The sequence below is a fragment of the uncultured Oceanisphaera sp. genome (genome assembly GCF_947495715.1).
Taxonomy (GTDB): Bacteria; Pseudomonadota; Gammaproteobacteria; order Enterobacterales; family Aeromonadaceae; genus Oceanimonas; species Oceanimonas sediminis.
Genome location: NZ_CANLZU010000007.1, coordinates 57,672 through 145,024, shown reverse-complemented (window position 1 = coordinate 145,024; position 87,353 = coordinate 57,672). Strand labels below are relative to the sequence as shown.

The 87,353-nt window shown below is 58.4% G+C and carries 72 protein-coding genes and 2 riboswitches (1 of these 74 only partly in view); of the genes, 15 read left to right on the top strand and 57 right to left on the bottom strand.

Annotated features, from left to right (window positions below; genetic code table 11):
- Nucleotides 1-131: 131 nt before the first annotated feature.
- On the bottom strand, nt 132-1,448 hold the full coding sequence (locus Q0753_RS06300) for a hemolysin family protein (RefSeq protein ID WP_298718625.1): 1,317 nt from the start codon (nt 1,446-1,448) through the stop codon (nt 132-134).
- A gap of 244 nt (nt 1,449-1,692) precedes the next feature.
- Between Q0753_RS06300 and Q0753_RS06295 the strand changes: the two genes are divergently transcribed.
- Both Q0753_RS06295 and Q0753_RS06290 read left to right on the top strand, forming a co-directional pair.
- Nucleotides 1,693-2,796 carry a substrate-binding domain-containing protein gene (locus Q0753_RS06295; protein WP_298718623.1) on the top strand — a complete coding sequence of 368 codons (1,104 nt, stop codon included), beginning with the start codon at nt 1,693-1,695 and terminating at the stop codon, nt 2,794-2,796.
- A gap of 25 nt (nt 2,797-2,821) precedes the next feature.
- Nucleotides 2,822-4,228 carry a LuxQ periplasmic sensor domain-containing protein gene (locus Q0753_RS06290; RefSeq protein WP_298718631.1) on the top strand — a complete coding sequence of 469 codons (1,407 nt, stop codon included), beginning with the start codon at nt 2,822-2,824 and terminating at the stop codon, nt 4,226-4,228.
- Between the two features lie 164 nt (nt 4,229-4,392).
- On the opposite strand, the gene glmS is transcribed toward Q0753_RS06290, so the two are convergent.
- The 19 genes from glmS to Q0753_RS06195 all read right to left on the bottom strand — a co-directional run bounded on the left by glmS (nt 4,393) and on the right by Q0753_RS06195 (nt 23,572).
- The gene (gene glmS / locus Q0753_RS06285; protein ID WP_298718621.1) at nt 4,393-6,225 is read right to left on the bottom strand and encodes a glutamine--fructose-6-phosphate transaminase (isomerizing); all 1,833 of its coding nucleotides are present in this window, start codon (nt 6,223-6,225) and stop codon (nt 4,393-4,395) included.
- 10 nt (nt 6,226-6,235) lie between these two features.
- Nucleotides 6,236-7,006 (bottom strand): DeoR/GlpR family DNA-binding transcription regulator, encoded by a 771-nt coding sequence (locus tag Q0753_RS06280; protein WP_298718619.1) that lies wholly within the window; start codon nt 7,004-7,006, stop codon nt 6,236-6,238.
- A 164-nt stretch (nt 7,007-7,170) separates the two neighbouring features.
- Entirely contained in the window at nt 7,171-8,532 is a 1,362-nt protein-coding gene (gene glmU / locus Q0753_RS06275) for a bifunctional UDP-N-acetylglucosamine diphosphorylase/glucosamine-1-phosphate N-acetyltransferase GlmU (protein WP_298718617.1), read from the bottom strand.
- Between the two features lie 196 nt (nt 8,533-8,728).
- The gene (locus Q0753_RS06270) at nt 8,729-9,145 is read right to left on the bottom strand and encodes a F0F1 ATP synthase subunit epsilon (protein WP_298718615.1); all 417 of its coding nucleotides are present in this window, start codon (nt 9,143-9,145) and stop codon (nt 8,729-8,731) included.
- A gap of 18 nt (nt 9,146-9,163) precedes the next feature.
- The gene (gene atpD / locus Q0753_RS06265; RefSeq protein ID WP_298718613.1) at nt 9,164-10,552 is read right to left on the bottom strand and encodes a F0F1 ATP synthase subunit beta; all 1,389 of its coding nucleotides are present in this window, start codon (nt 10,550-10,552) and stop codon (nt 9,164-9,166) included.
- A gap of 33 nt (nt 10,553-10,585) precedes the next feature.
- Complete coding sequence (gene atpG / locus Q0753_RS06260) at nt 10,586-11,446, bottom strand: F0F1 ATP synthase subunit gamma (RefSeq protein WP_298718611.1); 861 nt, start codon at nt 11,444-11,446, stop codon at nt 10,586-10,588.
- A 42-nt stretch (nt 11,447-11,488) separates the two neighbouring features.
- A complete protein-coding gene (atpA, locus tag Q0753_RS06255) occupies nt 11,489-13,030 on the bottom strand; it encodes a F0F1 ATP synthase subunit alpha (RefSeq protein ID WP_298718609.1) in 1,542 nt (513 codons plus the stop codon).
- A gap of 14 nt (nt 13,031-13,044) precedes the next feature.
- The gene (atpH, locus tag Q0753_RS06250) at nt 13,045-13,575 is read right to left on the bottom strand and encodes a F0F1 ATP synthase subunit delta (protein WP_298718607.1); all 531 of its coding nucleotides are present in this window, start codon (nt 13,573-13,575) and stop codon (nt 13,045-13,047) included.
- 13 nt (nt 13,576-13,588) lie between these two features.
- Nucleotides 13,589-14,059 carry a F0F1 ATP synthase subunit B gene (gene atpF / locus Q0753_RS06245; protein WP_298718605.1) on the bottom strand — a complete coding sequence of 157 codons (471 nt, stop codon included), beginning with the start codon at nt 14,057-14,059 and terminating at the stop codon, nt 13,589-13,591.
- Nucleotides 14,060-14,108: 49 nt separating this feature from the next.
- Nucleotides 14,109-14,333 carry a F0F1 ATP synthase subunit C gene (atpE, locus tag Q0753_RS06240; protein ID WP_071471457.1) on the bottom strand — a complete coding sequence of 75 codons (225 nt, stop codon included), beginning with the start codon at nt 14,331-14,333 and terminating at the stop codon, nt 14,109-14,111.
- 63 nt (nt 14,334-14,396) lie between these two features.
- Nucleotides 14,397-15,176 (bottom strand): F0F1 ATP synthase subunit A, encoded by a 780-nt coding sequence (atpB, locus tag Q0753_RS06235; RefSeq protein ID WP_298718599.1) that lies wholly within the window; start codon nt 15,174-15,176, stop codon nt 14,397-14,399.
- Nucleotides 15,177-15,184: 8 nt separating this feature from the next.
- Nucleotides 15,185-15,568 (bottom strand): ATP synthase subunit I, encoded by a 384-nt coding sequence (locus Q0753_RS06230; RefSeq protein WP_298718629.1) that lies wholly within the window; start codon nt 15,566-15,568, stop codon nt 15,185-15,187.
- A gap of 198 nt (nt 15,569-15,766) precedes the next feature.
- Nucleotides 15,767-16,672, bottom strand: coding sequence for a ParB/RepB/Spo0J family partition protein (locus Q0753_RS06225; RefSeq protein ID WP_298718597.1), 906 nt, complete (start codon nt 16,670-16,672; stop codon nt 15,767-15,769).
- A complete protein-coding gene (locus Q0753_RS06220; protein ID WP_298718596.1) occupies nt 16,669-17,472 on the bottom strand; it encodes a ParA family protein in 804 nt (267 codons plus the stop codon). Before Q0753_RS06220 ends, Q0753_RS06225 begins: the two co-directional genes overlap by 4 nt.
- A 24-nt stretch (nt 17,473-17,496) precedes the next feature.
- Entirely contained in the window at nt 17,497-18,144 is a 648-nt protein-coding gene (gene rsmG / locus Q0753_RS06215) for a 16S rRNA (guanine(527)-N(7))-methyltransferase RsmG (RefSeq protein ID WP_298718594.1), read from the bottom strand.
- A gap of 8 nt (nt 18,145-18,152) precedes the next feature.
- Nucleotides 18,153-20,042: a tRNA uridine-5-carboxymethylaminomethyl(34) synthesis enzyme MnmG gene (gene mnmG, locus Q0753_RS06210; RefSeq protein ID WP_298718592.1), complete on the bottom strand. Its 1,890-nt coding sequence runs from the start codon at nt 20,040-20,042 to the stop codon at nt 18,153-18,155.
- Nucleotides 20,043-20,531: 489 nt separating this feature from the next.
- Nucleotides 20,532-20,978 carry an FMN-binding protein MioC gene (mioC, locus tag Q0753_RS06205; RefSeq protein ID WP_298718590.1) on the bottom strand — a complete coding sequence of 149 codons (447 nt, stop codon included), beginning with the start codon at nt 20,976-20,978 and terminating at the stop codon, nt 20,532-20,534.
- 139 nt (nt 20,979-21,117) lie between these two features.
- The gene (locus Q0753_RS06200) at nt 21,118-21,849 is read right to left on the bottom strand and encodes a general secretion pathway protein GspB (protein ID WP_298718588.1); all 732 of its coding nucleotides are present in this window, start codon (nt 21,847-21,849) and stop codon (nt 21,118-21,120) included.
- Nucleotides 21,833-23,572 (bottom strand): AAA family ATPase, encoded by a 1,740-nt coding sequence (locus Q0753_RS06195; RefSeq protein WP_298718586.1) that lies wholly within the window; start codon nt 23,570-23,572, stop codon nt 21,833-21,835. The genes Q0753_RS06200 and Q0753_RS06195 overlap by 17 nt, the downstream gene beginning before the upstream one ends.
- A gap of 67 nt (nt 23,573-23,639) precedes the next feature.
- Between Q0753_RS06195 and Q0753_RS06190 the strand changes: the two genes are divergently transcribed.
- Both Q0753_RS06190 and Q0753_RS06185 read left to right on the top strand, forming a co-directional pair.
- On the top strand, nt 23,640-25,121 hold the full coding sequence (locus tag Q0753_RS06190; protein WP_367179492.1) for a sigma 54-interacting transcriptional regulator: 1,482 nt from the start codon (nt 23,640-23,642) through the stop codon (nt 25,119-25,121).
- An 805-nt stretch (nt 25,122-25,926) separates the two neighbouring features.
- Nucleotides 25,927-26,988 carry a vWA domain-containing protein gene (locus Q0753_RS06185; RefSeq protein ID WP_298718581.1) on the top strand — a complete coding sequence of 354 codons (1,062 nt, stop codon included), beginning with the start codon at nt 25,927-25,929 and terminating at the stop codon, nt 26,986-26,988.
- Nucleotides 26,989-27,091: 103 nt separating this feature from the next.
- On the opposite strand, the gene gspD is transcribed toward Q0753_RS06185, so the two are convergent.
- From gspD to gspE, 11 genes are read right to left on the bottom strand one after another with little or no spacing between them, the layout of a single operon-like run.
- Complete coding sequence (gene gspD, locus Q0753_RS06180; RefSeq protein WP_298718579.1) at nt 27,092-29,185, bottom strand: type II secretion system secretin GspD; 2,094 nt, start codon at nt 29,183-29,185, stop codon at nt 27,092-27,094.
- A complete protein-coding gene (locus Q0753_RS06175; protein WP_298718577.1) occupies nt 29,182-29,718 on the bottom strand; it encodes a hypothetical protein in 537 nt (178 codons plus the stop codon). Before Q0753_RS06175 ends, gspD begins: the two co-directional genes overlap by 4 nt.
- Entirely contained in the window at nt 29,715-30,329 is a 615-nt protein-coding gene (gene gspM / locus Q0753_RS06170) for a type II secretion system protein GspM (RefSeq protein WP_298718575.1), read from the bottom strand. Before gspM ends, Q0753_RS06175 begins: the two co-directional genes overlap by 4 nt.
- The gene (locus tag Q0753_RS06165; RefSeq protein ID WP_298718573.1) at nt 30,326-31,405 is read right to left on the bottom strand and encodes a PilN domain-containing protein; all 1,080 of its coding nucleotides are present in this window, start codon (nt 31,403-31,405) and stop codon (nt 30,326-30,328) included. Before Q0753_RS06165 ends, gspM begins: the two co-directional genes overlap by 4 nt.
- 11 nt (nt 31,406-31,416) lie before the next feature.
- Nucleotides 31,417-32,319, bottom strand: coding sequence for a general secretion pathway protein GspK (locus tag Q0753_RS06160; protein ID WP_298718571.1), 903 nt, complete (start codon nt 32,317-32,319; stop codon nt 31,417-31,419).
- The gene (locus Q0753_RS06155; RefSeq protein WP_298718569.1) at nt 32,309-32,974 is read right to left on the bottom strand and encodes a prepilin-type N-terminal cleavage/methylation domain-containing protein; all 666 of its coding nucleotides are present in this window, start codon (nt 32,972-32,974) and stop codon (nt 32,309-32,311) included. Before Q0753_RS06155 ends, Q0753_RS06160 begins: the two co-directional genes overlap by 11 nt.
- On the bottom strand, nt 32,971-33,372 hold the full coding sequence (locus tag Q0753_RS06150) for a prepilin-type N-terminal cleavage/methylation domain-containing protein (protein ID WP_298718568.1): 402 nt from the start codon (nt 33,370-33,372) through the stop codon (nt 32,971-32,973). The genes Q0753_RS06155 and Q0753_RS06150 overlap by 4 nt, the downstream gene beginning before the upstream one ends.
- The gene (locus Q0753_RS06145) at nt 33,365-33,823 is read right to left on the bottom strand and encodes a GspH/FimT family pseudopilin (protein WP_298718567.1); all 459 of its coding nucleotides are present in this window, start codon (nt 33,821-33,823) and stop codon (nt 33,365-33,367) included. The genes Q0753_RS06150 and Q0753_RS06145 overlap by 8 nt, the downstream gene beginning before the upstream one ends.
- Nucleotides 33,792-34,220, bottom strand: a complete 429-nt coding sequence (gene gspG / locus Q0753_RS06140; protein ID WP_298718565.1) for a type II secretion system major pseudopilin GspG — start codon at nt 34,218-34,220, stop codon at nt 33,792-33,794. The genes Q0753_RS06145 and gspG overlap by 32 nt, the downstream gene beginning before the upstream one ends.
- Nucleotides 34,221-34,230: 10 nt before the next feature.
- Nucleotides 34,231-35,436 carry a type II secretion system F family protein gene (locus Q0753_RS06135; RefSeq protein WP_298718564.1) on the bottom strand — a complete coding sequence of 402 codons (1,206 nt, stop codon included), beginning with the start codon at nt 35,434-35,436 and terminating at the stop codon, nt 34,231-34,233.
- 1 nt (nt 35,437) lies between these two features.
- A complete protein-coding gene (gspE, locus tag Q0753_RS06130) occupies nt 35,438-37,153 on the bottom strand; it encodes a type II secretion system ATPase GspE (RefSeq protein WP_298718562.1) in 1,716 nt (571 codons plus the stop codon).
- Between the two features lie 223 nt (nt 37,154-37,376).
- On the opposite strand from gspE, the gene gdhA reads away from it, so the two are divergent.
- The gene (gdhA, locus tag Q0753_RS06125) at nt 37,377-38,729 is read left to right on the top strand and encodes an NADP-specific glutamate dehydrogenase (protein WP_298718560.1); all 1,353 of its coding nucleotides are present in this window, start codon (nt 37,377-37,379) and stop codon (nt 38,727-38,729) included.
- Between the two features lie 478 nt (nt 38,730-39,207).
- Complete coding sequence (locus Q0753_RS06120; RefSeq protein ID WP_298718558.1) at nt 39,208-41,931, top strand: glycoside hydrolase family 3 protein; 2,724 nt, start codon at nt 39,208-39,210, stop codon at nt 41,929-41,931.
- A gap of 95 nt (nt 41,932-42,026) precedes the next feature.
- On the opposite strand, the gene Q0753_RS06115 is transcribed toward Q0753_RS06120, so the two are convergent.
- Nucleotides 42,027-42,377 carry a RidA family protein gene (locus Q0753_RS06115; RefSeq protein WP_298718556.1) on the bottom strand — a complete coding sequence of 117 codons (351 nt, stop codon included), beginning with the start codon at nt 42,375-42,377 and terminating at the stop codon, nt 42,027-42,029.
- A gap of 97 nt (nt 42,378-42,474) precedes the next feature.
- Here Q0753_RS06115 and Q0753_RS06110 point away from each other — a divergent pair, with 97 nt between their 5' ends.
- Nucleotides 42,475-44,289 (top strand): hybrid-cluster NAD(P)-dependent oxidoreductase, encoded by a 1,815-nt coding sequence (locus Q0753_RS06110; RefSeq protein WP_298718554.1) that lies wholly within the window; start codon nt 42,475-42,477, stop codon nt 44,287-44,289.
- Between the two features lie 420 nt (nt 44,290-44,709).
- Here the strand turns inward: Q0753_RS06110 and Q0753_RS06105 are convergent, their stop codons facing one another.
- The 5 genes from Q0753_RS06105 to Q0753_RS06085 all read right to left on the bottom strand — a co-directional run bounded on the left by Q0753_RS06105 (nt 44,710) and on the right by Q0753_RS06085 (nt 52,202).
- Nucleotides 44,710-47,523: an FAD-binding and (Fe-S)-binding domain-containing protein gene (locus Q0753_RS06105; protein WP_298718552.1), complete on the bottom strand. Its 2,814-nt coding sequence runs from the start codon at nt 47,521-47,523 to the stop codon at nt 44,710-44,712.
- A gap of 73 nt (nt 47,524-47,596) precedes the next feature.
- The gene (locus Q0753_RS06100; protein ID WP_298718550.1) at nt 47,597-48,250 is read right to left on the bottom strand and encodes a lactate utilization protein C; all 654 of its coding nucleotides are present in this window, start codon (nt 48,248-48,250) and stop codon (nt 47,597-47,599) included.
- Nucleotides 48,250-49,668 carry a LutB/LldF family L-lactate oxidation iron-sulfur protein gene (locus Q0753_RS06095; RefSeq protein WP_367179494.1) on the bottom strand — a complete coding sequence of 473 codons (1,419 nt, stop codon included), beginning with the start codon at nt 49,666-49,668 and terminating at the stop codon, nt 48,250-48,252. The genes Q0753_RS06100 and Q0753_RS06095 overlap by 1 nt, the downstream gene beginning before the upstream one ends.
- On the bottom strand, nt 49,658-50,431 hold the full coding sequence (locus Q0753_RS06090) for a (Fe-S)-binding protein (RefSeq protein WP_298718546.1): 774 nt from the start codon (nt 50,429-50,431) through the stop codon (nt 49,658-49,660). The genes Q0753_RS06095 and Q0753_RS06090 overlap by 11 nt, the downstream gene beginning before the upstream one ends.
- 73 nt (nt 50,432-50,504) lie before the next feature.
- The gene (locus Q0753_RS06085; RefSeq protein ID WP_367179493.1) at nt 50,505-52,202 is read right to left on the bottom strand and encodes an L-lactate permease; all 1,698 of its coding nucleotides are present in this window, start codon (nt 52,200-52,202) and stop codon (nt 50,505-50,507) included.
- 161 nt (nt 52,203-52,363) lie between these two features.
- On the opposite strand from Q0753_RS06085, the gene Q0753_RS06080 reads away from it, so the two are divergent.
- Entirely contained in the window at nt 52,364-53,269 is a 906-nt protein-coding gene (locus Q0753_RS06080) for a LysR family transcriptional regulator (protein ID WP_298718541.1), read from the top strand.
- Nucleotides 53,270-53,294: 25 nt separating this feature from the next.
- Nucleotides 53,295-54,326 carry a Gfo/Idh/MocA family oxidoreductase gene (locus tag Q0753_RS06075; RefSeq protein WP_298718539.1) on the top strand — a complete coding sequence of 344 codons (1,032 nt, stop codon included), beginning with the start codon at nt 53,295-53,297 and terminating at the stop codon, nt 54,324-54,326.
- 68 nt (nt 54,327-54,394) lie between these two features.
- On the opposite strand, the gene Q0753_RS06070 is transcribed toward Q0753_RS06075, so the two are convergent.
- Nucleotides 54,395-55,432, bottom strand: coding sequence for a putative sulfate exporter family transporter (locus Q0753_RS06070; protein WP_298718537.1), 1,038 nt, complete (start codon nt 55,430-55,432; stop codon nt 54,395-54,397).
- Between the two features lie 163 nt (nt 55,433-55,595).
- Between Q0753_RS06070 and Q0753_RS06065 the strand changes: the two genes are divergently transcribed.
- On the top strand, nt 55,596-56,489 hold the full coding sequence (locus Q0753_RS06065; RefSeq protein ID WP_298718535.1) for a LysR substrate-binding domain-containing protein: 894 nt from the start codon (nt 55,596-55,598) through the stop codon (nt 56,487-56,489).
- 71 nt (nt 56,490-56,560) lie between these two features.
- Here Q0753_RS06065 and Q0753_RS06060 read toward each other — a convergent pair whose 3' ends face one another.
- From Q0753_RS06060 to pyrC, 4 genes are all read right to left on the bottom strand, one after another.
- A complete protein-coding gene (locus tag Q0753_RS06060; RefSeq protein ID WP_298718533.1) occupies nt 56,561-57,034 on the bottom strand; it encodes a DUF1456 family protein in 474 nt (157 codons plus the stop codon).
- Nucleotides 57,024-57,293 (bottom strand): RNA-binding protein, encoded by a 270-nt coding sequence (locus Q0753_RS06055; protein WP_298718531.1) that lies wholly within the window; start codon nt 57,291-57,293, stop codon nt 57,024-57,026. The genes Q0753_RS06060 and Q0753_RS06055 overlap by 11 nt, the downstream gene beginning before the upstream one ends.
- A gap of 201 nt (nt 57,294-57,494) precedes the next feature.
- Nucleotides 57,495-58,934, bottom strand: a complete 1,440-nt coding sequence (locus Q0753_RS06050) for a sodium:solute symporter family protein (RefSeq protein ID WP_298718529.1) — start codon at nt 58,932-58,934, stop codon at nt 57,495-57,497.
- A 99-nt stretch (nt 58,935-59,033) separates the two neighbouring features.
- Nucleotides 59,034-59,140: riboswitch (TPP riboswitch) on the bottom strand.
- 571 nt (nt 59,141-59,711) lie between these two features.
- Nucleotides 59,712-60,755 (bottom strand): dihydroorotase, encoded by a 1,044-nt coding sequence (gene pyrC / locus Q0753_RS06045; protein ID WP_298718527.1) that lies wholly within the window; start codon nt 60,753-60,755, stop codon nt 59,712-59,714.
- Nucleotides 60,756-60,963: 208 nt separating this feature from the next.
- A riboswitch (TPP riboswitch) is annotated at nt 60,964-61,069 on the top strand.
- Between the two features lie 48 nt (nt 61,070-61,117).
- On the opposite strand from pyrC, the gene Q0753_RS06040 reads away from it, so the two are divergent.
- The 3 genes from Q0753_RS06040 (at nt 61,118) to Q0753_RS06030 (ending at nt 64,326) form a co-directional block, all read left to right on the top strand.
- Nucleotides 61,118-61,891 (top strand): 3-oxoacyl-ACP reductase, encoded by a 774-nt coding sequence (locus Q0753_RS06040; protein ID WP_298718526.1) that lies wholly within the window; start codon nt 61,118-61,120, stop codon nt 61,889-61,891.
- Entirely contained in the window at nt 61,891-63,201 is a 1,311-nt protein-coding gene (locus Q0753_RS06035; RefSeq protein ID WP_298718524.1) for an LLM class flavin-dependent oxidoreductase, read from the top strand. The genes Q0753_RS06040 and Q0753_RS06035 overlap by 1 nt, the downstream gene beginning before the upstream one ends.
- 444 nt (nt 63,202-63,645) lie before the next feature.
- Nucleotides 63,646-64,326, top strand: a complete 681-nt coding sequence (locus Q0753_RS06030; RefSeq protein ID WP_298718522.1) for a type 1 glutamine amidotransferase domain-containing protein — start codon at nt 63,646-63,648, stop codon at nt 64,324-64,326.
- A gap of 4 nt (nt 64,327-64,330) precedes the next feature.
- On the opposite strand, the gene Q0753_RS06025 is transcribed toward Q0753_RS06030, so the two are convergent.
- The 5 genes from Q0753_RS06025 to Q0753_RS06005 all read right to left on the bottom strand — a co-directional run bounded on the left by Q0753_RS06025 (nt 64,331) and on the right by Q0753_RS06005 (nt 73,038).
- Nucleotides 64,331-65,071, bottom strand: coding sequence for an ABC transporter permease (locus tag Q0753_RS06025; protein WP_298718520.1), 741 nt, complete (start codon nt 65,069-65,071; stop codon nt 64,331-64,333).
- On the bottom strand, nt 65,068-66,015 hold the full coding sequence (locus Q0753_RS06020; RefSeq protein WP_298718518.1) for an ABC transporter ATP-binding protein: 948 nt from the start codon (nt 66,013-66,015) through the stop codon (nt 65,068-65,070). The genes Q0753_RS06025 and Q0753_RS06020 overlap by 4 nt, the downstream gene beginning before the upstream one ends.
- Complete coding sequence (locus Q0753_RS06015; RefSeq protein ID WP_298718516.1) at nt 66,012-67,163, bottom strand: ABC transporter permease; 1,152 nt, start codon at nt 67,161-67,163, stop codon at nt 66,012-66,014. The genes Q0753_RS06020 and Q0753_RS06015 overlap by 4 nt, the downstream gene beginning before the upstream one ends.
- A 428-nt stretch (nt 67,164-67,591) precedes the next feature.
- Nucleotides 67,592-68,509, bottom strand: coding sequence for an ABC transporter substrate-binding protein (locus Q0753_RS06010; RefSeq protein ID WP_298718513.1), 918 nt, complete (start codon nt 68,507-68,509; stop codon nt 67,592-67,594).
- A 401-nt stretch (nt 68,510-68,910) separates the two neighbouring features.
- Nucleotides 68,911-73,038: a hypothetical protein gene (locus tag Q0753_RS06005; protein ID WP_298718511.1), complete on the bottom strand. Its 4,128-nt coding sequence runs from the start codon at nt 73,036-73,038 to the stop codon at nt 68,911-68,913.
- A gap of 348 nt (nt 73,039-73,386) precedes the next feature.
- On the opposite strand from Q0753_RS06005, the gene sstT reads away from it, so the two are divergent.
- The gene (gene sstT, locus Q0753_RS06000; protein WP_298718509.1) at nt 73,387-74,607 is read left to right on the top strand and encodes a serine/threonine transporter SstT; all 1,221 of its coding nucleotides are present in this window, start codon (nt 73,387-73,389) and stop codon (nt 74,605-74,607) included.
- Nucleotides 74,608-74,735: 128 nt separating this feature from the next.
- Here the strand turns inward: sstT and Q0753_RS05995 are convergent, their stop codons facing one another.
- From Q0753_RS05995 to Q0753_RS05980, 4 genes are all read right to left on the bottom strand, one after another.
- Nucleotides 74,736-76,145 (bottom strand): YfcC family protein, encoded by a 1,410-nt coding sequence (locus Q0753_RS05995; RefSeq protein ID WP_298718507.1) that lies wholly within the window; start codon nt 76,143-76,145, stop codon nt 74,736-74,738.
- 66 nt (nt 76,146-76,211) lie between these two features.
- Nucleotides 76,212-77,321 carry an NAD/NADP octopine/nopaline dehydrogenase family protein gene (locus Q0753_RS05990; RefSeq protein ID WP_298718505.1) on the bottom strand — a complete coding sequence of 370 codons (1,110 nt, stop codon included), beginning with the start codon at nt 77,319-77,321 and terminating at the stop codon, nt 76,212-76,214.
- 193 nt (nt 77,322-77,514) lie between these two features.
- On the bottom strand, nt 77,515-78,444 hold the full coding sequence (locus tag Q0753_RS05985) for a LysR family transcriptional regulator (protein WP_298718502.1): 930 nt from the start codon (nt 78,442-78,444) through the stop codon (nt 77,515-77,517).
- Between the two features lie 126 nt (nt 78,445-78,570).
- Complete coding sequence (locus tag Q0753_RS05980) at nt 78,571-79,443, bottom strand: LysR substrate-binding domain-containing protein (RefSeq protein ID WP_298718500.1); 873 nt, start codon at nt 79,441-79,443, stop codon at nt 78,571-78,573.
- Nucleotides 79,444-79,535: 92 nt separating this feature from the next.
- Here Q0753_RS05980 and Q0753_RS05975 point away from each other — a divergent pair, with 92 nt between their 5' ends.
- Nucleotides 79,536-80,501, top strand: coding sequence for a TDT family transporter (locus tag Q0753_RS05975; protein WP_298718498.1), 966 nt, complete (start codon nt 79,536-79,538; stop codon nt 80,499-80,501).
- Between the two features lie 452 nt (nt 80,502-80,953).
- Here the strand turns inward: Q0753_RS05975 and Q0753_RS05970 are convergent, their stop codons facing one another.
- The 6 genes from Q0753_RS05970 to Q0753_RS05945 form a co-directional block, all read right to left on the bottom strand.
- Nucleotides 80,954-83,434, bottom strand: coding sequence for an EAL domain-containing protein (locus Q0753_RS05970; protein ID WP_298718496.1), 2,481 nt, complete (start codon nt 83,432-83,434; stop codon nt 80,954-80,956).
- 29 nt (nt 83,435-83,463) lie between these two features.
- Nucleotides 83,464-83,697: a hypothetical protein gene (locus Q0753_RS05965; RefSeq protein ID WP_298718493.1), complete on the bottom strand. Its 234-nt coding sequence runs from the start codon at nt 83,695-83,697 to the stop codon at nt 83,464-83,466.
- Between the two features lie 245 nt (nt 83,698-83,942).
- A complete protein-coding gene (locus tag Q0753_RS05960; RefSeq protein ID WP_298718492.1) occupies nt 83,943-84,608 on the bottom strand; it encodes a hypothetical protein in 666 nt (221 codons plus the stop codon).
- A gap of 32 nt (nt 84,609-84,640) precedes the next feature.
- Nucleotides 84,641-85,042 (bottom strand): hypothetical protein, encoded by a 402-nt coding sequence (locus Q0753_RS05955; RefSeq protein WP_298718490.1) that lies wholly within the window; start codon nt 85,040-85,042, stop codon nt 84,641-84,643.
- A 208-nt stretch (nt 85,043-85,250) separates the two neighbouring features.
- Nucleotides 85,251-86,294: an NADP-dependent oxidoreductase gene (locus Q0753_RS05950; RefSeq protein ID WP_298718488.1), complete on the bottom strand. Its 1,044-nt coding sequence runs from the start codon at nt 86,292-86,294 to the stop codon at nt 85,251-85,253.
- A gap of 28 nt (nt 86,295-86,322) precedes the next feature.
- On the bottom strand, nt 86,323-87,353 hold the 3' portion of the coding sequence (locus Q0753_RS05945; protein ID WP_298718486.1) for an iron-containing alcohol dehydrogenase. It continues 127 nt past the right edge of the window; 1,031 of the gene's 1,158 nt are visible here — the last part of the coding sequence; its start codon lies beyond the right edge, outside the window; it ends in the stop codon at nt 86,323-86,325.

The window sequence follows — 87,353 nt, the reverse complement described above, 5'->3', positions numbered from 1 at the left end:
TGACCGTTGGCGTGTTGCCCCGTGTCAGTGGATGCGCATTATAGGGAACCGCTGATTTTGCGCAAGGGCTTTTTTGATAAAAACATCGACTTTCGCACTGCTTGTACAAGATTAAATCAATACGGTTATTTTTAACACTTTTCGCCTTCAGGGGCAGGTTCAGCCGAGCCTATTCTGGTCACCAGCAACTGGTCTATCTTGTAGCTGTCGATATCTACGACTTCAAACTTGTAGCCCGAATGCAGTACAAAGTCGGTGCGCTTGGGAATTTTACGCAACATGTACATCATGAAGCCGGCGATGGTTTCGTAGTTTTCATCATTGGGAAAGCTGTCGATATGCAGCACCCGCATCACATCTTCCAGCGGTGTCGAGCCTTCCACCAGCCAGGAGTTGGCATCACGAGAGACAATATTGTCTTCTTGAGACTGCACCAGCTCGCCCATGACGATGCTCATCACGTCTTTCAGCGTGATGATGCCCACCACCAGCGCATACTCGTTCATGATAATGGCAAAATCCTCACCCGCCGTTTTGAAATGCTCCAGCACTTCATACATGGATAGCGTATCGGGAATGATCAGCGGACTACGAATGATGCCTTCCTTTTGCAATGAGATGGGCTGCTGGTGCAACACCTGCATCAGGATGTCGCGGGAGTCGACGTAGCCAACCACCTTGTCCAGACTGTCTTCACACACCAGAAACTTGGCATGGGGGTGCTCGGCAATCTTGGCCTTGATGCTGTCCTGACTCTCGGTGAGGATAAAGTAGATCAGACTCTCCCGCGTCGTCATCGCCGAGGTCACGGTGCGAGACTCCATATCAAACACATTCTCGATAAGATGATGTTCCTGCTCCTGCAATACTCCGGCCTGCGCGCCGGCATCCATCATGGCGATGATGTCTTCCGGCGTGATTTCATCCTTGCGCATGGTCGGTACCTTGAACAAGCGGAAGAACAGGTTGGCCAGGCCATTGAAAAACCAGACCAGCGGTTTGAGAACCACGATGAAGAACGCCATGGGACGAACCACGGAAACCGCAATCTGCTCTGGCGCTATCATCGCCAGCCGTTTGGGCATGAGGTCGGCAAACAGGATAAATAACGAGGTCACCATGAAAAACGACAGCATGAACGCCGTTTTTTCAATCCAGGCGCCGTCAAAGAACATGCTCAACAATTCGGTAATAAAGGGGGTAAAGGCGGCTTCCCCCAGAATCCCCCCCAGAATCGCCACGGCATTAAGCCCTATTTGAACCACAGTAAAAAAGTTGCCCGGCTGCTCCTGCAGCATCAATACTTTTTCGGCATTGGGATCACCATCGCCGGCCATTAAGCGCAGCTTCATCTTGCGCGATGCCGCCAGGGCAATTTCCGATACCGAAAAAAACGAACTAATGACGACCAGCAGGACGAGTACCAGCAGGTTCTCAAAAAAAGTCATAGTGATGCACACCGGTAAGAAAAGGAGAAAAAAGCCACAAAAACAGGCTCAGGATATCATGGCATATGGAATTTAACAGAAGCAGACCCGTGGTTTGAAACAGGATTCAGAGTCATTTCAAGAAAGTACTGTAAAAAGCGAAATATTGCCGTGATACTTGCACTCATTCAACAAAATAAAAGCCCACAATGAGTCCAGCTATTGGACACAGCTATTCAGATAATCAAGTGTACGGATAATATCAATGTTGATAAGACGATTATTACTCGGCTGGATACTCTCCTGGCTGATGCTGCCCGCATGGGCCGCGGAAAAAAACCTGGACTACTGGTCTTTTCAGGAATACCTGGATGCTTTTCCGCAACAACGAGAGCTGTCCGACGCCTTTGCGGCGCGAATACGCCAGGCCGCCGAGCCCTGGACTACCCCCACAGACAACCCCGTGCATATCGCCATGCTGATACCCGACCAGCAGGTATCGGATTACTGGTCTCGCAACCGGCAAAGCCTGGCCCTCCGCCTGCAGGAAATAGGTCTGCCCTTTACGCTTGAAAACTACTCGTCCCGACCGGCAACCACCCACCGAGAAGAAGAGCAACAGCTGGTTGAAGCCCTGAACAGCGATCCCGACTACCTGGTATTTACCCTGAACTCGCTGCGTCACCGGGTCTTGATAGACAAGATCATGGCTCGTGGCCGCCCCAAGCTTATTTTGATGAATATCACCACCCCGCTGAAACACTGGGGAAAAAACCAGCCATTTTTCTATGTAGGATTCGATCACCGGGAAGGCACCCGGCTATTGACCGATGCCATCAACAAGATGACCGGCAAACAGGCCAACTACCTGATGCTGTATGGCACCCGGGGTTATGTCAGCCGGGCAAGAGGGGACGAATTTATTCGACTGACTTCCAACCAGCCCGGTTTTACGCTGCGTCAGGCTTTTTATACCAATGTAAACCGGGAAAAAGCCCGCCAGGCAGTACTGCAGACGCTGGCAGCCAAACCGGATATCAATCTGATTTATGCCTGCACCACGGATATCGCCCTCGGCGCCATGGATGCGCTGAAAAAACTGAATAAAGAAGACAAGGTTATCCTTAACGGATGGGGCGGCGGCAGCGCCGAGATCGATGCTCTGGCCCAGGGTAACCTGGATCTGACCGTGATGCGCATGAACGATGATAGCGGCGTCGCCATGGCCGAAGCCATCCGCCTGGATCAGGAAGGAAAGAGCAACCTTATTCCCCAGGTCTACAGTGGAGACTTTGCCGTTGTTGACCAACAAACCACTGCAGCAGAACTGGAGCGTCTTAAAGACTATGCATTCCGTTACTCGAAGTAACCCTGGTGCCAAATGCTTGCTCAGGGTGCTGCTGGAGGCACTGCTGCCTGCCTTTTTGCTGCTGGCCGTGGCCTTACTGATGCTGAACTATCACAGTACCTCAAACATGGTTGATGACAGCATTCGTCATCAACTACAGGAAACCAACGGTCGGTTACAAGGTCGCCTCGACAACTACCTGAGCGGCCTGGACAACCTGCTGTCATCCACGGCCGAGAATCCGCAGCTGGCTGCCATTATATCGGCCGGTGATCGACAAGCCGCCAAGGCACAGCTGCAGAAAACGCTGGAACACAGCCACGGTGAATACCTGGATTTACTGATACTGACACGACAGGATCAGTATTGGACCAACATGAACTCCCCTCTCTATTTGCTGGAGCACCGGCTGACATCACTGATTGCGGATACTCCTTTTTATAATAAATGGGCCAGTATCGAGCTGGATCCCTCACCCACTCCCTGGACGGCCCTGATACAGCGTTATCCCATACTGTCGCCGGACTCGGGACAGATAATCGGCAGCCTGTTCGGGGGTATGGTACTGAATGACAACCTCACCCTGCTCAGCATGCTGGGACAAGGGCTGCAAAACATCAATGTACAGTTGCTCTTGCGCGGGCAGCCGGTGGGGCCCGCCTTTGTCAACAGCGACATTCCTGGCGAAATACTGACTCGGGCCCTGGCCGAGCAGCGACCCCATGGACAGATCCAGGGCCATTACTTCAGTCTGCAGCCCTTGCTGATCAATGGGGAGCAGAGCGAGCTGCAACTGTTGCTGCTGACCGATGACGCCATATTCCAGCAATTACAACAAAGCTACGGCTACCACACCCTGCTGACCTTGATACTGGTCTTGCTCACCGCCCTGGCTCTGTCACTCTATACCCTGAGACTGGTTTCCTCACCATTGACCCGCCTGACCCTGTTTGCCGAACAGATCCGTCGTGGCCACTCGGCTTCTTTTCAGCCCGACAGCATAGAAGAATTCAACTTGCTGGGCGCCAGCCTGGAGCAGTCCGAAACATCACAACACCTGCACCGACTGGTCTTCGAGAACATGATGGAGGCCGTCGTGATCTTCGATGGCGCTCATCGACTGATCTACGTCAATCGTGCCTACAGCGATATCACCGGTCAGCGTCTGGATGAAGTGGCAGGCCAGACGCCATCTCTGGTGTTACAACGGGCATTGGGAGACAAGGCGTGGCAACTGCCATGGCAAATGGCCAATGCAACCGGCAGCTGGCAGGGCGAGATATCCCCTCCTGTAACCACCCACCATGCCGGTCGCATGCGGCTATCGATTTCGACGCTTCGGGAAATAAATGGCGAAACAAGCCATTACGTGGTCATCTTTTCGAATCGCCCCACACTTAATGACATTGAGGAACAACGGGAATCGCTATCCGGCCGAAAAACGGGAACCTGAGTAACAAGAAGGGGTTTTCATCAACCAAAAAAGCGGTTCTGACCATGATGGCCAGAACCGCTTGAAGATTTAAACACCAGCCGAAGCAATCGCTACCAGAGATGACACTTTATTTTCATCCCACTGTTTTGATCCCACAAAGCGGCCGGCTGTTCTGAGACGAATTATTCGACCGTAACGGATTTTGCCAGGTTTCTGGGTTGATCCACATCGGTGCCCTTGATCAGCGCCACATAGTAAGACAGCAACTGCAACGGCACCGTATACACGATGGGCGCGATGGCCTCTTCCACATGGTTGAGCGACATCACCCGCATGGTGGCGTCACCCTTGAATCCGGCCTGCTTGTCCGCAAACACATAGAGAATACCGCCGCGGGCGCGTACCTCTTCCACGTTCGACTTCAGCTTTTCCAGCAGATCGTTGTTGGGCGCCACCACGATAATCGGCATATCCGCATCGATCAGCGCCAGCGGGCCATGCTTGAGCTCGCCGGCCGCATAGGCCTCGGCGTGAATGTAGGAAATTTCCTTGAGCTTGAGCGCTCCTTCCATGGCGATGGGATACTGCTCGCCCCGGCCAAGGAACAGGCTGTGATACTTGTCGGCAAACTCTTCCGCCAGCACCTCTATGTCACCGGCCAATGCCAGGGTATCGACGATATGGCCCGGCAGGGCGCGCAGTGCGGTTACCAGTTCGGCTTCCGTTTCCGCCGTCATGTTGCCACGGCAACGGCCCACCGCCGCTACCAGCATCAGCAAACCGGCCAGCTGGGTGGTGAACGCCTTGGTGGACGCCACGCCAATCTCGGCACCGGCCCGGGTCATGAAGGCCAGATCCGATTCCCGCACCAGGGATGAGCCGGGTACGTTACAGATGGCCAGGCTGCTCATGAAACCGGACTCCTTGGCCAGCCGCAATGCCGCCAGGGTATCGGCGGTTTCACCGCTCTGGGACAGGGTGATCAGCAGGCTGTTGGGGCGGACCACCGACTTGCGATAACGGAATTCGGAAGCGATTTCGATATCGCAGGACACGCCGGCCAAGGCTTCAAACCAGTAACGGGCCACCATGCCCGCATGGTAGGAGGTGCCGCAGGCAATCAGCTGGATATGCTCGACCTTTTCGAAGATCTCGCGGGCGCCATTACCGAAGGATTCCACCACCACCGCCGCTTCGGTGATCCGGCCTTCCAGGGTGTCGGTAATCGCCTTGGGCTGCTCATGAATTTCCTTGAGCATATGATGACGATACTCGCCCTTGTCACCCGCATCGTGGGTCACGTCGGATTCCAGCTCTTCGCGCACCACCGGCTTGCCATCGGTATCGAAGATATGGATCTCGCGGCGGGTCACTTCCGCCACATCCCCTTCTTCCAGGAACAGGAAGCGGCGGGTCACCGGCAGCAGCGCCAGCTGATCCGAGGCGATGAAGTTTTCGCCCAGCCCCAGACCGATCACCAGCGGAGAACCGGAACGCGCCACCACCACCCGGGAAGGGTCCTGCACATCCATCAGCACGGTACCGTAGGCGCCACGCAGTTCCTTCACCGTGGTTTGCAGCGCCGCCAGCAGTGACTCGCTGTGCTGGCGGTGATAATGCACCAGGTGAGCAATCACCTCGGTGTCGGTATCGGAGCTGAATTCATAGCCTCTGCCCTGCAGCTCTGTCCGCAGTTCCTCGTGATTTTCGATAATGCCGTTATGCACCACCACTATGTCGCCGGACACATGGGGGTGAGCGTTACGCTCCGAAGGCTCGCCATGGGTGGCCCAACGGGTATGGGCGATGCCGGTGCCGCCGGTCAGCGGCTGCTCGTGCAGGGCATCGGCCAGCGCCTGCACCTTGCCCAATCGGCGCAGCCGCCCCAGCTGACCCGGCGCTTCGGCGATGGCCACCCCGGCCGAGTCATAGCCACGGTATTCAAGACGGCGCAGGCCTTCTACCAGAATTTCCGCCACATCACGCTGGGCCACAGCCCCTACAATTCCACACATGCTCTTGTCCTCAGGATAAGGGCGCGATCACCAGAGTGACGCCCTTGTCGGTTATTTGTTGTTGAATGCTTTTGTCCAGGCCACTGTCGGTGACCAGGGTATGAACCCGGTTCCAGGGCAGCTCCAGGTTGGGGATCTTGCGGCCAATCTTGTCGGACTCCACCATCACCACCACCTCGCGGGCGACCTCCGCCATTACCCGCGACAGCCCGGTCAATTCATTGAAGGTAGTGGTGCCCCGCTCGAGATCGATGCCGTCGGCGCCGATAAACAGCTGATCGAAGTCGTAGGAGCGCAGCACCTGCTCGGCCACCTGGCCCTGAAAGGATTCGGAAGACGCATCCCAGGTACCGCCGGTCATCAACAGGGTCGGCTCCGGCTCCAGCTCGCGCAGGGCATTGGCGATATTCAGTGAATTGGTCATCACCACCAGCCCATGTTTCTGGCCGAGCTGGCCCAGCAATGCCGCCGTGGTGCTGCCGCTGTCGATGATGATGCGGTTATGGTCACGCACCCGCCCGGCCGCGGCCCTGGCCAACGCCTGCTTTCGCTTCGACACCGGCTCGCCGACATTTTCCGTTACCATCTCGCTCGGCACCGGCACGGCACCACCATAACGGCGCAACAGCAGGCCGTTCTTTTCCAGCGCGGTCAGATCCTTGCGGATGGTGACTTCGGAGGTTTCAAAGCGTTGCGACAGCTCGTCGACCGTCACTTCCCCCTGCTCGTTAAGCAAGGTGACGATGGTATGACGACGTTGTTGGGTGTTCCGTTTCGACATGACTTATCTAAGTTTCGATTTGAAACTTAATGCTAGCAGATCAAAAGATAAGGGATCAATCGATAGTTACAAAGATAGTGAGGGGTGAGGGGTGAGGGGTGAGGGGTGATGTGCAGTATTTATCACTACTCCTCACTCTTCTCCCCTCACACCTCACAAGGCAGTTACTTTTTCTTCACCGGTCGTGGCCAGTTCTTGATATGACGCTGGCGCACCCTGGTGATCACCAGCTCGTCTGCGGCCACGTCCTTGGTGACGGTGCTGCCGGCACCCAGGGTAGCGTTCTTGCCGATACGTACCGGGGCCACCAGCTGGGTATCGGAGCCGACGAAGACGCCGTCTTCGATCACGGTCTGGAACTTGTTTACCCCATCGTAGTTGCAGGTAATGGTACCCGCGCCGATGTTGACGCCCTCACCGATCTCCGCATCACCGAGATAGCTCAGGTGACCGGCCTTGGAGCCTTTGCCCAGACGGGCTTTTTTCATTTCGACAAAGTTACCGACGTGGGCGTCCTCACTCAGTACGGCACCGGGGCGCAGGCGGGCGAAGGGACCGGCGCTGCTGGCGGTACCCAGCTCGGCCTGCTCGATGATGGAGTAAGGCTTGATCACCGCATCATCACCGATCACGCAGTCCTTGAGGATGGCACCGGCACCGACGATGACACCCTTGCCTAGGGTGACCTTGCCTTCGATGATGACATTGACGTCGATGGTGACTTCTTCACCTACGCTAAGCTCGCCGCGCAGATCGAAGCGCGCCGGATCCAGCAGGGTCACCCCCTCGCGCATCAACCGCTCGGCCTGCATCTTCTGGTAGGCCCGCTCCAGTCCGGCCAGCTGTACCCGGTCGTTGGCGCCTTCCACTTCGGCGGTGCTGGCCGGGTGCACGGTGGCAATGTCGCAGCCGTCCGCATGGGCCATGGCGAAGATGTCGGTGAGGTAGTATTCACCCTGGGCGTTGTTGTTGTTCAAGGCCCCCAGCCAGCGTTTGAGCAAACCGGCTTCGGCCACCAGTACCCCGGTGTTCACTTCATTAATCGCCAGCTGCTCGGCATTGGCGTCTTTCTGCTCGACGATGCCGACTACCTTGCCATGCTCGCGCACGATACGACCATAACCGGTGGGGTTATCCAGCTTGACCGTCAACAGGCCCACGCCGCCGGCTGGCTTGGCGGCCAGCAATGCCTTGAGGGTATCCGGCTGTAATAATGGCGTATCACCATAAAGCACCAGTACATCATCACTATCGGCAATTTCCGGTAAGGCCACCGCCACCGCATGGCCGGTGCCCAATTGCTCGGCTTGGTGCACCCAGCCGATGCCCGGCTCATCGATGCGCGCCTTGAGCTGGTCGGCACCATGACCGTATACCAGATGAATACCATCTACCGCACAAGCCTGAGCCGCCGCTATCACATGGCTCACCATGGGACGATTGGCCACCGGGTGCAGTACCTTGGGTAAGGAAGAACGCATGCGGGTGCCTTTACCCGCCGCCAGTATCACTGCCTGTGTTGTCATTAGAATTCATATCCCGTTGATAAATGACCGTGAGGGGTGAGGGGTAAAGCGTGAGGAGTAACGTCCAATCGACAGACCAGCATTTTCACCTCACTCCTCACCCCTTACTCCTCACCGTTACTGCCGTCATTCTGATTTTTTTATAAAAAAAAAGCGACCCTGAGGTCGCTTTTTTACGCACGGCTAGTAACGCACGTTATCTTTTAACCAACTGCAGCACGCGCAGTTTCGCCAGAGCCCGGGCCAGATCGGCGGCCGCTTCTGCATAATCCACATCGTGTGAGGAATTCTGCAGTTTGGCTTCCGCCGCTCGTTTGGCTTCTTCGGCCTTGGCTTTATCCAGATCTTCGGCGCGAATCGCAGTGTCGGCCAAAACCATGACACTGCTGCCCTGCACTTCCAGCATACCGCCGGAAACATACAGAACTTCTTGCTGGCCGGCTTTGGTGACATATTGCACCAGGCCGGGACGGATAGCCGTCAGCAAGGGGGCATGTCCGTAACGGATCCCCAATTCACCCTCAGAGCCGGAAACCGTCACCGCACTGACAGAGCCGGAGTACAAACGTTCTTCGGCACTGACAATGTCGAGATGAAAGCTAAAATCGGCCATCAGGTTCTCCTTCGAGGCTTACAGTTTCTTGGCTTTCTCGACCGCTTCGTCGATAGAGCCAACCATGTAGAACGCCTGCTCGGGCAGCGAATCGTAATCACCGTCCAGAATGCCTTTGAAACCAGTGATGGTATCTTTCAGGGACACGTACTTACCGGGAGAACCGGTGAATACTTCGGCCACGAAGAAAGGCTGGGACAGGAAACGCTCGATTTTACGGGCACGGGATACAGTCAGCTTGTCGTCTTCAGACAGTTCGTCCATACCGAGGATGGCGATGATGTCTTTCAGCTCTTTATAGCGCTGCAGCACGGTCTGTACGCCACGGGCAACAGTATAGTGCTCGTCACCAACAACCTGCGGATCCAGCTGACGGCTGGTGGAGTCCAGCGGATCAACGGCCGGGTAGATACCCAGGGCGGCAATCTGACGGCTCAGTACCACGGTCGCGTCCAGGTGGGCGAAGGTGGTTGCAGGAGACGGATCGGTCAAGTCATCCGCGGGCACGTAAACGGCCTGTACGGAGGTGATGGAACCGGTCTTGGTGGAGGTAATACGCTCTTGCAGTACACCCATCTCTTCGGCCAGCGTCGGCTGGTAACCTACTGCAGAAGGCATACGGCCCAGCAGTGCGGATACTTCGGTACCGGCCAGCGTGTAACGATAGATGTTATCCACGAAGAACAGAACGTCACGGCCTTCGTCACGGAACTTCTCGGCCATGGTCAGACCGGTCAGCGCAACGCGCAGACGGTTACCTGGCGGCTCGTTCATCTGACCGTATACCAGCGATACCTTGTCGATAACGTTGGAGTCGGTCATTTCGTGGTAGAAGTCGTTACCTTCACGGGTCCGCTCACCCACACCGGCAAATACGGAGTAACCGCTGTGCTCGATGGCGATGTTACGGATCAGTTCCATCATGTTTACGGTTTTACCAACACCGGCACCACCGAACAGACCAACCTTACCACCCTTGGCGAACGGACAAACCAGATCGATTACCTTGATACCGGTTTCCAGCAGCTCGGAGCTGTTGGACTGTTCTTCGTAGCTCGGGGCTTCGCGGTGGATAGACCAACGGTCTTCTTCACCGATGGGACCCTTCTCATCGATAGGGTTACCCAAAACGTCCATGATACGACCCAGAGTCTGAGTGCCTACCGGCACCTTGATCGGGTTGTTGGTACGTTCGATTTCCAGACCGCGGCGCAGGCCGTCGGAGGAACCCATGACGATACAGCGCACAACGCCGCCGCCAATTTGCTGCTGAACTTCCAGAACCAGGCCCTGGCTCTGACCTTCAGTCGTGATCTTCAGCGCTTCATATACGTGAGGAACCGCATCTTGCGGAAATTCCACGTCTACTACGGCGCCGATGATTTGGACTATGATACCCTTACTCATGTCAAATCCTCTAAACCTTTGAATACCCTTGCCTTATACGGCACCGGCACCGGCAACAATCTCACTCAGCTCTTGGGTAATCGCAGCCTGACGGGCTTTGTTATACACCAATTGCAGATCTTCGATGAGATCGCCGGCGTTATCGGTAGCGGCTTTCATCGCTACCATCCGCGCAGCCTGCTCACTCGCCAGGTTTTCTACCACACCCTGATACACCTGTGCTTCCACAAAGCGTACCAGCAGCTTGTCCAACAACGATTTTGGATCAGGCTCGTAGAGGTAGTCCCAGCTGTGGCTGGCCACGTTTTCTTCCGATGCAGGTAAGGGCAACAGTTGATCGACCGTGGGTTTCTGAATCATGGTGTTTTCAAACTTGTTGTACACCAGATACAGCTTGTCTATCTCACCCTTGTTGTATGCCTCAAGCATGACATTGACGGAGCCAATCAGCTCAGACAGCGACGGGTTATCACCCAGACCGCCCTTCTGTGCGACGACCTTGCCGCCATGGCGGTTGAAAAAGCTTACCGCCTTGCTGCCGATAAGACCCAGGTCAATGCCTACGCCTTTGTCGGACCATGCTTTCATTTCGTTAATGGCTTGTTTGAACAGGTTAATGTTCAAACCGCCACAGAGGCCACGATCGGTCGAGATGATAATAAACCCAACGCGCTTAACCTCGCGGTCTGCCAGATAGGGGTGCTTGTATTCCAAGTTCCCCTGCGCGATGTGGCCGATCACCTTGCGTATGGTTTCAGCGTATGGGCGGCTGTGGTCCATGCGATCCTGCGCTCTGCGCATTTTCGAGGCGGCCACCATCTCCATAGCGCTGGTGATCTTCTGAGTGTTTTTGACACTCCCGATCTTGCTACGTATTTCTTTTGCGCCGGCCATGTCGCTTCTCCAATTCAGGTGGCAGCAAACGCTGCCACATGGTTACCAGGACTGGGTAGCCTTGAAGCTATCCAGCAACGCAGTCAGCTGGGCAACAACATCTTTGTTGAAGTCAGCTTTCTCGTTGATCTCCGCCATCACGGCGGCATGTTCTGAATTGGCATAAGCGAGCAGGGCGGCTTCGAACGTAGTGATGAGCTTCAGCTCAACATCGTCCAGATAACCATTTTCGGCGGCGAACAGTACCAGACCCTGTTCGGCGACAGACATCGGACGGTATTGCTTCTGCTTCATCAGCTCGGTCACTTTCTGACCGTGACTCAGCTGCTTGCGAGTCGCCTCATCCAGATCGGAAGAGAACTGAGCAAAGGCCGCCAGTTCGCGATACTGAGCCAGAGCGGTACGAATACCACCGGACAGTTTCTTGATGATCTTGGTCTGTGCAGCACCACCAACACGGGATACGGAGATACCCGGATCAACAGCAGGACGAATGCCCGAGTTGAACAGTTCGGTGGTCAGGAAGATCTGACCATCGGTGATGGAAATCACGTTGGTCGGTACGAAGGCAGAAACGTCACCAGCCTGGGTTTCGATGATCGGCAGCGCGGTCAAAGAACCGGTCTTGCCTTTCACTTCACCATTGGTGAACTTCTCTACGTAGTCGACAGACACGCGAGAAGCGCGTTCCAGCAGACGGGAGTGCAGATAGAACACATCACCCGGATATGCTTCACGACCCGGCGGACGGCGCAGCAGCAGAGAAATCTGACGGTAGGCAACGGCCTGCTTGGACAGGTCATCGTATACGATCAGCGCGTCTTCACCGCGGTCACGGAAGAATTCACCCATGGCACAACCGGAGTAGGGAGCCAGATACTGCAGGGCAGCAGACTCGGAGGCAGAAGCCACTACTACGATGGTGTTTTCCAGGGCGCCGTGCTCTTCCAGCTTGCGAACCACGTTAGAGATGGTGGACGCTTTCTGGCCGATGGCCACGTACACACACTTAACGCCGGAGTCTTTCTGGTTGATGATGGCATCGACGGCCAGGGCAGTTTTACCTACCTGACGGTCACCGATGATCAGCTCACGCTGACCACGACCCACGGGGATCATGGCATCAACGGCTTTATAGCCGGTTTGCAGCGGCTGATCGACCGACTGACGGTCGATAACACCCGGAGCAATCATTTCTACCGGAGAGAAGGTATCGGCTTCAATAGCGCCTTTACCGTCGATGGGCTCACCCAGGGTGTTAACCACACGACCCAGCAGGTTGCGACCTACCGGTACTTCCAGGATACGGCCAGTGGACTGAACCTTCATGCCTTCGGCCAGATCCGCATACGGACCCATTACCACGGCACCAACGGAGTCACGCTCCAGGTTCAATGCCAGGGCGTAACGACCGCCCGGCAGTTCAATCATTTCACCTTGCATGATATCAGCAAGGCCGTGAACACGAATGATGCCATCGCTTACAGAGACGATGGTACCTTCGTTTCGTGCTTCACTGACAACATTGAATTGCTCGATACGCTGTTTTATCAGCTCGGCAATTTCAGTTGAATTCAGTTGCATGCTCTATTCCCCAATCAAGATTGCAGCGTTTCAGCCAAGCGGGACAGCCTGCCCCGAACACTTCCGTCGATTACCAAGTCACCGGCTTTGATGATGATACCGGCCATCAGTTTCTTATCGACACTGCAATTCAGCTTCACCTTGCGCTCAAGGCGCGTTTCAAGTGAAGCCTGAATCTTGGCCATTTGTTGCTTGGTCAGTTTGGCAGCAGAAACCACATCGGCTTCCACTTCCCGGTCCAGCTCCGCCTTCATCGCGGCGAATTCCAGTACCACTGCCGGCAACACACTCAAGCGTCCGTTTGCAGCCATCGCCTTTACCAGGTTCTGGCCTTGCTCATCGAGCTGTTCGCCACAGACAGCCAAAAACACGTCGGCCATCTTTTCCGCGTTCAGATTGCTGTTGATAACCTCGTCCATCTCTTTGTTTTGCACCACTTCGGCTGCAAAACCCAGCATGGATAACCAGTTATCAACCGCTTTTTTCTCAACGGCAAAATCGAAAGCTGCTTTGGCATAGGGGCGAGCAATGGTTTTCATTTCCATAGCTCTATGTCCCTTACAGTTCAGCTACTACTTTCTCAACAATGTCGCTGTTAGCAGCGGCATCAATCTGACGCTCGAGGATCTTCTCTGCACCCACCAGGGCAAGAGCAGCAACCTGCTTACGCAGTTCCTCTTTGACACGATTGCGTTCGGCTTCAACTTCTGCCTGGGCCTGTGCCAGAATTTTCTCACGCTCCGCCTGAGCTTCACGTGTAGCATCCTCGACGATCTGGGCCTTGCGCTTGTTCGCCTGCTCAACAATTTGAGCGGACTGCAGCTTGGCTTCTTTCAACTGTTCGGTTGCATTGTTTTGCGCCAGAGCCAGGTCTTTCTTGGCCCGTTCCGCCGAGGACAAGCCTTCGGCGATTTCTTTCTGGCGATTTTCAATGGCTGCCATCAGAGGCGGCCATACAAACTTCATGCAAAACCAAACGAACAGGATAAACGCGATCGTTTGACCGAGGATTGTTGCGTTCATGTTCATCGCAACTCTCCTTTAAAATGGTTAGCAGACTGATTGATAGACCGAGCCATTAAGCTACGGCGAAGATCAGGTACAGAGCCATACCAACGGTGATCATGGGGATGGCGTCAACCAGACCAACCACGATAAAGAAGTTGCCGCGCAGGGCAGGCAGCATGTCCGGCTGGCGAGCCGCACTTTCCAGGAACTTACCACCCAGCATAGAAATACCGATAGCACCACCGATAGAAGCCAGACCCAGCATAAGAGCGGCAGCGATGAAAATCATTTCCATTTTTTTTCTCCAATTGTTAGCGGTTAGAACGACTGCTTGTTAATATATTGTTATCTTTTGTTATTAATGTTCTTCATGGGCCATTGACAGATAAACAACGGTCAAAATCATGAAGATGAAAGCCTGCAGGGTGATAATCAGGATATGGAAAATCGCCCAAGGCACATTAAGGGCCCATTGAGACCACCACGGCAGCAGACCGGCAATCAAGATGAAAATCATCTCACCGGCATACATGTTACCGAACAGTCGCAGACCCAGAGAGATGGGTTTAGCGATCAGTGATACGGTCTCAAGCACCAAGTTAACAGGGATCATGGACCAATGGTTCAACGGTTGCATGGTCAGCTCTTTAACGAAGCCGGACACGCCTTTTACCTTGATGCTATAGAAAATGATCAAGATAAACACGGAGAACGCCATGGACATGGTGATGTTAACATCGGCGGAAGGAACAACCCTCAGGTAAGGAACACCGAGCAATTGAGCGCCATAGGGCAGATAGTCGACCGGGATAAGGTCCATCAGGTTCATCAGGAAGACCCAGACAAAAATGGTCAGCGCCAGAGGCGCAATCAACGCATTTTTACCATGGAAGACGTCCTTGACGGATTTATCCACAAATTCGACCAACAGCTCAACGGCACATTGCAACTTGCCGGGAACTCCACTGGTTGCACGAGACGCAACCTTGTTGAAGCCCCACAAGAACAGCATTCCCAGGACAACGGAAACAAGCAAAGAATCGATATTTAACGCCCAAAATCCCGAACCAATCTGCAGGTGTTGCAGGTGGTGAGAGATATAACCCTGGGAAGTTAAGACATCTCCTGTTGCAGCCATGTGTTTTCCTAGTAACGGTTGTTGAGAGTGAACGAAAGAATCCACTGCATCAGCAATGCTAGGGCGTAAGCCGTATACAGAGGAGCATGAAGCACCTCCATGTACTTGAGCGCTATCACGAACAACAAGATAGTGCTGCCAAACTTAATCCCTGCCCCGCTGTAAAAGTCCGCCACAACACTGCGCGGTGTGTCGTGCCTGGCGCTGAACGCCAGAACCCGGACACTGAACAGACATTGGGGAACCCAGTAGATTCCGCCCCCTATGAGGGCGGAACGGGCGGCTGCCTCTCCCTGCTGGTAAAAAAACAGGGTGGAGACCGCCACCACCAGAAGTAATTGACAAGACAAGATCACCAGCGCCATTTGCTTGTCGCTCAGGTGCCGCTTCATTTGCTCCACAAAAACTCCTGATACAGTTAGGGGCTTGCCGGCACACCGAGGTGTTGCCCTTTAAGCCCCAAAAAAGCAGGTCAAATTATACCCGTGCCCGGCGTAAATGCAATTGCAGTAAAACCTTATTTTTACCGACTTACTGCGGTTTTTCCGACCATTTACAACGGGTTAAACTAATTGAGCATTTACCTTGTGTCAGACTTCCGGCATGTCGTTAATACCAAAAAAATGACTTATTTTATCTAGTTCATTCAAAGAGTTATAAGAGATCACCAGTTTCCCCCTGTCCTTGTGGGTCGACTTGATTTCTACTTTTGAACCCAGTTTTTCACCGATTTCCTGTTCAAGCTGGCTCATCAGCAAGGATCTGGGCTGTTCAATTTTCTCTTTTTTCGGTCTCAGGCTCTGCTTGACCAGTTTTTCGGTTTCTCGAACCGTCAGGCCTTTTTGTGCCACCAGCCGGGCCAGTTCGGTCTGTGGTTCACCGGAAATCGCCAGCAGCGCCCGGGCATGGCCCATCTCCAGCGAACCGTGTTCCACCAGCTGTTTGACCTCGTCGTTGAGCTGAGCCAAACGCAACAGGTTGGAGACGGTACTACGGCTCTTGCCCACCGCCTCGGCGACCGACAGATGGGTGAAACCGAATTCTTCGATCAGGCGGGACAAGGCGCGGGACTCTTCGATGACGTTGAGATCTTCGCGCTGAATATTCTCGATAAGGCCGATGGCCATGGCTTCCTGATCCGCCACTGCCTTGATCAGGCAGGGGATCTGGTCAAGACCCGCCAGCCGGGCTGCCCGCCAGCGTCGTTCGCCGGCCAGAATTTCGTAACCACCGGTTTCCAGCGCTCGCACCACGATGGGCTGAATAATGCCCTGCTGGCGAATCGAGGTAGCCAGTTCTTCCAGTGCCACCTGGGACATGTCCCGGCGAGGCTGATATTTGCCCGGTTGCAGCTCGTTCAGAGAGAGAGTCTGCAATTCGCCGTTGGCACCGGGCAGGGAATGGGTTTCGGCCTGGTGCTGACGCTGATTGGCGGCAGAACTGGTGCTGAGCAGGGCATCGAGGCCCTTGCCCAGACCACGTCGTTTGATGGTCATGCTGTTTGTTCCGAAGGTTCAGAATGGTCCTGAGAAAGCTCTTCCCGGCGCAGAATTTCACCGGCCAGCGCCAGGTAGGCCTTGGCGCCCAGTGAAGATTTATCGTAATACATGGCCGGGGTACCGAAGCTGGGCGCCTCGGCCAGACGGACATTACGAGGTATCACGGTACGATAGACCTTGTCACCGAAGTGCGATTTAAGCTGATCGGACACCTCATTGGACAATCTGTTGCGATGGTCGAACATGGTGCGCAGTATGCCTTCGATCCTGAGCGCCGGGTTCACCACCGACGCCAGCTTGCTGATGGTATCCACCAGCGCCGTCAGTCCTTCCAGGGCGAAATATTCGCACTGCATGGGTACCAGTACCGAGTCTGCCGCCGACATGGCGTTGACCGTCAGCAGGTTGAGGGAAGGGGGACAGTCGATAAAAATATAATCGTAATAATCGCGTACCGGTGCCAGTGCATTGCGCAGACGAACTTCCCGGGCAAATACTTCCATCAACCGGATTTCGGCGGCGGTGACATCGCCGTTGCCGGCGATAAGATCATAGCCGCCGCTGGTTTCCCGCTCCACCACCTGCTCGACCGGCACCTCATCCACCAGCAAATCATAAGCCGTGTTGGCGACCTGATATTTATCGATACCGCTGGCCATGGTGGCATTGCCCTGAGGATCCAGGTCTATCACCAGTACCTTGCGTTTGGTGGCGGCCATGGACGCGGCCAAATTGACACAGGTTGTGGTTTTGCCCACGCCCCCTTTCTGGTTGGCAATGGCGATGACTTTTCCCACCGAATACCTCTACTGACTGGCTAGCTACCTAGCTAATTTGATGACCACCAGATGGCGGTCTCCTTCCTGCTCGGGCACGGTTAACGGATAAACCCGATCCAGTACGAGATGAGCAGGTAATGATTGTAACTCCTGCTCCGGATATTGCCCCTTCAGCGCCAAAAAGCGGCCGTCGGGCCCGGGCAGGTGAGCGCACCAGCTTACCATGTCATCCAGCGAAGCAAAGGCCCGACTCAGCACACCATCAAACTTTTGCTCCGGGTTGAAATCTTCTACCCGGCTCTGCACCGCCTCGACGTTGGTCAGCCCCAGCTGATGCATCACCATGCGAATAAAACGGATACGCTTGCCGAGGCTGTCGAGCAGCACAAACTGCCTGTCGGGATTGATAATGGCCAACGGCAGACCCGGCAGGCCGGGGCCTGTGCCGACATCGATAAAACGCTCCCCCTGCAGGTGAGGGCTTACTACCAGACTGTCCACGATATGACGGCCCATCATGGCGACAGGCTCACGCACCGAGGTCAGGTTGAAGGCCTTGTTCCATTTGTCGAGCAAGGTAACCAGTGTCACCAGCTTATCGGCCTGCTCGGGGGTAACCGCCAGCTCGGTCTGGCCCAGCAAGCGCTGCAGTGTGCTTTGTAATTTATCGTGCATCGTGTTGTTGCTCATCATGGTTCTTACGCCGACTTGCGCAGCAGGCCGCGTTTCTTGAGGTGTACCAGCAGAATCGAAATGGCCGCCGGGGTTACGCCGGCAATTCGCGAGGCCATGCCCAGAGTTTCGGGTCTGGCCTGGTTGAGTTTGGCGATCACCTCATGAGACAGGCCCGGCACCTCGTTATAGTCCAGATCCAGTGGCAGGCGAGTGTGCTCGTTGCGCAGATGCTTCTGAATTTCATCTTTCTGCCGCTCGATGTAACCGGCGTATTTAATCTGGATTTCGACCTGCTCGGCGGCCTGTTCGTGCTCGATGCCCGGGCCGATGCCATCCACCGCCATCAGGGTGGCGTAATTCAGCTCGGGGCGACGCAGCAATTCTTCCAGGTTGTGTTCACGGCTGAGCGGGGTTTTCAGCAATTCATTCAACGCCGGGGCGGCGGCATGAGTCGGGCTTACCCAGTTTTCACGCAGACGCTGATTCTCCTGGGTCATCCGTTCCATCTTGTCACAGAACATGGCCCAGCGATGATCGTCCACCAGCCCCAGGTTACGGCCTTCTTCGGTCAGACGGATATCCGCGTTGTCTTCCCGCAGCAGCAGACGATATTCCGCCCGGCTGGTAAACATGCGATAGGGCTCCTGGGTACCCAGGGTGGACAGATCGTCCATCATCACACCCAGGTAGGCCTGATCCCGGCGGGGTGACCAGTCGTCCTTGTCGAAGGCGCGCAGAGCGGCATTCAACCCCGCCAGCAGCCCCTGGGCACCGGCTTCTTCGTAGCCGGTGGTGCCGTTGATCTGGCCGGCGAAAAACAGGTTATGCAGACACTTGTTTTCCATGTTGATCTTCAGATCGCGAGGATCGAAATAATCATACTCGATCGCATAGCCGGGTCGCATGATGTGCGCCTGCTCGAAGCCCTTGATCGAACGCACGATCGCCAGCTGCACATCGAAGGGCAGGCTGGTGGAGATCCCGTTGGGATACAGCTCGGTACTGGTCAGCCCTTCCGGCTCGACAAAAATCTGATGGGCGTTCTTGTCGGCAAAGCGGGTGATCTTGTCTTCGATCGAGGGGCAATAGCGCGGGCCGATCCCTTCGATCACACCGGCGTACATGGGGCTGCGATCCAGATTTTTGCGGATCACCTCATGGGTTTTTTCATTGGTGTGAGTGATGTAACAGGGGATCTGCCGCGGGTGATCCTCACGACTGCCGATAAACGAAAACACCGGAGTCGGGTTGTCGCCTGGCTGAACCTGCATTACCGAGAAATCCACGCTGTTGGCATCGATTCTGGGCGGAGTACCGGTTTTCAGTCGATCGATGCGCAGCGGCAGTTCCCGCAACCGGCTTGCCAGGGCGATGGAGGGAGGATCACCGGCACGACCGCCCTTGTAATTATCCATGCCGATATGGATCAAGCCGTTGAGGAAGGTTCCGACCGTCAGTACCACGGTCTTGGCGCGAAATTTAAGACCGGTCTGGGTCACTACACCGACGACGGTATCGCCTTCCAGCAGCAGATCATCACAGGCCTGCTGGAAGATCTTCAGGTTTGGCTGGTTTTCCAGTCGGGTTCTTACGGCCTGCCGATACAGCTGACGATCCGCCTGGGCACGGGTGGCTCGAACGGCTGGGCCCTTGGAGGCGTTGAGGGTGCGAAACTGGATCCCGGCGTGATCGGCGGCGGTACCCATGATCCCGCCGAGGGCATCGATCTCCTTGACCAGATGACCTTTGCCGATACCCCCGATGGCCGGGTTGCACGACATCTGTCCCAAAGTATCCACGTTATGGGTCAATAACAGGGTGTTTGCTCCCATGCGAGCAGCGGCAGCAGCGGCTTCAGTGCCGGCATGACCGCCACCCACAACAATGACGTCAAACGATTCTTCATAGTGCATAACAGATACTCTTGAGACAGGCAGGTGTAAGGATCCCGAAGGGCGGTCATTTTAGCTTTTTTAGCGAGCGGATGGAAACCGGATCGAGAGGATCTCGTGATCGTTAATAGATCTTAGATCTCTAGATCGATCTTCTGTTAGATCTATTATTAGGGACGACCAGATCTGTGAGTAACCGTTTTTTGATCTTTAAGATCATGCGGTTACTTACGATCGATTGATGTGTACAACCTTGCCGGAGCCCTCCCTGGACCGGTGGGTAACTTGCATAGTTATCAACAGAGGCTGGTGAAGCTTTATTTAATTAATAGGATAACTATAGGTTTAACACCGGATTCAAGCATGGTTATACACATTGATGGTTTTTTTAGCGCAGGGCGGGGACGGGGATCTCAGTGGGGGATCTGTTGATAACTTGGTGGAAAGAATTTTGTAGGTGCGTGGATCTTGCGGTGGCCAGATCCACGCTCCCCGAGTAAAAACCAGGATCTACTGCTGTGATAACCAGTGATCCAGCCATTTTTCTGCGATCAGCTCCGGCGGATCCGGCTGGCTCACATCGATATCCAACCGATCGCCGATCCGCTGTGCGCCTCGATCCGCCAGCTGTCGATCGAGTTTATGGATGGCGTAACAGAAGGTGTCGTAGGCGGAATCGCCCAGGCCGATGGCCAGATACGCCAGTCCGGTTAAATCCGGCTGTTGTTCGTTCAATTGCAGAGAAAAGGGCTGAATATTGTCCGGCAGATCGCCGGCCCCATGAGTAGAGCAGATCAACAGTAAATAATGATCGGGTCTGATCAAGATGTGATCAAGCTGGGGAGAAGTGTGAATAACCGTTTGATGACCATGATTTTGCAGGATCCCGGCCAGGTCATCGGCCAGATCTTCCGCGCTGCCGAGGGTGGAGCCCACTAACAGGGTGAAGTGACTCATACAGTTCCTTGATAAAGATAATGGTGCCGATTTTAGCATCATCCGAAGGCGACCGTGGTGAAGGATCTGTGTTGCTCAGGCACAGTTCTGGCCTTGAACTGTCATAGCCGAGAGCGTCGGTGATGATTGGGTTTGAAGCCTATCCCCCGACTGATTTCAAATGAAACTCCTTCCCTTCAAAACTCAGGATCACCCCGCGGGGAGTGATGCTCTGCAGGCGCAAGGCCCCGAGTTGCTGGCCTTCTCGCAGCATCTGCCCGTTGATACTGGCCATCCTGCTGCCGGCGGTTTTCGAGTAGATGTGTACCGACAGCGTCAGTGGAGGCAGTTTCGCCCGAATACTGGCCGGTAGCTCACGCAGATCCGGCACACCGGGATCGAATACCGGCTCGGGAGTGGGCACGACGTCGGGAGACACCTTCGCCGATGAACCGGCACTTTCCGTGGCCGGTGTTGTGGTATTGCCGGCCTTTGGTGCCGGGTTCATGGTCAGGCTCGGGGGATCGTCCAGCAAAATGCGTACCGGCGCTGGGCCAGTCACTATCGGCGTTCTGGCCGCAGTGGGGGCCGCTTGCGCCGGTGCTTTCTCTTCGGGTTCGGGGGGCGTGGCTGCAGGTGAAGGCATCTCAATGGTTTGCTGCGGCGATATGGCTTGCTGCGGTGATTGCAGCCATCTTGAGCCGATTTTACCCAGGCCATATCCGACGATCAGCGCCAGCAGCACACCGGCCAGCAGCCACCCTAATCGGCGTCGATAGCGGGGAGCCGGCGGTAAACTCGGCGTTTCCGCCGGTGTATGGTTTTCCGCCGACGATGTCTGTTGGCCTCGTTTGCGTTCCGATTGTTTAAGCGCATCAAGGATGTATGACACTGGTTATCTCCTGTTGGCCGGTAAGCCTCGGCAAGTCGTTCAGCAGGCTGGCGCTGAGATAAATGCTGGTTTGTGGGCCGAAAATGCCATCGGCGGTCAGCCCCTTGCTGCGTTGAAAAGCCCTGATATCACCGACGAGTACCTCGTCATAATATTGGTGCTGCCGGCGAGGGACTCGTTCTTGCCAGCGCGCCATCTGTTGTTCCAGCCAGACGACGATGTCTCCTCGACTACCGGGGTACAGTGGTGCCTGATAATGCGGCGGCAACTGCCACAGCAGAACGTAGCTGTGGGGCCAGCTGGCGGCCAGCTCCGTCAGTGACATGCGCTTGAGCCGACCGCCCACCACCAGCTCCGCCCGCTCGTCATCGAGACGAGTCAGGATGGCATATACGGCTCCCTTTTCGGGGTGCTCCAGGCGAAAAATGACCGGGTGGTTCTGTTGCCGCACCGTAGCGAGATCACCGTTCTGAAAAGCGCATTCCAGCCGATGCCGGCGCGCAAAAGGGCACACCACCGGATGTTCGGCCGGATCGTAATCGAGCCCCCACAGCGAGAAAAGATGCTGATATGCCATGACCTGGCTCAGGTCGGTGGTCAGGGCCGCAGGCCATTGCCATGGATTGAGTTGCGTCGCGGTATCACTCGGCGCCGGTGCTGGTGTCGATGCTGCTTGAGCCGGCGGAGCAGGTTCCGGGGCCATCGCGCCGGTGATGCGCTGTTCAGGGAGTGGTTCATGGGGGGGCTCAGCCTGTGGTGGCGAAAGGCCGTTATTGCTAACGACTGGCGTGGGGGTTGCCGGCCCGCTTATGTCGGTAATGCCCGGCCATGTTGACTGAGCCAGCCAGCCGCCGGTGACAACAACGGCGAGCAGGCCGGCGGCAATGGCAAGGATCCATCGGCGCGTGGGGGGCTGTGAAGCACCCAGCACCTCGACGGCAGCGCGATTGAGGGTCACCAGATCGACCCGGGGCAGCCGTTGTACATAGGCCCCCAGCAAGGCCCGGTCGCAGATCACGTTGATCAGTCGCGGCACCCCGCCGGTCAGGCGATACAGCCGGCGCAGGCTGTTGTGTTGAAACAGCGCCGCTTCTATACCCGCCACCGACAGGCGGTGGGCGATATACGCTTGCATCTCGCTGAACGACAAGGGGGCAAGGTGATAACGGGCGGTGATCCGCTGAGATAACTGGCGCAGCTCGGGCTGGCGTAGCTTGTCGGCCAGCTCCGGTTGCCCCAACAGAATAATCTGCAACAGCTTGTGGGTATCGGTTTCCAGATTGGTCAGCAGCCGGATCTGCTCCAGCACCTCGGTGGACAGGTTCTGAGCCTCGTCGATGATCAGCACCGTCTGGCGACCCCGGGCGTGGGTTGCGAGCAGGTGATGATGAATGGCATCGATCAACTGCTGGCCATGGGACGGCTCCGGCACCTTGATTGCCAGCTCCCGACAAAGGGCGGCCAGCAGCTCTTGCACCGAACAGCCGGGGTTGAGAATAAATGCCAGATCGGTCTGCTCCGGTACCTGTTCCAGCAGACAACGGCAGACGGTGGTTTTTCCGGTGCCGACCTCGCCGGTCAGCAGCACAAAACCGCCGTGACAGACGAGTCCATACTGTAAATGAGCCAGCGCCTCTCTGTGTTGCCGGCTGAGATAGAGATAACGCGGATCGGGCGCAATGGAAAAAGGCAGATCGCTGAGGCCGAAATAAGTGCCGTACATGATGATCATCCCTGAATGTACTTGATTGTAAATATAGAAGCCGCCAGCCCACCCCGCTCGGTTGGCGATGAGGCTTTGCCATGCGGGAGTCATGTCGGCTGTACTAAACTGGTTGATATCTGTTCAAGGATGGCCATGGATAATGACGACAGAACCTTCATCTCAATACCGGGCATGTGAATCGCAGCAGGCACAGAAGCAGGCAAAGAGAAAGGTGCTTTACCTTCATTGGGCCTCTTCCAGGGAAGAGGATGTATCCGATTTGCTGGATGACTGGCAGGTGATTCGGGTTGGCTCGGTGCAGGAGGCGCGCGCGGCCATGCAGGATGACCCGTTGCGAGTGGTGCTGGTTCGTTTTGGCGAGCTGGATCATGAGCGAAAACTTGCCTTCGAACAGCTGGTGGAAGCGTCGCCGCCACTGTACTGGATTGCCCTGCTTGATGCGGACAGCATAGAGCAGGACGGCTTCAGCCAGTTGATCTACGACTATTTTTTCGACTATTACACCCTGCCACTCACCGACAAGGTGCCGTTTCTGTCGGCCGCGCTGGGCCATGCCTATGGGTTGGGAGCCCTGTGCGATGCCGAGCATGAACAGCGACGCTACCGGGAAGAATGTCAGATGGTGGGGGCCAGTCCGGCCATCAGGCTGGTGTTCAGCCAGATCCGCAAGGTAGCGGGGGTGGATGCCACCGTACTGATCACCGGCAACAGCGGCACCGGCAAGGAGCTGATCGCCCAGGCCATTCATCAACGTTCTCATCGTCACAAGGGGCCCTTTGTGGCACTGAACTGCGGCGCCTTGCCGGAGAACCTGGTGCAGGCCGAATTGTTCGGTCATGAAAAGGGGGCCTTTACCGGCGCCCATTGCCGCAAGGTAGGGCGGATTGAAGCCGCCACGGGCGGTACCCTGTTTCTCGATGAAATCGGCGATTTACCGCTGTCCTTGCAGGTAAACCTGCTGCGATTTCTGCAGGAAGAAACCATAGAGCGGCTGGGCGGCCATGAAACCCTGTATATTGATGCCCGGGTCATTGCCGCCACCCACCGGGCTCTGGAAAACGAGATAAAAGAAGGCGCTTTTCGGGAAGATCTTTATTACCGGCTCAATGTGCTCAGCATTGAAGTGCCGGATCTCAAGGAGCGGGAAGGCGATATCGAGCTGCTGGCCAACTTCTTCTTTCGCAAGTTTACCGAGGGAAAACACTACAAGGTCAGGGGCTTCAGCCGCAGGGCCACTGCCGCCATGAACCGGCACGACTGGCCGGGCAATGTGCGCGAGATGATTAACCGGGTGCGCAAGGCCATAGTTATGAGTGACAACCGCTTGATCACCGCCGCCGATCTGGGACTGGACAACGCCGGAGGCGGGGAGGCGGTACCCACACTGGAGCAGGCCCGCAACCAGGCCGAGCGACAGGCCATTCGGCGCAGCCTGAAAAAAACCGACCATAATGTGTCTTCTGCGGCCCGGCTGCTGGGGGTGTCGCGGGTTACCCTGTACCGATTGATGGAAAAGCATCGGCTGCATGCGGCCGGAAAAAACTGATCCTGTTTATTGAGGTTAACAGTTTTTTATAATACGAGGCTGAGCGTTAGTAAAGTATCTAATTTTATTGGGATATTTAAATGTGGTGTAAAACTTGCCTTGTTTATACTATGTATGGATTCTTCGAGCATAGACTAAATAAGACATGGTAAAGATAACACCATGAAGCATGCAAGAGTTAAAAAAACAGCAAAAACAGTTAACGAAAGAATCAGGCTCAACCGAGTCATATTTTGCTGCGGTCCACGCTTTTACTGCCATTACTCCTCCCGTCGCCATTGCCGCCCGTACATTTCCTTATGGGATGAGGGTCATTAAGTCTTGCCCGGCAATTTGCATCAACATGCTTATGTAGATCGAGCATGGTGCCCGTACGTAAGAAGATTCATATTTTATCCATATATAACAGTATCTTATTTGAATTTTTTTGTAACCTTGAGTGTCCTTGTTCTTTTTTTTCGTTTAAGTGTAATTTTTTTGAAACACTTCTCACTGATTTAAACTTATTTTTATTTTATTTTTTTAAATAACTCAATTAAAACAATGTTTTTTTTGATGTGGTCTGATTTTTGCCTTCTCATTTAAGGTTGAAGGGTGCTTATCCAGTTTTTTTAACTGTGATAGGGGTTAATCAGTAGGCTCGGTCCGTAAGGTTTTATGGCCTCACTGATTTATGTCGACTTTTAATGATTAAATGCAAATGAAAGGAAGGAACTGCTTTGAAAGTGAGGTTTTTCAAGGAGATGCAATACATAGCATTGTTTTTGCATCAGTTTCATCAACTAATAATATATCGGGTGAAACCATGAATACGATAAAGAAGTATACGCGCAATACGCTCTGCGCTCTGGCCGTTTCCATGGCCTGTGGCGGAGCCTATGCCCAGGGTATAGACGTGGTATTCAAAATAGATGAATCCGGCTCCATGGGCGGGGAAATTGCCGATGTGCAGGCCAATGTGGTGACCATTTTTAACGCCTTGCCAGCGGGATCGGCGGTAGGCCTGGTGGGGTATGGTTCCAGCAGAAGCGGGCACGGTACCAATCAGGCACCGCACCTGCACTCACCGCTAACTACAGACAGTGTCGCCTTTCAGGCTGCGGTAAATGAGCTGGTGGCCAATGGGGGCCTTGAGGAAGGCTACAGAGCGGTGGTGGAGTCGGCCACAGACACCGTGGATGGAGGCTCGCTTAACTTCACCGGCGCGCCTTACTGTAACATTCTTATTACAGATGAAACCCCCGCCCAGGGCAGTGTAACCCGACAGGATGCCATCGATGCCATGACGGCGGTGGGGGGGATCTTTTTCGGTATTATGCCAAGCGGGCTGTTCGCTGAAGCTCAGCCGCTGGCTGATGCCACCGGCGGTGAGTTATTCAATCTGGCTTCGTTCCAGAATGATGCAACCCCGGTGATTGAAGCGGTATTGGCCGCCTGTGTTGCCGCAGCGGCTCCGGTCAAGGTGGATATCAAGCCTGGCTCTTGCCCCAACCCGTTCAAGTTGACCCAGAAAGGGGTGATTCCGGCGGCCATTCTGGGATCTGAAAGCTTCGATGTTTCCCGAATCCTGCCTGATACCGTCAAAATGGCCGGTGACTGTGAAGCTTTACGCTGGTCTTATGAGGATGTGGCCACACCTTATGACGGTGGTTTCAGCGAGCCGGTGCTGGAAGACGAATGTACCACGGCACAGGCCGATGGCTGGGCGGATCTGACCCTGAAGTTCAACAGCCAGTGTGTGGCTGGGCAGTTGGGTAATGTCACCGAGCGAGAAGCACGGCTGATCAGCATCAGTGGTAAATACCTGAATGATGACAATGAAGAGGTCGAATTTGAAGCCAGCGATGTGATGCGTTTGATGCCTTGATAGCTGGGGATACCTCTGACGTAATTACAGCCAATTAGGCTCATGAAGCCGTAATACACCACCGCTACCGGTTCACCGGCAGGCGGTGGTTTTTTGAATCAACCTACATCGCCACCTGTTGCAGCTTGCTACGATACTCCTGGGTCACGGCGCGGGCGTCGGCCGGGTTGGCCACGGCGGTGGGGGTGATCAGCACCACCAGCTCGGTACGTCTTACGTTGGTGCCGCTGCTGCCGAACAGCCATCCCAGTATCGGCACATGGCGAATGCCGGGCACGCCCTGGCTGTCCTGAGACTTGTTCTCGCGGATAAGACCGCCCAACACCAGAGTTTCGCCGCTCTGCACCGCCACCCGAGTGTCGATTTTGCGCTGGGTGATGGTGGGTGACTGAATATTGGAACTCGTCGTGGTGGCCACGTCGTTTACCTCCTGTACCAGCTCCAGTACCACCATGCCGCCGGAATTGACCCGTGGGGTTACCTCCAGCAGTACGCCGGTATCCCGGTACTGTATGGTGCTGGTGACATTGCCTACGTCGCTGTTGAGGTTGGTGGTTTCCGAGGTACGAATGGGCACCTGATCGCCCACCCGGATCAGTGCCTTCTGGTTGTCCAGCACCATCAGCGTAGGCGAGGAGATCACGTTGACCTTGGAATCGCTGGCAAGTGCCGTGAGCAGGGCTCGAGTACCGCTGGCGTTGAACACCTCGTAGCTGGCGCTGGCGGCAAGACCGCCGTCGAAAGGGGAGGGAATAGGCAAGGAGCCGATGGCGCCCACGCCGCTGCGTCCGCCGCCCAGCTGGTTCTTGAAGTACCATTGCAGGCCGTATCGCAGTTCGTCATCCAGGCTCACCTCCACGATGGTAGCTTCCACCAGCACCTGTAGCGGCAGCTGATCCAGCCGCTTGATGGCCTGCTCCACCTTCTGGTAATCGGCGCTGGCGGCCATGACCACCAGAGCGTTGCGTTCGGTATCGGCAATCACGCTCACCTCGCCCACATCCAGGTTGGCGGCATTGATGCCGGTGGTGATTTGCAGCGGCGCGCCATCTTCCGCAGGTTGGGTAGCCGGCGTCTGGGAAGAACCGGCACTGTTGCGGCGTTGGCTGTCGAACAGCTGGTTAAGCAGGGTGGCCAGGTGATCGGCCTTGCCGTTCTGCACGTGATACACATACATGTTGAGGCCGCGCGGATTTTCGGCCCGATCCAGCCGTTCTATCCATACTCTGGCGTCGGTCAGATAACGTTCCTGCGGAGTGATCACCAGCAGGGCATTGAGTCGTTCTATCGGCAGGTAACGCACCATGCCGGCCAGCGGCCCTTCGGCCTGATCGCCGAAAATGGCCTCTAGTTCGTTGGCAATCACGTCGGCGCTGCTGGCTTGCAGCCGGAACAGCCCCACCGACATGCCGCGCAATTGATCCACATCGAACAGGTTGACGGTGTCGCGAATGTTGACCAGTTCGTCACGACTACCGACCAGGGTGAGCATATTGCGCCTGTCATCCACCATCATGGCACCCTGGCGGGGCTTGACCGGCTCCAGGATTTTTTCCATTTCCCGGGCACCGATGTAGCGCAGGGGTAAAATCAGCATCTGGTAGCCCCGCTCGGCGGTGGGTGTCAGCCGCGGGTTCAGGGCCGAGGGCGGTACTTCGCCGGCGGGCACCACGTTGAACAGGCCGTTGCTGTGCACCAGGGCGGCACCGTGGGTTTGCAGCAGGTTTTCCAGTGTGGGCAGCAGATCGTCTTGTCGAATGGGGGTGTTGGTCTGCAGATACACCTGACCGCGTATCCGCTCATCCAGTGAATAGTTGAGCTGCAGAATATCGCCGAGAATGGTTTTGACCACCTCGGCAATGTCGGATCCTTGAAAGTTGAGGGTGATGTCACCGGGGGTGGCGGTGTTCATCGGTGTCTTGCTGGCCTGGCCGAGTTTGACGAAATTTCCCGAGCCACGGTAAATCTCGCTACGGGGAGCCGGGAGAGTAGCGCTATCGGCAGCGGTGTCGGCGGTACGGGCGATATGCTCGTCGTGACGGGGAGGCAACTGCACCGGATCGTAATCGCTGGTGACTCTGGCTTGGCCCCAGGGTTTGTCGAGCGCGCCCCTGTCTCCGGTCGGGTTGGTGCAGGCGGTCAGCAGCAGGCAGAAAACACCGGTAAACAGCCATGTAGTCTGGTGTGAGTTGGTCATTGTGACTCCTCGTTACTTCCCTGTTTGTTATCCGCTTCGGTTGTCTCTGCAGAAGGAGTATTTGGTGCGGCGTTTGCTTCGTTCGGGTTGTTCCGAACGGCGTCAGGCCGAGTCGAGGGCGGCCTCGGTTCCCACAGCTCCAGCCGCAGGGTCTGGCCGCCGTCGCTCAGGGTTGCGCTATCCCGACCTATCTCTTCCAACTGCCAGTCACCGTCCAGGTACATGCCCGTCTTGATGCGCGCCCGGCCTTCTCCCCGGCGTTCATTGAACAGGGCCAGTTGCTGATCGTTTTCCCATACCACCCCGCTCAGGCGCCATTTCTTGCGTATGGCGGCGGCGCTTGCGCTGATGTTTTCCTCTGTTTCTGCTTCGTCTTCTCGTGGTCGGCGGGTGTCGTCGAACAAGGGGCGAGCCATTATTTCCTCGAATTGCTCGATAGGTGGATAGCCCGGTATCGGGCCGCCATCGTTTTGCGCGCGGGAGGATGACAGCCATAACATCGGCATGATCAGCAACACTAACCAAGGCTTCATAACGCCTCCCTTTGGGTATAACCAAGCAGATCGAAGCGAATATCGAGAGAGGGAATCTGCCGTGCGTTTACTCTCTGACGGCGGATCACCCGGTTGCGATTGTTTCGGGTGATTGCCCGCCGAGGATTGGCGGTGATCACCAAATCGCGCATGAACAGAGCCTGATCCCCCGACTCGATCGCATGGATAAGGGGCACCAACTGATCGATTTCGCTGCGCAGATGAACCCGAAGCACGACGCCCTGCAGCGGGCCCTCGGTACCGGGCTGGACATTTTGAATACTGACCAGTTGGCCGCCGCTGCGACTGACCAGCCGGTTCAGGTGCTGCCCCAGCCAGGCCGAGGCCAGGCTGGGGCGTCGCTCCGGCAGATAAAGGCCGGTGTCGGGAGTGGCGCTGCGCAGTTGCTGCAACGATTGTTTGGTCTGTTCCAGCTCGGCCGACAGTTGCTGATAACGGTGAAGCCGATCCTCAAGTTGATGAATGGCCGCTCCCTGTTGCAGAAACAGACCGAGCAGAGGGCTGATAATCAGACTGAATATCAGTAATAGAGCCGTGATCAGCAGACCCAAAGCGATCGCCTGCTGCTGGCGCTGACCGAGGTTTATCATGATCCCTCCTCGCCGAAACGGGCATCGATCATGAAGCGATCCTTGCTGGTAGCCGGATTATTGGTCACCGGTGAGCTGAAGTTCACATCGAAGAACAGCGGAGAGGCTTCCAGAATACCGATAAGCTCGGAGGCACTGGCCGATTCGCCGCGCAATTGCACCGAGCCGTCGTGCAGTTCGAAGCGGCTGAGCCAGGTATGGTCGGGTAATTGGCGAGTCAGGGTATCCAGCAATAACAGTGTCGAGGGTTGCCTGGCTTTTTCACGCGCCAGAATCCGCCGACTTTGCTGCAATTCTTCGATCTGTCGTTTCAGATCGGCGGCCTGTTCGGCTCGTTGCCGGGGTATGTTCAGCTGGGCATTCAAAGATTCGATACGGTGCTGTCGCTGGTAAAGCGGCACGGCAATCATCAGCACCAGCATTAGAAGCACCAGGGATCCCCGCAGGGTTTTCAATCGCCTGGCCTTGATAATAACGGCACCGGGCGGCACCTTTAGTGTGATGATCGGTGCTTGTGGATGTTCGGCACTGGCCAGCTCGGTGGGCACCAGGTCGAGCATCTTCAGCTCGGTCAGTTGCGGGTCTACCTGTGCTCGTGGTGCCAGCAGCAGTTCAACCTGGATGAGGGGCTGTTGTTTATTCTGAGTGGCAATGTGATAGCCGAAATAAACCTGTTCGGCATGAAAGGGGGTATGCCTGTCCATTTCGAAGCGCAGCACATTATCCAGGTTACCGGCGGTCGCCGCGGGCAGTGATATACGGGTATGCAGCACGTCTTTGCCGTGCAGACACAGCTGTATGCTGTCTGCCCGGCGCTGCATGTCAGCCAGCAACCCGCTTTGCTCGGTGTCATCATCCAGCAGCAGTTGTTCGCCGTCGGGGTCCAGCTTCAACCGGTAATGTTTCTGCTCGGGATAAATGAGCAGTCGTTGCTGCTGGCTGTGCAGACGATGACTGATTGAGGCGGGTAGCAGATCGAACAATTGCCGGCTCCACCATTGCCAGAATGTGGCCAGAAGCTGCCATGATAACCGGCGGTAATGATGCAGCAGCTTGGTGAACTTTTCCCCATCCATAGGGATCTCCGTTAAGCGTCTGGTTCGGTGAACAGCGGAATGAACTCCTGTGTTATCTGTTCCAGAATGGGTCGGCCGCGACGGTTACGCAGGCTGGCCGTCAGCCGGTAGCGATAAACCGTATTCATTCGGGCTTCGGTATGAACAGTGTAGTTGACCCCCGATGAGCCGCCAGAGAGCAAGGCGCGGGGGAACATGTTTATGGCGGGTAAGGGGTGGCCTTCTTCGTGGCTTCGGCGCCGGTCGGCAATAAACTGATCGACGGTGAGCTCATCGCTGCCCGGCAGCGCCAGCAGTACCTGGCGCGGGGCGTAACGAGGGTTGATGCTGTTACGCGGATTGCGCAGGGTCAGGCTGTGCCTGATCCGCCGGTAAATATCGGGGGGCATGCCCAACACGCGCAGCACTTCGTCCACCGACCGAAAGGGGGTATTGCTCGGGCCGTAATCCAAGCCGGCGGCCAGGTAGTCATCGGCCTCTGCGCCGTTGAGTCGGCGCAGACTGTCACCGTCGCGCCAGTCCATGATGGCATCCACCAGCCGGGCGCGCAGATCCTCGTCTACCCCGGCGGTGGCCAGCAGGCCGTCGAGCAGCTCGGGGCCAGCGGCGTTGAGGTCGATACGGCCGCTTTCGTTGAACAGGGCGACCCGAACCTCTATATCGTCGAGCCTTACCTGATAAGGGCTGCCATCGGCCAGCCAGGTTTGCTGATCCAACGGTTGCGCCAGCATCAGCAGTGCCATTTGTACCCCGGCCTCGGCGGCCTGGCGAACCTGGGCTGCATGGGTGATATTACTGCTCTGCTGTGCCTGGCTTCGGCTGTTCAGCGACAGACCGGTGGCCAGCAGGGTCAGCAGGGTCAATACCCATAATACGCTGATCAGGGCAAGGCCCCGATTTTGTCTAATACTCATTCTTTATCTCGAAACGATGTTTACGCAAGGCGACCACCAGGGGGGGCCAGTCCGAATCCAGCTGCAGGCGGATCAGGGCCGGCAGTTGATTCTGCTCCAGCCACTCGGGTTGCCAGACCGGGGTGTTATGCTCTTCTGCCGGCAGGTACTGCAGGCTGAATGAAGTGATTTCCAGTTCCAGCAGAGGGGGGATCAGCTTCGGTTGCCGAAAGTCGTCCAGCAGTTGGTACCAGCCGAGAGGCGGCGTCTGCTCTTGTGGCTCCGTCTCGGAAGTCAGTGGCTGTGATTTTAGCGAGAGCACCGGGTGCTCGGGATCGGACTGGTCCAGCGCCAGATAAAACCACGCCGGCCCGGCGGAGCTGCCCAGTCGTCGGGGCTGCGGGGCCAAAAATATCAGGGAGTGCTGGGTTCCCTGGAAGGGCAGCAGCGGGGCCTGCTGTTGATTCTGTACCTCGCGTTCCTCCGCCTGTTCCAGCAGGTTACGCAAAAAACGTTGTAGCTGGACCTGTTCACTGATGTCGGCATTGCGCTCGCCGACGGTTTCCCAGGCTTTGCCGGCGAGGCGAAAGCCGCCGAACATCAGTCCCGAGAGCAGGGTCAGCAGGGTCAGTGAGACCACCAGTTCCAGCAGGGTAAAGCCGTGTTGCCGTTTCATCTGGCCTCCTGCCTGACCAGTCGCAGGGTGGTGAGCCGGTATTGCTGTTCATGGCGGCCCCAGCCCACGATGACCGAGAGTTGATAGGGGAGCAGCATGGACTGGTTGTCCATCAGCGCTCGAGTGTCGAATTCTTCAATCCGGGTTTCCCACCAGTAGTGGTCGTCAAACCAGCCCTGCTCGCGGCCCGGTTGCAGTGTGGTGCCGGCGTACAGTTCGGTCAGTTTAGACTCCGCCAGCAGCATGGCTTTCTGTTGCTGCTGAGCCGACTGGGTGGTGCGAATGGCCAGTGAAAAGATATTGAGCAACACCCCCAGGGTGATGGTCAATATGGTAAAGGCCACCAGCACTTCAAGCAGTGAAAATCCCTGTTGTCTCGTTCTGTGTTGTCTAGTCATGGAGGCTTATCCTGCCGGTCAGCCAGTTCACCTCGATTTGGTAGTGACGACCGTTACCGGAGATGTGCAGGGTACCGCCACTGGCGCTGCCATCCGGATAAAACACCGGGCCGGTATCGCTGTTATCGGCAAGGCCATTGAAGGACACGGTTATCCGCTCTGGCCAGAGGGAGACTTTTTGCCGCCCGGTCATTCGGGAGTGGCGGGCAGCGGGATCGAGATCCACTCTTACTTCGTCACCGGTGGCAATGGCCTGGCTGCGGGCCAGCCGGAGCAGGGCGGCGGTTTGCCGGCTGTAGCTTTTCAGTTCGGCTCCCGGCAGCAGGGCGGCAAAACGGGGCATGGCCACGGCCAGCATCAGGCTGGCCAGGGTCAGTACCACCAGTAGCTCCAGCAGGGTGAAGCCATCCGGGTGACAACTACTCCCAGCTGACCACGTCCTGATCCTCACCGGTTCCTCCTTGCTGGTTGTCTGCGCCCAGGCTGAACAGATCGAATTCACCCTGTTGCCCGGGGGCGCGATACTGGTAGTTGTTGCCCCAGGGATCCTGGGGAACCGTTTTCTTGGTCAGATAGGGGCCGTTCCAGCCCCGGGCGTTGGCCGGGGCGCTGATGAGTGCCGACAGGCCCTCGCTGCTGGTGGGATAGCGGCCCACTTCCAGCCGGTACAAGTCCAGCGCCGTACCGAGTTCCTTGATCTGCAGCGCGGCAGTCTTGGTTTTGGAACCACTGAGCTGGCGCAGAACCTGAGGGCCGACCAGGCTGGCAAGCAGACCCAGGATGACCAGCACCACCAGCAGTTCGAGCAGGGTGAAGCCGAAGGGTGAAGTTTTATGTTGGTAACGCACCTTTACCTCCCTATATGGGCAGTTCGTTGATACTGAGTATGGCAACCAGAATGGAGATGATGATGCCGGCGATAAGCACGCCCAGGCCGACGATCAGCACAGGTTCAAGAATGGTCAGTAACCGTTGAATGGCGCTTTCCACTTCCCGGTCATAGCGATCGGCTACCTTGAGCAGCATCTCCTCCAGCTGGCCGGTTTCTTCACCCACCCGGAGCATCTGTATCGCCAGTGGCGGAAACTGGCCCGAGGCCTGCAGTGGATCGGCCAGGCGCTTGCCCTCTTTCAGGCTGCCGGCCGCCTCGCCGATGGTCTGGGCCAGCAAGCGGTTATTAACGGTATCGCGCGCAATAGTCAGGGCATTGAGCAGGGGTACTCCGCCTTTCATCAGGGTGCCTAGGCTGCGGCTGAAGCGAGCGACCTCCAGCCGGCGGATCAGCTCTCCGGCCAGGGGTAAACGTAGCAGCATGCGATCCCAGGCCAGGCGTTTGCTCGGCTGGGCAAGCAGGCGTTGTCCGGCAATCAGGGCCAGCAGCAGGGCCAGTAATAACCAGGGACCCATGGTGCGCAGGAACTCGGCGCTGCCGATCACGATGCGGGTCGACAACGGCATGGTATGACCCATGTCGGCGAACAGCTGCTGAAACTGGGGGATGACATAGGTGAGGATGATCAGCAGCGACACCGCCGATACCAGCACCAGTATGATGGGGTAAATCAGCGCCGACAGGGCTTTTTCCTTGAGCTGTCGGCTACGCTCCAGATAAACGGCCAGATCGGCCAGGCCCTGCTCCAGGTTGCCGGAGATCTCGGAGGCCCGAATCATGTTCAGATAAAAAGGAGAAAATCCTTCATCCTGCTCGGCCAGCACGACCGACAGTGGCTGGCCGCGCTGAATGCCTTCACGTATCTGGCCGAGCAGGCGCACATCATCATCGGCCTGGTCGTGCACCTCGATCATGATGCCCAGGGCGCGTTCCAGCGGAACGCCAGCCTTGATCAGTGCGGCCAGATCCTGCGTTATGGCCTGGAGTCGGCGCTCGCTGGTGCGACGGCGGTTTCTTCCCAGACCGATGCGCCTATGATCCAGCTCTACGCTAAGCGGGATCAGGCCGCGCTGCTGCAGTTGCAGTACTATGGCCTGCTGATCGCTGCCTTCGAGCCGGCCTTCCTGAGGCTCGCCGTTCTGGCTGACCGCCTTGAAATAATACAGCGCCATCTCAGGCCTCCTGAGTGACCCGGATCACCTCTTCGATATTGGTGATTCCCTGTTGAGCCTTGAGCAGGCCATCGTCGTACATGGTATGCATACCATTACGAATGGCGGCTTGCTGGATTTGCCCTGCGTCGGCGTGGCTCAGCACCAGCTTGCGGATATCGTCGTTCATGGTCAGCAGCTCCTGAATGGCCAGTCGGCCGTGATAGCCGGTGCCGGCACACCGGGCGCAGCCTGTCGGACGATACAGACGGATGGGTTCGTCCGGGATGAGTGGCGTCAATTTCAACTCTTTCACCAGCTCCGGCAGGGGTTGGTAGCCTTCTTTGCAATGGGGACACAGCACCCGCACCAGGCGCTGTCCTATCACCCCGTTGAGGGTGGAGGTGAGCAGGTAGTCTTCTACCCCCATTTCCAGCAGTCGGGTAACGCTGCTGGCGGCATCGTTGGTGTGCAGGGTCGACAGCACCAGGTGACCGGTGAGCGCCGACTGCACGCAGATACGGGCGGTTTCCAGATCGCGCATTTCCCCGACCATGATGACATCCGGATCCTGACGCACTATGGAGCGCAGGGCACTGGCGAAGGTCAGCCCGATAGCCGGCTTGACGTGGATCTGGTTGACCCCTTCCAGCTGATATTCCACCGGGTCTTCTACCGTGATCAGTTTGAGCTCTGTGGTGTTCAGCTGATTGAGGGCGGTATAGAGGGTGGTGGTTTTACCGCTGCCGGTGGGGCCGGTGACCATGACCATGCCGTGAGGGATCTTCAACACCTGCTGAAAGCGTTGTTTGGTGTGTTTGGCAAATCCGAGGGCATCGAAATCAAGAATGACACTTTCCCGGTTGAGCAGTCGCATCACCAGGCTTTCGCCATGCATGGTAGGGACTGTGGATACCCGGATATCCAGCTCCATGCCCTGTATCTTGAGCTCGATACGGCCATCCTGCGGCAGGCGTCGCTCGGCGATATTGAGCCGGGCCATGATCTTGATGCGCGAGATAATGGCCGGGGTAATGTTCACCGGCGGGGCTTCGCTCTGTTGCAGTACGCCGTCGATACGGTAGCGGATGTTGAGCCGGTTTTCGAACGGCTCGACATGGATGTCGGAGGCGCGCAGATCCACCGCCTTCTGGATGATTAGATTGACCAGGCGGATCACCGGTGCCTCGCTGGCCATGTCCTTGAGTTGGGCGATGCTTTCTTCGGTTTCTTCCTCCTGTTGTACCGCAGAGAGAATATCGCCCATTTTACTCTGCCCTTCACCGTAGAGTCGCTCTATGGTGGCGGTGACTTCCGAGCTGACTCCCACCTGCAGCCGTATCGGCTGTTGGCACATCATGGCCATGGCGCTTACCGAAAAGTCGTCTCTGGGGTCAACCATGGCCAGCACCAGTTCACCTTCCTCCTGCCGCAATGGCACCAGGTGATGTTCTTTCAGGAAGCGGTAGGGCAGCTCGATGTCGAGAGGAGGAGATAGCGGATATTCTTCATTGCCGGTCAGTGGCAGGTCGGTCAGATTTGCCATGGTGATGGCCAGCTCTCGTTCCGACATCATGCCCAGATTGAGCAGCAGGGTCGCCAATGAGCCTCCATCGGCCTGACTCTGACGCATTCGCTCCAGGCGGGCAAGTTCCTTATCCGAGAGGTGTCCCTGCTTTATCAGGGCCTGCCCCAGTCGTGTATCGTCGGTCGATAAAAGAGACTCTTTCGTGTCCATTTTGTTTTCTCCCTCTACCTCGAATCAAGCATAGACTGCTTTAAGCGATCTCCGGTCAGGTGGATTGCGCCGAAATAAACGCCAGAAAGGAATAAATATTCTGCTTTTGGATATATATATTTGTTCTGTGGGCATTGACCGGTCAGGTTATCCATATTTCAATAGCGTCGGGTCTTAATTTGTATCCCGGAAAAGTTTTACATAAAACAACAAGGAAGACATAGTGACGTATATTCATGACACCATTGCCAAGCTCAAGAAAACCAGCCCGGCTCAGGCAGAGTTCTATCAGGCAGTGGAGGAGGTGCTGGACTCGCTGCAGCCTATCCTGGAAACCAGCGAAAAATATCAGCTGCACTCCATCATCGAGCGGATGATCGAGCCCGAGCGCCAGATCATGTTTCGTGTTCCCTGGGTTGATGATCAGGGCAAGGTGCAGGTCAACAAGGGTTATCGCATCGAATTCAACTCGGCCCTGGGTCCGTACAAGGGCGGTCTGCGTTTCCATCCCAGCGTCAACGCCGGCATCATCAAGTTCCTCGGCTTCGAGCAAATCTTCAAGAATGCCCTGACCGGCCTGCCTATCGGCGGCGGCAAGGGCGGCGCCAACTTCGATCCCAAGGGCAAGTCCGACGGCGAAATCATGCGTTTCTGCCAGTCCTTCATCAACGAGCTGTACCGCCATATCGGCCCGACCACCGACGTGCCCGCCGGTGATATCGGTGTGGGTGCCCGTGAAATCGGCTACATGTTCGGCCAGTACAAGCGCCTGACCGGCAGCTATGATGGCGTCTTCACCGGCAAGAGCCTGTTGTGGGGAGGTTCTCTGGTGCGCAAGGAAGCGACCGGTTACGGCTGTGTCTACTTTGCCCAGTACATGCTGGAAGCCAAAGGCGATACCCTGGCCGGCAAGCGCTGCCTGGTGTCCGGTGCCGGCAACGTGGCCATCTATACCATCGAGAAACTGTATCAGCTGGGTGCGGTTCCGGTGAGCTGCTCCGATTCCAGCGGTACCATCTATCACGAAGCCGGTGTGAATCTGGATACCCTGAAAGAGCTGAAGGAAGTACGCAAGGTGCGTCTGAACGAATACCTGACCGCGCATCCGGATGCCCGTTTTATTCCGATCGCCGACTATCCGGCAGACGGCAACGCGGTATGGCGCCTGCCTGCCGATCTGGCGTTCCCCTGTGCTACCCAGAACGAGCTGAGTGAAACCGATGCCAAGGCATTGGTTGCCAACGGCTGTATCGGAGTATCGGAAGGGGCCAACATGCCTTCTACCCAGGATGCGGTAGAGGTGTTCCTGAATGCCAGAATCCATTACGGACCGGGCAAGGCCGCCAATGCCGGCGGTGTGGCCACCAGTCAGCTGGAAATGGCGCAGAATGCCAGCATGCAGCGTTGGAGCTTCGAGGAAGTGGACGAGAAGCTGAAGGTAATCATGAAGAACATCTTCCTGAGTGCCAGCGACACCGCGGCCGAGTTTGGCGAACCCCACAACCTGGTGCTGGGTGCCAATATCGCCGGTTTCCGCAAGGTGGCTGACGCCATGATTGAGCAAGGCGTGGTGTAAGCGAGCAGTCGCTTTAGCAACGTCTAAAGGCCCGGTAGAACCGGGCTTTTATTTTTTGTGCGAACTCGTTACCACCTTATCGGGCCCGATTACCTGCCATCAGTTGAAGCCAAAGTCTGAACACACCGAATACGCAGGTTATTTTCTGTACAAAAAGTGACCAGTTCACTTTGAGATACTATTCTTGTTTAAATTGAATCTGATTCGTTAACGTCAGGCTGATGCGGCACATGATGCTATGGCTGCCATCACCTGTTGCCACGGAACATTGCATCCTTTCTCGAATATTTGATGTTTCAGTTTTCTGATGACGGGGTGACTGACCGGCTCGGAAAGCGATCAGATTCTTCATACCGTGACTGCGATATTATCCATTACCCGCGCAAAACGCAGCCGCCGGCCAACGAGCCAATAATTATTTTCTCAACATTGACAGGGAATTGTCCGACACCATACCTGATGGATGGGAGATGTAGTGATGATTCGTCTTGCAAGTGTTGCATCCTGCCGACGGGTGGGAATTACCGTGCTGACATCGGTGGTATTGTCCATGGGGGCTGCGGAGGCTACCGACCTTGACCCTCATGAATGGGCTCCTGCTCACAAGTGGACTCCTCCTCATGCATGGGATCCGCCTCAAAACTGGACTCACCCCCATGAAGGGGATAACTCGCCTGAAGAAACCGACTCGCACCAGATGTTTGCCGATGAACTGCTTGCGTCGATGACGCTTGAGCAGAAAATTCAGCAAATATCCAATCGGCCCGACGCCGATGCCTTGCCCGAAGGCACCTATCTTGGTCAGGGTGACCAGTTCACCACCTGCGGATTTTCCGCCCTGGGTCGGCATATCACCGGCATTCCCGAACTGGGTATTCCCAATTTTCGCGAGATAAACAGCGGTAACGGTATTCGCGGCGGATCCTGCGTGCCCGAGCCGGTCAGAACGGCGGGTCCCTCCATGACACTGGCCGCCGCCAGTTTTGATCCCGAGCTGGTCTACGGCTGGGGGGAAGTGGTGGGGAATGAAGCCTTCACCTTTGCCAGCCAGGTGCTGCTGGGGCCGGGGTTGAACTTGATCCGTTCGCCCTATGCCGGTCGTGGTCAGGAATATCCGGGTGAGGATCCGTATCTGGCGGGCATTATCGGCTCGGCCCAGATTCGGGGTATTCAGTCGCAGGGGGTGCAGGCGCAGCCCAAGCACTTTTTGGGCAACGAGCATGAATACGATTTCGAGCGCTGGACCGCCGGGGTTCGCATTCCCAGCCGGGCATTGCACGAGCTGTATCTGCTGCCCTTTGAAATGGCGGTGCGTGATGCCAAACCGGCTTCCATCATGTGCGCCTTTCCCTATTTGAACGACACCGACTATATCTGCGACAGCCATGATGTGCTGGTCAAAACCCTGCGCCAGCGTTGGGGTTTTGACGGCTGGGTGGAAAGCGACCGGCGCGCCATGCACAGCACGGTCAAGGCCATGCTTGCGGGGGTAGGCTACGAGCTGGACTCGGATCCGCTGTTCTATTCCGAAGAAAACATCAAGGCGGCCATCGAGGCCGGTGAGATTACCGAGACTGATATCGATGCCGTGCTGCGGCCCCGGTATGTGAAAATGTCCGAGTTCGAACAGTTTAATGATTCTTTCGACAATTTTACGGATCCGGATTTAACCGCCAATGCCGCCAAGGCCAGAGCACTGGCGGAAGGCGGAATTACCCTGCTGAAAAACGAAGGTGGTTTGCTGCCGTTGAATGCGGATACCAACCCCTCCATCGCCTTGATCGGCCATCCCTGGTTTGCCGGCCGGGCCACCATGCCGCCACGTAACCTGAGCCGGCTGGGGCTTACCACTGTGGTGCCTTACTTTACCGTACCGCCGAAAACCGGATTGGAGAAATACGTATCCAGTGTGAGCTATAACAATGGTGCCGATATCGATTCGGCGGTGGCACTGGCCCAGGAGTCCGACATCGTCGTGTTGATGGTGGGTACCAACCCGAGAGAAACCAGAGATTTACTCAGTCTGATATTGCCGACCTTGTGTATCGGCAATGACGATGATGAAAACCCTGAAGAGCCGTCCGATTCGGGCTTGCTACTCAGGGCCGTAGTGCCGCCGCCACCGGTAGAAGAACCTGACTGTGATGGCGATACGGTTGCGCAGGACGAGCTGGTGCGCCAGGTATCGGCGGCCAACCCCAATAACGTGGTGGTACTGTACAGTGCGTCCGGCATATTGATGGATTGGCTGGACCAGGTTCCCACCCTGTTTGCTGCCTGGTTTCCCGGTCAGGAAGACGGCGACATTATGGCCGATCTGCTGTTCGGGGCGCTCAATCCTTCGGGCAAGCTGCCGGTGACCTTTCCTACCAGCGATCGCGAAGCTGCCTTTGCGACCGAGGCCCAGTATCCCGGGGTTCGTGAAGACAACGGTCTGCCGGGAGGGAAGGGCTTTCCGAACGACGGCGTCTTTGGTGATGGCAGTAATCAGCTGATCAGTAATTACACCGAAAACCTGGAAATGGGTTATCGCTGGTACGAGGCCAACGGTGTCACTCCCGTGTTTCCTTTCGGGCATGGCTTGTCTTATACCGACTTCGAATACAGCAATCTCACGCTCAGCAAGCGCTTTCGGCGCGAATTTACCCCCTCTCCACACAAGGGGGGAAAGCACTCTTCTTCCATGTTGAAGCTTGCGGGTCTCATACCGGTGCTGACGGTGGAGTATACCGTGACCAATACCGGTGCGATGGCGGGGGCCGAAGCCTCTCAAGTCTATTTGAAGCTGCCGAAGCGATCTGCACAGCCGTCCAAACGTTTGGTGGGGTTCGAAAAGGTCTTTCTGGATCCCGGTGAGAGCCGTCGGGTGGTGGTAGAAATTGATGCCGGTGCCTCCAATCATCCGTTTTCCTACTTTGTACCTGATGATCCGGACGATCTGACTACCTGGGCAAATGGTGACTGGAAATCGGCCAGCGGCCGGTATCAGGTTCTGGTAGGTGGTTCTTCCGCCGAGACACCGCTGGTGAGCCGCATTGGTATCGCGTTCCCGAAAGCAGGCAAACATAGTCATAAACCGAAACCTATCAAGATGCCTTTGCCGCCGATAGGAAAGCATCTTCATCAGCAGCCTGGCATGGAGCATATCGGCATGTTCCTGCCGCCTTTAGGTAAACACTCGGCGTCGAAGATAGGCGACTAAGCCGAAGCGGTATTTGGCGAGAGACTATTACGCAAGAGGCCTGCTTGATGACAAGCAGGCCTCTGTATTTGATACGACTGACAGTTTGGTAATATTTACCGCTCGACGGCAACCACCGAAATTTCCACCAGCAACTCGGGGCGAGCCATGGCGGCTTCCACGCAGGCGCGGGCCGGAGCGTGCCCTTGTGGTACCCAGGCATCCCATACCGCATTCATGGCGGAAAAATCGGCCATGGTATTCAGATAGATGGTGGCCGACAGCATATGCTCGCGGCTGGAACCGGCTTCCAGCAGCAGCTCATCCACCTTGTCCAGCATGGTCATGGTTTGCTCGGTAATATCCTTGGTGGCATCCTTGCAGACCTGACCGCACAGATAGATGGTACCGTTGTGCTTGACGATACGGCTCATGCGCTGGCCAACCTGTTGACGTTCAATAGTCATTTCTACTCCGTAAATACGATGAAAGTGGCAGTATGTACCAAACCTTACCTTTTGGGCTGCTTTTGTAAACTGATACCAAGAATAAAGGTGAAATAATATGGCGGTGATCACGGGGCTGAATCTTTATCCGATCAAGTCGGCAGCGGCGGTCTCGGTCGCACAGAGCCGGGTTTCCCGCGAGGGACTCACCGGTGATCGCCGTTATATGCTGGCAAAACCCGATGGCCGCTTTGTGACCGCCCGGACTCACCCACGCCTGCAGTCTATCGAGGTAACGCCGGTGGCCGGGGGACTGGACCTGCAGTATGGGGGGGAGCGGCTGGCCGTGCGCCATCGGCAGTTCGAGCTGCAACCGATCACCACGGCGGTATGGGGCGATGAGTTTACCGCCTGGAGTACTCATCCCGAATACGACGCCTGGTTCAGCCAGATCCTGGAACAGGAGGTTCGGTTACTCTGGGTGGGTGAACAATCCGGCCGCTATCGCGACAAGCTGGGTACGGCGGTCAGTTTTGCCGACGGCTACCCCTTGTTGTTGATCTCCGAAGCTTCGCTGGCCGATCTCAACCTGCGTGCCGATGCCCGCATGGAGATGTCCCGGTTTCGCACCAATCTGGTGGTGAGGGGAACACGACCCTTCGAGGAAGACGGCTGGCGGCGCATTCGCATCGGTGAGGTGGAGTTTCTGGTGGCCAAGCCCTGCAGTCGTTGTGTGATGACCACCATAGAGCCGGGCACAGAAGACTTCAACCGGATGAAGGAGCCGCTGGCGACGCTGTTGCGTTACCGGCGGGGAGAGGACGGCGACGTTTATTTCGGCCAGAATCTGGTGCCGCTTAACCAGGGGCAGATTAGGCTGGGTGACGAGGTGGAGGTGCTGGAATACGCCAGCGCCCCCATGTATCCGGATTCGGCGCCCCGGCGTCGGCCATTGCGATGTGTAGCGCGTGAATCTCTGGCTCGGAACCTGGACACCTACTGGCTGGAATCGTCGGACGGCAAGCCGTTGGCCGATTACCGGCCGGGTCAGCATTTACCGCTGGCGCTGGATATCGACGGGCAGCGTCATTTACGCTATTACACCCTGAGTTCAAGCCCGACTCGCCCGGGTCGTTATGGCATCAGCGTCAAACGACAGCCCGACGGCCGAGTATCGAACTGGCTGGCCGAGGCGCTGCAGCCGGATAGGGAGCTGCAGCCTGGCAGCACCTTGCTGGCACATGCCCCGGCCGGCGATTTCATCCTTGAACCGGCGAAACGTTATCTGCTGCTGTCGGCCGGTTCCGGCGTCACCCCCATGTTGTCGATGCTGCGGGCGCTGGCGGATCGAGGACAACTCGACGATGTACACTTTCTGCATCTGTGTCGTACCGAGGCGGATATACCGGCCCGTGCCGAGCTGGAACAGCTGGCCGCCGAGCATTCGGGGCTGATGGTGGAATTCGTGCTGACCCGGCCAGCGCGGGGCGAGGGCGGTCGTCTTACCCTGGCCCGGCTGGCGGATATCTCCGCCTTGCAGCAACGCCGAGTATATCTCTGCGGCCCGGCGGGTTTCATGCAACAGGCACACAGTTGGCTGCTGGCGCTGGGCGTGTCGCCTGGCAAGGTGCAGCAGGAGTATTTCGCCGGTCCGCAACACGAGACTGTTTCACGTGAAACACACAATGTGAATATTCGTATCGGTGAACTCGAGTTCGTCGGCAATAACCAACAGAACCTGCTGACTCAGGCGGAAGGTCAGGGCATGAATCTGCCCTGGTCCTGTCGGGCCGGCATCTGCGGTAGCTGCAAGCAGACCCTCAAGTCCGGCGAGGTGGATCAGCCGGAGGCGCCGGCGTTGTCGGCAGCGGAGCGGGCGGCCGGGGTGATCCTGACCTGCTGTTGTGTGCCGCTGTCGGATGTGATCTTATAGTGAGGAGTGAGGAGTGAGGAGTGAGGAGTGAAGGGAAAACCCCAGGCCTGCCCATTCGGTGTAGACGGCGCTAACAGGCAACGCCGGAGCATCAAGGGACAAAGGGATCTGCTCAGCCGACCATCTGACCGCCATGGATGGCGGGAATGCCTGGACGGCAGGAGCATTTCCCGGCCGCGCCACGGATGGCGCGGCTGAGCCTAGAGGGGGCAGCTTGCTGCCGTGACGAAGTGCTTTAGTTTGATCGAACATCCAGTGAATGTTCGCAGCAGGATAAAGCAGTGAGTGTCACGACCCACGGCGAGTCGGCTGAGCGGGTCCCTTGTCCGGCGTTTACACTCCTCACTATTCACTATTCACTATTCACACCTCACACCTCACACCTCACACCTCACACCTCACACCTCATACCTCACATTATTACCGGCTGGCTTCATCCACCAGGTAGAGGATGGACTCGTAGTTGATGCCGCTGTGGTGGCTGAGACCCAGTTCGCAGGTGCGGCTGTTGCTGACCCCACGGGTGCAGTCGGCCGGTATCTGGGCTTTTAACGGCTTCAAGGCGGTGGCGTTCAGCTCGGGCAGGGTAAAGCCCTTGTCGCCGGCAAAGCCGCAGCACTCTATATGCTCCGGTACTACCACCTGGGTGGCGCAACGCCGGGCCAGCTCCAGCATTCTGTCGGCCAGCCCCATGCGTCGGCTGCTGCAGGTGATGTGCAGCATCACCGTCTCGTTCACCGGCTGCAGCTCCAGACGTTCCAGAGCCTGCTCCAGCACAAAGGCCACCGGCTCATAGACGGTGAGCGGCAGGCTAAAGCCATCCTGGACGAGTTTGGCGCAGGGGCTGGTGTCCATCAGCACCGGCCAGCGGCCCTGCTCCGAGACCTGCCACAGACTCGCCTCCAGCTCGCGCGTCTTGTCGTTGGCCAGCCCGCTCATGCCCTTGCTCTGATAAGGCATGCCACAACACAGGTTGTTGAGATCACGGGGTAGAACGACATCGAAGCCGGCTTTTTCCAGTATGGCCTGAGTGACTTCGGTCAGTGACCGGCGGTCATGGGCATCCGGTGACTGGCCCAGGGTGCGGCTGGCGCAGGAGGGGAAATACACCACCTTGGGTCGACCACGATCCGAGCTCTGATCCGAAGCCTGTGGTCGATGCCGATTGGCGGCCGGCGTTTCCGGCAGCCACAGCGGCACCTTGTCATGACTCAGTTTGCGCAGACCCCGGTTCAGGGTGGTCATGGTGCCATTTCCCAGCAGCCTGCGGCCCAGATCGGCGCTGTTCAGGCCGATGGCCACCGCCTTGGTGGTGGTGGTGAAGTGATCGGCACTCCAGCGGGCGATGGATTCGAATTTTCGGTAGCGGGCGGTACGCAGCTTGCGCACCAGGTTGCCGGTATTGATGCCCACCGGGCAGCGTTGTTCGCAGAGGCCGGTGGCGGCACAGGTGTCCACTCCCTGATAGTCGAACACTCGCTGTAGCGAATCATCGACGGTGTCACCGGTTGCTTGCCGTCGTTGCAGCTCGCGATAGAGCACGATGCGCTGGCGCGGGGTCAGACTCAGATCCCGGGACGGACATACCGCCTCGCAGAAGCCGCATTCGATACACTTGTCGACGATATCGTCGGCGGCGGGCAGGGGCTTGAGGTTTTTCAGGTGGGCCTCCGGGTCCTGGTTGAGGATCACGCCCGGATTGAGGATACCCCCGGGATCCAGTAGCGCCTTGATACGTTGCATCAGCGCGTAACCTTCCTTACCCCATTCCAGCTCCACATAGGGAGCCATATTGCGGCCTGTGCCGTGTTCGGCCTTGAGTGAGCCCTTATATTCCACCGCCACCAGTTGGGCCACGGCGTCCATGAAGCCGCCGTAGCGGTCCAGTTCTTCTTGTGAGTCGAAGCCCTGGGTGAACACGAAATGCAGGTTGCCGGCCAGGGCATGGCCGAAGATGATGGCCTCATCGTAGCCGAAGCGGTCGAACAGCTCGGTCAACCTGCGTACGGCCGGTGCCAGTTGTTCCACGTGAAACGCCACATCTTCGATGATCACCGTAGTGCCGGTTTCACGCACCGCACCCACCGCCGGAAACATGCCCTTGCGCATGGCCCACAGGCTGGCACAGACTCTCTTGTTCTGGGTGAAGGGGACTTCGTTACATCGCTCGAATCCGGCCACCGTCGTCATCGCCTGTTCGCACTGAGCCACCAGTTGGGCTTCGTTTTCGCCATGCACTTCAATCAGCAGGGCGGCCGCTTCCAGATCCAGATCTTTGACAAAGTCGGGCATGTCGGCCTTGTCGGCGATGGATCGCAATGCCCGGCCGTCCATCAGTTCCACCGCCGCCACCGAGGTATGGGCCAGCTCGGTCACCGCCAGACAGGTGGTTTCGATATTCGGGTACACCAGCAGGCAGGACGCCTTGAACGGATGGTCGGGCACAGTGTGGTAACTGACCTCGGCGATAAAGCCGAGGGTGCCTTCCGAGCCAATCATCAGGTGGGCCAGGATGTCGAAAGGGTCTTCGAAGTCCACCAGCGCGTTGAGGCTGTAGCCGGTGGTGTTCTTGAGCCGGTACTTGTGACGAATATGTTCGGCCAGTTCGGGGTTGGCCCTGGTTTCTTCGGCCAGTTGCCGCAGGCCGGCCAGCAGCGCCGACTGTTGCTCGGCAAAGCGGGCCCGGCTGTGTTGATCCCGGGTATCGAGAGTGGTGCCATCGGCCAGCACCAGGCTCAGTCCATCCAGGGTGCGGTAGGAATTCTGGGCGGTGCCGCAGCACATGCCGGAGGCGTTGTTGGCGGCGATGCCGCCGATCTTGCAGCTGTTGATGGAGGCCGGATCGGGACCTATCTTGCGGCCGAAGGGGGCCAGATATTTGTTGGCATCGGCCCCGATCACGCCGGGTTGCAGGGCTATTTTATGGCCGTCATCCAGTACCTGATGATGGCGCCAGTCGTCGGTGAGGGCGATCAGTACCGAGTCGGACACCGCCTGACCCGACAGGCTGGTGCCGGCGGCGCGAAAGGTGCAGTGAATCTGGTACTCGCCACACCGCTGCAACACCCGCACCACTTCTTCCAGGCTGCTCAGGCGCAGCACCATCCTGGGTAACAGGCGGTAAAAGCTGGCGTCGGTACCGTAGGCCAGGCAGAGGGAGCTGTCGGTAATGATTTGCTCGGCGGGCAGAAACTGGGCCAGAGCATCAAGCAGCAGGCGGTAACGATGTTCCATCAAAGGTCCTCTAACATCAGAACTAAAAGTGGTTTCGGTATTGGCGTTGTCATCAGGCACTGGGTATCGGTTATCAGGCATCCTCCAGGATCAGCACCAGCAGCTGCCTGGGTCCGTGAGCGCCATAGGCCAGGGTTTGCTGAATGTCGGCGGTCTTGGACGGCCCCGAGATCAGCAGCAGGTTGGTCGGCATCCCACCGGCCCAGTGCTGATCGGCCATCATCGCCGGCAGGTTGGAGTGCAGGGTCGAGGCCTTTAGAATGGCGATATGACAGGGCGGCACCAGCGACAGGGTACGGGGTTCTGCCGGCCCGGGCCAGAGTACCAGGCTGCCGGTGGCGGCAATGGCGCCGTGACAACCGGTAATGCCGGCATCGACCCGGTTGAACAGCTCGTCTTTCCACTGCTCCAGCGACTGGTCGAAGGGCCGCTGTTCGGCGCAGTCGGCCAGGGCCTCGGTTAGCTCGGCATGAAAATCGCCACCGGTGCCGGTGGCAATACGTTTCAGTCCCATCTGCTCTATCCGGGTTTTCAGGGTGGCTATCAGTTCACCGCGGTTCAGCCTGAGTACCTCGGCGTGATTCTGCTGCAGCAGTTCGGTCAATCGGGTCAGCATGGCGCTACGGTCGGTGTTATCCCAGATCGGGTAGTCCGGATTATTGACCGGCAGCGGCTTGATCTCTGCCTGGCGCAGTCGGTTGAGTATGGCGTTGCGGGCAGTCGACATTATTTGTTCCTCTTGGCCATCAGTTCACGCAGGGTGTTGGCGGCGGGTCTGGGGGCGGTGCGGCAACGGGTCCAGGGGCCCAGTTTACTCGGTATCAGGCCGCGCAGGCGGGTGGCGCACCAGCTCATCATCCGGTACAGCGCAGGCGTGCGGGTGAGCAGGCCGAAGCTGCGCCAGACGAAGGCCTCGGTATTGCTCTTGGCGGAATTTTGGCCGCGTAGCGCCGGTACGCCGGGGCGGGGCTCCTGCTTGGCCTCGCGCCGCAGCCGTTGCAACAATTCGGGAATGGGAATACGTACCGGGCAGACTTCGCCGCAGGCGCCACACAGGCTGGAGGCGGTGGGCAGCTCCCGGGTCGCTTCCAGTCCCATCAGGTGGGGGGAAATGATCTTGCCGATGGGGCCGGGATAGACGGTGCCATAGGCATGGCCGCCGATGCGGGTGTAGACCGGGCAGTGGTTCATGCAGGCGCCGCAGCGAATGCACTGCAGTGTCTTGCGCATTTCTTCGTCCACGAAGGCCTGGCTGCGACCGTTGTCGAGCAGCACCAGATGCACTTCTCTGGGGCCGTCCAGCTCGTCGTGCTTGCGGGGGCCGCTTATCATGTTGAAGTAGGTGGTAATGGACTGGCCGGTTGCCGAGCGGGTGAGGGCACTGAACAGCGGCGGTACGTCGGCCAGAAACTCCACCACCTTTTCGATACCGGTGATGGCGATATGTACCTCGGGTACCGTGGTGCACATGCGCCCGTTGCCCTCGTTTTCCACCAGGCACAGGGTACCGGTTTCGGCCACCGCGAAGTTGACGCCCGACACCCCTATGTCGGCGCGACGGAACTTCTCGCGCAATACATTGCGTCCGGTCCGGATCAGGGTATCCACGTCCAGGGTGTGTTTGAAGCCGGGTACGTGCTCGGCAAACAGGTCCGCCACCTGCTGCTTGTTCTTGTGAATGGCGGGCATGATGATGTGCGAGGGGGTCTCGTCGCCGAGCTGGACTATGTATTCGCCCATGTCGCTTTCCAGGCAGTCGATGCCTTCTGTGGCCATGGCGTGGTTCAGCTCGATCTCTTCGCTCACCATGGACTTGCCTTTCACTACCTGGGTGCCGCCGTGAGACTGGATGATGTCGGCGAAGAGAGCGTTGGCCTGTTCGGCGTTTTCGGCCCAGTGCACCCGAATGCCGTTGGCGATGCAATTGGCTTCCAGTTGTTCGAGCAGCGCCGGCAGCTTGCTCAGACAGCGCTGGCGGATGGCTTCGGCCCGGTCGCGGATGGCGCTTTCTTCATCCGGGTCGGCGAAGGCGGTCTGGCGTTTGTCGCGCAGGTAGTCCATGGCGCCACGGAAGTTGGCGCGCAGTTCGGGATTGGCCAGCGCCGCCTCGGCCTGGGGATGAAACAGCTGGGGTTTATTGTGCATCATGTCCCTCCATCCGACTCAGCAAAAAGGTGGCCAGGTGTGTCCCTTTTAGTGCTTTGCCCTGATATTCCAGGGCGCCGTTGATGTTGAGAAGGCAGCCCCAGTCGGCACTGATTAGCTGCTCCGCGCCGGCTTCGCTCAGGTGTTGGGTCTTGTCTTGCACCATGGCTTCGCTGATCGCCGGGTGACGTACCGAGAAGGTGCCGCCGAAGCCGCAGCACTCGCTTTCGTAGGCCTGTTCACGCAGTTCCACACGCTCCAGCTGGCTCAGCAGTTGGCGGGCGGTGTTGTGGACTTTCATTTCCCGACGGGCGGCGCAGGAGGTATGCAGCACCACCGAGGTGGCCGGGCCCTGATCACTAAGCCGGATGCGGCACACCTGCACCAGAAATTCGGTGAGTTCGAATACCCGATCACAAAATTGGTTAACCACCGCTTCCTGCTCGCTGCCGGCGAACAGCCGGCGGTAGTGGTGGTGCATCATGCCGCCGCAGGAACCGGACAGCACTATGACTGGCCAGGGAGCGGGGAACAGTGCCATCTGGCTCAGGGCTGTGGTTTTGGCGTCATCTTCGTAGCCGGATGAATAGGCGGGCTGGCCGCAGCAGGTTTGCTTGGGCACATAGATGACCTCGACACCGGCCAGTTCCAGCAGACGGATGGCATCCAGCCCGCTCTGGGGGGAGAACATGTCCACCAGGCAGGTGGCGTAGATATATACCTTTTCTGGCTTGGCCGGATAGATGCGAATAGCGGACGACATAAGGCAATTCCTTCAAATAACACTGTTTTAGCTGTTGCCTGCCGGTCTGGTGCCGACCGGCAGGCAACGCAACTCAAGATAATTTCAGCAGGGGATCCGAAATACCCAGCCCATAGATGGCAATCATGCCGATGACGCCGAGGGCCACCAGGTAGTAGAGGGTGGGCAAGGCGGTCTTGCGCAAGGTGGTGCCTTCCCGACCGAGCAGGCCGACGGTGGCCGAGGCCGCAACCACGTTGTGAATGGCGATCATGTTGCCGGCGGCGGCACCCACCGCCTGCAACGCCACCACCATGGCGGTGGACACGTTCAGCGTCTGGGCGACTTCGAACTGGAACTGGGAAAACATCATGTTGGACACGGTATTGGAGCCGGCGATAAAGGCCCCCAGCGCACCGATGACCCCGCTGATGGCCGGGAAGAAATCACCGACCAGATCGGCGGCCACCCTGGCGGTCATCACCGGCATGCTGGCGATGTCGGCCTCGTTGACCCCGGAGTTGATGAAGATCCTCACCATGGGCACGGTGAACATCAGCACGAAGCCGGCGCCGATCAGGGTGCGGGAAGACTCGGCGACGGCCGGTACGAAGGCGGTGAGCGAGCGGGTCTGGCTCAGTACCGCCACCAGAGAAACGAACACCAGGATACCGCCGGGCAGGTACAGGGGCTGGATGCTGGCGCTGATACCGGCCTCGCCCAGAATATCGCCGAAGGCGATGCTCCAGCTGGTGAGCAGGCCCTTGAAGCTGTCACTGGTGCGGCTCAGTACCAGCAGTACCGGCAGCAGCAGGTAAGGGAACCATGCGAGGCCCATGCTGATGGGGTGTTGTTTCAGATCTTCCTTGTGAATGGTAAGCGAGCCCAGCCATTCTGCTGGCCAGTTTTTCTCTTCCGGAAACTCGAAGGTGCTCTTGGGTACCAGAAAGCCTTTGCGTGTGGCGGTGACGACGATGGCCAGACCCACCAGGCCGCCGATCAGGGCAGGAAATTCCGGGCCGAGCAGAACGCCGGTGAGTGCGTAAGGCACGGTAAAGGCCAGACCCGCGAAGATGGCAAACGGCAGTATGTCGAGGCCTTCTTTCCAGCTCTTGTTCTTGCCGAAGAAGCGGGTCAGCATCATGCTCATGAACAGGGGCATCAGGATACCGATGATGGCGTGGGTGACCGCCACGTTGCTGGTTACGGTTTGCAGGTAGTCTTGCCAGCCGGAGCCGGCGGTGGTCAGGGTGGTGTTGATGGCGGCGTTGTCCAGGCCGGTGGTCACGCCGACGATGATGGGGGTGCCTACGGCACCGAACGACACCGGTGTGCTCTGAATCATCATGCCCATCAGTACCGCCGCCAGGGCCGGGAAGCCCAGCGCCACCATCAGCGGCGCAGCCACCGCGGCGGGGGTACCAAAGCCGGAGGCGCCCTCGATAAAGCAGCCGAAGCACCAGGCGACGATAATGGCCTGGATGCGGCGATCCGGCGAGATGGCGGTGAAGCCGTTACGAATGGTGGTGATGGCACCGGTATGCTTCAGGGTATTCAGTAACAGGATGGCGCCGAAGATGATCCACAGCAACGAGACGGAAATCGCCAGCCCCTGCAGGCTGGAGGCGATCACCCGGGTGCCGCTCATGTCCCATACCAGCAATGCGACGAGCACGGTCAGGATAAATGCCAGGGGCATGGCGCGTTTGGCCGGCCATTGCAGGCCGACCAGCAGAATGGCGGCGAGCACGATGGGCGAAAATGCCAGCAGTGCCAGCAGGGAATCATTCAACATAGCGGTTCCTTCCTTGAGTATGTCTTGGTGGTCATCATGGGCATACTCCCAGTTTAGAGTATGATGGTGACCAGATTGTTAACGTGATGTAACCTTATCCCCTTGTCTTTTGTGGATATATAGATTTAATGAAACCCATTATTTCCAAAAGTGGATGAATGATGCCGAAAACGGATGATCTGATCCTGTTTGCCCAGGTGGTTGAATTAGGCTCCTTCAGCAAGGCGGCCGACGCCAACGGCCTGACCAACTCGGTGGTGAGCAAGCGTATCGCCCGGCTGGAAAAGGAGCTGGGCAGTACCCTGATCCACCGCACCACGCGGCGTTTGACGCTGAGTGAAGCCGGACAGGTGCTGTATCAGCGTGCTCGCCTGGTGGCACAGACCGCTCAGGAAGCATTTGACGCCATTACTGGCTACAGCCAGTCGCTGCAGGGGCATATCAGAATGTCGGTTCCCACCATTTCCGGCGAACTGTTGCTGGCGCAGGCGGTCGCCGAATTTTGTGAACTGCATCCGGCTATTTCGGTGGATATGTCGCTGGAGAATCGCTTCGTGGACTTGGTTGGAGAGGGATATGATCTGGTGGTTCGTACCGGGCACCTGGACGACTCCAACCTGATCGCGCGTCATATCCTGGATTCACATTGGACCATCTGTGCCGCTCCTGCGTATATTAGTCGCCGTGGCAAGCCCCAGGTGCCGGAGGATCTGTTGCAGCATAACTGTCTTATTTACAGTTATCAGGAGAGCGGGGCCCGTGACTGGCTGTTCAACCGTTATGGCGAAATTTATCCGCTGCGGGTGAGCGGCAACTTTTCTACCAATAATGCCGCCGCTCTGCGCAGAGCGGCCCTGGCTGGCCATGGTTTGGCGTATGTGCCACGCTGCCTGGTCTATCCCGACCTGCAGTCTGGGCGCCTGGTTGAGCTGTTACCCCAGCAGGTCGGCAAGATACTGGGTATTTATGCCGTCTATCCCTACAGTCGCCAGCCACCGCGCAAAATAAAGCTGTTGATTGAGCATATCCGTTCCCGTTACATGGATATCAAACATTACTTTTAACGAGAACTTTTAACGAGAGCTACCCATGATTAAAACCGCCATCATTGGCTACGGCCAGTCCGCCAGTATTTTCCATTTGCCTTTTATCGACTGTCTGCCGGAATTCGAGCTGGTGGCCATCAGCACCTCCAAACCGGAAAAGGCGGCGCAAGACTGGCCCGAGGTGAAGGTCTATACCGACGTGGACCAGATGCTGGCCGAATCCGGCGCCCGGCTGGTGGTGATCACCGCGCCCAACGAGGTGCACTACGAACTGGGTCTCAAGGCGTTGAAGCTGGGGCTGCATGTGGTGATGGAAAACCCCGTCGTGACCCAGCTGCATCAGGGCGCCGAGATGATGCGGCTGGCCGACACCAATAAACTGTGCCTGATCCCCTTTCATAACCGTCGCTGGGACAGCGATTTTCTGACCTTGCGCAAGCTGCTGGCCGACGAGACCCTGGGGCCGATTCATGGTTTCGAGTCCCACTTCGACCGCTTTCGGCCGCGAGTGCGGGCAGAGAAGCCCGGCGTTGGCGCGGGTGTCTGGTTCGATCTGGGCGGGCATATGGTGGATCAGACGCTGGTGTTGTTCGGCAAGCCGCTGTCGGTGACCGCCCGTTGTTTGTCGATGCGCCCCGGCTCAGAGGTCACCGACTACTTCCATGTGCAGTTGCACTACAGCGACAAGGAAGTGCTGCTGCATTCCAGCCCCTATCATCCGGGGCCGACCCTGCGTTTCAAGCTGCAGGGAGAGCGTGGCTGCTACATCAAGCGGGGGTTCGATCCGCAGGAAGAACGGCTGCAGGACGGCATAGTGCCGGACTCGCCCTATCTGGCCAAGGAAGCCGAGTCGGACTACGGCATCTTCTATTCCGATGACGAGGCGGAGATCATCGAGTCACAAGTGGGAGGCTACCGCTATTTCTATGAGGCCACGGCCAGAGCCATTCGTGGTGAAGGCCCCTTGCCGGTGACCATGCAGGATGCACTGGACGGGCTCAATATCATCAATCTGGCAGAGCAGAGCTCGGCGGAAGGACGCACCCTGTCGTTAACCGCCACCAGCTTCCGGTAGGCACGGCAGCAAAAAGAAAAACGGCGACCTCAGGGTCGCCGTTTTGGTTGCTGTAGCGGATTGTCTTATTAACTGATCAGGATGTAAGCGAGGATCAGACCGGCGATAAACAGGGTTTCCAGTACCACCAGCAGCACCGGCTTCCAGCCGACCGAGAGAATGTCCTTGAGCTGGGTACGTACACCCAGGGCGGCGATGGCGGTCAGCAACATCCAGGAAGAGCTGCCGGCCAGCGGCTGGCTGACGGCGGTCGGAATCCAGCCCAGGCTGTTGAGAATGAACAGCGCCACAAAGCCGAGCAGAAAGCCGGGTATCGCCACTCCTTTGCTGCTGCCGCTTTCACCGCGCTGGCGAGCCGCGCGCTGGATCAGGATGCCGATGGTCATGACGATGGGTACCAGCATGGCCACGCGCAGCAGCTTGACGAAGGTACTGAGGTCACCGACTTCGCTCGACATGCTGTAACCGGCACCCACTACCTGGGCGACGTCGTGAATGGTGGCACCGATAAAGAGCCCGGCTTCCTGCGGGGTCAGCCCCAGGCTGGAGCTGATCATCGGATAGAAAATCATCGCCAGGGTGCTGAGGGTGGTGACGCTGATCACGGTGAACAGGGTATTGCGCTTGGTTTGTTCACTTTGATCCAGCACGCTGCTGATGGCCATGGCGGCCGAGGCACCGCAAATGGCCACCGAGCCACCGGTAAGGGTGCCGAATGAAGAAGAGAAGCCGAGCGCGCGGGCCATGATCACGCCAAAGCCGATGGTCAGCACCACCGAAGAGCACACCATCAGCAGCGGCGACCAGCCCAGGGTGAGCACGTCGCTGAAGGTGATGCGCAGCCCCAGCATGGCCACCCCGATGCGCAGTACGGTTTTGGCGGAAAATTCCAGCCCCGGCAGGCAGACCGACTCCTGGCTCAAAAAGTTGAAGGCCAGCCCGAGCAGCAGTGCCATCAGCATGGCGGGAGCGCCGTAGTGCTGCGACAGAAAGCTGGCGGCAATGCCGATGGTGACTGCCACGCACACCCCGGGAAAGTAGCGTTTTCTTGTATTTTCAATTCGTTGCAACATGCCCATTACCTGGTTGTTGGTTCCTGCAGTCATGAGTGCCGTCCTTGCCGGTTAATCTGTATTGAGGCCAGCGTGAAGAAGCCGGTGATAGATTTTCATGGTAAGAGGCGAACTCGACAGTATCTAATGCCTTTTTATAGCGGGCCTGTTACTTTTTTGCATACAATACCGCATCAATGTATTAACGAGCAGAATCATGGAAAGCAAATGGCTGCACGACTTCGTTGCCCTGGCCGAGCAGGGTAACTTCTCCAAGGCGGCGGACGTTCGTTTCGTGACCCAACCGGCGTTCAGCCGGCGTATTCGTTCGCTGGAAAACTGGCTGGGCGTACCGCTGGTATGCCGGGATCGTTACCCCATGGCACTGACCGAGGCCGGCGAGAGCTTTCTGGAGCAGGCCCGGCTGCTATTGTCGCAGATTTATGGCACACGCGACCAGCTGCGCCAGAGCCTGCATGAGCACAGCAGTGTGAATTTTGTGGCGCAACCTTCGCTGGCGGTGACCTTTTTTCCCGGCTGGATCCACTCTCTGCGCCCGCAGCTGGGGAACAGCCTGATCCGGCTGAATACCGGCCATTATCACGATGCCATCGAACAGTTCATGTCCGGCTCGGTCGACTTTTTGCTGTGTTTTTCCGGCGACGATACCAGCCCCATGCTCAATCGCCCCGAGGTAGAGCGGCGGGTAGTCGGGCAGGATCGGCTGGTGCTGGTGTCGGCGGTGAACGACTCGGGTCATCCGCTGCATGGCTTGTCTGCCGACACGCCGTTGCGCCTGTTGCTGTATCCGCCCACGTCTTTTCTGGGCGGGTTGATCCAGCGTAAATGCCTTCCGGCGTTGAGCGAACAGCCTTGTCTGCCGGTATGCGAAAATGCCCTGGGCGAGGGGCTGAAGGCGTTGGTGCTGCAGGGGGATGGCGCCAGTTTTTTGCCGGCGAGTCTGGTCAGGGAAGAGCTGGAGCAGGGTCGGCTGGTGGAGTTGCCGTTGTCGGCGTGGGTAAAACTGGATATCGAGTTGTGCTGTCGGCAACCGTTTCGTTCCGAACAGGTGGCGCTGTGCTGGCAACAGATCCGCCAGGTAACGACCTAGCGGATGCGGCTTGCCCGGTTGGCGGCAAACGGCCGACCGGGCAAGCGCGACTAACTGGCGTCAGTGGTCGCTTATTCGGCGCCATGCCGACGCTGCAGTGCCAGGCCCTGCAGGAAGTTACGCAGGAACTGATCGCCACAGGGTTGATAATGCTTGTGACCGGGCTTGCGGAACAGTGAGGTCAGCTCGGGCTTTCTCACTTCAAAACCGGCCAGCTTCAGCAGGCCGAGAATGTCTTCTTCCTTCAGCTCCAGCGCCACGCGCAGCTTTTTGAACACCTGATTGTTGATGGGTTCAGCCTGTTCCGCACGCGGTGCCGGGCCACCTTCGCGCGGGCCGCGGTTTTTCAGGATCAAACCGTCCAGAAAGCCCAGAATCTGCTCGTTGCTGCAGCTGTGGTAATTGGCGTCTTCTTCCTTGGCCAGCAGGGCCAGAAATTGTGTTTCGTTGATGGTCACGTCACCCATGCCAAACAGCGCTATGGCTTGCTGGTCGGGCAGATCGAGCGCATAACGAATGCGGCGCAGAATATCGTTATTGGTCATTTTCGTTTTTCTCCCCGGGCTTCACTTCCGCTTTTTTGACGCGGATTTTCTGGCCGTCTACTTCCATGCCGTTCAGGCTCTTGATGGCGGCTTTGGCCTGAGCCGGGTTGGGCATGAAGGCGAAGCCGAAGCCCTTGGAGTTATTGGTGTTCGGGTCCATTACCAGGTGGAAGTAATGCACCAGGCCGTAAGGTGCCAGCAGGGCCAGTACCTTGTCTTCTGTGGTGAGGCGGGACAGGCCCCGAATCATGATTTTCATGGTGTCTCCAGTATGACGCCGGTGCGCAATACAAGGCGGTGGCAAGAATAAATATGGCGTGAATAGCGCCAAAGGGTCGCGAGTGTAACAGGTTGGCCGACCGGCGTCTGCCCGCATCTCGGCGACCCGTTTCGCGCTTTAATTATGGGATAAAAACACGGAAGGATAGCCGACCCGGGCGGGTCGGCCATTTTTATCGATTCAGCTTTCCAGGCTGCGGATACGCTGGCGCAGTATCGAAAAGTCGAACGCCGAACGGTTCGGCAGCAGCATCAGCAGGCAAGACACCAGCACCGGCACAAGAGTGGCCAGCAGGAAGGACTCCAGCAGATAGGTGAGTGGCTCGCCTGGTGCCGGGAATAGCCAGAGGCCGGCCAGCAGCCCGGCCGCGGTGCTGAGTACGGCGTTATAGCTCTGGTAGCGGGCGCTGTAGAAACCGAAGAACACCGGGAAGGCGGCGGCACAGCACAGCAAATCGGCCAGCAGAAACAGATACAGCACGCTGAAACCCTGGGAGGCGACCACCAGCACCGGAATCGACAGCAGCACGATCAGCCAGCGCGACAGCCCAAGCAGCTTGTGGGCGCCGATGTTCGGCAGCAGGCGGCGCAGATCCACCACCATCATGCTGGACAGACCGCTGATGGTGGAGTCGGCACTGCTCATGATCAGCGCCAGACCAAAGGGCAGCAGGCCGATGGCAAACCACAGCGGCATGTTCGGCATCAAGACGCTGAACAGGGCAACCGAACCGTCACCGGGCAGATCCAGCCCCACGAATGCCAGACCGAACAGCCCCATGATGAAGATGATCGGAAAGCTGATCAGGCCGCTCAGAATGAAGCCGTTGCGGATCACCTTGTTGTCTCGTGCGGCAAACACCCGCTGCCAGGTACCCTGATAGAAGAGGCCGGTCAGCACCACCGCAATAAAAAAGGTCAGCCCGGACTTGAGCCCGGTAGTATCCAGCGGATTCAGCAACTGCGGGGCTTTTTCCTGCAGTCCGGCGATGATCGGTGTTAGCCCGCCGGTGGCTTGCCAGCCGAACATCATCAACAGCAGCAAAAACGGCAGTATCACCAGCATCTGCACCCGGTCGGTAAAGATGGTGACCCGCAGCCCGCCGTACAGGGTATAGAGCAGGGTAGCGCCCATGACGATGCCGGCGGTCACCCACAGCGGTACCGGTGCCAGCAGTGCCACCATCTGGGCGATGGCGGTCAGGCCGGCGGTGAGTGAGATAAACAGGTAGAACATCATGATCACCAGCACAAAACCGTACATGCCGCGGCCATAGCGGCCGAGCACGAATTCGGTCAGGGTGTGGCCTTCGGGCATCAGCTCGCGAATGCGGCCGCCGAGCGGAATCATGATAAGCCGTGGCACCAGCACGCCGAGGGCGTAGCCGGTAATGGCACCAATGCCGCCCCAGGTGGCGGCCTGGGCCGGGCCAAACAGAATCCAGGTACCCATGGTGGTGGCCAGCAGGGTCAGCATGGTGGCGCTGCCACTCTGGCTGTTGCGGGCCACGATAAAGTCTTCCAGCTTGTCCTGCCGGCGGCGGGCATAAAGCAGGCCGGGTATGGCAAAGACGGCGGCAAATAAGCAGAGCCACAGAATCGCGGCGGTGGTGTCCAGCATGTTGTTCTCCCTTTGCCTGTAACAGGCAAGCATGACGATGGTAGCCATTCATTGGCTACCTGGTGCCGGGCAACAACGGGCAGATTGGGAGGGAGAGTGAGGATCAATCATTTCCTTCCCTTCGCCGGCATTACCCGGATCAGGTTCGAAGGGTTACTGCAGTAAATTGCAGAGTCTCAGCCGGTCAGGCTCCCCCAGGAATAGCGTCAAGAGAGTAGAGAGACTGCCGATGGTTGTCAATCAAAGGCCGGAAACCGATGGCCGCGGCAGTGACAGATATTCGTTATTTTCGTCATGTTTTTTGTCATTTTCGCGCAGGCGGGAATCCATGAACCTAGCGTTATATCAATCTGGAAAACTAACCGATCTGTTTAGCTGTCCCGAAAAGGTCGAACGAAGGGGCTACTCCACCGACACGCTGAACCGCATCCCTGCGACGCTCAGCACATGACGTCCTGTCATGTGATGGTCGCTGGAGTAGAACCCTTCATCCACCCCTCTGCTGCGGCGCTGCCTGTGGGGGCGTCCTGCAGACAACGCGGTGGTTACGGAGAGGTAACAGAGATCGGCTCCCACGACCGTGAAATGCCAGGGACGGTATTTCCGAGCCCCCATGGATGGGTTTATGGCGTGTCGCGGGAGGTGATTCTGTTTCCTCTCGTGTCCAGCTTTGAAACAGATCACATTTTTACTTGGATTGGTATTACCAATCCCTTGATCGTCGGCATAAAAAAACGCGGCCGAAGCCGCGTTTTTACTTTCAGCACAGAGGCCGGCTTATTTCACCATCCAGTCGATGGTTTCACCGGCGCGAATCGGCACCAGCTGATCGCCGCCCAGCGGCAGGGTGGCGTCAACGGTCCAGCTTTCTCTCACCAGGGTGATGGTGTCGGCATTGCGGGGCAGGCCGTAGAAGTCGGGGCCGTTGTGGCTGGTAAAGGCTTCCAGCTTGTCCAGCGCACCGGCTTCCTCGAAGGCTTCGGCATACAGTTCCACGGCGGCGTGGGAGGTGTAGGCACCGGCACAGCCGCAGGCGGCTTCTTTGCGATGCTGAAAGTGCGGCGCCGAGTCGGTACCCATGAAGAACTTCTTGTTACCGCTGGCTGCTGCCCGCACCAGCGCCTGCTGGTGGGTGTTGCGCTTGAGAATGGGCAGGCAGTAGAAGTGCGGGCGAATGCCGCCCACCAGCATGTGATTGCGGTTGAACAGCAGGTGGTGAGCGGTAATGGTGGCCGCCACGTTATCGCCGGCTTGCTCCACGAAGTTGACCGCGTGCTCGGTGGTGATGTGCTCCAGCACGATTTTCAGCCCGGGGAAGTCGCGCACCACATCCGGCAGCACGGTGTCGAGGAACACCTTTTCCCGGTCGAAGATATCGATGCTCGGATCGGTCACCTCGCCGTGCACCAGCAGCAGGGTGCCGGTTTCCTGCATGGCTTCCAGCACCGGGTAGATGTTTTTAACATCGGTCACGCCGGAGTCGGAGTTGGTGGTGGCGCCGGCCGGGTAGAGCTTGCAGGCCACAATCTTGCCGGTGGCCTTGGCCGTGCGGATTTCCTGCGGGTCGGTTTTATCGGTCAGATACAGGCTCATCAGCGGCTCGAACCGGCTGCCCTGGGGACGAACCGCCACGATGCGATCGTAGTAGGCCAGTGCCAGCTCGGTGGTGGTGGCCGGCGGCAGCAGGTTGGGCATCACGAGGGCGCGGCCCAGGTAACGGCTGGCATCGCGCACCGTGTCTTTGAGTTGTTCGCCATCGCGCAGGTGCAGGTGCCAGTCGTCGGGGCGGGTGATGGTCAGTGTGGTTGTAGTTGCGGTCATAGTTGAGGTCATAGTCGGCTCGGCGGGTTATCCATTACATCCAGACGGCCATTATCCACCCAGCGGCGGTTTTCACCAAACTTCTGAAAATGTGAGGGGTGAGGCGTGAAGGGTGAGGGGGAAAACAGGCGGCTTGTCAGGTGGTTTTCCCCCTCACGCCTTCCCCCTCACGCCTCTCGCTCTCGGGCGCTGGGGTATGTTATGGTCTGGACGTGACACGGGGTGTCTTGCGGCCAAAGGCCGGCAGGGCTGAGATAACACCCGTCGAACCTGATCCAGTTCATACTGGCGAAGGGATGTCAGCCTTCCGGCTATCGGCGTATTCTGCCAGTCCATGCCTTCGCCTCTAACAAGAGGTAGCGATGCAAACGTCCATCAATCTGAACGAACAGCTGGTGCTGGTTACCGGCGGCGCCCGCGGTCTGGGCGAACACCTGGTGCGGGCCTTTCTGCGCGAAGGCGCGCGAGTGGTAATCAACTATCTGCACAGCGCCGAGGCCGCAGCAACGCTGGCGGCAGAAGCCCCCGATCGTGCGCTGGCACTGCAGGCCGACGTGACCGATGCCGATGCGGTGCGAGCATTGTTTGCAAAGGCGCGGGAGCATTTTGGCTGCCCGATCACCACCGTCATCAACAATGCCCTGCCGGCCTTTTCGTTTAATGGCGATGCACGGCCACATGCGGATCAACTGCGTTGGGAAGATCTCAACCAGCAGCTGGAAGGTGTGGTCAAAGGTGCCCTCAACACCACTCAGGCTGCCTTGCCCGGCATGCGCGAGGCGGGCTTTGGCCGTATCGTCAACGTGGGCACCAACCTGTTTCAGAACCCGGTGGTGCCTTATCACGACTACACCGCCGCCAAGGCGGCGCTGCTGTCTCTGACCCGCACCCTGTCGCAGGATCTGGGCCCGGACGGCATTACCGTCAACATGGTGTCCGGCGGCCTGCTGCGCACCACCGATGCCTCGGCCGCCACGCCCGAAGCGGTGTTCGATTACATCGCTGCCGCTACGCCGTTGCGCCGTGTTACGACCCCCGCCGAGTTTGCCGATGCCACCCTGTTCTTCGCCTCACCCTGGTCACGCTCGGTGACCGGCCAGAATCTGGTGGTCGACGGCGGCCTGGTGAAAAACTGATGGCGGCCCGGAATCAAGACCAGCGCATGATGCACCTGAACCTGTTTTTGTTTGGCTGCGGTCATCACAGGGCGGCCTGGCGTCACCCCGACTCGGCGGTAGAGCAGTTGGGCGATATACGTTATTACGAGCGGCTGGCGCAAACCGCCGAACGGGGCAAGCTGGATGCGGTGTTCTTCGCCGACGGTCAGTCTACCGGCAATGTGGCGGACGGCAACTACTGGTTTCTGGAGCCGTTGACGGCCATGGCCGCCATGAGCCGGGCCACCGATCGCATCGGTTTTATCAGCACCGTTTCCAGCACCTTTTTCACGCCTTTTCATGCGGCGCGCATGATGGCCTCGCTCGATCATATCTCCAACGGCCGCATGGGCTGGAACGTTGTGACCTCCATGTTCGATGTGGAAGCCCGCAACCATGGTTATGAGGCCATGCCGGCCCACGCCGAGCGTTATCGCCGGGCCGAGGAGTTTGTGGATGCGGTGATCAAACTGTGGGATTCCTGGCAGACAGATGCGCTGGTGATGGATCGTGCCGGCCACTATGCCGATCCCGACAAGGTGGTGCCCATCAATCACCACGGCGAGTTCTTTCTGGTGGACGGCCCGCTCAATGTGCCGCGCCCGCCCCAGGGGCACCCGGTGCTGTTTCAGGCCGGTGCCTCCGATCAGGGCCGGGAGCTGGCGGCCAAGTGTGCCGAGGCCATTTACGCCGTGGCCTACGATCTGCCCGCCGCTCAGGATTACTATCGCGATATCAAACGGCGGGTGAAGGAAACGGGCCGCAACGTCGATGTGCCCATTATGCCGGGGCTGGTGACCTATGTGGCGTCTACCGAAGCCGAGGCGCAGGCCAAGCAACGGGAACTGGACGAGCTGCTGCCCGCCGCCGCCTCGCTGCGCCAGCTGAGTACCTACGTGGGGCAGGACTGCTCCGGCTGGGAGCTGGACGCGCCGGTACCGGCGTTGCCGTCGCTGGATGCCTTTACCGGGCCCAAGGGCCGTTTCGCCACCATTCTGCGCATTATCGAGACCGAACAGCCCACGGTGCGGCAGCTGTTGGGTCGGCTGGCGGCCGGTGGCGGTCACTGCACCATGGTGGGCACGCCCGAGTCTATTGCCGATCGTATGGAGCTGTGGTTTCAAAACGAGGGTGCCGACGGTTTCAACCTGATGCCACCGTCGCTGCCCGCCGGCATCGAGGACTTTGTCGATCAGGTGGTACCTGAACTGCAGCGCCGCGGCCTGTTCCGCACCGAATATGAAGGCAGCACCCTGCGCGATCATCTGGGGCTGACTCGACCCGAGTAAGCGTAATTCCGATGGATTGCTTGTTGGTCACAAGTAGTTGTGATAACAGCAGAAAATCGGCCAAAGGGCCCGCTCCGCCGACACGCCGTAAATACATCCCTGTAGGCTCAGCCGAGCCATCCGTGGCGCGGATGGTCGGCTGAGCAGATCCCTTTGCCCTCCTTGCTGCTCCGGCATCGCCTGTTGGCGCCGTCTGCAGACAACTCGGAGTTTAGAAAGAGGCAACAGAGACAAGCTCCCACGACCGTGACATGCCAGGGATGGCATGTCCGAGCCTTACAGGGATGTACTTGTAGCGTGTCGTGGGAGGTGACTGTGTTGCCTCTGGAGCCGGGCGTAAAGACAGATGCTTACCTCGACTACAGTGTCATCCTGTAGTGCCGTCGGCTAACCTGATAAGCGTGCTTTCTGTAACGAACTTTCTGTAATAAACAAGGAGTCGATATGCGTATTTTGATGGTACTGACCTCTCATGACCAACTGGGGGATACCGGCGAGAAAACCGGTTTCTGGCTGGAAGAATTTGCCGCTCCTTATTACGTATTCAAGGATGCGGGCGCTAGCATTACTCTGGCTTCGCCCAAGGGGGGCCAGCCGCCGCTGGATCCGAAAAGCGATGCAACCGATGCCCAGACCGAGGCCACCGAGCGTTTTCGCGCCGATGCGGCCGCTCAGGCCGAGCTGGCCACTACCCACAAGCTGGCCGATCTGTCGGTGAATGACTTTGATGCGGTGTTTTATCCCGGCGGTCACGGTCCACTGTGGGATCTGGCGGAAGATGGCGACTCCATCGCGTTAATCGAGGCCATGGCTGCGGCGGGCAAACCGGTGGCGGCGGTGTGTCACGCCCCGGCGGTGTTGCGTCATGCCAAAGACGGCGCGGGTAAACCGCTGGTGAGCGGCAGGCGGGTAACCGGCTTTACCAACAGCGAAGAAGAAGCGGTGCAACTGACCGCCATAGTGCCTTTTCTGGTGGAAGAGATGCTGCGCCAGAACGGCGGCGATTACCGCAGGGCCGATGACTGGCAGCCGCATGTGGAAACCGATGGTTTGCTGGTCACCGGCCAGAACCCGGCCTCTTCCGAGCCGGCTGCCAGCGCCCTGCTGGCGCTATTGAAGCACTGACACCTCAGCCCGGCGGCGACAGCCGCCGTTCCAGCCGCTGAAACAGGGCATCGATCAAAATGGCCACCAGCGCCACCATGATGCCGCCCTGCAGCACGAAAGCCATGTTGTCGGTCAGCAGGCCGGCAATAATCACCTCTCCAAAGCCCTTGGCCGCCACCGTCGATCCTATGGTGGCGGTGCCGATGCTGATCACCAGCGAGATACGGATACCGGCGATGATCATCGGCAGTGCCAGCGGCAATTCCACCGACCACAGCTGCTGGCGCGGGCTCATGCCCATTCCGCGTGCCGCCTCGCGCACGCTGGCCGGCACCTGCTGCAGGCCGGTAACGGTGTTTTCATAAATGGGCAGCATGCCATAGAGAAACAGCGCCACCAGAGTCGGGGTCAGCCCGAAGCCCAGCGCCGGCACCGCCAGTGCCAGTACCGCCACCGGCGGAAAGGTCTGGCCCAGATTGGCGATGGCCCGGGCCAGTGGCAGAAATTCCCGCCCGGCGGCACGGGTTACCAGAATACCGCCGCCCAGCGCCACCAGGGTGGCGCCGAAAATGGCGATGAATACAGCCGCCAGATGCCACAGCAGCAAATTCAGGAAGCTGTCGCGGGCGTAAATGGCCGGGGCCCGTTCATCGACCAGCGGGCGAAACAGCGGCTCCAGCGATGGCATCTTGAGGGTCATGATCAGTAACAGCAGCAGGGGGATCGCCACCCCCAGCCAGCGGACAGGAGAACGGCTGCTCATGCCCGGGCACCCTGTTGCAGCAGATTATTCATCGATAACTGGCCGACGGCAATGCCGTTGGCATCCAGTACTTGCAGCAGCTCGGCTTGCTCCCAGATAAGCAATGCCATGGCGTCGCGCAGATTGGCGCTGGCCATAATGCTTGGTACCGAAGGCGGCAACGGCTGTTGCAGGGGCGCCATTATCTGGCCTACCTGCTTGATGGCCAGCAGGCGCAGGGAGCGGTCCAGTCCGCCCACCAGGCTTTGTACAAAACCGGCGCGGGGCTGGCGCAGCAGGGCCTCCGGGCTGTCGAGCTGCAGCAACTCGCCCTTGTCCATTACCGCAATCACGTCGGCCATCTTCACCGCTTCTTCCAGATCGTGAGTCACCATGATGATGGTGATGCCCAGCAATTTTTGTACTCGCAGCAGCTCGTCCTGCAGGTGTTCGCGGGTCAGCGGATCCAGGGCGCCGAAGGGCTCGTCCATCAGCAACAGTTCGGGTCGGGCGGCCAGAGCCCGGGCCACACCAACCCGCTGCTGTTCGCCGCCGGAGAGCTGGTGCGGGTATTTGTTGGCGAAGGTGGCGGCATCCAGCTTGAACAGGGTCAGCAGCTCGGTGACCCGCGCATCGATATCCGCCTTTTTCCAGCCCAGCAGCCGGGGCACGGTGGCGATGTTGTGATGAATGGTGCGATGGGGGAACAGGCCTACTCCCTGAATGACGTAGCCGATGCGCCGGCGCAGCTGCTCCGGCGGCAATGTGGTGACATCCTGCTCGTTGATCAGGATCTGGCCCTGGCTGGGTTCTATCAGCCGGTTGATCATGCGCAGGGTAGTGGACTTGCCGCAGCCGGAGGTGCCGACCAGCATGCAGAACTGGCCACGTTCTACCCTGAACGAGATGTCATTGACGGCGATTTGTGCGCCAAATTGTTTGCCGAGTGCTTTTACTTCGATCATGCATTTTCGCCTTTCTGCAGGGCTATCAGGGTGTCGATGAGGATGGCGAACAAAAAGGCCAGCAACAGGGTGGGCACGGCGCCGAGAATCACCAGATCGGTGGCGGTCTGGCCCAGCCCCTGAAAGATGTAGGTACCGAAGCCGCCGCCGCCCACCAGGGCCGCCACCGCCACCAGACCGATGTTCATGGTCACCACTACCCGCAGCCCGGTAAGAATCACCGGCATGGCCAGCGGAAACTCCACCTGCCACAGGCGCTGACGGGTATTCATGCCCATGCCGGTAGCGGCTTCTCGTACTCGGGCGTCTATTCTGTCGAAGCCCAGTGCGGTATTGCTGACGATGGGCAGCAGTGAATAGAAGAACAGGGCAATCACCGCCGGGGCCGCGCCTATGCCCCTAATGCCCAGCTCGGCCAGCAGCGGGTAGCCGGTGGCCAGCAGGCTGAGGGGGATCATCAGCAGGCCGAACATGGCCAGGCTGGGGATGGTTTGCAGCACATTCAGCACCGGAAAAACGCCATTGCGCAGGCGTTGGGAACGGTGGCAATACAGACCCAGCGGAATGCCGACGACCAGCGCCGGTATTATGCTGCCCAGTGACAGCTGTAGATGGCGAATCGCCTGACGCCAGAAATCGGTCTGATTATGGTATTCCCGCAACAGCGACAGGTTGTCGCCATGGCCGAAGGCCAGCAATGCCATGACGGCGGCGACGATCAGGGCAACCAGCGCCAGCCGGGGCAGGGGGCGCAATGCCAGCTTGATGGCCACATCGGTGATCAGCAGCGCCAGCCAGAATATGGCCAGCCAGAAGCCGGCATTGAGGGAAACCCGGGCCAGCGGGCTGGCCTCAACCAGCAGCAGTGTTGCACTGGCGCCGGCGGTATACATCAGCATTATCAGGGTCAGAGCGGTCAGCACCAAACGGGTGCGTATGGCCGTTTTGAAAAGGGATAACAGGCTGGTAAGCGCTAACATCACCAGCAGGGGGGTTAAGGTGCTGAAACCGGCCGCATCCAGCAGGCCGATGCTCTGGCCGGGCATGATGCGGTTGGGTTGCAGGCTGACGAAGGGCAGGGCAAACAGCGACAGCAGCAGGGCGAACCCGAGCAGGCCGCCGACCTTGTCCAGATTGAAAAACTTCAAAAAAACTCCTGACACATACTTAAAAAACTGCCAATGGCTGTACCGAACAAAGGGTCCGCTCCGCCGACTCGCCACTGGGCTAGCCATCTTTGCTGGGTAACGGCTGCGAATATTCACTGGATATTCGGTCCATTACCCAACAAAGATACACGGCAGCAAGCTGCCCCATTGGGGCTCGGAAATGCCGTCCATGGCATTTCACGGTCGCGGGAGTCGTTCCCTGTTGTCTCTCAGCAGCCAACCGACAGGCGACACCTGAGCGTAAAGGAGGATAAAGGGATCTGCTCCGCCGACCTTCTGTTTCAGGGATGAAACAGAGAGCGTACATGGATGTATTCACAGCGAGTCGGCGGAGCGGGCCCTTTGTCCGATGCGTGCACGTTTAACGGTGTTACTGGCAATCTGCACGCATATTTAATCCGATAGTATCAGTCCTTCAAAAAGCCCTTGTCGGACAGGTAGCTTCTGGCGACCGCCTGGGCGCTTTCGCCGCCGATGGCGATGCGGCTGTTCAGCTGTTGCAGGGTCTTGATGTCCAGCGACTGGAAAATCGGCTCCAGAATGGTGGCGATTTCCGGATGGGCCATCAGAATCTCTTCACGCACTATGGGTGCCGGGGCGTAGACCGGCTGCACGCCCTTGTCGTCTTCCATTACCACCAGGCCGACCGAGGCGATGGCGCCATCGGTACCGTATACCATGGCCGCATTGGTGTTGTCGGTTTGCAGGGCCGCCGCCTTTATGGTGGCGGCGGTATTGCCCCCGGCCAGCACCAGCAGCTGATCGTCGCTCAGGGTAAAGTCATAGGTCTGCTGAAAGGCGGGCAACACCGCCGGACTGGACACAAACTCGGCCGAGGCGGCCAGCTTGATATCGCCCCCCTGGGTCACATAACGGCCGAAATCGGACATGGTGTGTAACTGGTTACTATCGGCAATGTCCTGTCGCAGCGCGATGGCCCAGGTGTTGTTGGCGTTGGCGGGCGTGAGCCAGACCAGCTGGTGCTGGTCGTAATCCAGCTGTTTGGCCAGGTCATAGCCCTGTTGAAAGTCTTTCCATGCCGAGTCTGCTTCCCGGTTATGGAAGAAGGCGGCGTTGCCGGTGTATTCCGGATAGATATCGATTTCGCCGGAGGTGATGGCCTTGCGCACTATGGGGGTGCCGCCCAGCTGGGAGCGATTCTCTACATCGAGGCCTGCATCTTCCAGCGCCAGATAGATAACATTGCCCAGCAGGCCGCCTTCGGTGTCGATTTTGGACGACACCACGATGGCGTCGGCAGCCAGGCCGGGCTGGGCCACGGCCATGGAAAGGGTAAATACGGCCGAAGCCAGCGACTTTTTCATGTTGTTGTCCCTTATCTGGAAAAGTTTGAGTCCCTAAGCGTAAGGGTACTTTATGCAAAGCTCGCCCTCCGGTAAACCGCTAACCGGTTTCAGCTGTCTGCATGCTGTCGTTCCAGAGACAACACAGCCGCCTCCCACGACACGCCATTAACCCATCCTTGGGGGCTCGGAAATGCCGTCCCTGGCATTTCACGGTCGTGGGAGGCGTTCTCTGTTGCCTCTTTCTTGAATACCGAGTTGCCCGCAGACAGCGCTAACAGCTGACTCTGTAGCTTCAAGGAGGACAAAGGGATCTGCTCCGCCGACCTTCTGTTTCAGGGATGAAACAGAGAGCCCCCACGGATGGGTTCATGGCGTGTCGGCGGAGCGGGCCCTTGGTCCGATGGTCTGGCCCCCGCTATTCAGCTCTTGGGCGGCTGGTTGCTGCCATCCAGGTTGCCGGGAGCGTCCTTCTTGCTGCCGCGCGCTACGCGCAGGTTGAAGGGCCGCCAGAGGCCGTGACTGGAAAAACAGCCCCAGCCCCAGCGCAACCAGCGCAGCAGGGCGAAGGCCAGCCACAGCGCCCAGGCCAGCATCAGCAGCCGGTACACCAGCAGCGGCACCGACAGCACCCAGGCCTGGGGCAGTGCTCCCTCGCTGCGGTCCTGATACCAGCGCAGGGTATTGCCATGGGAGTTGTTGCCGCTGATCTGCATGTCGGGCAGGCCCAGCAGGCCCTGCTGTATGGCAAAAAACAGATAGCTCAGTGCCAGCAGGGTCAGCAATACCAGGCCGATTTGTGCCAGATTGAACAGTCGCCCCGCCTCGGCGTGTTGCCAGCGGCCACGCAGGCCGAGCGCCAGCAGCCAGCCAACCACCACCAGTGCCATCCACAAGGGCACCTGGGTCAGCCCTATGCCCAGCAGCAACCAGTGATGAAAGCGCAGCGGGGTGAACGAGATTCGGCTCAGGCCCAGGGCCAGCAACAGGGTCATGGCCAGCAGGCTCCAGAACAGTACCGCCGGGCCCAGGCGTGGGCCCATGGCAAACAGGATCCAGCGATCCTTGCCCAGTTCCAGCTCGATGTGATTATTGACGCCGGCACTGCCCGGATCGATATGCGGGGTAGACAGCAGCGGGCTGATGCCCTGGTTATGGCGCCAGTTAACCTCCAGCGTCTGGACCCCCGGTGTCAGCGGCAAGGTCAGCGTTTGGCCCTGCAGGCGAATGGGCTGCACCTTGCCGTTGATGGCCACCGACTGCAGGCTGATGTTGTCGGGCAGTTGCAGGCTGTGCTGGCCACCCTGACTGCTGCGCAGGCGCAGCTGCAGGCTGGCATCGATGGCGCGCTGGCCGGGCTTCAGGGTCAGGCGGGTGCTGTCGATGGTCAGGGTTTGCCCCTCGACCCCGGCGGGGCGACTGATGTCGAGCCTGATGGACTCTCCGGGCCAGGGGCGCCATTCCGGCAGCCAGTTGCCGGTGGCGCCCTGATGATGAATGACCGGTATGCCGCTGCTTTCCAGGTGCCAGATAGGGCTGGTATCCACTCGCCATGTCTCTGTCCAGCGGCGGGTGTCGGGGGCGGTCAGGGTGAGGCGGGGAGCCTTTTCCAGCCGGGACTGCCAGCGGGCTTGCTGCTGGTTGGCGGCAAGCACCAGCATCACCTGATCGTTCTGCACGCGAACGCCGTCGGTAAGTACCGACTCACCCGCCAGTAGCGGTATTTGCAGCGAGATGGGCTGCCCTGGCGGTGATTGCCGAGTGACCCGGGTCTCGATCATCCAGTCCAGATCGAGCCGTAATGTCCGTTCTACGCGTACAAAGTCCGGCAACGAGCCGGGTTCCAGCGCGGTTGGCTGCGTGGCGCTGGCCGTTTTAATGCGGCTCAGTTGCAACTGGGCCTCGGGCACGCCATTTTCATCGATGCCCTGCACCGTCCAGCCGCTTGCCTGCACCGTGACGTTGTGAGGGCGCAGCGTCAGCGGCAGTTGCACGCCGCCCCGAGCGGGCAGCGGGCCACTCATTTCTACTCGGTGAATGCCCGGCGGCAACGGCAGATACAGCTCACCGTTGCTGCCGCGCCGCAGTGCCGGTGCCGGATCACCGTTAAGCAGTACCTGGTGCGGTAGCCAGTGATCGGCGTCGGCCGGCAGGGGCACGGCCACCGCCGCCTGGGTATGCACTTCCAGTTCGGCAACCAGCTGCTGCGGGTCTATTTGTTGCGGATCTATGGTCAGGTTCATCTGCGAGATCAACGCACAGTCGGGCAGGCAGTCGGGAGGAGCCAGCAGGCGGGTTTTCAGCTGTTCGAGCAGCCGGGCATCCGGCATTTCTGCCTGGACCGGGGCTGGCAGGGCCAGCAACAGAGGAAGCAGCAGCCCTATCGGCAACCATACCGGTAACCAGGCCGACAACAGGCTGTGTTGCAGATAGAAACCGCGTCCCCGCTGAAAGTTAATGCCGGCCATGCGCAGTACCAGCAGGCCAACCAGCGTCACCCGCAGCAGGTTCAATAGCAGGTTGGCCGTCGGTGGCAACAGCACCAGTTGTATTTGCTGATCCCGTTGCACCGGGCCGTTCCAGCTTAGCTTGACGCTGTTCCATTGCCAGTCTGGCAGGCCGGGGCCGGTCTGCACTCTGGCATTGGGGTCAATTTGCGTCAGTGGTTGGCTCTGGCCGGTGGAAGGCGCTGCGGCCAGCCGTTTGCCGGTCAGCTCCTGCAGCGGCGTCGACTGCGGTACCGACAACCCCTGTTCGGCGTCGGACGTGACGGCCGTTGGGGCCTGGTCGGCCACCGGAACCGGCTGATAAGACGAAGTGTGTGCCAACTGCGGATACATGGCGGTACGTACCTCGGCCACCATGAAAGGGATGGCGATCAGCAGCAGCACCAGCAGGCCGAGATTACGATAACCGATCATGAATTTGCGTAATCGTCCGGCGGGCAGTACCCGCAGCAGTGCCGTGGCCGCCAGCAGATGCAGCCAGACCCAGCGTGGCGGGCCCAGTCCGCTGGACTGATGCCAGATCAGCACCAGGGTCAGCAGGGCAAGCAGTCCCCATTGCCAGCCCCAGAGGCGATAGGCGGCGAGGGCGGCGATCAGCACCAGAAACAAGTCCAGCAGGGTCCAGCGTTGCAGCCAGGTGCTGGGCGCGCTGTCCATGCCCGAGGCGGAAAGCAGCGTCCAGCCCGGTGGCAGGTGCAGCTGGGTGTGTAAATGCTGCACGTCGGTATTCCAGCCTACCGCCGGCAGGGTGCCGATGTTGCCCTGGTAGCGGCTGTCGGCGCTGAGTTCGAGTGCCCCCCGGCGCACTTCAACCCCCACCCGATCCGAATCCGGCAGTCGGGTAATGAACTGGGGTTGCCGGTCGATGGAAACCCGACCCAGCTGCAGGGCCGGGGTCGCTTCCAGCCGCCAGCCCTGGGTCATGCGGCCTGTGATGCGGTCTTGCAGGGTGTAGCCGCCACCGTCGAAGTCCAGCCACATTCGGCGCTGCAGGCTGAGCCGGTCGGGCTCCGGTTCCCGGTCACCGCGCCGGATTTCCCTGAGCTGCATCCGGTCACCCTGATCAATCCGATAGGCGGGCAGGCGTTGCCACTCCCGAGGCAGGCTGGTCTGCTGTGGATCGATGGAAACCAGATTCTCGACTTCGACCAGTCGCAGCTGATTCATGGCCTTAAATACCCAGACCTCCTGCTTCGGCCAGGGCGCCGGTACGGTAGCCAGGGTCAGGTTGCTGATATTAGCTGGGTGACGGCTGACAAGGCGGATGCTCCAGCGACCGGGGCGAACCTGTACCCGCAAGCGACCGTCGGGCTCAAGCCGGGCGGGCAGGGGACTGTTTAGCAGCAGCGGTATCTGTTCATTGAGCAGCACCGGGCCCAGCAGCAGTTCGCGTTGCTCACCGGCCACCTCCAGATTAACGAGGGTGGTTACCTGCAGCGGAATATTGTCTTCGACCTGGCGATACACCTGCAGCGCCAGGGTATTTCCCCCTGCTGCTTGTGTATCGCCGTCAGCCTGTCGCTTGCCCAGCCAGAGGCGGCCATTATTATCCACATAGGTTTCTTCTACAGGCTTTTCATTGATAGTGAGTGCCAGCAAACCGGTGTCCGGGTTAAGGGTGAGCTGCTTCGGCAGTCGCTGCCATTGCCATTGCCCCTCGATGCGATGATTGCCGGGGGGCAGCTTGATGCTGGGGTTGCCCTGGTCGGCCGACACCGCCACCGGCTTGCCGTTCACGGTGATCTGCCGGGGCCAGTGCCGTTGGTCTCCGGGCAGGGTGACCCAGTCTTCCCGATAGAGTTGCCACTGCTGGCTGAAGCGACCGCCGTTATCGCCGAGATCGAGGGCCAGTCGGCTGGGCCAGGCACAGTGGTGGCTGGCTCCCTGGTTATAGAGAAAGGGGCAGTGGCGCTGTTCTTCGCCGTGCAGCGCCCAGCCAATCCAGGGTTGCAGCGGAGCGGGGACCTGCTCCGGGCTAAGGGCGCGAACCGTCAGCGGCAGCAGGGTAAGCATCAAGAGTAACAGGGTGACAACGGGGCGCATCGGGTTCCTTCCTTGGCAGACAGCAATAGCGGCGTGTTTAAGGGTCGCCCATAGAGTATCAAGCGTAGCAGGATCTGGCTGTGAATAGATTCGAACGGCAATCAAATTGACTGGTTTTGGCCGCCGGTTATCACTGGCTGGTGATGACTTGATGATGTGAAAAGGCGATGTTTATTGCGAAAACCAAGGTTTACCGCTTTCTATATACTCCAAAGCAGCATAAAAACGGGTTCACATGTGTCACCTGTTGCAAAATGCTGCACTTTTGGTTTTTTTCTAGTCGGTTCTGCTATAAAGTCGCAGCATCTTTAGTGTATGAGATGGATTTTCTGCCATCAAAGGATGACTATGAACCAAGCACAACCTCTTCTGCTGCGGCTGACCAACAGTGTCAGTCTGGTGACGCAAATTCTGATCGGCATTATCGCCGGTACCCTGCTGGCGGTATTGCTGCCCGATACCGCCAATTCGGTTGGCCTGCTCGGCAGCCTTTTTGTGAGCGCGCTCAAGGCCGTGGCACCCGTACTGGTGTTCGTGCTGGTGGCGTCGTCCATCGCCAATCACAAGCATGGCAATCAGACCAGCATCAAGCCGATATTGTCGCTGTACCTGCTGGGTACCTTTGCCGCCGCCCTGACCGCGGTGGTGATGAGCTTTGCCTTTCCCACCGAGCTGGTGCTGGTGACCAACGGCGCCGAGGCCTCGCCGCCCGAGGGCATTGGTGAAGTGCTGCAGACGCTGCTGTTCAAGGTGGTGGATAATCCGGTTAATGCCCTGCTGACCGGCAACTTCATCGGTGTGCTGGCCTGGGCCATCGGTCTGGGACTGGCCATGCGCCACGGTGCCGACTCCACCAAGCATCTGTTTCGGGATATGGCCAACGGTGTGTCCGGTATCGTCAAGTTTGTGATTCGGCTGGCACCCATCGGTATCTTCGGTCTGGTGGCCAGCACCATCGCCAGCACCGGCTTCGAGGCCCTGTGGGGGTACGCCCGGCTGCTGGGAGTCCTGCTCGGCTCGATGGCGGTAATTGCGCTGGTGATGAACCCGTTGATCGTTTACTTCAAGACGCGTCGCAACCCTTATCCGCTGGTGTTCAAGTGCCTGCGCGAAAGCGGCGTGACCGCCTTCTTTACCCGCAGCTCGGCCGCTAATATTCCGGTAAACATGGATCTGTGCAAGCGGCTGGATCTGCATGAAGACACCTACTCCGTGTCCATTCCGCTGGGGGCCACCATCAACATGGGCGGCGCCGCCATTACCATTACCGTGCTGACCCTGGCCGCCGTGCATACCATGGGCATAGAAGTGGACATGGCCACGGCCCTGCTGCTGAGTGTGGTTGCCGCCGTTTCCGCCTGTGGTGCCTCCGGTGTAGCCGGTGGCTCACTGCTGCTGATCCCGCTGGCCTGCAGTCTGTTCGGCATCTCCAACGAGGTGGCGATGCAGGTAGTGGCCGTGGGCTTCATCATCGGTGTGCTGCAAGACTCGGCAGAAACCGGCCTCAACAGCTCCACCGACGTGCTGTTTACCGCCGCCGCCTGTCAGGCGGAGCAGAACAAGGCCTGACCTTCGGCCCGGTGAACGACAAAGGCCGCGGGCGTTATGCCCGCGGCCTTTTTTATTGAGCAATGTTCCTGATTTGCGGGTGCCAGCAAGGGCGACACCGCCTTTTTGTCTGTTCTTGATGATCGGGGCTAACTGCCCAGCACCACCCCCAGGCTGAGCATGGCCATCACCATCAGAGTCAGCACGCCGAGCAGGGGGCCGATAAACTTCAGCCAGACGCCGTAGGATACCCGGCCGATGGCCAGGCCGCCCATCACGATGCCGGAGGTCGGCGTCACCAGGTTGGGCAGGCCGGAGGCGGACTGGAAGGCGGTGACCACCAGTTCGCGGCCGATGCCGGAAAAGTCGGCCAGGGGTGCCAGTATCGGCATCGACAGCACCGCCAGCCCGGAGGAAGAAGGCACTATCAGGCTCATTACCGCTTCTATTCCGTAAATGGCGTTGATAAAGGCGATCTGGTGCATCCCCGACAGCAGCTCCTCGGCATAATGGAGGATGGTGTGGGTGATATTGCCGTTATCCATTACCACCACCAGGCCGCGGGCAATGGCGATAATCAGCGCTACTCCGAGCAGATCCCGGGCGCCATCGATAAAGCTGCCGGTCAGGTTAGCTTCCGACAGCCGGCCCACCAGCCCCACCAGTATGCTGGCGCCGATAAAGAGTGCCGACAGCTCGGCCATCCACCAGCCGCCCGCCGACACACCCCACATCATGACACCGAAGGTCAGGGCGAAGATGGCCAGGATCAGCTTGCGGGTCCGGGTCAGCTCGGGAGCCTGCTGTGCCTTGCCGTGCAGAAAGTGACGTTCGTTCTCTTCCTTCTGATGGGCGACCAGAGAGCGGGATGGATCCCGTTTCACTTTTTCTGCATAGCGCATCACGTAGAAGACGCAGGCCAGCCAGCCCAGCAGCAATATCGCCAGCCGCAGGCCAAAGCCGTCCATGAAGTTGATTTCGGCGGCATTGGAGGCGATGACGGTGGCGAAGGGGTTGATGGTGGAGCCCAGGCAACCGATACCGGCACCGATCATGATGATGGCGACGCCCACTATGCTGTCGTAGCCGGCGGCGATCATCACCGGGATCAGCAGGGCATAGAAGGGGATGGTTTCCTCGGCCATGCCATAGACGGTACCGCCGAGGGCAAACAGTCCCATCAGCAAGGGGATCATCCACTTTTCCCGGCCCTTGAGCCGGGCCATGCTGCCGTTGATGCCGGCATCGATGGCGCCGGTGCGGGTCACCACGCCCAGAAAACCACCGATCACCAGCACAAACAGGGCCACATCGACGGCGCGGGCGGCATAGCTGGCCGGATCATAAAACCCCTGCACCGGGGCCATCAGTATCTCGACCATGCCCTGAGGGTTGGCGTCTACCGACTGATAAGAGCCTGCTACCGGTACCTCGCGGCCCAGGGCTTCGTTCTTTTCCATCTGATACTGACCGGCGGGAACGATCCAGGTCAGTGCCGCCATCACCATGGTCAGCAGGAACAGTATGGTATAGGCGGAGGGAAACTTAATTTTGGTCATCAGGATGTCCTTGTGTTCATCGACCGGATTACCGGCGAGAGGGCCGAGGGCCCTCTCGGCCTGGTATCAGGCAACCAGTTCCATGATTTCCTGAACCGATTTCCCGGCCAGGCCCATTTTGTCCAGGGTGCGTCCGCTGCTGAAATAATCGGCTTCGTTATAGGCGTTGTCGATATGCAGGCAGGATTCGACCAGCGTGGTTTTTACTCCCGCGAGCCGGCCGAACTCGAAACAGGGCACCAGCAGATAGGCGGCGTCTTCGGTGATGTAGCGGTCCTGGGACGACTTTGGGGCGCTGTTGAGCTTGCCGTGGGTTTCCGAGGTGCGGTTCAGCTCATGGACGCTGTCGGCGTTCAGGCCATACAGGCTGTTCATGGCCTCCAGCTCGGATGTCAGCGTCAGGCCCAGAGCCTGACCGACCGCCAGCCGCTCCTGCTCCATGACCGCCGCCGCCCGGGCGGTGGCTGGTGAACAGCAGTCCTTGTAGTAATTGAACTGGCCGTTGAAATTTTCCAGCAGACCCATGTTGAGGGTGGTCAGTAGCGGATGGCCGCCGAAATTGATGTTTTCCAGCCCGGCGGCAATCACGTTGTCCAGGGCGGTCAGCGGCAGCGGCATCAGCGGCTGCAGGCGCTCAATGGCCTCTTGCGTGCGGCTGGCGGGCAGGGCAGCCACCGGCAGCTGCTCTTTCATGCCGAGGATGGCCAGTTGCGCCGGGCCGACGATGCGAGTCGCCCAGGGGATGGAAATGGCATCGATCAGGGTGACGTCCAGCGTCTGATAACCTGCTTCCAATCTGATGCGGTTAAAGACCAGGGAGCCGTAATTTCCCGGCATCAGCAATATTGTCTGGCCATCGCGCAGGTGCGGCAGCATGGCCCTGAACAGGGGTTCCTGAGCGAAAGAGGGTACCGGCAGCACCAGCACATCGGAGAAGGCCACCGCCTCGGCCAGATCGCGACTCAGAGTATCGATGGCCTGGGTGCCGGCGAATTCCAGAGGCACGCCATTGAATTCGGCCAAGGCCTGAATACCACCGCGTTGAGCGATGTCGTCCAGTGGCTGATCGAAGCCGGGGGCGCCGTACAGGCAGACCCGGGCTCCCAGCAGGGAAAAATGATAGGCGGCGGTCAGGCCGGCATTGCCGGAGCCGATCACGGAGACACGAGTGGACATGGTTTTTCCTCTGGAGGTGGATTGCTGATGGCGCCAGACTAGGAAAAACCGGGAGCGCAGAATAATGCACAGGCCCTCTTGAACCATGCAGAAAAGACATGCTTCGGCGGGTGTCGATATGTAATTGGTTGATGAGTAAGGTGTTAATTTTATGATGCGTGCCGCTATTATCGAAAGACAAGTGTGACGCAGGTCACTTTTTCTCGGAGAGGTCCCGCATCGGTCCCATGTTTAATTCTATGCCCATGTCTGCGGCCAGCGCGGTAAAGTGATCGATAAAGCGCTGGGCATGGCGGTTGAGCGGGCGCAGAGCCGGATAGAGCACTTCAAATTCGAACGGCAGCGAAAAGGCCAGCGGCCGCTCTATCACGGCGTTATGCTCGCTGGCAATGCGGGCGGTAAAGGGATCCGTGATGGCCATGCCAAGCCCTTCTTGTACCAGCGCGGCCGCGGTAGTGGCCAACGAGACTTCTATCTGCTCGGTCATATTCAACTGGTAGCGCCGCAGCAGCGCATCGAACTGGCGCTGGCTGACATCTTTTTCATGGCGGATCAGCGGAAGATCGGCCAGATCATCCACATCAATATGCGACTTTTCTGCCAATGGCGAGGAGGCGGGCAGCAGGCACACCGACTTGCATTTCACGCGCCGGGCCCTGACGCCGGCCAGCGGCTCATCGATAAAGGCAAAGCCGATGTCGGTGGTCTGGCTCTGGACCCTGTGTACCACTTCTTCCGAACGGTAGGTCTTCAGTGCCACCTTCATCTGCGGTGACTGGTGTAGAAAGCGGGCCAGGGTACGGGGAAGAAAGGTGTTGGAAAGCAGCGGCATGGCGGCAATATTGAGGCGGCCGAACCGGTGGGCGCGAATGGAGGCCGCGGCCTGATCCAGCCCGGAGACGGCCTCGAAGGCTCTGGCTACCTCCAGATAAAAGGCTTCGCCATCATCGCTGAGCTGCAGCCGGTTGCCCTTGCGGATAAACAGCTGGAACCCCAGTCGCTGCTCTAGCGCCGCCAGCAGGCGGCTGACCGCCGGCTGGCTGAGATTAAGCCGCTCGGCGGCGGCGGTGACCGTCCGGCATTCGACAATAGCCTTGAAGGCATTGAGCTGGGAGAGTTTCATAAGGGGTTGGCCTGTCATCCTGATTTAGCCGAATTATACCCATCGGATTAACTTTTTGACTGTTATATCACTCCCGGGCAAAAGGCCCGCTTGGTGGATCCGCTCTGGTAAATGCCACTCACCGTTTCAGCCTTGGCCCTGTTGCAGGCAGAAGGAGATAAAGCGGCGCTGCAGGGCCGAATGGTATTTTTGTTTGTGCCAGGCCAGCCGCAGGGTGCGCGACAACTGAATGTTGACATCAACCACTACCAGACGGCCGGTGGCCAGCCGATCCTGTGCCGCCCTGCGGGACACAAATGCCAGCCCCAGCCCTTGCTCTACCGCCTGCATCACCGACTCCAGGGTGTTGAGTTCCAGCATGTTGCCCAAGGTGCCGAGCCTGGGTAGCAGCTCGCGATCAAACTGCTCGCGGTTACCCGACCGTGGCTCACGCAGTACCCAATCGTAGTGTTCGAGTTGCGCCAGGCTCAGTGTTCGCTGCCGGGTCAAGGGGTGGTTCGGGTGGGTGACGATCAGCATTTCATCGCTGAGCCAGTCTTGCGTGACCAGTGCCGGATGATAATTTTCTCCCTCGATCAGCGCCATATCCAGCTCGAAGCGTGCCAGCATTTCACACAGGTTGTGGGTGTTGGTGATGCACACCCGGGCCTGCAGCCCCGGTTGCCGGGCCAACAGCCTGGGTAGCAGGTAATTGCCGATGGTCTGGCTGGCGCCCAACCGCAGGGTGCCGCTGGGTTCGGCGCTGTCGTCAAACAGGTGCTCTATGTCGGTAATGCGGCTCAACACCTCTTCGGCCAGCGGCTGCAATTGTCGGCCCTGTGCATTGAGTTGCAGCCGTGGGTGCACCCGGTCAAACAACGGATTACCCAGGCGACGCTCCAGCTCGGCCAGCGCCTGTGACAGGGCGCCCTTGCTCAGAAATAACTCTTCGGCCGCCAGCCCCAGGTTGCCGTGGCGGGCAATGCTGCTGAATACCTGCAGTTGTTTCAGACTTATCATTTAGAAATACCAAACGGTTTGTTTAAATCATTTAGATATCATGAATGGTAGGGCTTTTCTATGATGAGTACTCGTTATCGAGGAGGCCCATCATGCTGACTATTTATCGCCAACGTTTCGCCGCCGCGCCCACCCCCATGGCCGGGCTGGCGCTGGGTATCGCCAGTCTGGGCTGGTGCTGGGAAAATACCGGGTTGTTTGCCGGTGGCGCCCAGGCGCTGGGGGCGGCCATCGCCGCCGTGCTGCTGCTGATACTGGTGGGCAAATTCGTGCTGCACCCCCGGCTGCTGGCGCAGGATCTGGCGCATCCGGTGGTGGGCAGCGTGGTACCCACCTTTGCCATGGCCACCATGGTGATCTCCAGCGCGGTCGGCGGCGACATGGGGGCCGCGCTCTGGTTGTTGGCGGTGGCGTTGCACCTGGTGTTTCTGGTCACCTTCGTCTGGCATCGGCTCAAGGATTTTCGGCTGCATCACATGGTGCCCAGCTGGTTTGTACCACCGGTGGGCATCATAGTGGCGGCGGTTGCCAGCCCCGGTGGCGCCCTGGCCCCGCTGGCTCAGGGTCTGCTGTGGTTCGGCATGAGCTGCTATGCCCTGATGCTGCCGATGATGCTGTATCGACTGATCTTCTGCGCCGAGGTGCCGGATGCGGCCAAGCCGACCATCGCCATTCTGGCCGCGCCGGCCAGCCTGTCGCTGGCCGGTTACCTGACGGTGATCGGCAATCCTTCTCCGCTGCTGGTGGCGGTGCTGCTGGGCATTGCCGTGCTGATGACAACGCTGATTTATCTGGCGTTTATCAAGCTGCTGCGCCTGCCGTTCAGCCCGGGTTATGCGGCCTTTACCTTTCCGCTGGTGATTGGTGCCACCGCCCTGTTCAAGGTGGCGGCGCTGGCCGGGCAATGGGGGCTGGATACGCATACTCGGGAGCAGCTGCGTGTGCTGGCCGGCGGTGAGCTGATGGTGGCCACCCTGGTGGTGGCCTATGTCGCCCTGCGCTTCGCGCTGTTTTTCGGTCCGCAGCGCAAAATCCAACCGGGGTTGGCGCAATCCTGAGCCGCCATACGTGAACGGTAGACTCGTTGCATGTAAGACCAATCTGGAAAATTAACTGATCTGCTTGGCTTCACGGTAAAGGTCGAACGAAGGGCTCACTCCACCGACACGCTGAACCGCATCCCTGCGACGCTCAGCACATGACGTCCTGTCATGTGATGGTCGCTGGAGTAGAACCCTTCATCCTCTCTAATGCTGCAGAGTTGCCTGTGGAGCGACCTACAGATAACTCGGTGCTATGGAGAGGCAGCAGAGATCGGCTCCCACGACCGTGAAATGCCAAGGAGGGCATTTCCGAGCCCCCATGGATGGGTTTATGGCGTGTCGTGGGAGGTGACTCTGTTGCCTCTCGTTCCGAGTTTCAAATAGATCATATTTTTATTTAGATTGGTATAAAAAGGCCGGTGGCGAATGCCCACCGGCCTTTTTGCTTGGTGTAGAGACACGCTTGACTAGCCCTCTACTATCTGAAGCCGGGACGCCGAGTGCTGGTTCAGGTAGGCGGAAAACTCGCTGTGCAGCAGGGGTTTGCTGAAATAATATCCCTGAATGATATCCGCTCCCTTCTGGCGCAGATAAGCCAGCTCGGTGTCGGTTTCTACCCCTTCGGCCACCACCTCCAGATTCAACTGCCGGGCCATGGCGATCACGGCGGACATGATCGCCTTGCCGTCGGTGCCCTGATTGAGGTCGGTAACAAAGCTCTTGTCTATCTTAAGCTCGTCTATCGGCAGCCCCTTCAGGGCACTCAGGGAGGAATAACCGGTACCGAAGTCGTCCAGCGCTACCCGGATGCCGGACTTGCGGATTTTTCTCAGTTGGGAGATGGCTTCTTCTCCCTGCATGATGCTGGACTCCGTTACCTCTACCGCGAGGCAGTCGGGAGCCAGATCCAACCCCGTCAGGCAATCATGCAGCAGAGTGTGCATGTCTTCCCTGAGTAGCTGTACAAAGGAAACGTTTACCGACACCCGGGGCACCGCATTTCCGGCGTTCTGCCAGGCCTTTATCTGATGGCAGGCCTCCAGAATCACCCAACGGCCCAGCGGCAGGATCAGGCCGGACTGTTCGGCGACGGGAATGAACACATCGGGCGGTATCCAGCCCTTGTCCGGATGATGCCAGCGCAACAAGGCTTCGCAGCCCACCAGACGGCCGCTGCGGGCGCAGATCTGGGGCTGGTAGGCCAGCTGCAGTTCGTTGTGGTTGAGCGCCCTGCGCAGATCATCCTTGATTTCCAGGTTCTTGAGCGAGGTGATGGCCGAGCTGCGACAGAAGAAGCGGTAGGTATTCTTGCCCTCGCGCTTGGCGTCGTACATCGCCAGATCGGCACTCATCAGCAACTCACTCACGCTTTCTCCCACCTCGGCGGCCAGCGCGATACCGATGCTGGCCCCGATACGCAGCTCTCGTCCATCGACTGCCAGCGGGGCGTCGAGGGCATCAAGAATGCGCCGGGCCACGGCTTCGGCGCCAGTCCGATCCCGTATGTTACGCAGCAGTATGGTGAACTCGTCTCCGCCCATACGGGCCAATTGGGGATGGGCTGTTTTTTCATCGGGGCCGAGCGGTCTGACGATATCGGCGCAGCGCAGAGTCTGCTCCAGGCGCCGGGCCACGGCCTGCAGCATGGCGTCGCCGGTTTCGTGGCCCATGGTGTCGTTGATATGCTTGAATTCGTCCAGATCGAGAAACAGCAGTGCAATGGCCGGGGGGCCACCATTGCTGTTGGCATAGTGCAGATCCAGTTCTTCCAGCAATCTGCGCCGGTTCGGCAGTCGGGTCAGGTTGTCGAGGTAGGCTATTTCGTGCAGATCCCGTTTTTGTCTTATTAGAGTCTGGCCCATGTCTTTTACTGTGTTGGCCAGGCCCGTCAGCTCGTCATTGCTGCGGCTGTAAAAATGCCAGTCGTTATCTCCCTGTTCCAGTTGACGAGCTGCCCAGTCAAGTTTCAATATCGGGCTTATCAACATTCGGTTCAGCAGCCAGAACAGCAGTAGCATGCTGAACAGCATGACCACAGCGGTATGCTTGATGGCACTGGAGCCGAGATCCCACAGCAACTGGTGCAGCTTGGCGGTTGGCCAGCCAATGGAAAAATAGAGGTTGTCCATCAGGGCCACCTGTCCCACCAGATAGGGCTGGGCATCGAGCATCAGGCTTTCCTGATAGATTATCTGCTCGGCGTCGGTCGCTTTTTCCTGTGCAGACAGTATCGTCAGTCCTTCGGCCGACAGCCGGGTGTCTCCCTGCTCCAGCACCCGAGTCCCGTTGTCATGATAAAGCAGGCTGAATCCTTCGCTGAACAGGCTGCTGTTGTCGACGATCGGGTTCAGGAAGTCGAGGTTGGACTTGATCACCAGATAGCCCTTGAGCTCGCCTCGACTGTTACGGGTTTTTTCCACCGGGTCGAACAGCACCAGTTTTCTGAGCGCCACCAGCATCCAGCGACCGGTATCGGGATCGATCATGATGCCAACTTTGTAGTCGACGCCCGAGGCCTTTATCGCCCGAAAATAGGCGGTATCCCGTTCGTCATCGGTCTGGTTCAGGTCGTCGTCGGTCAGCAGGGCTATCTCTTCATAGCTATTCGGCATCAGCAGGCTGATTTCCTGATATTCGGGGTCGACCGACATGAAGGATTCGAACTCCCCGGCCAGCACCTTATACATGATATGGGCGCGAGTATTTTCTGCGGTCATCAGGTAACGGTTCAGTACCACATTGCTGGCCAGTACCTTGCTGTCGGCTTCGATCATCTGCAGTTTTGCCTGCAGCGTGCTTTTTACCTGCAGCAGGGAGTCTTTGGTCTGCACCTTGATCTGGTTTTTGACATAGTCCTGATAGAGTTGATAGGAAGTTCCGATCAGAACCACAGCCTGTATCAGCAACAGGGGTAGCAACCACAGGGCTATCTTCGGCTTGAGTTGCATTTCCCGCTCCTTTGCTGGTGAGTCGGCCGTTAACGGATAGCCTGGTGAAGGTCCTGCATGATCTTTTTGTGCCGTTTGATAAGCTTCCGTGGTAGTGCCTGACCGGTTTCTGACTTCGCCTGTATGGTCTGATTCGGGTAGATAAGCGGGTCATTCAGAAAGGCTTCCGGCAGGGCTGCCGCCGCCTCGTTGGGCTCGGCACTGTCGATATAAAGCGCATTTCTTGCCGCCCGGCAGACGGCTGAGGGTAGGAAAGTGTTCATCCATGAACTCCTTTGGGCCGGTTAGCACCAATATGGACCTTATTGAGCCTATAAACATGATGCAACAATCCTGTGGCGTCAATGCGTTTAGCACAAATAAGGGTGGTGTACGAGTCCCTAATCCCGGCGACAGATGAGAAGAAGGATCTGATGTCCGGCTGCCAAGCGGCGGGTGCTCGACTTCGGTTCATTGATCAATTAACCACATGCTCGCTCTTGTCTGCGATGGCACCGCATATGCCTGTCTAGCCGCCGAAAAAGAAAAACCAGGTCGGCACCGGCGCCACGGCCAGGGCCATCAGGGAGAGAAAGCCGTGAAAAGGAATAAGCCTGCTCATGCCGACCACCAGGCCGATGCCGCCACCTCCGCCAAGCAGGGTGTTGCCTGGCAGGTTGATGGCGGCGGCGATGGTCAGGTAGCGGTATTTTAACAGCAGCGGGGCTATGCCCGCTGGTAACCGTTCGCCAAGTAGTGCCAGCCGCTGTTGCCGGTTCAGCGGCGCAAGCTGACTGACCAGGGCGCCGGCCCGGTACAGGTGCAGCCAGTTCAGCAGCCGGTAGACCGGGCCGGGAGGCAGGAGCCTGCCGATCATGAAGCTGAGCGACAGGGCGGCAAGAGTACACACATAGACCAGCAGGGCCCCCTTGCTGCCCAGCAGCATCATCAGGGCCAGACCGATTTCTATCCCGGGCATGAAGGGGATGGCCATCAGGCAGATATAAAGGCAGGCCGTTACCAGCACCATGACATTGATCAGCGTATCGTGCCGGGGAAACAGCTGCAGGTCGAGCTGCTGGGCCAGCCAGCTTCCCCCCATATTCAACGCGATAATAATGCCGAACAACAGGGCGAGCCTGAGATAGCGTGTCAGCCCGGCATCCCCATCGGGCTCGTGATGCGAGTCATTCATATACCGTCCTGGGTAGCGTTCGGTCACATGCCTTATTGCTTCAGGGTACCTCTGAACCAGTACTCCCGGCGGGTATCCCAGTACCAGCGCGCCTTGGTCCATACAAAGGTGACTTCGGCGGTATCGCCATGCACCACACCTTGCCAGGTGATGGTGCCGTGGGTCGGACTTTCGGTAACCGCATCGAAATGGATGCTGTCGTCAACCACAGTGGTTGAATATTCTCCACTTTTGAAATTATAAGGTGCACAGGACACAGAGGTGAACAGACCGTCCTGAAAGATGATCTCCTCGTGCTCGTCGGGGTCCAGGGCCTCGCCTGCTTCGCCGTTGAGACCGACAAAGGTCATTCCGTCCAGCAACTCGGCTTGAACGCCGATCGGCACCATGCCCAGGAAGGTGATCAGCAGGCCATACCGCAACAGGATGTTCATCAGTGCCTCCAGCAAGCTGTTGACCTGCCCCGACGGCAGGCAGGGAAAAGTATTGCACCCAAGTGGGTGCTCACTTTCTATTTTAGCATTGTGGCCGAGCGAGCAGATTGGTCGGCGGAGAGCCTGGAACAGGATTGGTGGAGGGGATGCGGTCTGCACTCGGGATCCCCTCTAGAAGGCGGCGGCAGGACCGGCGCCAACGTGGGGATCAGATCAGTTCGTCGTCGCCGATCCGCACTACCAGCTTGCCGAAGTTCTGGCCCTGCAGCAGGCCGATAAAGGCCTGTGGCGCGTTCTCCAGCTCTTCCACTATCTGCTCGCGATAGTGTATTTTGCCGTCACTCAGCCACTGGCCCATGTCCCGGGCGAACTCGTCGTAACGGTGGGCGTAATCGTCGAAGATGATAAAGCCCTTCACGGTCAGACGCTTGATCAGAATGGTGCCCATCAGCTGACCCAGGCGATCGGGACCATCCGGCAATGCGGTGGCGTTGTACTGGGAGATCAGGCCACATACCGGAATGCGGGCGCCGGTGTTGAGCAGCGGCAATACCGCATCCAGTACCTTGCCGCCGACGTTCTCATAGTAAATATCGATGCCGCCGGGGCAGGCCGCGGCCAGCTGTTCGGCAAAGTCATCGGCCTTGTGATCGAGACAGGCGTCCACGCCCAGGGTGTCGAGCGCGTAGCGGCATTTCTCTTCGCCACCGGCCACGGCAACGACGTTACAGCCCTTGAGCTTGCCGATTTGTGCCACCATGGAGCCCACGGCGCCGGTGGCGGCGGCCACCACTATGGTTTCACCCGGTTGCGGCTTGCCGATATCCAGCAAACCCATATAGGCGGTAAAACCGGGCATGCCCAGTACACCCAGGGCATAGGAAGGTGGCACCTGAGCAGGGTCCAGCTTGATCAGCCCCTGACCATCAGACACCGCATAGTCCTGCCAGCCGCTGTAGCTCAGTACCCAGTCGCCTACCTGATAGTCGGAGTGGTTGCTGGCCTGTACCCGGCTGACGGTGCCGCCAACCATGGGCTCACCCACGGCCACCGGCTCGGCGTAGGACTTGGCGTCGCTCATGCGGCCGCGCATGTAGGGATCCAGACTCATAAAAACGGTTCGCAGCAGCAGCTGGCCGTGACCAGGCTGGGGAATGGCAGTCTCTTGCAGCGCAAAGTTGGCGTCGGTAGGCGCGCCCACCGGGCGTGAGGCCAGGGTGAGCCGGCGGTTGCTGTTGGCGGTTTGCTTCATTTTGTGCTCCTTCATTGGTGGGCTGACTTTACAGGCTGGCGAGCAGAATTTGACGGCAGTGTTCGGGCGTTACATCACCGTGTTCACCCAGTGCGACCATGCCGTGGCGTTGCAGGCTGTCGATGATGCCGTCGATATGTTCGGCATTCAGACTGTAGTCGCCAAGGCGGGTTTTGACGCCGACGGATTCGAAGAAAGCACGGGTATGTTCGATGGCGGCTTCGGCCTTGTCGTCGTCGCTGCCCGCGCGGATATCCCATACCCGCTCGGCATACTGCACCAGCTTGCCGAGTTTGGTGGCCTTGCGCTGGCGCAGCATCTCGGGCAGCACTATGGCCAGGGTCTGGGCATGATCCAGGCCGTGCAGGGCGGTGAGCTCGTGGCCCAGCATGTGGGAAGCCCAGTCCTGGGGAACGCCGGCGCCAATCAGGCCGTTCAGGGCCAGGGTCGCGGTCCACATCAGGCTGGCGCGGGTCTGGTAATCTTCTGGCTCGGCCAGCGCCTTGGGGCCTATTTCAATCAGGGTTTGTAGCAGACCTTCGGCAAAGCGATCCTGCACCGGAGCCTGGGCCGGGTAGGTGAGGTATTGCTCCATGACGTGCACGAAGGCATCGACCACGCCATTGGCGACCTGACGGGTGGGCAGGGTGTAGGTCTTGACCGGATCCAGCACGGAAAAGCGCGGGTATACCCGTTCACTCATGAAAGGTAGTTTGGCCTGCAGCGCCTTGCGGGTGATGACCGAGCCCTTGTTCATTTCGGAGCCGGTGGCCGGCAGGGTCAGCACGGAACCGAAGGGCAGGGCACGATCGATATTCTGGCCGCCTTGCAACAGTATTTCCCAGGCATCGCCTTCGAACAGGGCGGCAGCGGCAACGAACTTGGTGCCATCTATCACAGAGCCACCGCCGACGGCCAGCAAAAAGTCGAGGTCGTTATTGCGCACCACGGCCACCGCTTCCATCAGGGTTTCGAAGCTGGGATTGGGCTCGATGCCGCCGAACAGTTGTACTTCACGCTCACCGAGGGCGGTGGTGACTTCGTCCAGGGTGCCGGTAC

What these genes read in the sequence shown, in the direction of transcription:
- Q0753_RS06105 (WP_298718552.1), bottom strand. Translation starts at nt 47,523, where the DNA reads ATGGAACATCGTTACCGCCTGCTGCTTGATGCTCTGGCCCAGTTTCTG.
- Q0753_RS06120 (WP_298718558.1), top strand. Translation starts at nt 39,208, where the DNA reads ATGATTCGTCTTGCAAGTGTTGCATCCTGCCGACGGGTGGGAATTACC.
- atpA (WP_298718609.1), bottom strand. Translation starts at nt 13,030, where the DNA reads ATGCAACTGAATTCAACTGAAATTGCCGAGCTGATAAAACAGCGTATC.
- atpE (WP_071471457.1), bottom strand. Translation starts at nt 14,333, where the DNA reads ATGGAAATGATTTTCATCGCTGCCGCTCTTATGCTGGGTCTGGCTTCT.
- Q0753_RS06300 (WP_298718625.1), bottom strand. Translation starts at nt 1,448, where the DNA reads ATGACTTTTTTTGAGAACCTGCTGGTACTCGTCCTGCTGGTCGTCATT.
- glmU (WP_298718617.1), bottom strand. Translation starts at nt 8,532, where the DNA reads ATGACAACACAGGCAGTGATACTGGCGGCGGGTAAAGGCACCCGCATG.
- Q0753_RS06160 (WP_298718571.1), bottom strand. Translation starts at nt 32,319, where the DNA reads ATGAGTATTAGACAAAATCGGGGCCTTGCCCTGATCAGCGTATTATGG.
- Q0753_RS06150 (WP_298718568.1), bottom strand. Translation starts at nt 33,372, where the DNA reads ATGACTAGACAACACAGAACGAGACAACAGGGATTTTCACTGCTTGAA.
- rsmG (WP_298718594.1), bottom strand. Translation starts at nt 18,144, where the DNA reads ATGAGCAACAACACGATGCACGATAAATTACAAAGCACACTGCAGCGC.
- Q0753_RS06225 (WP_298718597.1), bottom strand. Translation starts at nt 16,672, where the DNA reads ATGACCATCAAACGACGTGGTCTGGGCAAGGGCCTCGATGCCCTGCTC.
- atpF (WP_298718605.1), bottom strand. Translation starts at nt 14,059, where the DNA reads ATGAACATGAACGCAACAATCCTCGGTCAAACGATCGCGTTTATCCTG.
- Q0753_RS06080 (WP_298718541.1), top strand. Translation starts at nt 52,364, where the DNA reads ATGATGCCGAAAACGGATGATCTGATCCTGTTTGCCCAGGTGGTTGAA.
- atpG (WP_298718611.1), bottom strand. Translation starts at nt 11,446, where the DNA reads ATGGCCGGCGCAAAAGAAATACGTAGCAAGATCGGGAGTGTCAAAAAC.
- Q0753_RS06060 (WP_298718533.1), bottom strand. Translation starts at nt 57,034, where the DNA reads ATGACCAATAACGATATTCTGCGCCGCATTCGTTATGCGCTCGATCTG.
- pyrC (WP_298718527.1), bottom strand. Translation starts at nt 60,755, where the DNA reads ATGACCGCAACTACAACCACACTGACCATCACCCGCCCCGACGACTGG.
- Q0753_RS06115 (WP_298718556.1), bottom strand. Translation starts at nt 42,377, where the DNA reads ATGACTATTGAACGTCAACAGGTTGGCCAGCGCATGAGCCGTATCGTC.
- Q0753_RS06095 (WP_367179494.1), bottom strand. Translation starts at nt 49,668, where the DNA reads ATGCACAATAAACCCCAGCTGTTTCATCCCCAGGCCGAGGCGGCGCTG.
- Q0753_RS06090 (WP_298718546.1), bottom strand. Translation starts at nt 50,431, where the DNA reads ATGTCGTCCGCTATTCGCATCTATCCGGCCAAGCCAGAAAAGGTATAT.
- Q0753_RS05960 (WP_298718492.1), bottom strand. Translation starts at nt 84,608, where the DNA reads ATGAATGACTCGCATCACGAGCCCGATGGGGATGCCGGGCTGACACGC.
- Q0753_RS06100 (WP_298718550.1), bottom strand. Translation starts at nt 48,250, where the DNA reads ATGTCGACTGCCCGCAACGCCATACTCAACCGACTGCGCCAGGCAGAG.
- Q0753_RS06295 (WP_298718623.1), top strand. Translation starts at nt 1,693, where the DNA reads ATGTTGATAAGACGATTATTACTCGGCTGGATACTCTCCTGGCTGATG.
- Q0753_RS06280 (WP_298718619.1), bottom strand. Translation starts at nt 7,006, where the DNA reads ATGTCGAAACGGAACACCCAACAACGTCGTCATACCATCGTCACCTTG.
- Q0753_RS06190 (WP_367179492.1), top strand. Translation starts at nt 23,640, where the DNA reads ATGAGGCTTTGCCATGCGGGAGTCATGTCGGCTGTACTAAACTGGTTG.
- Q0753_RS06135 (WP_298718564.1), bottom strand. Translation starts at nt 35,436, where the DNA reads ATGGCGCTGTATTATTTCAAGGCGGTCAGCCAGAACGGCGAGCCTCAG.
- Q0753_RS06195 (WP_298718586.1), bottom strand. Translation starts at nt 23,572, where the DNA reads ATGTACGGCACTTATTTCGGCCTCAGCGATCTGCCTTTTTCCATTGCG.
- atpH (WP_298718607.1), bottom strand. Translation starts at nt 13,575, where the DNA reads ATGGAAATGAAAACCATTGCTCGCCCCTATGCCAAAGCAGCTTTCGAT.
- Q0753_RS05995 (WP_298718507.1), bottom strand. Translation starts at nt 76,145, where the DNA reads ATGACCAAAATTAAGTTTCCCTCCGCCTATACCATACTGTTCCTGCTG.
- Q0753_RS05980 (WP_298718500.1), bottom strand. Translation starts at nt 79,443, where the DNA reads ATGATAAGTCTGAAACAACTGCAGGTATTCAGCAGCATTGCCCGCCAC.
- gspD (WP_298718579.1), bottom strand. Translation starts at nt 29,185, where the DNA reads ATGACCAACTCACACCAGACTACATGGCTGTTTACCGGTGTTTTCTGC.
- sstT (WP_298718509.1), top strand. Translation starts at nt 73,387, where the DNA reads ATGAACCAAGCACAACCTCTTCTGCTGCGGCTGACCAACAGTGTCAGT.
- Q0753_RS06075 (WP_298718539.1), top strand. Translation starts at nt 53,295, where the DNA reads ATGATTAAAACCGCCATCATTGGCTACGGCCAGTCCGCCAGTATTTTC.
- Q0753_RS06070 (WP_298718537.1), bottom strand. Translation starts at nt 55,432, where the DNA reads ATGACTGCAGGAACCAACAACCAGGTAATGGGCATGTTGCAACGAATT.
- Q0753_RS06005 (WP_298718511.1), bottom strand. Translation starts at nt 73,038, where the DNA reads ATGCGCCCCGTTGTCACCCTGTTACTCTTGATGCTTACCCTGCTGCCG.
- Q0753_RS06270 (WP_298718615.1), bottom strand. Translation starts at nt 9,145, where the DNA reads ATGGCCGATTTTAGCTTTCATCTCGACATTGTCAGTGCCGAAGAACGT.
- Q0753_RS06040 (WP_298718526.1), top strand. Translation starts at nt 61,118, where the DNA reads ATGCAAACGTCCATCAATCTGAACGAACAGCTGGTGCTGGTTACCGGC.
- Q0753_RS05990 (WP_298718505.1), bottom strand. Translation starts at nt 77,321, where the DNA reads ATGTCCACTCGTGTCTCCGTGATCGGCTCCGGCAATGCCGGCCTGACC.
- mnmG (WP_298718592.1), bottom strand. Translation starts at nt 20,042, where the DNA reads ATGCACTATGAAGAATCGTTTGACGTCATTGTTGTGGGTGGCGGTCAT.
- Q0753_RS06165 (WP_298718573.1), bottom strand. Translation starts at nt 31,405, where the DNA reads ATGGATGGGGAAAAGTTCACCAAGCTGCTGCATCATTACCGCCGGTTA.
- Q0753_RS06030 (WP_298718522.1), top strand. Translation starts at nt 63,646, where the DNA reads ATGCGTATTTTGATGGTACTGACCTCTCATGACCAACTGGGGGATACC.
- Q0753_RS05975 (WP_298718498.1), top strand. Translation starts at nt 79,536, where the DNA reads ATGCTGACTATTTATCGCCAACGTTTCGCCGCCGCGCCCACCCCCATG.
- Q0753_RS06175 (WP_298718577.1), bottom strand. Translation starts at nt 29,718, where the DNA reads ATGAAGCCTTGGTTAGTGTTGCTGATCATGCCGATGTTATGGCTGTCA.
- atpD (WP_298718613.1), bottom strand. Translation starts at nt 10,552, where the DNA reads ATGAGTAAGGGTATCATAGTCCAAATCATCGGCGCCGTAGTAGACGTG.
- Q0753_RS06230 (WP_298718629.1), bottom strand. Translation starts at nt 15,568, where the DNA reads ATGAAGCGGCACCTGAGCGACAAGCAAATGGCGCTGGTGATCTTGTCT.
- Q0753_RS06065 (WP_298718535.1), top strand. Translation starts at nt 55,596, where the DNA reads ATGGAAAGCAAATGGCTGCACGACTTCGTTGCCCTGGCCGAGCAGGGT.
- Q0753_RS06055 (WP_298718531.1), bottom strand. Translation starts at nt 57,293, where the DNA reads ATGAAAATCATGATTCGGGGCCTGTCCCGCCTCACCACAGAAGACAAG.
- Q0753_RS06020 (WP_298718518.1), bottom strand. Translation starts at nt 66,015, where the DNA reads ATGATCGAAGTAAAAGCACTCGGCAAACAATTTGGCGCACAAATCGCC.
- Q0753_RS05955 (WP_298718490.1), bottom strand. Translation starts at nt 85,042, where the DNA reads ATGAACATCCTGTTGCGGTATGGCCTGCTGATCACCTTCCTGGGCATG.
- Q0753_RS06050 (WP_298718529.1), bottom strand. Translation starts at nt 58,934, where the DNA reads ATGCTGGACACCACCGCCGCGATTCTGTGGCTCTGCTTATTTGCCGCC.
- gspE (WP_298718562.1), bottom strand. Translation starts at nt 37,153, where the DNA reads ATGGACACGAAAGAGTCTCTTTTATCGACCGACGATACACGACTGGGG.
- gspM (WP_298718575.1), bottom strand. Translation starts at nt 30,329, where the DNA reads ATGATAAACCTCGGTCAGCGCCAGCAGCAGGCGATCGCTTTGGGTCTG.
- Q0753_RS05950 (WP_298718488.1), bottom strand. Translation starts at nt 86,294, where the DNA reads ATGAAGCAAACCGCCAACAGCAACCGCCGGCTCACCCTGGCCTCACGC.
- Q0753_RS06185 (WP_298718581.1), top strand. Translation starts at nt 25,927, where the DNA reads ATGAATACGATAAAGAAGTATACGCGCAATACGCTCTGCGCTCTGGCC.
- Q0753_RS05970 (WP_298718496.1), bottom strand. Translation starts at nt 83,434, where the DNA reads ATGCAACTCAAGCCGAAGATAGCCCTGTGGTTGCTACCCCTGTTGCTG.
- mioC (WP_298718590.1), bottom strand. Translation starts at nt 20,978, where the DNA reads ATGAGTCACTTCACCCTGTTAGTGGGCTCCACCCTCGGCAGCGCGGAA.
- glmS (WP_298718621.1), bottom strand. Translation starts at nt 6,225, where the DNA reads ATGTGTGGAATTGTAGGGGCTGTGGCCCAGCGTGATGTGGCGGAAATT.
- Q0753_RS06010 (WP_298718513.1), bottom strand. Translation starts at nt 68,509, where the DNA reads ATGAAAAAGTCGCTGGCTTCGGCCGTATTTACCCTTTCCATGGCCGTG.
- Q0753_RS05965 (WP_298718493.1), bottom strand. Translation starts at nt 83,697, where the DNA reads ATGAACACTTTCCTACCCTCAGCCGTCTGCCGGGCGGCAAGAAATGCG.
- Q0753_RS05985 (WP_298718502.1), bottom strand. Translation starts at nt 78,444, where the DNA reads ATGAAACTCTCCCAGCTCAATGCCTTCAAGGCTATTGTCGAATGCCGG.
- Q0753_RS06155 (WP_298718569.1), bottom strand. Translation starts at nt 32,974, where the DNA reads ATGAAACGGCAACACGGCTTTACCCTGCTGGAACTGGTGGTCTCACTG.
- Q0753_RS06025 (WP_298718520.1), bottom strand. Translation starts at nt 65,071, where the DNA reads ATGAGCAGCCGTTCTCCTGTCCGCTGGCTGGGGGTGGCGATCCCCCTG.
- Q0753_RS06035 (WP_298718524.1), top strand. Translation starts at nt 61,891, where the DNA reads ATGGCGGCCCGGAATCAAGACCAGCGCATGATGCACCTGAACCTGTTT.
- Q0753_RS06110 (WP_298718554.1), top strand. Translation starts at nt 42,475, where the DNA reads ATGGCGGTGATCACGGGGCTGAATCTTTATCCGATCAAGTCGGCAGCG.
- atpB (WP_298718599.1), bottom strand. Translation starts at nt 15,176, where the DNA reads ATGGCTGCAACAGGAGATGTCTTAACTTCCCAGGGTTATATCTCTCAC.